This window comes from Pseudomonas peradeniyensis (assembly GCF_014268935.2).
In the GTDB taxonomy this organism is placed as follows: domain Bacteria; phylum Pseudomonadota; class Gammaproteobacteria; order Pseudomonadales; family Pseudomonadaceae; genus Aquipseudomonas; species Aquipseudomonas peradeniyensis.
Genome location: NZ_JABWRJ020000002.1, coordinates 55,047 through 169,381 on the forward strand (window position 1 = coordinate 55,047; position 114,335 = coordinate 169,381).

The window sequence follows — 114,335 nt, forward strand, 5'->3', positions numbered from 1 at the left end:
GGGGTGATAAGTGAATAGAGCATATACTCTAATTGGTACGATGGTGCACTCTTTTTCACCTGGCCGGCGGTGCACCCGACCTGCGGGAAGCCGTAAGATGGCCCGATCAATCAAGCTGGAGACTGGAGCTGAGCATGGCCCCGCGCATGAAGACCCGAGAGCGCATCGTGCAGAGCAGCCTGGAGCTGTTCAACCAGCAGGGCGAGCGTTGCGTCAGCACCAACCACATAGCCGCGCACATGGAGATCTCGCCCGGCAACCTGTACTACCACTTCCCCAACAAGCAGGCGATCATCGCCGTGCTGTTCAACCAGTACGAAGAGCTGGTCGACAGCTTCCTGCGTCCGCCCCAGGGCCGCATCGCCACCGTCGAGGACAAGCGCTTCTACCTCAAGGCGCTGCTGGCGGCGATGTGGAACTACCGTTTCCTGCACCGCGACCTGGAGCACCTGCTCGACAGCGACCCGGAGCTGGCCGCCCGTTACCGACGCTTCTCGCGGCGCTGCCTGCTGCAGGGGCAGGCGATCTACCGGGGCTTCGTCGAGGCCGGCATCCTGAGCATGGACGGCCCGCAGATCGAGTCGCTGACCATCAACGCGTGGATCGTGCTGACCTCCTGGGTGCGTTTTCTCAGCACCACCCGCGAGCATTGCGCGCACCTGGGTGAAGAAGCGTTCATGCGCGGCGTCTATCAGGTGGTGGTGCTGGAACTGGGGTATGTCACCCCAGGCTCGCGTGCCGCGGTGCAGGCGTTGTGCGATGAGTTTCACGTTCCGTTCAACCAGGCCCTGGAGCAGTGATCCGGGGTCTTCGAGCCATTCATCAGGAGATTGTCATGCCCCTTGCGCAACTGATCACCCCGCAACAGCTGGCCGAACGCCTGGACGCGCCCGGCCTGGTGATCCTCGACTGCCGCTTTGCCCTGGAGGACGTCGACTACGGCCAACGCAGCTATGCCGAGGGGCATATCGCCGGGGCGCATTTCGCCGACCTCGAGCGTGACCTGAGCGGGCCGGTGGTCAAGGGTCGCACGGGGCGTCACCCGCTGCCCGATCCGCAGCGGCTGGTGGAGCGCCTGCGCGAGTGGGGCGTGGACAACGACAGCCAGGTGGTGCTCTACGACGATGGCCCCGGTGCCTTTGCCGCGCGCGCCTGGTGGCTGCTGGCCTGGCTGGGCAAGCGCGAGGCGGTGTTCATCCTCGACGGAGGCCTCAAGGCCTGGCACGCCGCTCATCTGCCCTTGAGCCTGGACTCGCCCGTGCGTCGCGAGGGGACGTTCAGCGGCGAGCCGGACATGAAGCTGCTGATCGACGCCACGCACCTGGGCAAGCGCCTGGACGATCCGGCGCTGACCCTGATCGATGCCCGCGGGTTGCCGCGTTTTCGTGGCGAGGTGGAGCCGATCGATCCGGTGGCCGGGCACATTCCGGGCGCCCAGTGCGCGGCATTCACCGACAACCTTGGCGCCGACGGGCGTTTCCTGCCGGCCGACACGCTGAAGCAGCGTTTTGCCGAGAAGTTGGCCGGCCGTTCGCCGGAGGACCTGGTGGCCTATTGCGGCTCTGGCGTGACCGCCTGCCACAACCTGTTTGCCCTGGCGCTCGCGGGGTATCCGCTGGGGCGGCTGTATGCCGGATCGTGGAGTGAGTGGATCAACGATCCGCAGCGTGGCGTGGCCACTGGCGAGTAGTTCGTGAGGTGGGAGTGGGCCCGGTGATGCTATCGCGGGGCCCACTCCCACGAAGCCCTCCCTCAACCTTGTTCCTGGATGGGGTCTAGCGTCCGTCCATCAGCCATTGCGGAATACGCCGCTCCAGGTAATACCCCGGATTGCGCAGGCTGCCCTCGACGAAGCCGACATGGCCACCGCGATTGTGCAGTTCGAACTGCGTCAGTGGCGCCAGTTCGTCTGCAGCCGGCAAGCTATGACCGAACACGAACGGATCATCGCTGGCATGGATGATCAGCGTCGGCGTGCGGTTTTTCCCCAGGTAGTAGCGGCTGGACGCCCGGCGGTAGTAGTCATGGGCATCGCTGAAACCATTGAGCGGCGCGGTTACCTTGCCATCGAAGTCCCAGAAGGTGCGCAGGTTGTTCAAAGGCCCCAGGCGTTCGAGGGTCGCCAGCCCCTCATGGTGCCCCTTGTCCTTGAAGTGCCGCTGCTTGTCCTGCACGTACGCCAGCATCGCGCGCATGAAATGCGCCTGGTAGATCTTCGAGAATCCCAGGCCGATGCGGTCGGCGCACTGGTCCAGGCGAAACGGCACCGATACCGCCACCGCTGCCTCCAGCTGGCTGGCCGAGCCGCTTTCCCCCAGGTACTTGAGCAGCACATTGCCGCCCAGCGAATAGCCCACGGCATACAGCGGCGCCAGGGGCCGCTGTGCCCGCAAGTGGAGGATGATCTCGGCCAGGTCTTCGCTGGCCCCGGAATGGTAGCTGCGCGCCAGCAGGTTGGGCTCGCCCGAGCAGCCGCGCCAGTTTACCGCGACGCTGGCCCAGCCACGCCCCTGCAAGGCCAGTTGCAGGCCTTTGACGTAGGGCGAATTGGACGAGCCGGTGAGGCCGTGTAGCACCAGCACCAGCGGCGTGTCGGGCTGGTGTGGCCCGTGCCAGTCGAGGTCGAGGAAGTCGCCGTCGGCCAGCCACAGGCGCTCGCGGTTGCGCGGCAGGTCCGGGAGCTTGCGCCAGAGGGGCCCCCACAGTGTCTGCAGGTGGGGGTTGGACAGGCCGGTGGCCGGGCGGAAGGTGGCGGTGAGGCTGGGCATGCTGGGCGACTCGTGATGTGCCTGCCTAGAGTGCCATGAAACACCGCCGCTGTACCTGCGCTATTGGTCTGGTGACGGCAGGGGCAGCTGTTCGACGATCGGTCCCCGTGTGACGAATACCTGTTGCTGTGTGGCGAGCAGGCTCCTGGCGGTCTGTCGGATGTCTTCAGGCGTCAGATTGGCCAGCGCCGCCAGTAACCTGGGCAGGTAGTCGGCAGGTTGGCCCTGATGGCTGAACTTCGCCAGTGCCTTGGCTAGCTGGGCATTGGCGGCCATGCTGCGCAAGGTGCTTCCTGTCAGCTGGCTCAAGGCCAGATCGAGCTCGACTTGGCTCGGGCCCTCTTCGCTCAGGCTCTGCAGAATCTGCTCTATGCGGCTGCGCGAGGCGTCGAGGTGCTCGGGGGCGATGTCCCAGCTGATCTGCAGCAGGCTGGCGGCGTCGAGCGGGAGCAGGTTGGAATGGATGTCGTAGGTCAGCGCCAGGCGGCCGCGCAGCTCCTGTGTCAGTCGCGACTCGAAACTTGCGCCAAGGATCTGGTCGAGCATCACCAGGGCCGGATAATGCGGGCTCGTGGGAGGCACCTGGCATGCCATCGTCAGCATCGCCACGGTCGTATTGCCTGCCCGCTCGAGAGACCGGGTCGAGGGCTTGCCCAAGGCAGGGGGAGGGGGAGGCGCGGCTGCCCAGCCTTGCGGCAACGCCTGGGTGATCGTGTTGACGAGCGCTTCAGCCTGCTCCAGGGACAGGTCGCCGACGATCCCTATATCCAGATTGCTGGCCGAGTAGGCGCGTCGATGGAAAGCGCGCAGTTGATCAACAGTGAGGTTGGCAAGGCTTTCCAGGGTGCCCGCGGAGGGTGTCGCATACGGGTGGTTGGCGAACAACTGGCTCATGGTGGCGTCAGCGAGCACGTACTGGCTGCTTCGGCCGCGACTGAGCAGGTGGCCGCCAATGCGCGACCGGATCTTCTCCAGGTCAGGCTCTCTGAAGGCAGGGCGCGCCACCATGTCGGCGAGCAGGCCCACGGCACGGTCGCGCAGGCCTGGCACGCTGAGTCCACGCAAGGAGACGAGGGCATGATCCTGGTGGATTTCCCTGTTCATGATCGCGCCAAGTCCCTCCAGCTGATCCACGAACTGCGCGGCGTCGAATGATTCGGTTCCCTGATCGAGGCAATAAAGCGCGAGTGCCGCGATGCCGGGTAGCTCGCTGTCCTGGGCGCTGCCTGCGCGAAAACGCAGGACCAGATCGAATACCGGTCGCTTATGGTCCGTGACTAAGCGTACTCGTGCCCCCTCAGAGGTTTGCCAGCGGTGTACCTGCTGCTCAATCGACGCGTGGTGCCCGAGGTCGATGGTCTGGGCCGATGTCCGCTCGGCAGGAGAGGTATTCTCTGATCGAGTGAAGGTATTCATGCGCCGGCTCCTTGCAACAGGTAGGTAGCGGTCGAGCGTTCGCGTTGCAGATATTGGGAGGCAATCTGTCGCACCATGGAACTGGTGAGGCTGCGCAGCAGCTCCGGCTCTCGGTCCAATAGGCTTGGATCAAGGCCAATGGCTGCGGCCTGGCCGATCTGTTCTGCCTGCCACGCGTTGCTGTCGCGGGTATACAGCTGTCTTGCGAGCAGCCGTAGTTTCGCGTGCTCCAGTACTTCGTCCGGCAGGGGCGTGCGGCGCAGATCCTCGATGATTTCCCGGATGGCCTGTGCTGCTTCTTGCGGCGTGGCGTTGCCGGTTGTGGCGGACAGGGTCAGCAACGTATCGCCATGGCACAGGTGTTGGTAGTCGATGACAAGGCCCCTCAGCAACTGCCTGTCGCGTACCAGATTGCCGTAGAGCCTGGAACTGAAGCCTTTGCCGAGCACCTCGCAGAGCAGGCGCAGGGCGCAACTCACCTGGGGTGATTGAGCCGTAGCCTGGCTCGGCACGTTGAACGAGAGGTGCAGGCCACCTCGAAGGTCAGGTCTGACCAGTGTCTGGCTACGCTCCCGCCATTCAACGGGTTGCCGCAGGGGCTGCGGTGCGGGGAGTGCAGAACGTGGTATCCCGGCAAAGCAGGCCTTCACCTGCTGGCGCAGGCTTTGCAGATCGACCGCCCCTACCACCACCAACGTGGCGTTGTTAGGCACGTACCAGGTCCGGTACCAGGTGTGTACCGAGGCCCACTGCATTTCATTGAGGTCGACAGGGTGGCCGAATGTCGGCTCGGCGTAGGGGCTGCCCTCGTGGGCAAGCCGATGGTGCTGGTCGAGGCTCTGCAGGTACCACGAGTTGTCGAGCTTGAGCCTGCGTTCATCCTCGATTGCCTTGATCTCACGCTCGAACGCGTCACGGCCGAGCGTCGCATGGGCCATTGCGTCGGCCATCATCTCCAGCGCAATAGGCAGCCGGGTGGCTGGCAGCACGATATCGAATGCAGTGGCGTCGTTGCGCGTCGTGGCATTGGCCTTGCCCCCCAGGCGTGCAACTGCCCGTGAGTACTGACCGGGTGCCAGCTTGCGGCTGCCGCTGAACATCAGATGTTCCAGCAGGTGCGATAGATTGCTGTGGCCTGGCGGCTCGTGGCGGGTGCCGACGTGATACCACAGCTGTGCCGCGACCAGCGGCATGCCGTGGTCCTCACGCAGGTAGACCGACAGGCCGTTTTCCAGGGTGAAGTGCTGCAAGGCGGGTGGGCTGGCCGCGGCGATCGACGCCAGGCCGGCGGCGATCATACCGCTTTCTGAATCGAGCGAAGGGGGTGAGGCTGACATTGCGCAAGGCTCCTGGTCGATGGACAACAGGAGCAGTTTCGGCAATCGGGCAAGTCCGCCGGCGCTACATAGTTAGGCCGGCGGACAGTCAGGTCAGCCTCGTTGCCACAATGCGTAGTGCACCTGGCCGGTCTTCTTCTCGCGGTGCAGGCGCCAGTTGCCCGGCATCGGCAGCGAGGAGGGCACGGCTTCGCTTTCGGTGTAGATCCACGCCTGCTCGCGCAGCCACTGGCCCTGCTCCAGCAGGTTGCAGGTGTTTGCCAGCAGGTCCTGGTGGAACGGCGGGTCGAGGAACACCACGTCGAACTGCTGTTTGGCCGGGCCTTGCAGGTAGCGCAGAGCGTCGGTCTGCAGGATCTGCCCACGCGGGCAGCGCAGCAGCTCGAGGTTGTTCTTGAGATTGGCGATGGCCGCCGGGTTGCTGTCCAGTGCAACCGCGTTCTCGGCGCCGCGGGACAAGGCCTCCAGCACCAGCGCGCCGCTGCCGGTGAAGGCATCGAGCACCAGTGCGCCTTCGATGTGCGGCGCCAGCCAGTTGAACAGGGTCTCGCGCACACGGTCAGGCGTCGGCCGCAGGCCTTCGCCTTCCGGCACGGCCAGGCGGCGGCTGCGCCACTCGCCGGCGATGATGCGCAGTTGGCCGGGGCCCTTGCTGGCGCCCGGTGCCGGGCGTGCTGGGGTATTGGGTCTTGCCATTAGTGCTCCGGTACGCCGAGCGGCTGCTCGGCGGGTTTGTCAGTGGGGGCCGGCAGGGGCTGCTGGGCCACCTTAGGGCCGACGGTGACGATCACCAGCTTGTCCGCCGCCAGATGCTTGTTCATGGCGGCCTTGACCTGCTCGACGGTCAGCGCCTGGGACTGCTGCATGAAGTCTTCCAGCCAGCTCAGTGGCAGGTTGTAGAAGCCGATCGCGCCCAGCTGGCCGACGATGCTGGCATTGCTGGCGTTGGACAGCGGGAAGCTGCCGGCCAGTTCGCGCTTGGCATCGTCCAGCTCCTGCTGGGTCGGGCCGCTCTTGAGGTAGTCGGCAAGGATATCCCGGACCAGCTTGAGCGTGCCCTCGCTGAGTTCGGCGCGGGTCTGCAGGTTGATCATGAACGGGCCGCGTACCTGCATCGGGCTGAACACCGAGTACACGCCGTAGGTCAGGCCGCGTTTTTCGCGCACTTCGCTCATAAGGCGGGTACCGAAGGCGCCGCCACCGAGGATCTGGTTGCCCAGCGACAGGGCCGGCCAGTCCGGATCGTTACGGTCGATGCCCAGCTCGGCCAGCATCAGGTGGGTCTGCTTGGACGGGAAGTCGATATGGGTCGCGCCCGTCTTGGGTTCGACCGGTTGCTCGGGCTTGGCCAGGGCCGGGCCCTTGGGCAGGCCGGCGGAGACCTGGGCGGCAATGGCTTCGGCTTCGCTGCGGCTGAGGTCGCCGACCAGGGCGATCACCGCGTTGCCGGCCGAGTAGGCCTTGGCGTGGAAGCCGCGCAGCTGTTCCAGGGTAATGCCCGGGATGGTTTCGGCGTTGCCGTCGCTGGGGCTGGCGTAAGGGTGTTTGCCGTAGAGGTTGGCGAACAGGGTCTTGCCGGCGATCTTGCCCGGGTTCTGCTTCTCGTACTCGAAACCGGCCAGCAGCTGGTTCTTGATGCGCTTGAGGGCATCCTCGGGGAAGGTCGGCTGGCCCACCACCTCGGTGAACAGCTTCAGCGCCGGTTCGCGCTTGTCGCTGGCGCTGAGGCTACGCAGCGACGCCACGGCCATGTCTCGGTACGAACCGTTGCCGAAGTCGGCGCCCAGGCCTTCGAAGCCCTCGGCGATGGCGGTGACGTCCTTGCCGGCCACGCCCTCGTTGAGCATGGCGTTGGTCAGGGTGGCCAGGCCCGGGGTGCCGCCGTCCTGGCTGCTGCCGGCGGCGAAGGTCACGCGCAGGTCGAACATCGGCAGCTCGCGGGCCTCGACGAACAGCACGCGGGCGCCTTCGGCGGTGGACCAGTGCTGGATGTTCAGCTGGCGCCGGCTGGGGGCCTTGCCGTCCAGTTCGGCCAGCGATTGCAGGGTGTTGGCCGGGCGAGCCGCGGTGTCTGCCTTGCCTTGGCTGTCGGACTGGGCCGGGCGCGCCAGCAGCGCGGCGACGGCCACCACCAGCACGATGATCGCCAGGCCGAACAGGGTGTAGCGCGGTGCGCTGCGATCACTCATGGGCGGACTCCTCGGGCAGTACATGGGCAACGCTCAGGCGTTCGCGGGTGAAATAGGTGCGGGCGGCGGCCTGGATGTCCTCCGGGGTCACGCGCTTGAGGTCGTCGAGCTCGCTGTCGATCAGCTTCCAGGACAGGCCGACGGTTTCCAGCTGGCCGATGGTGGTGGCCTGGCTGCTGATGGAATCACGGTCGTAGACCAGGCCGGCAATCACCTGGGCGCGCACGCGTTCGAGTTCCTCGGCGGTCGGCGGCGTGGTCTTGAGCTCGTCGAGCAGCTGCCAGATGCCTTTCTCCACTTCGGCCAGGGTCTTGTGCTTCTGCACGTTGGGCGTGGCCGAGATCATGAACAGGCTGTCGCCGCGGGTGAAGGCGTTGTAGCTGGACGAGGCGCCGGCCACCAGTTCCTGGCCGCGCTCCAGGCGCGCTGGCATGCGGGCGCTGTAGCCGCCGTCGAGCAGGGCCGAGATCAGGCGCAGGGCGTTGACGCCGCGCGGGTCCTTGGCCGTGGCCAGGGCCGGTACGTTGAAGCCGTAGACCAGGCTTGGCAGTTGCGTGCGCAGGTGCAGGGTGAGCTGGCGCAGGCCTGGCTCGGCCAGTTCCAGCGGCAGCTTGCTCGGCGGCACGGCGCGCTTGGGGATGGGGCCGAAGTACTTTTGCGCGAGGGCCTTCACCTCATCGGGCTTGACGTCGCCGACCACCACCAGGGTGGCGTTGTTCGGCGCGTACCAGGATTCGTACCAGTGGCGCAGTTCCTCGACCTTCATGCGTTCGAGGTCGGCCATCCAGCCGATGGTCGGGGTGTGATAGCCGCTGGCCGGGTAGGCCATGGCGCGGAAAAGCTCGAAGGCCTTGGCGTTGGGCTGGTCGTCGGTGCGCAGGCGGCGCTCTTCCTTGATCACCTCGATTTCGCGGCTGAACTCGTCGGCCGGCAGGCGCAGGCTGGCCAGGCGGTCGGCTTCCAGCTCGAAGGCCACCGGCAGGCGGTCACGGGCCAGCACTTGGTAATAGGCGGTGTAGTCGTCGCTGGTGAAGGCGTTCTCCTCGGCGCCGAGATCGCGCAGGATGCGCGAGGCCTCGCCGGGGCCGAGCTTGGCGCTGCCCTTGAACATCATGTGTTCCAGGGCATGGGACAGACCGGTCTGGCCCGGCGTCTCGTAACTGGAGCCGACCTTGTACCAGATCTGCGAAACCACCACCGGCGCACGGTGGTCCTCGCGCACGACCACCTTCAGGCCGTTGTCGAGGATGAATTCGTGGGTGGGTTGCACATCGGCGGCGAAGGCCGCCAGCGGCAGGCACAGCGTGCCAAGCAACAGGCCAGCGGCGCGGCGGGCTAGAGCATTCATACGGTGTTCAACCTGTTCGGCGGCCCGCTTGGGTTTAGCGTCGGCGGGCCAGGAGGTGCTAGGATACTGATCCGGTTGCCTGGCGACCATGCCTGTCGCCGTTCTGGCCCGCAGGCCCTTACGACAAAACGTTGCGCATGAACCCGCTGGCTTCACAGTAGTCTGTTCTGCGTGAGTTAAGAATTCCCGATGCGCCACTGCTGGCGCATCGCTACCCTGAGATAGCCGTCTTCCATGTTTGGTTCCAACGACGACAAAAAAGCGCCGGCCGCGGCTGGTGAGAAGAAAGGCCTGTTCAGCTGGTTCCGCAAGAAGCCGGAGCAACCTGTCGCCGAACAGCCGCAAGCCCCCCAACCGCCCGTTGAGGCGCCGGTGGTGCAGCAGCCTCCCGCCGAGCAGCCTGCTCCGCTGGCCGAGGCACCCCAGCCTGCGCCGGTGAGCGTGCCAGCCGAGCCTGAACCGGTTGCTCCACAGGTGGTGCAACCCATCCAGCCTGTGCCGGTGGAAGTCCCGGTCGAGCCTGCCCTGGTGGTCGAGGCTGAGCCTGTTGTTCAGGTACAAGTGCCGCAGGCACCTGTGGCAGAGGGCTTGCCCGCGAATGCGGCGGACCTGCCGACGGCCGTGGTTGAGCCAGCGCCACCTGCACCCGTGAGCAACCTGGTGCTGCCGGTCGCGGAAGAGCCGGTTGCATTGGTGCCAGACCTCGAACCCAAGGCGCCGCCGGTCATCCCCGAGCGCCCGGCCCCTGAGGTGGTGGTGCCCGAGCCCGCCCCGGTAGTGGTTGCCCCTGCGGTCGAGCCTGAACCAGAAGTGCCTGTCGCACCGGCTGCCGTCGAACCTGCGCCAGTCGCCGCCGAGCCTGCCAAACAGGGCTTCTTCGCCCGCCTCAAGCAGGGCCTGTCGAAGACCAGCGCCAGCATCGGCGAGGGCATGGCCAGCCTGTTCCTGGGCAAGAAGGTCATCGATGACGACCTGCTCGACGAGATCGAGACCCGCCTGCTGACCGCCGACGTCGGTGTCGAGGCCACCTCGACCATCGTCCAGAACCTGACACAGAAGGTCGCCCGCAAGCAGCTTGCCGACGCCGACGCCCTGTACAAGTCGCTGCAGGACGAACTGGCCGCCTTGCTGCGCCCGGTCGAGCAGCCGCTGAAGATCGAGGCGCAGAGCAAACCCTACGTGATCCTGGTAGTCGGCGTGAACGGCGCTGGCAAGACCACCACCATCGGCAAGCTGGCCAAGAAGCTGCAGCTCGAAGGCAAGAAGGTCATGCTCGCCGCCGGCGACACCTTCCGCGCCGCGGCGGTGGAGCAGTTGCAGGTCTGGGGTGAGCGCAACCAGATCCCGGTCATCGCCCAACACACCGGCGCCGACTCGGCCTCGGTGATCTTCGACGCCGTGCAGGCCGCCAAGGCCCGTGGCGTCGATGTGCTGATCGCCGACACCGCCGGTCGCCTGCACACCAAGGACAACCTGATGGAAGAGCTGAAGAAGGTCCGTCGGGTGATCGGCAAGCTCGACGCCGAGGCGCCCCACGAGGTGCTGCTGGTGCTCGACGCCGGAACCGGGCAGAACGCCATCAGCCAGGCCAAGTACTTCAACCAGAGCGTCGAACTGACCGGCCTGGCCCTGACCAAGCTGGACGGCACCGCCAAGGGCGGTGTCATCTTCGCCCTGGCCAAGCAGTTCAACATCCCGATCCGCTTCATTGGTGTGGGCGAGGGTATCGACGACCTGCGCACCTTCGAGGCCGAACCCTTCGTCAAGGCGCTGTTCGCCGAGCGGGAACCTTCATGATCCGATTCGAACAGGTAGCCAAGCGCTATCCCAACGGCCACGTCGGCCTGCACGAACTGAGCTTCCGGGCGCGTCGTGGCGAGTTCCTGTTCGTCACCGGCCACTCCGGCGCCGGCAAGAGCACCCTGCTGCGCCTGTTGCTGGCCATGGAGCGTCCGACCAGCGGCAAGCTGCTGCTGGCCGGGCAGGACCTGGGCCAGATCAGCAACGCGCAGATCCCGTTCCTGCGCCGGCAGATCGGCGTGGTGTTCCAGAACCACCAATTGCTGTTCGATCGCACGGTGTTCAACAACATCGCCCTGCCGCTGCAGATCCTCGGGCTGTCCAAGGCCGAGATCGCCAAGCGCGTGGATTCGGCACTGGAGCGCGTGTCGCTGAGCGACAAGGGCGAGCTGTTCCCGGCCGACCTGTCCACCGGCCAGCAGCAGCGCGTGGGCATTGCCCGCGCCATCGTCCACCAGCCGGCCCTGCTGCTGGCGGACGAACCCACCGGTAACCTCGACCCGCGCCTGGCCGCCGAGATCATGGGCGTGTTCGAGGACATCAACCGCCTGGGTACCACGGTATTGATCGCCAGTCACGACCTGGCGCTGATCGCGCGCATGCGCCACCGCATGCTGACGCTGCAACGCGGCCGCTTGATCGGCGATGGGGAGGCCGGGCAATGAGCACCACACGTACACCAAAGGTTTCCGAGCGCGTGGCGCCGAAAGCCGCCGATCCGCAACCGACGAAGAAAAAGCGTGGCGATCACGACGACGATGGCCCGGACTTCAGCACCCTGCTGCACGCCTGGCTGGAAAGCCACCGCGCCAGCCTGGCCGACAGCCTGCGCCGCCTGGCCAAGCAGCCGATCGGCAGTTTCTTCACCTGCCTGGTGATGGCCGTGGCGCTGAGCATGCCCATGGGCCTCTCGCTGCTGCTGAAGAACGTCGAGAAACTCGGCGGTTCGTGGCAGCGCGCGGCGCAGATCTCGCTGTACCTCAAGCTCGATGCCAGCAGCCGCGACGGCGAGGCCTTGCGTGACGAGATCAAGGGTATGCCGGGCGTTGCCGAGGCCCAGTACGTCAGCCGCGAGCAGGCACTGGAAGAGTTCCAGCAGCAGTCGGGACTTGGCGAGGCGTTGCGCGAGTTGCCGGACAATCCACTGCCTGGCGTGGTGGTGGTGACCCCGACCGAGGTCGATAAACCCGCCCTGGAGGCCTTGCGCCAGCGCCTGTCCGAGCTCCCTCGCGTGGAAGCGGCGCAGCTGGACCTGGTGTGGGTCGAGCGCCTGGCGGCGATCCTCAAGCTGGGTGACCGGTTCGTCTTCGGCCTGGCGGTGATGCTGATTTCCGCTCTGCTGTTAGTAATCGGTAACACAATTCGTCTACATATCGAAAACCGCCGGGTCGAGATCGAAGTGATCAAGCTCGTCGGCGGCACCGACAGCTACGTGCGCCGGCCTTTCCTGTACATGGGCGCGCTGTACGGCCTGGGTGCGGGCGTGCTGGCCTGGGGTATCCTGGCGTTCGGCCTGAACTGGCTGAACGACGCGGTGGTCGGGCTGTCCGGCCTGTATGGCAGTGATTTTGCCCTAGGTGGCGTGCCGGCCTCGGATGGCCTTTCACTCTTGATCGGGGCGGTGCTGTTAGGGTATATCGGTGCATGGATCGCCGTCGCTCGTCACTTGAACGAGCTGGCACCGCGATAAATGTTTCATGGCCAGTATTGACAAATTTTTCATCCTGGAACTTGTACAACGGTTCCTTGTCTATGCTGGCAGTGCCCACAAGGCACGAGTCTGTAAGCCGGAGGTACTTGAATGACCACATCGTTGCAACCTGCCTATGCCCTGGTTCCCGGTGCAAACCTGGAAGCCTACGTGCACACGGTCAACAGCATCCCCTTGCTGTCGCCGGAGCAGGAGCGTGATCTGGGCGAGCGTCTCTACTATGAGCAGGATCTCGAGGCCGCTCGTCAAATGGTGATGGCCCACCTGCGTTTCGTCGTACACATCGCCCGTAGCTACGCCGGCTACGGGTTGGCCCAGGCCGACCTGATCCAGGAAGGCAACGTCGGCCTGATGAAGGCGGTAAAGCGTTTCAACCCGGAAATGGGCGTGCGTCTGGTGTCCTTCGCGGTGCACTGGATCAAGGCCGAGATCCACGAGTTCATCCTGCGCAACTGGCGCATCGTCAAGGTGGCCACCACCAAGGCCCAGCGCAAGCTGTTCTTCAACCTGCGCAGCCAGAAGAAGCGCCTGGCCTGGTTGAACAACGACGAAGTGCATCGCGTGGCCGAAAGCCTCGGCGTCGAGCCCCGTGAAGTGCGCGAGATGGAAAGCCGTCTGAGCGGCCAGGACATGGCCTTCGACCCGGCGGCCGAAGCCGACGACGACAGCGCCTTCCAGTCGCCCGCGCATTACCTGGAAGACCACCGCTACGATCCGGCCGTGCAGTTGGAGGACGCTGATTGGAGCGACAACTCCACCAGCAACCTGCATGAAGCGCTGCAAGGCCTGGACGATCGCAGTCGCGATATCCTCTATCAGCGCTGGTTGGCCGAGGAAAAGGCCACGCTGCATGAGCTGGCGGAGAAATACAGCGTTTCGGCCGAGCGTATTCGCCAGCTGGAGAAGAACGCGATGAACAAGGTCAAGGCATTGATCACGATCTGATCGGCGCCTGGCTGGAGTGAAAAAGCCGCTGTTCTCGCAAGAGACAGCGGCTTTTTCGTGTGCTGTGGGGCGTGGGAGCAGGTTCGTCTCAAAGCCTGCGCGAAGTATCCAGCTGCATCAGGTAGCTCGGCCCACCCAGCTGGCTCATCTGCCGGCGAATCCAGCCCGCCCGGCTCGCCACATAGGCGCTTGGCCGGCTGGCATTCCACTTGATCGGGCTCGGCAGCACCGCCGCGAGCTGTGCGGCCTGTTGTCGCGTCAGGCGGCTGGCGTCCACGCCGAAGTGGTAGCGTGCCGCGGCCTGGGCACCGAAGACGCCCTTGCCCCATTCGGCGCTGTTCAGGTAGACCTCGAGAATCCGCTCCTTGGACCAGAACAGCTCGATCAGCGCGGTGAACCAGGCCTCCAGCCCCTTGCGCAGCCAACTGCGCCCTGACCACAGGAACAGGTTCTTGGCCACCTGCTGGGTCAGGGTGCTGGCGCCACGCACCTTGCCGCCACGCTCGTTGTAGGCCAGCGCCGCCTGGATCGCCGGGATGTCGAAGCCCCAGTGGCTGGCGAACTTCTGGTCCTCGCCGGCGATGACCGCGACCTTGAGCTCATCGGAGATGTCCTCCCATGGCGTCCAGTCGCGTTGCAGGTCGATGGGTTCGCCGCTGAACCACGACTCCACCTTGCGCTCGACCATCAGCGCGGTGCCGGGCGGTGGAACCCAGCGCAGCACCAGGACCACGGCGGCGCTGCCGGCGGCGAACCACAGCAGGGCGCGGGAAAGACGGCGCAGGAGAGATGACAGCATGGTGATGGCTTGGCCGGACCGTTGGAACGGGCCATTATACAGACCCCTCCCGAGGAGTCGTCCCATGCTTCGCAGCTTCCTGATGCTCGCCGCGTTCTTCGGCTTTACCGGCGTCGCCCTCGGCGCCTTCGCCGCCCATGGCCTGAAGAGCCGTCTCAGCGCCGACTACCTGGCGATCTTCCATACCGGCGTGACCTACCAGCTGGTGCACGCCCTGGCGATCCTCGCGGTGGCGGTGCTTTCGGCGCATCTGCCGGGGCGCCTGGTCGGCTGGGCCGGCGGTCTGTTCGCCGTGGGTATCGTGCTGTTCTCCGGTAGCCTCTACGTACTGACCCTGAGCGGCCTGGGCAAGCTCGGCATGATCACTCCGCTGGGTGGCCTGTGCTTCCTCGCTGGCTGGCTGTGCCTGGGCCTGGCCGCCTGGCGCCTGGGCTGACCGAACGGTCCACAATCGCGACTAATGGCGCGCATCGCCCTTGGGTTGCGGGGTGGATCGGGGCTAGAATGCGGGCCCCAAAGAACAATGGTGGCCGTGCGCATGCGCATTCAATTGAACGGTGAACCTTACGAACTGCCCGAGGGCGAGAGCGTCGCGGCGCTGCTGGGCCGGCTGGAGCTGGCCGGTCGCCGGGTGGCGGTGGAACTGAACCTGGACATCGTGCCGCGCAGCCAGCACGAGAGCACGCGATTGAGCGAAGGCGACCAGGTCGAAGTGGTTCATGCCATTGGCGGTGGTTGAGCGCGTCCCGCCGATTCATCCAAAGCCCCGTAACCTTTCCTGAGGAACATCGATGAGCAACGTTCGCAGCGACAAGCCTTTCGTCCTGGCCGGGCGCACTTTCCAGTCGCGCCTGCTGGTCGGCACCGGCAAGTACCGTGACATGGAAGAAACCCGCCTGGCCACCGAGGCCTCGGGTGCCGAGATCGTCACCGTGGCCGTGCGTCGCACCAACCTTGGTCAGAACGCGGGTGAGCCGAACCTGCTCGATGTGCTGTCGCCCGACAAGTACACCATCCTGCCGAACACTGCGGGCTGCTTCGATGCGGTCGAAGCGGTGCGTACCTGCCGCCTGGCCCGTGAGCTGCTCGACGGCCACAAGTCCCACGAGGAGCGGACGCTGGTGAAGCTGGAAGTGCTGGCCGACCAGAAGACCCTGTTCCCCAATGTGATCGAAACTCTCAAGGCCGCCGAAGTGCTGGTCAAGGACGGCTTCGATGTGATGGTCTACACCAGCGATGACCCGATCATCGCCCGCCAGCTGGCCGAAGCCGGCTGCATCGCCGTCATGCCGCTGGCCGGCCTGATCGGCACCGGCCTGGGTATCTGCAACCCCTACAACCTGCAGATCATCCTCGAGGAATCCAAGGTGCCGGTGCTGGTCGATGCCGGCGTGGGGACCGCCTCCGACGCCACCATCGCCATGGAGATGGGCTGCGAGGCGGTGCTGATGAACTCGGCCATCGCCCACGCCCAGCAGCCGGTGCTGATGGCCGAGGCCATGAAGCACGCCATCCTTGCCGGCCGCATGGCGTATCTCGCCGGGCGCATGCCGAAGAAACTCTATGCCAGCGCGTCCTCGCCGCTGGAAGGTCTGATCAAGTAAGAGCCCCAGATGACTGAATCGCAAGAAACGCCGATCACCGAAGACGGTGAAGCCCGCCCGCACCGCCGCATCAAGAGTTTCGTGATGCGTGCCGGGCGCATGACCGAAGGCCAGCAACGCGGCCTGGAGCAGGGCGGCCCGCTGTTCATCCTGCCGCTCACCGATAGCCCGGTGGACTACGACCAGGTGTTCGGCCGTTCGGCGCCGCGCACCCTGGAGATCGGCTTCGGCATGGGCCATTCGCTGCTGGAAATGGCCGCCGCCTCGCCCGAGCTGGACTTCATCGGTGTCGAAGTGCACCGTCCGGGTGTCGGCGCGTTGCTAAATGGCGTGCTGACCCAGGGCCTGAAGAACCTGCGGGTGTACGACTGTGATGCCATCGAAGTCCTCAACCGCTGCGTGGCCGACAACAGCCTCGATCGCCTGATGCTGTTCTTCCCGGACCCTTGGCACAAGGCGCGTCACCACAAGCGCCGGATCGTTCAGCTGGAGTTCGCCGAGCTGGTACGCCGCAAGCTCAAGCCCGGTGGCGTATTCCACATGGCGACCGACTGGGAGCCCTATGCCGAGTACATGCTGGAAGTGATGAGCGCAGCGCCCGGCTATCGCAACCAGGCGGCTGATGGCGCCTACGTGCCACGCCCGGAAGAACGGCCGATCACCAAGTTCGAGCGTCGCGGTGAGCGGCTTGGGCATGGGGTATGGGACTTGAAGTTCGAGAAGGTGAGCTGAGCCGGGTTCATTCGAAGCAGCCCTTCAAACCTGCGAAATTGCAGATACAAAAAAACCGCCTTGAGAAGGGCGGTTTTTTTATGTGGGCCTCGGGTTACGAAGCCTAGCCCACGAACATCACTGGAGACAGTCACAACTGGATCTTAGGATGGCCTCGAATACAGGTCAACCAAGGAAATATCCGGCATTACGTGTGACAGGGCAGGTAACAGCTCTGTTAGGGAGGTTCACGTAAGATCGGTTTGCTCGCATGTGATTTCATCCGGTGACGGGCCTGGAAACCAAACGCTTTCTCGGCCCCTTCGACGTGACCTACGACTCGCGCCGGTGATACTTATCGAAGGGCCACCCACCTGGCCACTTCACTGGAGACAGTCACATGCTCTCCGAAGGCGTCGAAGTGCCGGTTAGACGCTGGAAGATTGGCCCAGCCAACACGGAGGCCAAGGCATATGAAGCGTTTGCTGAATACGCTGAGCCGCGTCTGGAAGCTGATCCGGATCCTGATTGTTGTCAGGTCCGTCAGGGATTTCCTGCGCGATCACTTTGATGATCCCCGCTAAGGGCTAGTCGGGTGAGAAGCCGTCCTGGCTTGCCAGGGCGGCCTTTAGCAAGTGCTCGGCCCCGCCGATCAGCCGCCCCGTGCACCTTGGAATACATCGGCAGGGCGTCAGCCGGGTCTGCCTGCAGCCATAAAAAAACCGCCTGGCGAAGGGCGGTTTTTTTATGCGGGCTTTGGGTTACGAGCCCTAGGCCTGCCTACTTCAGTATCACTGGAGAGACTTCACAAGCGCGATACTAGGGCTGCCTCGATACTACGTCAATGGTGGAAATATCCAGCATTAACTGTGAACGTGCCAGTAACAACATTGAGTTTTCTACTGGCGTAAAGTGGCGCCGCTCTCATGTGGATTAATCCAGTGATGGGCCAGGAAACGAACTCATTCTCGGCCCCTTCGACGCGGCCCACGAACCGCGCCGGTAGTTTCTCGAAGGGCCACCCACCTGGCCACTTCACTGGAGAGACTTCACATGATCTCCGAAGGCGTCGAAGTGCCGGTCAGACGCTGGAAGATTGGCCCAGCCAACACGGAGGCCAAGGCATATGAAGCGTTTGCTGAATACGCTGAGCCGTGTCTGGAAGCTGGTTCGGATCCTGATCGTTTTCAGGACCGCCAGGGACTTCCTGCGCGATCACTTTGACGATGCCCGCTAAGGGTTAGTCGGGTGAGAAGCCGTCCTGGCCCGCCAGGGCGGCTTTTAGCAAGCGCTCAGCCCCGCCGATCAGCTACGACCCCAATCAATACCAGCACCACCAGTAGCACCGGTGCCAGCGCATAGTTGTTGAACTGCCCCAGCCCCTTCACGATCCACGGCGTCGCATAGATCAGCGCGGCGCCGCTGCCGATCATCACCAGCAGCGCCATGAACGGCACCCGCAGGGCGCCGGCCAGGCCACCCAGGCGGCCTTCCACCCAGCCCTTGATATCGGTGCCGAACAGCACCAGCAGGCAGCCTACCAGGGCCAGCGAGATTTCCGACAGGTTGCTGCGGCTCCAGCGGGAAACGGTCGAGAGCAGGTCAAGTACCAGGTCCATGGGTCATCCTTAATTCAAGAAGTACTGCAGCAGGTCGTTGAGGAACAGCTGGCCGCGCGGTGTGGCTGCCAGCCGATCCGGTTCGACCTGCAAAAGGCCTTTTTGTTCGGCTTCACGGCGGGCTTCGGCCAGTTGTGCCAGAGGCAGACCGGTGCGCAGGCTGAACAGTTCGGCTTCCACCCCGTCGGTGAGACGCAGGGCGTTCATCAGGAACTCGAAGGGTAGCTCATCGGCCGGCAGCAGCTTCTCGCCCGCCTTGAACGGCTTGGCCGGGTTCAGGTAGTCCTTGGGCAGGCGGGTCTTCCAGGTGCGCAGGATGCGTCCGTCGGGGAACGACAGCTTGCCATGGGCACCGGCACCGATGCCGATGAAGTCGCCGAAGCGCCAGTAGTTCAGGTTGTGCCGCGCGGCACGGTTGGTCTGGGCGTAGGCCGAGACTTCGTACTGGCGGTAACCGTGGTCGGCCATCAGCGCCTGGCCGGCTTCCTGGATATCCCAGAGGATGTCGTCCTCGGGCAGCTCGGGCGGCTGGTTCCAGAACACCGTGTTCGGCTCTACCGTCAGCTGGTACCAGGACAGGTGCGTCGGCGCCAGTTCAATGGCCTGGCGCAGGTCGCCCAGGGCGTCGTCGAGCGACTGGTCCGGCAAGCCGTGCATCAGGTCCATGTTGAAGTTGTCGAAGCCTGCCGCACGGGCCATGTCGGCGGCACGCACCGCTTCGGCACCATTGTGGATGCGCCCGAGCTTCTCGAGCTTGGCGGGCTGGAAACTCTGCACGCCGATGGACAGGCGGTTGATGCCGGTCTGCCGGTAGGCCTTGAACTTCTCCTGCTCGAAGGTGCCCGGGTTGGCCTCGAGGGTGATCTCGATGTCCGGGGCGAACGGGATGCGTTGCTCGACTCCGCGCAGCAGACGACCCAGCGCATCAGCGCTGAACAGGCTGGGGGTGCCGCCGCCGAAGAAGATCGTGCTGATGGAGCGGCCTTGGACGGCAGGCAGTTCCTGGTCGAGGTCGGCCAGCAGGGCGTCGATGTATTCGGCTTCCGGCAGCGCCGGGCCGGCCTGGTGCGAGTTGAAGTCGCAGTACGGGCACTTGCGCACGCACCAGGGAATATGGATGTACAGCGACAGCGGCGGGAGTTCGGGAAGGATCAGGCCCGCCGGTTGCACGAACAGCTTTTCGGTCATGCCAGGCCCAGACGTTGACGCAGCAGGGCCATGGCGCGGGCGCGGTGGCTGAGCTGGTTCTTGTCGACCGGGGCGAGGTCGGCGCTGGAGCAGTTGCGCTCCGGGACCCAGAATAGCGGGTCGTAGCCGAAGCCGTGCTCACCGCTGGCCTCGAACAGGATGCTGCCGTGCCACAGGCCTTCGCAGAGGATCGGCAGCGGGTCGTCGGCATGCCGCACCAGGGCCAGGACGCAGACGAACTGCGCGCCGCGCTGCTCTTCAGGCACGTCCTTGAGCGCTTCGAGCAGCTTGGCGTTGTTCGCCGCGTCACCCTTGCCGTCGGCGTAGCGCGCCGAGTAGATGCCTGGCGCGCCGCCGAGGAAGTCCACCGCCAGGCCCGAGTCGTCGGCCAGGGCCGGCAGGCCGGAGATGCGTGCGGCGTTGCGCGCCTTGAGGATGGCGTTCTCGACGAACGACAGGCCGGTCTCTTCCGGCTCCACCTGGCTGAATTCGCCGATCGAACGCAGGTGCACGGACTCGCCGAGCATGGCCTGCAGTTCCTTGAGCTTGCCGGCGTTGTGGCTGGCCAATACGAGTTGCGTAAGATTCATCATTCGCCTGGGAACACTTCCTGGTTGAAGCTGAGTTTATGGCTGACGCCACCGGTTTCGACGTTGATGTCGAAGGTGACGGTCTCGGCCTGGTCGATCTTGAACTGGGCGATGTAGTAGACCGCGCCCTGGTCGGTGATCTGCTTGAACGACAGCGGGTTGCTGCGCCCGGTCAGGTCCTTCACCGTGCCGCTGACCACCGCTGTCGAAGGCTTCTCGGCCTTGAGCACGGCGATGTTGAGCACGCCCTGGTTCTTGCTGCGGGTCAGGCCCGTGGCGGCGGCGATGTCCGGTTGCAGCATGCTCGAGGTGAAGGCGCTGTAGTGGACCGTCACGTCGCCGAACACCTCCTTGCGCTCCGGCTTGGCGGCATCGGCAGCCAGTACCGGCAAGGCCAGGCACAGGCTGATCAGAAACAGTGCTAGTCGACGCATGATCCCATTCCTCCGTTCGCGAGGGTCAGACCGCGAGCTGATGCTCCTGCAGGCCCGGGCTGCTGACCCGATAGATACCGATCTCACCTAGAAGATTAGGCCATAGCCGCCCGCCCAACCCGTTACGGTGCAGACGGTCGACGGCCAGGCGGTCGAGGACCTTGGCGTGGCGCTCATGGCACAGGTTCTCGAAGTCCTCGAAGGTGCAGAAGTGGATGTTCGGCGTGTTGTACCAGGTATACGGCATGAAGTCCGAAACCGGCATGCGACCCTTGGTCGCCAGGTACCAGCGGCAGCGCCAGTGGCCGAAGTTGGGGAAGGTGATGATGCACTGGCGGCCCACCCGCAACATCTCGTCGAGGATCCGGTCGGGATATTCCACGGCCTGCAGGGCCTGGGTCATGACCACCACGTCGAAACTGTTGCTGGCGAAGTTGCCCAGGCCCTTGTCCAGGTCCTGCTCGATGACGTTGACGCCCTTGGCCACGCAGGCGGCGATGTTGTCGGCATCGATCTCCAGGCCATAGCCGGTGACATTCTTGCGCTCGCGCAAGGAGGCCAGCAGTTCGCCGTTGCCGCAGCCCAGGTCGAGGACCCGGCTGCCGGCGGGGATCCAGTCTTGGATGATTTCCAGGTCGGCTCTCATGCGGTCCTCAGAGGGCGATGCGGTTCATGTAGTTCGCGAAACCCTGCATGTAGCGGGGCGTCGGGATGAGGAAGGCGTCGTGGCCATAGGGCGAGTCGATGTCCAGGTAGCAGACGTTCTTGCGCGCGGCCATCAGGGCGTCGACGATCTCCCGCGAGCGGGCCGGCGAGAAGCGCCAGTCGGTGGTGAACGACATGATGCAATAGTCCGCCGTGACATCGGCCAGGGTCGCCGCCAGGTCGCCGCCATGGGCCGCGGCCGGGTCGAAGTAGTCCAGCGCCTTGGTCATCAGCAGGTAGGTGTTGGCATCGAAGCGGCCGGAGAATTCCTCGCCCTGGTAGCGCAGGTAGCTCTCGACCTGGAACTCGACGCTGTGGAAGTCGTAGTTGAGCTTGTCGCTCTTGAGCTCACGGCCGAATTTCTCGCCCATCGAGTCGTCGGACAGGTAGGTGATGTGGCCGACCATGCGCGCCAGCATCAGGCCACGCTTGGGAATTACGCCCTGGTCCTGGAACGAGCCGCCGTGGAACTCGGGGTCGGTGAGGATGGCTTGGCGCGCCACTTCGTTGAAGGCGATGTTCTGCGCCGACAGCTTGGGTGCCGAGGCGATGTCCACGCAGTGGCGCACGCGGTCCGGGTAGGTGATGGTCCACTGCAGCGCCTGCATGCCGCCGAGGCTGCCGCCGACGATGGCGGCCCAGGTCTGTACACCTAAGCGGTCGGCCAGGCGCGCCTGGCTGTGCACCCAGTCCTCCACGGTCAGCACCGGGAAGTCGGCGCCATAGGGCTTGCCGGTGGCCGGGTTGAGGCTGCTGGGGCCGGTGCTGCCGTTGCAGCCGCCGAGGTTGTTCAGGCTGACCACGAAGAAGCGGTTGGTGTCGATCGGCTTGCCGGGGCCGATGCAGCTGTCCCACCAGCCCGGCTTGCGGTCGGTGGCGGCATGGTAGCCGGCGGCATGGTGATGGCCGGACAACGCATGGCAGATCAGCACGGCATTGCTGGCGCTGCCGTTGAGGGTGCCATAGGTTTCGTAGATGAGCTCGTACGAGGCCAGGGAGCGGCCACAAGCCAGGGCCAGCGGTTCATCGAACCGGGCAATCTGCGGTGTTACCAGACCGACGGAATCTTCGGGAAGGACAGTGGACATCGACCCTGCTCACGCTTGACGGAGGCGTAAGTCTAAAGAGCGCTACCCGCAGCGGCAAGCAAAGGCTTGCCGCTGGATGCAGTGCGGGTCAGATCATCCGCCACAGCTCTTGCGGCATGCCGGCGTAAGCCGCCAGCTGGGGCATCAGGAACGACTGGATCACCTGGATGGCGATGAAGGCGAAGATCGGCGAAATGTCCATGCCGCCGAGGTTCGGCACCAGGCGGCGGAACGGCGCCAGCACCGGCTCGCTGATCTGGTAGGCCAGCTCGGCGGCCGGGTTGTGGCTGTTCGGCGCGACCCACGAGACGATGACCATGACGATCATCGCCACCCAGAAGATCTTCAGGAACAGCGAGGTGATGCCCAGGATCGACCACATCAGCAGGTGCAGGATGTCACCGAAGGTGCCGTAGGTGACCATCAGCACGAAGGCCATCAGCAGCGCCTGGATCAGGATCGACAGCAGCAGCGAGGAGGTATCCAGGCCGGCGATGCTGGGGACCACCCGGCGCAGCGGCTTGAGCAGCGGCTGGGTGGCGCGCACGGCGAACTGGCTCAGCGGGTTGTAGAAGTCGGCCTTGACCAGTTGCAGCACGAAGCGCAGCAGGACGATCACCAGGTACAGGCTGACCAGGGTTTGCACCACGAAGATCGCGGCGCCGGACAATGCATTCATCAATGGCTCCTTATTTGCCCAGTTGTTCGGCCAGTTCGGCGGAACGCTTCGCCGCGGCCTGAAGTGCCTGCTCGACGATCGCCTCGAAACCGCTGGCCTGGAACGACTTGATCGCCGCTTCCGTGGTGCCGGCCGGTGAGGTCACGCGGCGGCGCAGCTCGGCGGCGTCGACATCGCTGGCAACCGCCATGCGGGCGGCGCCCAGGGCGGTCTGCAAGGTGAGTTGCGAGGCGGTTTCACGCGGCAGGCCGAGTTTCTCGCCGGCGGCGGTCATGGCCTCGATCAGCAGGAAGACATAGGCCGGGCCGCTGCCGGAGACGGCGGTGACGGCATCCAGCTGTTGTTCTTTGTCCAGCCACAAGGCGGTGCCGACGGCCGACAGCAGTTGTTCGGCCTGCTGGCGCTGCTCGGCGGACACTTCCCCGGTGGCGTACAGGCCGCTGACGCCCTGGCGCAGCAGCGCCGGGGTGTTGGGCATGCAGCGCACCACGGGGATCGCGCCCAGCCAGGCCTGCAGGCTGGCGCAGGTGATGCCGGCTGCGATGGAAACCACCAGCTGGCCGGGCTTGAGGTTCGGTTTCAGCGTTTCGCAGACCGCCTTCATGACCTGCGGTTTGACCGCCAGCACGATCACGTCCACGCCCTCGATGGCCTGGGCGTTGTTTTCGAAGGTTTCGATGCCGTGCTCGGCCTGGATCCGCGCGCGGGTCTCGGCACCCGGGTCGCTGGCGCGGATCTGCGCGGCGTCCAGGCCCTGGGCACGCAGGCCGCCGATCAGGCTGGCGGCCATGTTGCCGGCGCCGATAAAGGCAATACGAGTCTTGCTCATGTCAGGTCCTTGAAGGAAAGAGTGAGTTAAGCATGGATTCAGGGCTGTCCGTAGTCGCGGGCGCCGAACAGGGCGGTGCCGATGCGGACCCAGGTCGCACCTTGGACGATGGCGGCCTCCAGGTCGTGGCTCATGCCCATCGACAGGGTGTCCAGCCCGAAGTCCAGCTGCGCCTGGAGCTGGCGCAGGATGGCAAAGGCGGCCTCCTGCTCGGCGCGGTCTTCGGTCGGCTCCGGTATCGCCATCAGGCCGCGCAGGCGCAGACCGGGCAGGGCGTTCACCGCCTGGGCCAGGGCCGGCAGCTCGGCGGGCGCGCAGCCGGACTTGCTGTCCTCGCCGCTGACGTTCACCTGCAGGCAGATGTTCAGCGGCGCCAGGCCGGCAGGGCGCTGCTCGGAGAGGCGTTGGGCGATCTTCAGGCGGTCCACGGAATGTACCCAGTCGAAATGCTCGGCGATGGCCTTGGTCTTGTTCGACTGGATGGGGCCGATGAAGTGCCAGATCAAGGGCAGGTCGGAAAGTGCCTGTTGTTTTGTCAGGGCTTCCTGAAGGTAGTTCTCGCCCACATCGCGCAGCCCGGCGGCGTAGGCCTCGCGAATCGCGCTGGCGGGCTTGGTCTTGCTCACTGCCAGCAGATGGATGCTGGCCGGGTCGCGTCCGGCGGCCCTGGCCGCGCTGTCGATGCGGGTGGCAATGGCGCCAATGTTGTCTGCTAGGGTGGACATGGTTCGTCGCCGAAGGCTTTGGGGTCTGCGGCATTCTACCTGCTTGATCGCCGTTGGGGAGTCTCATGGATGTGACCGACCTGTTGGGCCGGGCCCTGGCTGCCGGTGCCAGCGACCTGCACCTGGCCGCGGGCGAGCGACCGTTGCTGCGAGTGGATGGGGTGTTGCAGCGCCTGGACCTCCCGGTGCTGACGGCAGGAGCGCTGGAAAACGGGATGGCTGCCCTGCTCGATGATGAGCAGCGGCGACAGTGGGCTGCCGGCGATGAGCTGGACCTGGCGGTGGGCCTGGATGGGCTGGGGCGCTTTCGGCTGAACCTGTTCCGCCAGCGCAATGGCCCGAGCGCCAGCGTGCGTTTGATCCCTGCAAGCGTGCCCTGTCTGGAGGCGCTTGAACTGACGGAAGTGTTTCAAATCATCTCCCGGTATCGGGATGGTCTGGTCCTGGTGGGTGGGGCCACCGGCAGCGGCAAGTCGAGTACCTTGGCGGCACTGGTCGATGGGCTCAACCGCGAATACGCATTGCATATCGTCACGCTTGAAGAGCCGATCGAGTTCATCCATGCCAACCAGCGCAGCCTTGTCAGCCAGCGTGAGGTCGGCCTGCATAGCCGTGACTTTGCCCAGGCTTTGCGCAGCGCCCTGCGTCAGGACCCGGATGTGATCATGATCGGCGAGCTGCGCGACCTGCACAGCATTCGCCTGGCGTTGCGCGCCGCGGAGACCGGGCATCTGGTGCTGGCCACGGTGCATACGCGGTCGGCGGTGAGCAGCATCGACCGACTGGTGGAGGTGTTCGCGGCGGAGGAAAAACCGCTGGTGCGCAGCATGCTGGCCGACTCCCTGCGGTTGGTGGTTGCGCAGTTGCTGGTTCGGCGGTCAGGCGGCGGGCGTGTCGCGGCGCGGGAGGTGCTGGTTGCGACGCCTGCGGTGCGCAACCTGATACGCGAGGGGCGCCTGGCGCAGATTCATTCGCTGATGCAGGCCGGTGCGGCGGTGGGGATGTGCACGATGGAGGGGGCGCTGCGGGCGCTGCAGGCGCGGGGGATAATCGATACGTCTTTAAACTGATCGCGGGGCAGGCCCGCTCCCACGCCAGCCTTGCCTGGTCCGAGGGAGCAGTGGTGCGCCGATGCGATTTGTCCCGTGATCGGGGTTTCAGCGTTTGGCCAGGCTCAGCGCCTGTTGCTGCTTGGGCAGCACGCGCTTGGCCACCACGTAGTGCTTCTGCCAGTAAGGTTTCTCCAGGCTGTCGATGCTCACCCGCTTGCCGGTGCGCGGCGCGTGGATGAAGCGGTCGTTGCCCAGGTAGATGGCGACGTGATTGACCCGACGGCTCTTGATGTTGAAGAAGATCAGGTCGCCTGGCTTGAGGTCGCCCTTGGCCACCTTGACGCCCTGGCCCTGGGCCATGGCATTGGAGGTGCGCGGCAGGTCGACATCCGCCACGTCGTTGAACGCATACTTGACCAGGCCGCTGCAGTCGAAGCCCTTCTTCGGGCTGCTGCCGCCCCAGCGATAGGGCGTGCCGAGCACGTTCACCGCACGACTGAGCACTTCGCTGCTCTGCTTTGGCGACATCGCCACCGCCTGCATGCCCACGGCGTGCTGCTTGGCGGCGTTGGCCGGGCGGGCGCGCAGGCTGGCCGTATTGCGGTACTGGATCGGGGCGCGTTTCACCGTGGTATCGGCGTTGGTCGTGTAACCGGTGAATCCGCTTGGAAGTCGTTGCTCACGGTTGGTGGCGTGGGCGGCCAGGGGCAATAAAAGGCAGAGGGTCAGCCATGTCTTGAAGAAAGGTGGCATAGATGAAGCTCTTTATAAGTGTTGGCGCGCAACTTTATAACAGCTTTTTGATCAAATTCTGATCCGTTGGTCGCTCAGCCACGTACCATATGTCGGGTCAAAACGAAAAAGTCACATTTTTCGTTAGAAAATTTTCGGCTATCCCACGAGGGCTTCGAATGAATGGTTATCAACAGGGTGCCCCTTCGCACGACACCCACAGCAAGGTCCTCGGCTATCTGCTGTGGATCTTCGGTTTCACCGGCTCGCACCGTTTCTACTACGGCAAGCCGATCACCGGGACAATCTGGTTCTTCACCCTCGGGCTGCTGGGCATCGGCTGGCTGATCGACCTGTTCCTGATCCCGTCGATGGACCGCGAGGCGGACATGCGCTTCGAATCGGGCGGGGTGGATTACAACCTGGCGTGGATCCTGCTGACCTTCCTGGGCATCTTCGGTGTGCACCGGCTGTACCAGGGCAAGTGGATCAGTGCGTTGATCTACCTGTTCACCGGCGGTCTGTTCCTGCTGGGCGTGCTGTATGACTTCTGGACGCTCAACAGCCAGATCTCCCAGGTCAACGCCGAGCGTCGCCGGGTATGAAAAAAGGCCTTGTCGCTGAGTGCGGCAAGGCCTTTTTCGTTACTGGCGCCGCTGTTGCAGCAGCAGGTTGCTGAAGCCTGCCCCGGCCAGTTGCTTCTGCGCCACGGTCAGCTGTTCACGGTTGCTGAACGGGCCGACCATCACGCGGTACCAGGTCTCTTCCTTGACCGTGCCCGACTCCACCCTGACCGCCTGGCCGAGCAGGATGATCTGCGCGCGGACCTTGTCGGCGTCCGCCTGCTTGCGGAACGAACCGGCCTGCAGGAAGAACTGGGTGGTAGCCGCCGGCTTGATCACCGGTGGCGCTGGTGGCGGCGTCTGCCCCAGCAGCGCGGCCTGGGCGCGGGCGGTGTCGATCTTCGCCGCTTCTGCCGGGGTGACCGGTGTGCTCGGCACGGGCGGCTGCGCCGGTACCGGCGGGGTCTTCTCCGGCACGGCCTCGGGCGGCACGATCACTTCCGACTCCGGCAGCAGGGTGTAGAAGTCGTACTTCGGCTTCACCGGCTGCTGTGGTGTCGGCGTGGTGGTCTTGCTGGCCTCGGCAACTGGCTTCTGTTGCTCGGGCTTGGCGCGCTTGATGTCGTCGCCGCCCGGCTCGAGCTTCATCAGGAAGACGATGAAGGCGCCGACCGTCAGGCCGACCGCCAGCCACACCCAGCCCGGGATCGGCTGCTTGCTGGCAGGCGGCTGGGAGCGGCTGGCGCCGCGCTTGGGTGCGGGTTTCTTCTTTGCAGCCAACTTACATGCGCTCCAGGGTTTCCAGGCCGAGCAGTTCCAGGCCCTGCTTGAGGGTGCGGCCGGTCAGGGCAGCCAGGCGCAGGCGGCTCTGCTGCTGTTCGGCGGTTTCGGCGGAAAGGATCGGGCAATTCTCGTAGAAGCTGGAGAACAGGCCGGCGAGGTCGTACAGGTAGCTGCACAGCACGTGCGGCGTGCCTTTTTCGGCGACGTTGTTGAGGATCTCGCCGAACTGCGCCAGGCGCGCGGCCAGGTCCTGCTCGTGCGCTGCCTGCAGGACGATGCTGCCGTTGACTTCGTCGAAGCCCTTGCCAAGCTTGCGGAACACGCCGGCCACGCGGGTGTAGGCGTACAGCAGGTACGGCGCGGTGTTGCCTTCGAAGTTGAGCATCAGTTCGAAGTTGAAGCTGTAGTCGCTGGTGCGGTGCTTGGACAGGTCGGCGTACTTGACCGCGCCGATGCCGACCACCTCGCCGATGTGGCGCAGTTCGTCCTCGGCCAGCGACGGGTTCTTCTCCTTGACCAGCGCGTAGGCGCGGTCCTTGGCCTCGGTGAGCAGGTCGATCAGCTTGACGGTGCCGCCGTCACGGGTCTTGAACGGGCGGCCATCGGCGCCGTTCATGGTGCCGAAGCCCATGTGCTCCATCTTCATCGGGTGGCCGACGAAACCGGCGCGGCGGGCCACTTCGAACACCTGGTTGAAGTGCAGGGCCTGGCGCTGGTCGACGAAGTACAGGGCGCGGTCGGCCTGCAGCGTGTTGCTGCGGTAGCGCACGGCGGCCAGGTCGGTGGTGGCGTACAGGTAGCCGCCGTCGGCCTTCTGCACGATCACCGGCAGCGGATCGCCCTCGGCGTTCTTGAACTCTTCGAGGAACACGCACTGGGCGCCCTGGTCCTCGACCAGCAGGCCCTTGGTCTTGAGGTCGGCGACCACGTTGGCCAGGTCGGCGTTGTAGGCGCTCTCGCCCATCACGTCGGCCATGGTCAGCTTGACGTTGAGCAGCTCGTAGGTCTTCTGGCAGTGCGACAGCGAGATGTCCTTGAAGCGCGTCCACAGGGCCATGCACTCAGGGTCGCCGGCCTGCAGCTTGACCACCAGGCCGCGGGCGCGGGTGGCGAAGTCCTCGGACTCGTCGAAACGCTTCTTGGCGGCGCGGTAGAAGTTCTCCAGGTCCGACAGCTCGTCGCTGGTGATCGGGTTTTCTTCCAGGTAGGCCAGCAGCATGCCGAACTGGGTGCCCCAGTCGCCCACGTGGTTCTGGCGGATGACGTCATCGCCGAGGAATTCCAGCACGCGCGCGACGCTGTCGCCGATGATGGTCGAGCGCAGGTGGCCGACGTGCATCTCCTTGGCCAGGTTCGGCGCCGACATGTCGATCACCACCTTCTCGGCCGGGCCGGCCTTGCGCACGCCCAGGTGCTCATCGGCCAGGGCGGCGTCGAGGCGGTTGGCCAGGGCGTCGGTGTTCTGGAAGAAGTTCAGGAAGCCGGGGCCGGCGATCTCGACCTTGGTGATGTCGGGGCTGGCCGGCAGGCTGGCGATGAGTTTTTCGGCCAGGTCGCGGGGTTTCATGCCGGCCGGCTTGGCCAGCATCATGGCGATGTTGCTGGCGAAGTCGCCGTGGGTCTTGTCCCGGGCGTTTTCCACCTGGATCGCCGGCGTCAGCCCTTCAGGCAGCACACCGTCGGCGACGAGTTGGGTGAGGGCTTGCTGGATCAGCTGGCGAATGGTGTCTTTCATGGAATTCTCTTTTCGACCGCAAGCGCGGTGGAGCGCTTCGATGCGCAGGTGGAAAAACTGGGCATTATCCGTTGCCGGGGGCGGGTTGCCAACCTTTTGGCCGGTATCGCTGGTCAGGCGTGGGAGCGGGCTTGCCCCGCGATGGTCTCAATCGCGGGGCAAGCCCGCTCCCACGGACCGTTCAATCTCTCAGTACAGGTCCACCGGATCAACATCCAGCGACCAGCGCACCTGCCGCCCCGATGGCATCTGCTCCAACACTAGCAACCAGGCACTGATCAGTCGATGCAGCTGAGCCCGGGCATTGGCCTGGAGCAATAGTTGCGCGCGGAAGCGGCCCGCCCGTCGTTCCATGGGCGCCGGGACCGGCCCCAGCAGCTCGATGCCGTGCAGGCCCTGTTCGATCATGATCCGCTCGGCGGCGGCGCAGGCTTCGTCGAGGAAGCTCTCGGCCTGGCCCGGCTTGTGCGCATCCGCGCGCAGCAGGGCCAGGTGGGCGAACGGCGGCAGGCCGGCGGCGCGACGTTCGCTCAGGGCCTGCTCGGCGAAGGCGAAGTAGCCCTGTTCGGTCAGTTGCACCAGCAGCGGATGGTCGGCCAGGTGGGTCTGCACGATGACCTTGCCCGGTTCCTCGGCGCGTCCGGCGCGACCGGCAACCTGGACGATCAGCTGGGCCATGCGCTCGCTGGCGCGAAAGTCGCCGGAGAACAGTCCGCCGTCGGCATCGAGAATCGCCACCAGGGTGACGCGGGGGAAGTGGTGCCCCTTGGCCAGCATCTGGGTGCCGACCAGGATGCTCGGCTGACCGCGCTGGATGGTGGCGAACAGGTTGTGCATGGCGTCCTTGCGCGAGGTGCTGTCGCGGTCCACGCGCAGGATCGGGTAGTCGGGGAACAGCACTTTGAGCCGCTCTTCGGCACGCTCGGTGCCGGCCCCCACCGGGCGCAGGTCGACGTGGGCGCACTGCGGGCACTGCAACGGCAGGCGCTCGTCGTAGCCGCAATGGTGGCAGCGCAGCACGGCGGAACGCTGGTGCACGGTCATGCGCGCATCGCAGCGCGGGCACTCGGAGAGCCAGCCGCAGTCGTGGCACAGCAGCGTCGGGGCGAAACCGCGGCGGTTGAGGAACACCAGCACCTGCTGGCCGGCCTCCAGGGTCTGGCGGATGGCCTGTTGCAGCGGGCCGCTGATGCCGCTGTCCAGCGGCAGGCTGCGCACATCCAGGCGCAGGAAGCGTGGTGCCTTGGCGCCACCGGCGCGCTGGTTCATGCGCAGCAGGCCGTAGCGGCCGCTATGGGCGTTGTGCAGGCTTTCCAGCGACGGCGTGGCCGAGCCCAGCAGGATCGGGATGTTCTCCTGGTGGGCGCGGACCACGGCCAGGTCGCGGGCGTGGTAGCGCAGGCCTTCCTGCTGTTTATAGGAGCCGTCGTGCTCTTCGTCGATGATGATCAGGCCCGGGTTCTTCATTGGCGTGAACAGCGCCGAGCGGGTGCCGATGATGATGTCGGCGTCGCCATCGCGGGCCGCCAGCCAGGCGTCCAGGCGTTCGCGGTCGCCCACCGCCGAGTGCAGCAGGGCGATGCGGGCATTGAAGCGTTGCTCGAAGCGTTGCAGGGTCTGCGGGCCGAGGTTGATCTCGGGGATCAGGATCAGCGCCTGCTTGCCGGCTTCGAGGGTCTCGCGGATCAGCTGCAGGTACACCTCGGTCTTGCCGCTGCCGGTGACCCCGGCCAGCAGGTAGGCGTGGAAGGCGCCGAAGCCCGCGCGCACCGCTTCGAACGCCGCGCGCTGCTCCTCGTTGAGCGGCAGCTCCGGCTGGGCCAGCCAGTGTTCGTGACGTGCGGTGGGCAGGTGACGGCGGACCTCGACGTTCACCAGCTCCTTGGCCAGCAGCAGGTCGAGGCTGTCCTTGTTCAGGCCGAGCTTGCTCAACAGGCTGTGGGCCACGCCGTGGGGGTGCTGCGACAGGGTCTTGAGGGCATCGCGCTGGCGCGGGGCACGGGCGATGCGCGGGTCCTCCAGGCGTGCCCCGGGGACGACGTGCCAGAAGCGCTCCTGACGCACCTCGGCCGGCTCGCCCTGGCGCAGCAGGGTCGGCAGGGCCCAGCTCAAGGTGTCGCCCAGGCTGTGCTGATAGTACTGCGCCGTCCACAGGCACAGCTTGAACAAAGCGGGCGGCACGGGCGAAACCGGGTCGAGCAAGGCGCTGGCCGGCTTGAGCTTGTCGGCGGGGACTTCGCTGTGCGTGGCGACCTCCACCAGCACGCCGATCATCTCGCGGCGACCGAACGGCACACGGACACGCATGCCGGGTGTCAGTGCCTGGCGCGCCATGCTCGCGGGCGCCCGGTAGTCGAACAGGCGACGCAGGGGCGAGGGCAGGGCAAGGCGCAGGATGACGTCGGACACGCGGAAGGTCTCTGGAGGGCGTTTCACAAATCAGGCGAGCCTAGCAGACGACGGTCGGTGCAAGCGACAACTTGCGCTGCCGCCGCGCTCTGGTATTATTCGCCGCCTAATTACGTGCGGTATTCAACAATAGGTGTTGGGTGGCGGCACGCAGCTCGAGGAAGTGACCATGAAAGCAGATATTCATCCGAACTACGAAGTAGTTGCAGTCACCTGCAGCTGCGGCAACAAGTTTGAAACCCGTTCGACCCTGGGCAGCGTCCTGGCGATCGACGTTTGCAACCTGTGCCACCCGTTCTACACCGGTAAGCAGAAAGTCCTGGACACCGGTGGTCGCGTACAGAAGTTCGCCGATCGCTTCGGTATGTTCGGTACCAAGAAGTAATCATGCGCATGGCGAATCTCTCGAGGTTCGCGTTGCTGCAAAAGAAGGCGCCCCTCGTGGGCGCCTTTTTTGTGGGCGCGATCTGGCATCTTCCGGCCCTGGCCTTCTGTCCGTTGCCCGAGCAGCCGCAGCAGGTGACGGTGCGCCAGGTGGTCGACGGCGACACCTTGCGCCTGGGTGATGGCCGCAACGTGCGGCTGATCGGCATCAATGCGCCCGAGATCGGCCGCAAGGGTCGCACCAGCGAGCCCTACGCCGAGGCTGCGAAACGGCGCCTGCAGGCGCTGGTCGAGGCCAGCGATGGTCGCGTCGGCCTGGTCCCGGGCGTGGAGCCCAAGGACAAGTACGGTCGTACCCTGGCGCACATCTATGGTCGTACTGGCGACAATCTCGAAGCACAACTGCTCAGTGAAGGCCTCGGCTACCGGGTCGCCATTGCCCCCAACGTGGCCTTGTCGGGCTGCCAGCAACAGGCCGAACAGCAGGCGCGCAACACCGGAGCCGGGTTGTGGCGCCAGTCGCCGGTGGTGCCCGCAGGGGAGGTCAGACAGTCCGGTTTTGCCGTGATCGGCGGCCAGATCAAGGGGATCGAGCGCAACCGTGGCGGTATCTGGCTGGAGCTCGACGATGCCGTGGTGCTGCAGGTCCCCGCTCGTCTGCAGCAGCGCTTCCCCGCCAGCTTCTTCGCTAACCTCAAGGGACGCCAGGTCGAGGCGCGTGGCTGGGTGCTGGATCGATCCCGCAAGGGAGGGCTCAAGCCCGGGCAGCGACGCTGGCTGTTGCCATTGACCGATCCGAGCATGCTGGCGGTTGTCCCGGGGTAAATAGTTGTAGACATTTTGCTATTGGATTGTACACACTGGCTTCCGTAAGCCCCGTGGGTTATAGCGTAAAGTCGTAGGCCAAAGGCCTTGACACATAGTGACCGGGCAGTCTTGTCGCCCCCCGGCTCTTTGCGTATCCTCGGCGGTCCGTCAGAACAGTAAACAGCGGAATGCCCATCATGTCAGACCTGAAAACCGCCGCTCTCGAATACCACGCCCAGCCCCGTCCGGGGAAGCTGAGCGTCGAGCTCTCCAAGCCCACCGCCACCGCCCGTGACCTCGCCCTGGCCTACAGCCCAGGCGTCGCCGAGCCCGTGCGCGAGATCGGCCGTGATCCGGAGCTGGCCTACAAGTACACCGGCAAGGGCAACCTGGTTGCGGTGATCTCCGATGGCACCGCCATCCTCGGTCTGGGCGACCTCGGCCCGCTGGCTTCCAAGCCGGTGATGGAAGGCAAGGGTGTTCTGTTCAAGCGTTTCGCCGGTATCGACGTGTTCGATATCGAAGTCGAGTCGGAGAGCCCGCAGGCCTTCATCGACACCGTTCGCCGCATCTCCATCACCTTCGGCGGCATCAACCTGGAAGACATCAAGGCACCTGAGTGCTTCGAGATCGAGCGCACCCTGATCGAGCAGTGCGACATTCCCGTCTTCCACGATGACCAGCACGGTACCGCTATCGTTACCGCCGCCGGCATGATCAACGCCCTGGAAATCGCCGGCAAGAAGCTCGAGGAGGCGAAGATCGTCTGCCTGGGCGCCGGTGCCGCCGCCATCTCCTGCATGAAGCTGCTGGTGAGCATGGGCGCCAAGGTCGAGAACATCTTCATGATCGACCGCAGCGGCGTGATCCACGCCGGCCGTGACGACCTGAACCAGTACAAGGCCCAATTCGCCCACGCTACTGACAAGCGCACCCTGGCTGACGCCCTGAACGGCGCCGATGTGTTCGTCGGCCTGTCCGGTCCGAACCTGCTGAGCGCCGAAGGCCTGAAGTCGATGGCCGCCAACCCGATCGTGTTCGCCTGCTCGAACCCGGATCCGGAAATCGCCCCGGAGCTGGCTCACGCCACCCGCAGCGACGTGATCATGGCCACCGGTCGTTCCGACTACCCGAACCAGGTCAACAACGTACTGGGCTTCCCGTTCATCTTCCGCGGTGCCCTGGACGTTCGCGCCAAGCGCATCAACGAAGAGATGAAGATCGCCGCCGCCATCGCCCTGAAGGACCTGGCCAAGCAGCCGGTGCCGAAGGAAGTCTGCGACGCCTATGGCGTGCAGGCCCTGGAATTCGGCCGCGAGTACATCATTCCGAAGCCGCTGGATGCCCGTCTGATCACCGTGGTTTCCGATGCCGTGGCCAAGGCCGCCATCGAATCCGGCGTGGCCACCCTGCCGTATCCGAAGCACTACCCGCTGAAAAGCGTGGATGACGTGTTCAACGGCTGATCCGGTCGTAGCGTCATGAAAAAGCCCCGGCTCGTGAGAGTCGGGGCTTTTTGTTTGCCGAGAGAGTGCCAGCGGCTGTGAGATCGAGCGCTGCGCGGGCGGCGCTCGATTTACGCGCCCACGCAAAACCTTAACCAGGCACTCTGCTTCAGAACAGGTCCATCGGCGCTGCTTCATCTGCTGGCAGAGGGCTGCCAGGTGCGGCGCCATTGCCCAGTTCGTCCACCGAAGGCGGCGAGTCCTCGGCCTTGAACAGCTCGAAGTAGGCATTCGGCGTGCTCGGCGTGGCGGCGCGGCCGCTGACCGGGTCGACGCGCAGGCTGAGAATGCCTTCAGGTTCGGCCGGCGCGTGCTCAGGCTTGTCCTTCAGCGCCGCACCCATGAAGCTCATCCAGATCGGCAGCGCCACGGTGCCGCCGTACTCGCGTCGGCCCAGGGTTTCCGGCTGGTCGAAGCCGACCCAGACGGTGGTGACGTAGTCGGCGTTGTAGCCGGAGAACCAGGCGTCCTTGGACTCGTTGGTGGTACCGGTCTTGCCCGCCAGGTCCGCGCGGCCGAGGGCCAGGGCGCGGCGGCCGGTGCCGCGCTTGATCACATCCTGCAGCATGCTGGTGAGAATGTACGAGGTGCGGCCGTCGATGATCTGCTCGGCCACGGCGGGTACCTGCGGTGCCGGGGCGACCTGGCCGAGGGCCGACGGTGCTTCGCCCGGCATCGGCGCGACGCTGATCGCCTGCTCGGGGGCTGCGAGGCCGGCCTGGTCCTGGCTGCCCTGGGGCACCCGTGCCGGGTTGGCGGTGAACAGGGTTTCGCCGTTGCGGCTTTCGACGCGCTCGATCAGGTAGGGGCTGATCTTGTAGCCGCCGTTGGCGAAGGTGCTCCAGCCGGTGGCGATCTCCATCGGTGTCAGGGTCGCGGTGCCCAGTGCCAGCGACAGGTTGCGCGGCAGGTCCTGCTTGTTGAAGCCGAACTTGGCGATGTAGTCGATGGTGCGGTCCACGCCCATGGCCTGCAGCAGGCGGATCGAAACCAGGTTACGCGACTTGTACAGCGCCTCGCGCATGCGGATCGGGCCGAGGAAGGTGTTGGTGTCGTTCTTCGGGCGCCAGACCTTGTCCAGGTACTCGTCGACGAACACGATCGGCGCGTCGTTGACCAGGCTGGCGGCGGTGTAGCCGTTGTCCAGCGCGGCGCTGTAGACGAAGGGCTTGAAGCTCGAACCCGGCTGGCGCTTGGCCTGCATGGCGCGGTTGTAGTTGCTCTGCTCGAAGGAGAAGCCGCCGACCAGGGCGCGGATGGCGCCGTTGTAAGGGTCGAGGGTGACCAGGGCGCTCTGGGCGCCGGGCACCTGGCTGAACTTGAGCTTGCCGTCCTCCAGGCGCTGCAGGCGCACCAGGTCGCCGACCTGGGCTACATCGGCCGGCGATTGCGGCGAACGCCCCTGCGAATTGCTGCTGAGGTACGGGCGCGCCCACTTCATGGTGTCCCAGGCCACATTCTCTTCCAGGCCGCCACGGGTCATCACCTTGAGGCCGGTCTTCTCGACCTGGGTGACGATGGCCGGCTCCAGGCCACCGAGGGTGCGTTGCTTGCCCAGTTCCTGCAGCCAGGCCGCACGGGTCTTGCCCGGGAAGCGTGCCTCGGGGCCGCGGTAGCCGTGGCGCTCGTCGTACTCGCTGAGGCCGTTGAGCACCGCGCTGTTGGCCATCTGCTGCATGTCGCTCGGTACCGTGGTGGTGACGCGGAAGCCTTCGGTGTAGGCGTCGCTGCCGTAACGGCCGACCATCTCGGCGCGGGCCATCTCGGCGACGTAGGGGGCGTTCACTTCCGGGGTCGGCACGTGGTAGCTGGCGTTCAGCGGTTCGGCCAGGGCCGCCTGGTAGCTGGCTTCGTCGATCTTGCCGAGCTTGTACATGCGCCCGAGGATCCAGTCGCGGCGCTCCTTGGCGCGTACCGGGTTGGCCAGCGGGTTGAAGCGCGATGGTGCCTTGGGCAGGCCGGCGATCATCGCCATCTGCGCCAGGCTCACGTCGCGGATCGACTTGCCGTAGTACACCTGCGCCGCGGCATCGATGCCATAGGCGCGGTTGCCCAGGTAGATCTTGTTGACGTAGAGCTCGAGGATCTCGTCCTTGGTCAGCTCGCGCTCGATCTGCAGGGCCAGCAGGATCTCGTTGGTCTTGCGCGAGAAGCTGCGCTCGCTGGTGAGGAAGAAGTTCTTCGCCACCTGCATGGTGATGGTGCTGCCGCCGGTCTGGATGTGCCCGGACTTGAGCAGCTGCGATGCCGCGCGCATCAGGCTGCTCGGATCGACCCCGTAATGGTTGAGGAAATTGTCGTCTTCGGCGGACAGAAGCGCCTGGATGAACTGTGGGGGAATTTCCTGGAACTTGATCGGCGAGCGCCGCATTTCGCCGAACTCGGCAATCAGCTTGCCGTCGCTGCTGTACACCCTCAGGGGGATTTGCAACTGGACGCTTCTGAGCGAGTCGACCGAGGGCAGGCTGGGGCTAAGATACAGAAACGCACCGCTCACACCGAGCACGAGCGCGCAGATGACGGCGACGAGAGACCACCAGAAGAACTTCAGCAGACGTATCAAGGCTTTTGGGTGTCCAGGTTGAGGAGTGGATTGCGCGCGGGGCCGGCGGACAGAAAAACGCTGGCCATTATAAGCATTTTTCGTCCCACCGGGTGACCGCCCGGGGCGCGGGACGACCGCTCGCGCCGCAACGGCGCGGGCTGCCGATGACCAGGAAGGAACAGCCATGCTTGGACGCTTTGGTAGGGACGCCGGTTCACTGCTGGGGGTGGAAATTGCCTCCGATTCCATACGAATGCTGCATCTGCACCGTCAGCGCGTCGGTTGGCGTGTACAGGGGTGGGCGCAGGAACGCTTCGAGCCTGCGCTGCCTGACAGTGCCGCATCCGACGAGGCAGAGGGGTTGGTGCTGGGATTGCGGCGGGCCCATGTTCAATGTCGGACGAGGCAGTTTCGGGTCGCCCTGGCATTGCCCGCCTCTCAGGTCATCTGCAAGGTTTGCCGGTTACCTGTTGGGCTGGCCGACCTTGATGTCGAGGCCGCCGTGCTGGCACAGGCCGAGCAACTTTTCCCCTTCCCGCTGGAGGATCTGGCCCTGGACTTCTGGGTGCAGGGTGCATGCGCCAACGATCCCGGACAGTTCGAGGTACTGGTGGTGGCCTGTCGGCAAAGCCAGCTCGATCCGCTGGAGCGGGTGTTCACCAGGGCCGGATTGCAGCTTGAGGCCGTCGAAGTGGACAGCTTCGCGCTACGGAGAGCGCTGCTGCCTGAGGTGCCGGCTCGTGGAGCGGTACTGCTGCAGTTGGAGCCGGGCGAAGTGGTCATGCACCGCTGGCACGGCAGCCCCGCGCCGCAACGACAGCGGCTTGCCCTGGGTTCGCCAGCGCAATGGGATGAGGCTGTCGATGATCTCTGGCGGTTGGGTAAGCAGGCACGCGTAGAAGAAGTTGTCCTGTTCGGCTGCGCTGCTGATGCAGAGCGGGCGGCGTATTTGCGAGAGCGATTGGGCGTGAAATGCCAGGTGGGTTGCCCGCGCCCTCTGGCCGGCCTCCCGGGGAGGGATGGCCCGCGCGCAGCTTCGATGGTGCTGGCCTGCGGGCTGGCAATGGGAGGTCGGGCATGATGGCGAGACTGAACCTGATGCCTTGGCGCGAGCAATGCAGGGCCAGGGCTGTACGGCGGTTCCAGGCTTTGCTGATCGTCACCCTGGCGGTGGCCCTGTGCGGGGTCACATGGCTCGATCAGATGGCGCGCTCGCGTCTGGCCAGGCAAGCACTGATCGTTGCTTCGCATCAGGCGGAGCTCGAGCGGCTCGATACCACATTGAGGCAGGTCGATCAGCTGCGCGGCAGGCGGGAGGCGCTGCAGGCCGAGCATGCCGCAGTGTCCGCTCTGGGGGCCGGGCGGTCGCAGATGCCTGGCCTGTTCCTCGCCCTTGAACAGGCCCTGCCAGAAGGGGCTCGCTTGACGGAGGTGGATGTCGAGGCAGGGCGTTTGCGCCTGGGCGGTCTGGCAGCCTCTGCGTCGGTGGTCGCCCGGTTCATGCGCGATCTGGAACAAGTGGGCATGGTGCGGGACCTCGAACTCGTTCACCTCAGGCGCCATCTCCAGGGGGACGAGTTCCTGCTGGCGGCGCGATTGCTGGCGGGTGAGTCGTGAACCGCCTGTGGCCCCTTGACTGGCAGGCGCTAGCTGGCCGGTCGGGAGTGCTGAGGGCCATGGTGTGCCTGTTGCTCGCGCTCATGGTGGCTGGCGTGGGCTACCTGGTTCGTCTGCGTGATCCGGTTCTGGGGCATGTCGAGTCTGTCCGACTGCAGCTCCAGCTACAGGGCGAACAGGAAGAGCGCAGGGCGCGCCTCGTCGAACTGGGTGTCGAGCAGCAGGCGCTCGAGCATGCACGGGCGCTTTTGCAGGCGGCACGATGGCGGCTGGCTGCGGGAGAGGGCATGAGCGAGCTGCTCGACCAGCTGGCGTTATCGGGGCATGAGCATGGCCTGGTATTCAAGCGAGTCGAAGTGCAGGAGGCGCAGCAGGCTTCAGTGTATCGAGTGCAACCGCTGGAAATCGCGGTGTCTGGACAGTATCCGGCGCTGCGCCTGTGGCTGGAGCAATGGCTGCAGCAATTGCGTCTGTTGAGCGTGGAACGGCTCAGGTTGGCCCTGAAGGATGAGGGTGTCGGGCGAGTTGATGCTCTGTTACGACTGCATGCCTACCACCCTGGGGAAGAGCTGCCGGTTCCGGCGTCATTGGCGGATGAGCGGGCCCAGGCAGGCTTGTCGAGGACGGTATTCGATCCGTTCCGGGCCTGGTCGCTTCCGCAAGAGGGCAGTGGGCCGGCGCATGTTCCTTTGGCACGGCTGGAGATGGTCGGCAGCCTCTCCCGGGCAGGGCGGCGACAGGCATTGCTGCGCTCCGCAGGTCGCCTGTATCGGATCGCGGCAGGCGAGCGGCTGGGGCTCGAAGGGGGTGTCGTGGTGGCCATCGATGTCGATCGGGTGGAGGTCCACGAGCGGATCTACATCGATGGTCGCTGGCAGGCGCGACCCAGGTATCTGGTTCTAGGAACGCGTGAGCAAGGAGAGGTCAGGGATGAGACCGAGGCGATGGTGGAGCGGCGCGCTATTGATGCTGGGGCTGCCGATGGCGCAGGCCGAGACGTTTCAGGGTGAGCCGATGTCGCTCAACTTCCAGGACGTCGAATTGCGTTCGGTGCTTCAGGTCATGGCCGACCACGCGGGCATCAACCTGGTGGCGGGCGACTCGGTGCAGGGGCGGATAACCCTGCGTCTGGAGGATGTGCCCTGGGATCAGGCGCTTGACCTGGTGCTGCGCAGCAAGGGGCTGGGCAGGCGCCAGGAGGGGAATGTGCTGTTGGTCGCTCCCGTGGCCGAGCTCGCCGGGCAAACCCAGGACATGCGTCAGGAGGTATTGCTAGAGCCACTGCAGCGTGAATTGATCCCTGTCTTCCATGCCAAGGCCGGCGAGCTGGCGGAGCTGCTGCTGTCGAGCCTGGCCGATGACGGTGCCCTGGCTGGGCGTGGCAGCCTCAGTGTGGACGCCCGCACCAATACCCTGGTAGCCACTCAGCCTGCCGCCCGGCTCGCCGAACTGCGCAGCCTGGTCACGCAACTGGATGTGCCGGTGCGCCAGGTCATGATCGAGGCCCGGATCGTCGAGGCCAATGTCGATTATGAAAAGGCCCTGGGCGTGCGCTGGGGTGGCCCTCTGTATGGCACGGATCGCCAGTTGGGCAGCGACCTGTTCGTCGATCTCGGCGTCGAACGCGCCGCTGCCGGGCTCGGGGTGGGGCTGCTGCGCAGCGATATCCTGCTCGACCTGGAGCTCAGCGCCATGGAAAAAAGCGGCAATGGCGAGATCATCTCCCAGCCAAAGGTGGTCACGGCCGACAAGGAAACCGCGCGCATACTCAAGGGCACCGAAGTGCCCTACCAGGAAACCACCCGCAGCGGCGCCACGTCGGTCTCTTTCCGCGAGGCGTCCCTGTCGCTGGAGGTGACCCCGCAGATCACGCCGGACGGCAAGGTGATCATGGCGGTGCGGGTGACCAAGGATGAGCCGGACTTCATCAATGCCCTCAACGATGTGCCGCCGATCCGCAAGAACGAGGTCAACGCCAAGGTGCGGGTGACCGATGGGCAGACCATTGTGATTGGTGGCGTGTACTCGACGTCGCAGAACAAAGTGGTCGACAAGGTGCCATTTTTTGGCGATCTGCCGTATGTTGGGCGGCTGTTTCGACGCGATGCATTACAAGAGAAAAAATCCGAGCTGCTGGTCTTCCTGACTCCGCGTATCATGAGTGACCAGGCGATTGCTGTGAGTCGTTGATTCTGTGCGAAATTTGATACTTGTGGGGCCCATGGGCGCTGGTAAAAGCACCATCGGGCGCCTGTTGGCCAAAGAGCTGCGCCTGCTGTTCAAGGATTCCGACAAGGAAATCGAACTGCGAACCGGCGCCAACATCCCGTGGATCTTCGACAAGGAAGGCGAACCGGGCTTCCGTGACCGCGAGCAGGCGATGATCGCCGAGCTCAGCGCGCTCGATGGCGTGGTCCTGGCCACCGGTGGCGGCGCGGTGATGCGCGATGCCAACCGTGCGGCGCTGCGTGCCGGCGGACGGGTGGTCTACCTGCACGCCTCGGTGGAGCAGCAGGTGGGGCGCACTTCCCGTGACCGCAACCGGCCGCTGTTGCGCACCGCCAACCCGGAAGCCACGTTGCGCGCCCTGCTGGAAACGCGCGACCCGCTCTATCGCGAAATCGCCGACCTGGTGGTGGAAACCGACGAACGGCCACCACGCATGGTGGTGCTCGACATTCTCGAGCGCCTGCAGAAGTTGCCGCCCCGCTGAGCGGGGTCTATCCTCGGCGACCAACGCCGAGACGGGGCTGAACGTCACCGCGCGGGGCCGCACCGCCGCCGCGTCCAAGCATATTGTGGGGATACATGCAGACACTAAAGGTCGACCTGGGCGAACGTAGCTACCCGATCTACATTGGCGAAGGCCTGCTGGACCAGCCCGAGCTGCTGGCGCCGCACATTGCCGGGCGGCAGGTCGCCATTGTCTCCAACGAGACCGTCGCGCCCCTGTACCTCGAACGCCTGAGCAAGACCCTGGGCGCCTACTCGGTGCTGCCCGTGGTGTTGCCCGACGGCGAGGCCCACAAGAACTGGGAAACCCTGCAACTGATCTTCGACGCCCTGCTCACCGCCCGCCATGACCGTCGCACCACCGTGGTCGCCCTGGGGGGCGGAGTGATCGGCGACATGGCCGGCTTTGCCGCGGCCTGCTACCAGCGCGGCGTCGACTTCATCCAGGTACCGACCACGCTGCTGTCCCAGGTGGACTCGTCGGTGGGCGGCAAGACCGGCATCAACCACCCGCTGGGCAAGAACATGGTCGGTGCCTTCTATCAGCCCAACGCGGTGCTGATCGACACCACCAGCCTGAAGACCCTGCCCGGACGCGAGCTGTCCGCGGGCCTGGCCGAAGTCATCAAGTACGGCCTGATCTGCGACAAGCCGTTCCTCGCCTGGCTCGAAGACAATATGCAGGCGTTGCGCGCCCTGGACTCCGCCGCCCTGACCGAGGCCATCCGCCGCTCCTGCGCGGCCAAGGCCGCCGTGGTCGGCGCCGATGAGCGCGAGTCGGGCGTGCGTGCCACGCTCAACCTTGGCCATACCTTCGGCCATGCCATCGAAACACACATGGGCTATGGCGTCTGGCTGCACGGCGAAGCCGTGGCGGCTGGCACGGTCATGGCCCTGGAAATGTCCATGCGCCTGGGCTGGATCGACCAGCCGGCGCGTGATCGCGGAATTCGCCTGCTGCAGGACGCAGGATTGCCGGTGGTGCCACCACAGGAAATGACCCCGGCGCATTTCATGGAGCACATGGCGGTCGACAAGAAAGTGCTCGACGGGCGCCTGCGCCTGGTGCTGCTGCGCCAGCTGGGCGAGGCCGTCGTCACCGACGACTATTCGACAGAGATTCTACAGGCCACCCTGGCGGCGGATTACCGCGCGATCGTGGCCCAGCTTTGAGGTTGTGACAACGCAATGACCAGTCTGCATGCCGATGAGGCGTTCCTCGACCATTACCAGTTGAGCCACGATCCGTTCGCACCGCGAGTGCCCGGCTTCAAGTTCTTCCCCGCCCAGCGCAAACCCGTGCTCGGCCAGCTGCACCACCTGGCGCGCTACAGCCAGCTGATGCTGGTGGTCAGCGGCCCGGTGGGCAGCGGCAAGACCCTGCTGCGCCAGGCTCTGGTGGCCAGCACCAACAAGCAGTCGGTGCAGAGCGTGGTGGTGTCCGCGCGTGGCGCCAGTGATGCGGCCAGCGTGCTGGGCCAGGTGGCGCAGTCGCTGAACGTGGCGCAGCCGGAGGTGCAGGCGATCCTGTCGCAGGTGGTGCAGCTGGCGCTGACCGGACAGGAAGTCTATCTGCTGGTGGACGATGCGGAACAACTCGACGAGTCGGCACTCCAAGCGTTGCTGGAGTTGGCGGCAGGTGTGGCCGAAGGGCGCCCGCATGTGTTCCTGTTCGGCGAACCTTCGCTGATTGCCGGGCTGGAAGAACTCAATACCGATGGCGAGCGCTTCCATGTCATCGAGTTGGCCCCGTACAGCGAGGAAGAGACCCGCGAGTACCTGGAGCAGCGCCTGGAAGGCGCAGGCCGGGGCATCGAGGTGTTCAGCGCCGAGCAGATCGTCGACATCCACGAAAACTCCGACGGTTGGCCTGGGAACATCAACCAGGTCGCCCGCGATACCTTGATCGAAGCCATGATCGCCAGCCGTACCACGGTCAAGCGACCATCCATGGGGTTCAAAATGCCTAAGAAACACGTGCTCGCGTTGTCCGCTGTGGTCGTGGTCGCCGTTGGTGCGGCGGTCCTGATGCCCAAGAAGGGCGACAAGGCTCCGACCGAAGCACCGGCCGCCCAGGCGCAACTGCCACTGGGCCAGGGCGGCGCGCCCGCCATCGAGTTCTCCGGCTCCTCGCAGCCGATGCCGCTGCCGCTGGTCGGCCAGTCGCAGCCGGTGATGCGCGAGCCGCTGGCCCAGGCTGCCGGCATGGGCGAGGGCGAAGAGGGTGGGCCTGCGGGTGATACCGCCCTGCAACCTGCCGCGCCATCGGCCGCCGTGCCGCCGACCGTGACCACCATCGCGCCGCCGCAAGGTGCCACCGCCAGCCCGGCACCGGCCCCTGCCCAGCCGGTGACCACCGCTCCGGTACAGCCGGTTGCGCCTGCGCCGAGGCCTGTCGCAACCCAGCCGGCAAAACCGGTTGCACCTGCCAAGCCGGCCCCGGCCCCGACCCAGGTCGCCAGCGCCAAGCCCGCCAGCAAGCCTGCCGAGAAACCAACCGCGGGTGGTGCCGGCAACAGTAGCTGGTATGCCGGCCAGAAACCGGGCAATTACGTGGTGCAGATCTTCGGCACCAGTTCCGAGGCGTCGGCCCAGTCCTTCGTCAAGGCACAGGGTGGCGACTATCGCTACTTCAAGAAAAACCTGCAGGGCAAGCCGCTGTTTGTCGTCACCTACGGCAACTTCGCCAGCCGCGACGCCGCTGCTGCGGCAATCAAGAACTTGCCAGCCAAGGTCCAGGCTGGTAAACCTTGGCCACGTACCGTCGGCAGCGTCCAACAAGAGCTGGCCACGGCCCGCTGATACCTTCCGGGCGGCACCACCCCGCCGCCCAGTTGCTGAGCGACTTCTAGCTTTCGATCAGCCTGCTGCGCCCGAGCGCGGCAGGCTTTTCTGTCCCAGACTGCCGGCCACAAGCCCTGTGTTGCAGTCATGGCTGAAACGCTTCAGACTCTAGCCAAGCCGCTATCACGGCGCATGGCGTAAAAACATTCAAAATTGCGACATAAATTTTCAATGGTGAGACATGAAAATTTGTGGGCGTCGCTGTCGCTGTGCAACAATGGTTTTCCATGACCACCGCAAAAAAGCTGGCGTTTGATCGGCGTGGATGGTAAGTGGTTGTTAAAAAAGAGATTTGCCTCCGGTTGAGAGGTGAACCTGGTGAGAAAGTGTCTATGAAAACAGGTCTGTACCATCCCGAAGAATTCAAGGACAACTGTGGTTTCGGCCTGATCGCCCATATGACGGGGCAGCCGAGTCACCACCTTCTGCAAACCGCCATGCAGGCGCTGACCTGCATGACCCACCGCGGCGGCATCAACGCCGACGGCAAGACCGGCGACGGTTGCGGTCTGCTCATGCAGAAGCCCGATCAATTCCTGCGTGCCGTGGCCCAGGAGCACTTCGCCGTCGAGCTGCCCAGGCAGTACGCCGTCGGCATGGTGTTCTTCAACCAGGACCCGGTCAAAGCCCAGGCTGCCCGCGCCAACATGGACCGCGAGATCGTCAACGCCGGCCTCAAGCTGGTCGGCTGGCGCAAGGTGCCGATCGACACCAGCGTCCTCGGCCGCCTGGCCCTGGAGCGCCTGCCGCAGATCGAGCAGGTGTTCATCGGCGGCGAAGGCCTGAGCGACCAGGAATTCGCCATCAAGCTGTTCAGTGCCCGTCGCCGCTCGTCCGTGGCCAACGCCCACGACACCGACCACTACATCTGCAGCTTCTCGCACAAGACCATCATCTACAAAGGCCTGATGATGCCGCGCGATCTTGCGGCGTTCTATCCGGACCTGGGCGACGAGCGCCTGCAGACCGCGATCTGCGTGTTCCACCAGCGCTTCTCCACCAACACCCTGCCGAAGTGGCCGCTGGCCCAGCCCTTCCGCTTCCTCGCCCACAACGGCGAGATCAACACCATCACCGGCAACCGCAACTGGGCCATGGCCCGGCGCACCAAGTTCGCCAACGACCTGATCCCCGACCTCGAAGAGCTCGGCCCGCTGGTCAACCGTGTCGGTTCCGACTCTTCGAGCATGGACAACATGCTCGAGCTGATGGTCACCGGCGGCATCGACCTGTTCCGGGGCGTGCGCATGCTGGTGCCGCCAGCCTGGCAGAACGTCGAGACCATGGACGCCGACCTGCGCGCCTTCTACGAATACAACTCCATGCACATGGAGCCGTGGGACGGCCCGGCCGGCATCGTCATGACCGAAGGCCGCCACGCGGTGTGCCTGCTCGACCGCAACGGCCTGCGCCCGGCGCGCTGGGTGACCACCACCAACGGCTACATCACCATCGCCTCGGAAATCGGCGTATGGGGCTACCTGCCGGAGGAAGTCCTGGCCAAGGGCCGTGTCGGCCCGGGCCAGATCCTCGCCGTGGACACCGAGACCGGGCAGATCCTCGACACCGACGCCATCGATAACCGCCTGAAGTCGCGCCACCCGTACAAGCGCTGGCTGCGCCAGCACGCCACGCGCATCCAGGCGACGCTGAGCGACGACCAGGGCGTGGCCAGCTACGACGCCGACCAGCTCAAGCAATACATGAAGATGTTCCAGGTCACCTTCGAGGAGCGTGACCAGGTGCTGCGCCCGCTGGGCGAGCAGGGTCAGGAAGCGGTCGGCTCGATGGGTGACGACACGCCGATGGCCGTGCTGTCGCAGCGCGTGCGCTCGCCGTACGATTTCTTCCGCCAGCAGTTCGCCCAGGTGACCAACCCGCCGATCGACCCGCTGCGCGAGGCGATCGTCATGTCCCTGGAGATCTGCCTGGGCGCCGAGCGCAACATCTTCCAGGAGTCCCCCGAGCACGCCTCGCGGGTGATCCTCAGTTCGCCGGTCATCTCGCCCGCCAAGTGGCGTTCGCTGATGAACCTGGAGCGCGAAGGCTTCGACCGCCAGCTGATCGACCTCAACTATGAAGAGAGCGTCGGCCTGGAAGCGGCCATCCGCAACATCGCCGACCAGGCCGAGGAGGCCGTGCGCGGCGGCAAGACCCAGCTGGTGCTGAGCGACCGCTACATCGCCCCGGGCAAGCTGCCGGTGCACGCCTCGCTGGCCGTCGGCGCGGTGCACCATCGCCTGACCGAACAGGGCCTGCGCTGCGACAGCAACATCCTGGTCGAGACCGCCACCGCCCGTGACCCGCACCACTTCGCCGTGCTGCTGGGCTTCGGCGCCTCGGCCGTCTACCCGTACCTGGCCTACGAAGTGCTGGCCGACCTGATCCGCACTGGCGAAGTGCTGGGCGACCTGGACGAAGTCTTCAAGTACTACCGCAAGGGCATCTCCAAGGGCTTGCTGAAGATCCTGTCGAAGATGGGCATCTCCACCATCGCCTCGTACCGTGGCGCCCAGCTGTTCGAAGCCGTGGGCCTGGCCGAGGAAGTGGTCGGCCTGAGCTTCAAGGGCGTGTCGAGCCGCATCAAGGGGGCGCGTTTCGTCGACCTTGAAGGCGACCAGAAACTGCTGGCCGCCGAGGCCTGGAGCGCGCGCAAGCCGATCCAGCAGGGTGGTCTGCTCAAGTTCGTCCACGGCGGCGAATACCACGCCTACAACCCGGACGTGGTCAACACCCTGCAGGCCGCCGTGCAGCAGGGCGACTACGCCAAGTTCAAGGAATACACCACGCTGGTCGACCAGCGTCCGGTGTCGATGATCCGCGACCTGCTCAAGGTCAAGGTCGCCGAGCAGCCGCTGGCGCTGGAGCAGGTCGAGCCGCTGGAGGACATCCTCAAGCGCTTCGACTCTGCCGGCATCTCCCTGGGCGCGCTGTCGCCGGAGGCCCACGAGGCCCTGGCCGAGGCCATGAACCGCCTGGGCGCGCGCTCCAACTCCGGCGAGGGCGGTGAAGACCCGGCCCGCTACGGCACCATCAAGAGCTCGAAGATCAAGCAGGTGGCCACCGGCCGCTTCGGCGTGACCCCTGAGTACCTGGTCAATGCCGAGGTGCTGCAGATCAAGGTGGCCCAGGGCGCCAAGCCCGGCGAGGGCGGCCAGCTGCCGGGCGGCAAGGTCAACGGCCTGATCGCGCGGCTGCGCTACGCGGTGCCGGGCGTGACCCTGATCTCGCCGCCGCCGCACCATGACATCTACTCGATCGAAGACCTGGCCCAGCTGATCTACGACCTCAAGCAGGTCAATCCGCAGGCCCTGGTGTCGGTCAAGCTGGTGGCAGAAGCCGGCGTCGGCACCATCGCCGCCGGCGTGGCCAAGGCCTACGCCGACCTGATCACCATCTCCGGCTACGACGGTGGCACCGGTGCTTCGCCGCTGACCTCGATCAAGTATGCCGGCGCACCGTGGGAGCTGGGCCTGGCCGAAACCCACCAGACCCTGCGCGGCAACGATCTGCGCGGCAAGGTACGGGTGCAGACCGACGGCGGCCTGAAAACCGGCCTGGACGTGATCAAGGCCGCCATCCTCGGCGCCGAGAGCTTCGGCTTCGGCACCGCGCCGATGATCGCCCTGGGCTGCAAGTACCTGCGCATCTGTCACCTGAACAACTGCGCCACCGGCGTGGCCACCCAGAACGACAAGCTGCGCAAGGACCACTACATCGGCACCGTCGACATGGTGATCAACTTCTTCACCTTCGTCGCTGAAGAAACCCGTGAGTGGCTGGCCAAGCTGGGCGTGCGCAGCCTGGGCGAGCTGATCGGCCGCACCGACCTGCTCGACGTGCTGCCGGGCGACACCGAGCGCCAGCATCACCTCGACCTGTCGCCGCTGCTGGGTAGCTCGCACATCCCGGCCGACAAGCCGCAGTTCTGCGAAGTGGACAGGAACCCGCCGTTCGACAAGGGCGAGCTGGCCGAGAAGATGGTCGCCATGGCCCTGCCGGCGATCCGCGACCAGGCCGGTGGCGAGTTCAGCCTCGACATCTGCAACTGCGACCGCTCCATCGGTGCGCGCATCTCCGGCGAAATCGCCAGGCTGCACGGCAACCAGGGCATGGCCGCGGCGCCGATCACCTTCCGCTTCAAGGGCACCGCTGGCCAGAGCTTCGGCGTTTGGAACGCCGGTGGCCTGAACCTGCACCTGGAAGGCGACGCCAACGACTACGTCGGCAAAGGCATGACCGGTGGCAAGCTGACCATCGTGCCGCCAGCCGGCAGCCCGTTCGAAACCCAGCACAGCGCCATCGTCGGCAACACCTGCCTGTACGGTGCCACCGGCGGCAAGCTGTTCGCCGCCGGCACCGCGGGCGAGCGCTTCGCTGTGCGTAACTCCGGCGCCCACGCTGTGGTCGAGGGCACCGGCGATCACTGCTGTGAATACATGACCGGCGGCTTTGTCTGCGTCCTGGGCAAGACCGGTTACAACTTCGGTTCTGGCATGACGGGCGGCTTCGCCTACGTGCTCGACATGGACAATAGCTTTGTCGACAAGCTCAACCACGAGCTGGTGGAAATCCAGCGCATCAGTGGTGAGGCGATGGAGGCTTACCGCAGCCATCTGGCGCGGGTCCTGGGCGAGTACGTGGAAGAAACCGGCAGCGAGTGGGGGCGTGAGCTCTCCGAGAACCTGGACGACTACGTGCGGCGCTTCTGGCTGGTCAAGCCGAAGGCGGCCAACCTCAAGCAACTGCTGTCCAGCACCCGTGCCAACCCGCAGTAAGAACAGCTGCAAGTGACGGCCCCGTGCGCGGGGCCCGTCCTGCTCAAGTGATTGTCTTGCAGCTTGCGGCTTATGGCCGGCAACTGCGGTAAAGAGGTTTTGAAAAATGGCTGAACGTCTGAGCAACGACTTCCAGTTCATCGAAGTGGGCCGCAAGGACCCGAAGAAAAAACTGCTGCGCCAGCGCAAGAAGGAGTTCGTCGAGATCTACGAACCCTTCAAGCCGCAGCAGTCCGTGGAGCAGGCGCACCGCTGCCTGGGCTGCGGCAACCCGTATTGCGAATGGAAGTGCCCGGTGCACAACTTCATCCCCAACTGGTTGAAGCTGGTCTCCGAAGGCAACATCCTGGCCGCGGCTGAACTGTCGCACCAGACCAACACCCTGCCGGAAGTGTGCGGCCGTGTGTGCCCGCAGGACCGTCTGTGCGAAGGAGCCTGCACCCTGAACGACGGCTTCGGCGCGGTGACCATCGGCTCGGTGGAGAAGTACATCACCGACACCGCCTTCGCCATGGGCTGGCGCCCGGACATGTCCAAGGTCAAGCCCACTGGCAAGCGCGTTGCCATCATCGGTGCCGGCCCTGCTGGCCTGGGCTGCGCCGACGTGCTGGTGCGCGCGGGCGTGACCCCGGTGGTGTTCGACAAGAACCCCGAGATCGGCGGCCTGCTGACCTTCGGCATCCCCGAGTTCAAGCTGGAAAAGACCGTGTTGAGCAATCGCCGCGAAGTCTTCACCGGCATGGGCATCGAGTTCCGCCTGAACACCGAGGTGGGCAAGGACATCAGCATGGAGCAGCTGCTCGCCGAGTACGACGCGGTGTTCATGGGCATGGGTACCTATACCTACATGAAGGGCGGCTTCCCGGGCGAGGACCTGCCGGGCGTGCATGACGCGCTGGACTTCCTGATCGCCAACGTCAACCGCAACCTCGGTTTCGAGAAGTCGCCGGAAGACTTCGTCGACATGCAGGGCAAGAAGGTCGTGGTCCTGGGCGGTGGCGACACCGCGATGGACTGCAACCGCACCTCGATCCGTCAGGGTGCCAAGGCCGTGACCTGCGCCTATCGCCGTGACGAAGCCAACATGCCGGGTTCGCGCAAAGAGGTGAAGAACGCCAAGGAAGAGGGCGTGAAGTTCCTCTACAACCGCCAGCCCATCGCCATCGTCGGCGAGGACAAGGTCGAAGGCGTGAAGGTGGTCGAGACCCGCCTCGGCGAGCCGGATGCCCGTGGCCGCCGCAGCCCCGAGCCGATCCCGGGCTCCGAGGAGATCCTGCCGGCCGATGCCGTGGTGATCGCCTTCGGCTTCCGCCCGAGCCCGGCGCCGTGGTTCGAGCAGCATGGCATCCAGCTGGACAGCCAGGGCCGCGTGGTGGCGCCGGAGAAGGGCAAGTTCAAGCACCAGACCAGCAATCCGAAAGTGTTTGCCGGTGGCGACATGGTGCGGGGGTCGGACTTGGTGGTGACGGCGATCTTCGAAGGCCGTACCGCTGCCGAAGGCATCCTGGATTATCTCGAAGTCTGATCCGGTCTATTCGCGGGGCAAGCCCGCTCCCACGCTATACATGTTTTAGCGTGGGAGCGGGCTTGCCCAGCGATGCTTTTTGTATACAAAAACGCTTGATCCAAGGCACCCAATAGACAAAACGCATGGCCATGGCCGTGCCTTTTGCGCCCGCGTCTGAGAAAATGCCCGCACTTTTTTTCCGGATGCCGACATGACTGCCCTGAAGAACGATCGTTTCCTGCGTGCACTGCTCAAGCAACCCGTAGACGTCACCCCGGTATGGATGATGCGCCAGGCCGGCCGCTACCTGCCGGAGTACCGCGCCAGCCGCGCCAAGGCCGGTGACTTCATGAGCCTGTGCATGAACCCGCAGTTCGCCTGCGAGGTCACCCTGCAGCCGCTGGACCGCTATCCGCTGGACGCGGCGATCCTCTTCTCGGACATCCTCACGATCCCCGACGCCATGGGCCAGGGCCTGTACTTCGAGACCGGCGAAGGCCCGCGTTTCAAGAAGGTCATCAGCACCCTGGCGGACATCGAGGCGCTGCCGATTCCCGACCCGCAGAAGGACCTGGGCTACGTCATGGACGCGGTCAGCACCATCCGCCGCGAGCTCAACGGCCGCGTGCCGCTGATCGGCTTCTCCGGCAGTCCATGGACCTTGGCCACCTACATGGTCGAAGGCGGCTCGTCGAAGGACTTCCGCAAGACCAAGGCCATGGCCTACGACAACCCCGAGGCCCTGCACCTGCTGTTGGACAAGCTGGCGCAGTCGGTCACCAGCTACCTCAATGGCCAGATCCTGGCCGGCGCCCAGGCCGTGCAGATCTTCGACACCTGGGGCGGCAACCTGTCGGCGGCGGCCTACCAGGAGTTCTCCCTGGCCTACATGCGCAAGATCGTCAGCGGCCTGATCCGCGAGCATGAAGGGCGCAAGATACCGGTGATCCTGTTCACCAAGAACGGCGGCCTGTGGCTGGAAAGCATCGCCGAGGCCGGTGCCGATGCCCTGGGCCTGGACTGGACCTGCGAAATCGGCGACGCCCGCCGCCGCGTCGGCGACAAGGTGGCGCTGCAGGGCAACATGGACCCGACCGTGCTGTACGCCAAGCCCGAGGCGATCCGCAAGGAAGTTGCGCGGATCCTCGCCAGCTATGGCAAGGGCAGCGGCCATGTGTTCAACCTGGGCCATGGCATCACCCCCGAGGTTGATCCGGAGCACGCCGGCGTGTTCATCAACGCCGTGCATGAGCTGTCGGCGCAGTACCACCAGTAATCGGTGTGCAACGCGAGAAGCCCGGCCAAGTGCCGGGCTTTTTGTTGTATTAAGTTTCAATTCAGCGATCGTCGGTAATCTGGGACCATCAAAACGCAAACAGGACCCGATCACCATGAAAGCCCGTTACCTGCCCCTGATCCTCGCCCCGCTGTTCAGCACCGCCGCCCTGGCCGCCGGCTACACCGGCCCTGGCGCCCAGGCCGTGACCACGGTCGCCGCCGCCAACGATGCCGCCGACGACACCCCGGTGGTGTTGCAGGGCTACGTGACCAAGAAGATCAACAACGACGACAAGTACGAGTTCAAGGACAACACCGGCACCATCACCGTCGAGATCGACGACGAAGACCTGCCGCCGACGCCGTTCAACGACAAGACCAAGGTCAAGCTGACCGGCGAGGTGGAGAAGCACCTGATGAGCCGTGAGGTGGATGTGGATATCGTCGAGATCGTCAACTGATCGGAGATTTTGGGGCTGCTGCGCAGCCCTTTCGCGACACAAGGCCGCTCCCACAGGGAAATGCATTCCCATGTGGGAGCGGCCGTGTGTCGCGAAAGGGCCGCAAAGCGGCCCCAGCGATCAGGAAGTTTTCGGAGCTAACTTGCTCAAGTGCAGCGCCACCAGCAACGCCACCACCAGCAGGCTGCCGATGAACAGCCCGATGCCGTTCCACCCCGCCATGTGCCAGAACACCCCGCCCGCCGTCCCCGCCACGCTCGACCCCGCGTAGTAACAGAACAGGTACAACGACGAAGCCTGCCCCTTGGCCTTGAGCGCCCGGCGGCCGATCCAGCTGCTGGCCACCGAGTGCGCGCCGAAGAAGCCGAAGGTGAACACCAGCATGCCGACGATGATCATCGCCAGCGGGTTGGCCAGGGTCATCAGCAGTCCTCCGGCCATCACCACGATGCTGGCCCAGAACACCTTGCGCCGGCCCAGCTTGTCGGCCAGGGCGCCGACCTGCGCCGAACTGTAGATCCCCGAGAGGTACACCACCGACAGCAACCCGACCAGCGCCTGGTTCATGTGATAGGGCCCGGCCAGCAGGCGGTAGCCGATGTAGTTGAACAGGGTGACGAAGGCGCCCATCAGCAGGAAGGCCTCGAGGAACAGCCAGGGCAGCCCGGCATCCCTGAAGTGCGTGACGAAGCCGTCGAGCAGGCTGCGCGGATTCAGCGTCTGGGACCGGAAGTTGCGCGAGTCGGGCAGCACCTTCCAGAACACCAGGGCCGCAGCCAGGGCCAGGCCGCCAATGGCGAGCATCGCCGTGTGCCAGCTGACGAAGTCGATCAGCACGCCGGTAATCAGGCGCCCGCTCATGCCGCCGATGGCGTTGCCGCCAATGTACAGGCCCATGGCCAGGCCAATGTGCTGCGGGTGGATCTCTTCGCTCAGGTAGGTCATCGCCACCGCCGCCAGGCCGCTCAACGACAGGCCCACCAGGGCGCGCGTCGCCAGCACCAGCTCCCAGCTCGGCATCACCGCGCTGGCCAGGGTCGACAGGGCGGCGCAGAGCAGGGCGAAGACCATCACCGGCTTGCGCCCGATACGGTCGGAGATCGGCCCGGTGACCAGCAGCCCGAACGCCAGCATGGCGGTGGACACCGACAGCACCAGACTGCTCTGCGCGGCGTTGATGGAAAACTCCTGGGACAGCAGCGGCATCATCGGCTGCACGCAGTACAGCAGGGCGAAGGTGGCGAAGCCACCACTGAACAGGGCCAGCACGGTCTTCATGAAGGCGGGGGAGCCTTTCTCGATCCAGATATCGTTGACGACAGGCTCGGGTTCGGTAGATAGGGGGACTACGGCGGATCTCACGGAGGGTACCTCGGGCGCTGGGGCCGGTGCTGCGATGGAAAAAGCATATAGCTGGCTAATGATTAGATCCAATATATTGTTCGACCTGTTTAAGACGTTTTACGACCTGTTTGGAGTCGATCATGGAGCTGCGTCACCTGCGCTATTTCATTGCCGTGGCCGAGGAGCTGCATTTTGGTCGTGCCGCCCAGCAGCTGGGTATCTCCCAGCCCCCGTTGAGCCAGCAGATCCAAGCCCTGGAGCAGGAGCTGGGGGCGCGCCTGTTCGAGCGCACCAACCGCCGGGTCGAGTTGAGCGAGGCCGGGCGCCTGTTCCTCGAGGAAGCGCGCCAGGTGCTGGCCCAGGTGGAGAAAGCCGCCGACGTGGCGCGGCGGGCGCAGTTGGGGGAGCTGGGCGAGATGAAGATTGGCTTCACCTCCTCGGCGCCTTTCACCTCGCGCATCCCCCAGGCCATCCATGCCTTTCGCCAACGCTTTCCTTCGGTGCATCTGCACCTCAAGGAAATGAGCAGCCGCGAGGTGGTAGACGGGGTGTTCGATGAGTCCATCGAGGTCGGCCTGATGCGTCCGCTGCCGGTGCCGGACGGGCTGGTGGTCAGCGAGCTGTTCCGCGAGCCGCTGGTGGCTGTGCTCAACGCCTCGCACCCGCTGGCAATGGGCAGTGAACAGGGTTTGCACATGTCGGCGTTGGCGCAGGAGCCGTTCGTGTTCTTCCCACGCAGTTATGGCAGCGGCCTGCATGCGCAACTGATGAGCCTGGCGGGTAAGGCCGGCTTCAGCCCGCACTTCGCCCAGGAAGCGGGCGAGGCGATGACCATCATCGGTCTGGTGTCGGCGGGGCTGGGGGTGTCGGTGCTGCCGGCATCGTTCCAGCGTATGCGGATTGACGGCGTGGTCTACCGCACCCTGCTGGACGAAGGCGCCGATACCGCCGTATGGCTGGTGCAGCGGGCCGGCGCGAGCTCGGCGATGGCCAGGGCCTTCGCCGAGCTGCTGGGCGGGGTCAGTCCACCTGGGCCAGGTCGCCGCGCAGGGCCACCGAAGTGACGAGCAGGCCGGCACGGCACTGGAACTTCTCGGTGTCCTTGTACAGGTTGCGCTGGTCGACGCTGGCGATATTCACCACGGCGTTGGCGTTGGCCTTGCGCGCGGCGTTCTGCAAGGTCGCCAGGGCCGATTGCAGGGCCCAATAGCAGGCATCTTCATCGGCCTTGTTGCTGCCATTGGTCTTGCGGCTGCTGCTCACCGGGTTGAGGGTGCGGGTCGAGGCGGGCAGGCTTTCGCCGGCCAGGTAGAACTTCACGCTGCCATCGAGCAAACCGGCCTGGGTGGCGCGCTTGACCCCTTCACGGAAGCTCAGGTAGGTCGGTGCGTCCACGCCCTGGTTGACGAAGCCCTGTGCATTCAGGTGCTCGATATGCGGGTCGAAGGACAGCTCCTTGAGAATGTTGTCGCGCAGGCGGTTGACCCAGCGGTTGTAGTTGCCGTGAATCTTGCCGTCGTCGTAGTCCAGGCCCCAGCTGCTGCGGTAGATCACCTGGAATTCGGTGGGGCTGTAGGGGATGTCGACCTCGGCGTGGTGACGGCCGCGCACGGTGATCTCTGCCTTGACCATGCCGGGGCGCACCGACTGGATGATCCACTGGCGGTCATTGAGGGCGGTGACGATGGCGCGTTTCATCTGGTCGTCGCTGAAGCCGAGGTTGCTGGAAAACGCTTCCTTGGCGTTGTACACGGGTTTGCTGGTGCAGCCGGTGACCAGCAGGGCCAATGCCAGTACGGCAAACAGGCGGTGGATCCGAGTCATTCCTTTCACTCCAAAGGGTCAGCGCCAGCGACGGAAGATCAACGACGTGTTGACCCCGCCGAAGGCGAAGTTGTTGTTCATCACATGCTCATTGTTCATCGCGCGGAACTCGCCGCGCAGGTAGTCCAGTTCGCCGCAGCGCGGGTCGACGTGGTCGAGGTTGAGGGTGGGCACATAGCGGTCGCTGTTCATCATCTCGATGCTGAACCACGACTCCAGCGCGCCGCAGGCGCCCAGGGTGTGGCCGAGGAAGCTCTTCTGCGAACTGATCGGCATGCGTGGGCCGAACAGGCTGCTGGTGGCCTGGGTCTCGGCGATGTCACCCTGCTCGGTGGCGGTACCGTGGCCGTTGACGTAGCCGATCGCCTCGGGGGCAAGGCCTGCGTCCTCCAGCGCCAGTTCCATGGCCCGGCGCATGGTGGCCTGCTCCGGACGGGTGGTGTGCTGGCCATCGGCGTTGCTGCCGAAGCCGACGATCTCGGCGTGGATCCGTGCGCCACGGGCCAGGGCGTGTTCCAGCTCCTCGAGCACCAGCATGCCGCCGCCTTCGCCGATCACCAGGCCATCGCGGTCGATGTCGTAGGGGCGCGGGCTCAGTTGCGGGGTGTCGTTCTTCAGGCTGGTGGCGTAGAGCGCGTCGAACACCATGGCCTCGGTGGGGCACAGTTCTTCGGCGCCGCCGGCGAGCATCATCGGCAGGCGCCCGTACTTGATCGCCTCGTAGGCGTAGCCGATGCCCTGGCTGCCGCTGGTGCAGGCGCTGGAGGTGGGAATCAGGCGCCCGGTGAGGCCGAAGAAGATGCTGATGTTGGCCGCCGTGGTGTGGGGCATCATGCGCACGTAGGAGTTGGCATTGAGGCCGTCTGCCACCGAGTTGAGCAGCATGTTGCCAAAGGCCTTGATCTCGTCGGTGCTGCCGGTGGACGAGCCGCAGGCCACGCCCATGCGCCCGTCGCGGATGCTCGCATCGTCCAGCAGGCCGGCGTCGGCCAGGGCGCGTTCGGCGGCGGCGACCGCCAGGCGCGACACCCGGCCCATGCTGCGCAACTGCTTGCGGGTCCAGTGACCGGGCACCTTGAAGTCATCGATGGGACCAGCCAGGCGGGTGTTGAGCTCTTCAAAGCGGTCCCACTCGTCCATGCGCCGGATGCCGCTGCGTTGCTCGGCGAAATGCCCGGCGATGCTCGCCCAGTCGTTGCCCAGGGCGGTGATGCCGGCCATGCCGGTGACGACGACGCGGCGCATCAGCACAGCCCTCCGTTGACCGCCAGCACCTGGCGGGTGATGTAGGCCGCCTCGGGCGACATCAGGAAATTCACCGCGCCGGCCACTTCCTCCGGCGTGCCCATGCGCCCGGCGGGGATCATCTTCAGCAGCTCGTCCACCGGCACGTGTTCGTCGAGCATGGCGGTGTCGATCAGCCCGGGGGCCACGCAGTTGACCGTGATCCGGCGCTTGCCCAGCTCGATCGCCAGGGCCTTGGCGGCACCGATCAGACCGGCCTTGGAGGCGCTGTAGTTGACCTGGCCACGGTTGCCGATCAGGCCGGACACCGAGGTGACACAGACGATGCGGCCCGGTGCGCGGCGGCGGATCATCGGCATCGTCAGTGGGTGCAGGACATTGTAGAAACCGTCCAGGTTGGTGCGCATGACCTGGTCCCAATCGTCCTCGGTCAGGGCCGGGAAGGCGCCGTCGCGGGTCAGGCCGGCGTTGCATACCACACCGTAGTAGGCACCGTGGGTCTCCACGTCGGCTTCCAGGATGGCCTTGCAGGCTTCGCGGTCGGCGACATCGAACTGCAGCACCCGCGCCTGCTGGCCCAGGGCCTGGACCTCGGCGGCGACGGTGTCGGCCTCGGCGCGGCCGCTGCGGCAGTGCAGGACCAGGTCGAAGCCGGCGCGCGCCAGGCGCAGGGCGATGGCCCGGCCGATGCCACGGCTGGAGCCGGTGACCAGGATGGTGTCAGTCATGGGGTGACTCCTCAGGGCCCGCCTCGGCCAGGTAGCTGGCCACTTGCGGCGGGCGGTAGACATTCAGGCGGGCGCTGGCATGGATGCCGGGGCCACGCAGGTGACATTCGAACACGCCCATGCCGTTGTCGTCTTCCAGCGAGCGCAGCGCGTGGATATGCAACTCGGCGCCGGCCGGGAACTGCTCGACATCGCATTCGAACTTGCGGGTGCCAAGCAGGAAGCCCAGCTCCACGGGCTGGCCGAGGCGGCGCGCGCGGCAGCCGGCGTAGGCGGCCACGCTCTGGGCCATCAGCTCCAGGCCCAGCCATGCCGGCAGGCTGCCGTCGGCGCGGTTGAACAGGCCGCCGGGGCGCACGGTGGTACGGGTGTGGATCTGCTCCTCGTCGCAGCTGTCGACCTGATCGATCAGGATCATGTCGCCGGCGTGGGGCAGCAGTTCGGCCAATGGCCAGGCAATCATGGGGTGTCTCCGAGAATCAGGCTCACGTTGTTGCCGCCGAAGGCGAACGAATTGCTCATCAGTCGGCGCGGGCGGCCCTGGGGCAACTGCTGGCCGGCGTCTGCCAGGGCCAGCTCCGCCAGTTGCGGGTCGCGCTGGCCGTCCCAGACATGGGGTGGCAGCCGCCCGTGCGGGTTGTGTTCGCTCAGGGCCAGCCAGCAGAAGGCCGCCTCCAGCGCCCCGGCCGCGCCCAGGGTGTGGCCGGTCATCGGCTTGCTGGATGAGCACGGTGTGCTGGCGCCGAACAGGGCATGCACGGCCAGGCTTTCCATGGCGTCGTTGTGCTGGGTGGCGGTGCCGTGCAGGTTCAGGTAGTCGATCTGCGCCGCGGCCAGGCCGGCATTGTCCAGGGCCTTGGCCATGGCTTGCAAGGCACCGTTGCCGGTGGGGTCGGGTGCCGAGATGTGATGGGCGTCGGAACTGGCGCCGGCGCCAAGCAGGGTGATGGCAGGCCCCTGTGCCGGGCGAGTTCGGCTCATGACGAAAAGCGCGGCGCCTTCGCCGATGTTGATGCCGTTGCGGTTTACCGAGAACGGGTTGCAGCGTTGTTCGCTGACCGCGTCCAGGGCGCTGAAACCGTTGAGGGTCAGCCTGCACAGGCTGTCGACGCCCCCGCACAGCACGGCGTCGCACAGGCCCAGGTCGAGCAGGCGGCGTGCGCTCAGCAGCGCCCGGCCGCTGGAGGTGCAGGCGGTGGAGATCACGTAGGCCGGGCCGCTCAGTTGCAGCCAGTCGGCCAGGAATTCGGCGGGCGCGCTCAGTGCCTGCTGGTCGTAGCGGTAGCTGTCGGGCAGCACGCCTTCGTGCAGGTAGTGGGCGATGTCGGCGCTGGCCTCGGCAATCCCCGAGGTGCTGGTGCCCAGCACCACGCCCACCCGTTGCGGACCGAAATCGGCAATTGCCTGGCGGATCGCCGGTTCGATCTGCAAGGCCGCGCAGTAGAGCAGCTGGTTGTTGCGGCTGTGCTGTTCAGGCAGCGGCACGGCGGGCAGTTCGCCATTGACCGCGCCCACCACAGGACGTCGGTCCGGCACCCAGCCCTCCTGGGGCAGCATGCCGGAACAGTCACCGGCGAACAGGCGAGCGGCCACCTCGGCCTGGCCGCGGCCAAGGGCGCAGACCAGGCCCAGGGCGTTGAGATAGGCGGTCATGGTGTGTTCTCGCTGGGCAATGGGCTGACTTCATAACGCAGGCCCTGGCCCAGGTTCAAGGTGAAATGCTCGCTGGCCCGATAGTTGACCTGCCAGCGGTCGCCCAGCCAGCGTTGCTGGTCCTGTTGGCGGGCCTGTGGATAAAGACGCTGCAGTTGCTCGGACGGCGTCAGGGCGAACAGCACGGCGGCGAACAGTTCGCGTGCCGCCGGGTTGGGCGGCAGTAGGCCGTCGGCCTGCCATTGCCTGCCATCGAGCAACTGGCGGGCCTGGGGGATGCCCAGCAGGTCGAGCAGCGACCAGCGCAGACGATGACCTTCGTTCTGGATCACCAGCAGCCAGTCCTGGCGTTGGCCGTCCTGCTCGCGTTGCACGTGCAACTGGCGCGGCAGTGTCAGCGTGGGTAGCGCCTCGGGCAGGGGCGGGCGCGCGGCGCAGGCGCCGAGCAACAGGCACAGGCACAGCGCCAGCAGGTGTTTCATGGTTGCTCCAGGGGCTTGCGCGCCACCACGTTGACCAGGGTTTCCTCGCGCTGGCCAACCGGTGGCGGCTTGCGCAGTCCCAGGCGTTCGAGCAGGCCGAAGTCCTTCGAGCGGCTCCACCACAGATAAGGGTAGGACACGTTGCGCGCGGCGAACTCGAAGCCCTGGTCACGCAGCATCTGCAGGTAGCCTTCGGCGCTCTTCTGCACGTGCATGGGGTGGCGGAACAGCCAGCGGATCACCCAGGTGTCGATGTAGGCCTCGGTGGACTCGGCGAACAGCAGGTAGCCACCGGGTTTGAGCACTCGATGGAACTCGGCCAGGGCTTTCTCCTGCTCCACCAGATGGTGGAAGGTCTGGTGGCAGAACAGGATGTCGACGCTGGCGTCGGGGAACTGCAGCGCCGCGCAATCGCTGCCGCGCAGCTCCACCTCGACACCCAGCCGCTGCGCCTCGGCGGCGCTCAGCGCCAGGCTGTGCGGGTCGGCGTCGGTGCCCAGCAGGCGCGACGGGGCGAACACCTGCAGCAGGTGCTTGAACGACTTGCCCTGGCCGCAGCCGGCATCGAGCAGCACCGGCGCCTGGGGTGGCTCGCCGTCGAACAGCCGGCGCAGGTCATTGATGGCCACGCGCAGCACATGGTGCTGCCAGGTGTGGCTGCGCAGGAACCAGAAGCCGATGCGGGTCTCTTCGACGTAGGTGTCGCTCAGGTAAGGTTGCTGGCTCATGCCGGCGTCCTCGCGCACAGCTCGGCCAGGGTGCGCAGGCGGCGCTTGGGTTCCGCGACGAACGGATTGCGCAGGTCCCAGGCATAGCCGGCGAGGATCGAGCTGATCATGGCGCGGATCTCCGGCGAGCTGCCGGGGTGGTAGATCACGTCCTGGAAGCTGCCGTCGTACCAGCCTTCGACATAGGCGCGGAAGGTGTCGACGCCGCGTTTGAGCGGCGTGGCGAACTCGGCCTGCCAGTCCACCGCCTCGCCCTCCAGCTGACGGTGCAGCAGGTTGGCGGCCATGCTCGCCGAGCGCATGGCAATGGTCACCCCCGAGGAAAATACCGGGTCGAGGAATTCGGCGGCGTTGCCCAGCAGGGCGAAACCCGGGCCGTGCAGGGTGCTGACGTTGGCCGAGTAGCCACCGATGGTGCGGGCCGGGGTATCCCAAACGGCATTGGCCAGCACCTTGGACAGGCTCGGGGTCTGCGCCACGAAGTACTTGAGGCAGGCGTCCAGGTCGGCCGGCGCCTCGGCGAAGCGCTCGGCGGCGGCGACTACGCCCAGGGAGGTGCGACCGTTGCTGAACGGGATGGTCCAGAACCAGATGTCACGGTGCTCGGGGTGGGTGGTGATGAGGATCTTGTCGCGGTCGAAATCGGGGTGGTCGATGCGGTCTTCGATATGGGTGAACACCGCCTGGCGCACCGGGAAGTTCGACGGCGCTTCCAGCTCCAGCAGGCGTGGCAGCACGCGGCCGTAGCCGCTGGCGTCGAGCACGAAGGCGCTTTCCACTTCGTATTCGTCACCCTCGGGGCGACGGACCCGCACGCGCGGGCAGTCACCGCCCATGTCGACGCTGACGATCTCGTGCTCGTAGCGGATCTCCACGCCCTGGCCCTGGGCCTGATCGGCAAGCAACTGGTCGAACTGCGCACGTTGCACCTGGAAGGTGCTCGGCTTGCCCTGGGAGAAGGTCAGGCCGAAGTCGAACGCACTGTATTCCTCGCCCCAGGCGAAGGCGGCGCCATTCTTGTGCTGGAAGCCCGCGGCCTCGACGGCTTCGAGCATCCCGGCTTCTTCGACGAAGTCCAGGCAGTGGGACAGCAGGCTCTCGCCGATGGAGAAACGCGGGAAGCGCTGGCGCTCGATTACCAGTACATCGTGGCCCTTGCGCTTGAGCAGGGCGGCGGCGATGGCGCCGGAAGGCCCTGCGCCGATCACCAGCACCTGGCGTTGTTGCAGTTCACAGTTCGGCATGAGGCCTCCTTGGCGTCGGGACAGTATTCAGGGGAATCCGGTGCAGGCCGGCCAACGCCGGCATCAGGGTGGCAACCAGGCTCATCAGCATCAGGGCGAAGTACAGCGCCGGGCCGATCAGTCCCTGTTGCAGCAGCAGGTTGAGAAAGACGATTTCGCTCAGGCCACGAATGTTCAGCAGCAGGCTCTCGCGCCACTTGCTCGCGCCAGCGAACGACGGCGTGGCCCAGCACAGCCCCAGCCAGTTGCCCAGCAGCTTGCTGGCGATCGGCAGGACCAGCAGTGCGGCCAGTTGCAGCGCATCGAAGCCTTGCAGGGCATGGTGCACGTCGATCTGCACCACGCCGTAGGTGAGGATCAGCGGCACCGCCACGCCCTGTTGCAGTCGGCGGCTCCAGGCCTCGGACAACGGCATCCGCACCGGGACCTTGAGCCAGGCCAGGCAAGCCAGGTAGCCGATGCCAAAGACCAGGGCATTGAGCCGGTAGTGCTCGGCAACGAACAGCAGCACCAGGAACAGCGCACCATATACCCTGGGGGCCCGCAGGCCGGCGAAGTGCAGCGGCAGCGGCAGGGCCGCCGCCAGCAGTGGCCAGGCCAGGCTGCCCGGTTGCAGGCTGCCCTGGCCGAGGCCCAGCAGCAGCCAGCAGGCCAGGTCGATGAGGATCGCCGCCTGCAGCAGGCGGCGGCTGGCCTCGGGTGGATAGTTGATGGCGCGCAGGTACAGGTACAGCACCGGGATCGCGGTGATGGCGAACACCAGACCCAGGGCCAGCGCGGTAAGGCCGCCCTGGTCCAGCAGCCACAGCGCGCAGGCCAGGCCGCAGGTAAAGGGCACCAGGAAGCTGGGCACGGCGAGCTTCAAAGCCTCGCGGTCCACGCGCAGCTCGGCGACGTCAGCGAGGATGTGCCCCAGCAGCAAAGCGAAGCTGCAGCCATAGAGGGTCTTCAACCAGCTCGGCGCGACCAGCGCGGCGCCGTCGAGCTGCCAGTGCGGCTCGACCCACAGCAGCATCAGCAGTGGCAGTGCCAGGGTCGCCAGCAGCAGCTGGCTGACGATCGGGATCAGCCCCACGCGCTTGCCCAGCGCGCAGGCCAGGGCGAACAGCAGCAGGGCCATGGCCCAGAACAACAACACGCTCATGATCAGCTGTGCGCTCCTTCGCGCGACGCGGCCCAGGGGGCCAGGATGAAGCTCATTGCCAGGCCCAGGCTTACTGCCAGGCCGAAATTGCTCACCGCCGGGGTGCTCGACAGCGCCAGCAGGCCGAACGACAGCCAGGTGGTCAGCGCTGCCAGCAGGGTGCCCAGCAGGCTCACCGCCTCACCGCCGACGCGCTCGTGCATGAGGATCGCGTAGTCGACGCCGATGGCGGTCACCAGCAGCAGGCCGAACAGGCTGAACAGCGTCAGCGGCTGCCCGAGCCAGCCCAGCAGGGCCAAGCTGCACAGCGCGGCGAGCAGCGGCAGGGCGACGATGCGTAAGGCACCGCGCAGGCCGAACGGCAGCACCAGCAGTACCAGGATCAACACGCACGACAGCAGCTTGAGCTCGGCGGCGCTGACCTGGGTGGCGGCGAACAGTTGGTTCAGCTCACCCAGCCGGTCCACCAGTTGCACGCCAGGCAGACCCTCGGACTGCAGGCGCAGCAAGGCGGTATCGTTCAGCCCCTGGAGGCTGACGATGGCGGCCACGCCCTGATCCACCTGGCCCAGCCACAAGGGGCGCCAGGCTTCGCCCAGGGGGCCGGCGAGGACTTCGTCGATGGACTGGATCGGCAGCTGGTGCAATTGCTTGAGTTCGGCCAGCAGCGCGGTTTGCGGAACGCCCTGGGCCAGCAGCGCTTGCCAGTGTCCGGGCAGGCGATCCAGCGCCTGCAGCGTGCGCGTCTGCTCGACGGGGCTGGCGACCAGCCGATCGAGGGACATGTAGCCTTTGAGCTTGCCCAGGTCGACCAGCTCGTCGAGTTTTTCCGACAGCGCCGCCAGGCGTTCCAGCAGTTGCTGTGGATCGGCGCCGCGCACCAGGTAGAACTGGCTGGTGGGTTGGTAGCCGGTAATGCGCGCCACTGCCTGGGCTTCTTCCAGCAGGTGCGGCGGGCTGCCGACCCACTGGCGCACGTCGTTGTGGCTGTCCAGGCGCCACAGTCCGGCGGCGCAGAACAGCACCAGCAGGGCCAGCAGCACGGCGCTGGGGACACGGCGCAGCAGGCCGACGCGCAGTTCGGTCAGCCATTGCGCGACCCGCAGTGGCCATTGCGCCGGGCGCAACTCGACATTGCCGAGCAACGCCGGCAGCAAGCACACGGCGCTGAGGTAGGCACCGACCAGGCCGGCGGCCGAGAACGCGGCGATCTGGGTCAGCGCGGGGAACGGCGTGAAGGCCAGGGCCAGGTAGCCAATGCAACTGGTCGCCAGGCTCAGGCTCAGCCCTGGCAGGGTCAGGCGCACGGCCGGCCAGCTGCGCCAGGGTTGCAGGCTCCAGCTTTTGGACAGGTAGTGCAACGGGTAGTCCACGGCCACGCCAATCAGGCTGGAGCCGAGTACCAAGGTCATCACGTGCATCTGCCCGAACAACGCCACGCACACCACCGAGCCGAACAGCATGCCCACCAGCACCGGCACGAAGGCCAGCAGCACGCGCCAGCGGCGGAAGGCCAGCAGCAACAGCAGCAGGATGCCCGCGGTGGCGCCGCCGCCGACCCAGGTGATCTCGCGGCTGGCCTGTTGCTGGCCGGCCGCGGCATGCAGCAGGCCGCTGGCCGCCAGCAGTCGGGCACCTTGCTGGCCGGCGTCGTCGCGGGCGCGGGCCAGGAGGTCGGCCACCTGCAAGGGCAGGTGCATGTCGAAGGCGTTGCCCAGGGTGCGGGCGCGCAGCAGTACCCACTGCTGGCCGTCGGCTTCGGCCACCAGGGCGCCGCTGGCGGTGTCCAGCTGCACGTTGACCGGCTTGGGCTGGCTCTGCTGGATGCGACCGGTCAGGCCAAGCCAGTCATCCTGGCTTGCCACCAGGCTGAAGCCGGCGAAGGGGTCGAACAGGCTTTGCAGGCGTTGCTCGACAAAGGCGTCGGGCTGCTCGGCCAGCAGTTGCCGGTCGTGGGTCGAGAGCATGGCCACGCGGCCCTGCAGCAACTGGCTGCGTAGCGCCTGCAGGTCGGTCTGCAGGCTCCATTGCACCTTCTCGAACAGGCCGCTGGCCTGCCATCGCCCGGCCAGGCGTTGGGCCAGGGCGACGGCCTGCTCGCGTTGGGAATGGCCGACCAGCACCAGCAGCTCGCGGTTGAGCGGCTCCTGCATGCGCTGCTCGGCCTGCTTGACCAGCGGGTCCTGGGTGGCGCCGGGCACCAGGGTCATCAGGTCGGCCGACAGCGGCGCGCCGCGATGCCATTGCCAGCCGGCCACGGCAAGCATGATCAGCAGCAGGCCCGCGAACAGGCGCGGCAGCAGGCGTTCAGTCGGCAAAATCGCTGCGCTCCGCGTCGCTGAGGGCGCTGGCGCCACGGCTTTCGGGCATGCGCAGCACGGTGCTGTCGCCCTGGGTTTCGCTCAGCTCGATGCGCTCGACGTAGCGCCCGCCGGTGATGTCGATGCGGGTGAAGACTTGCTTGAGCAGCAGCGAACGTGGGGTCAGGCGCAATTGCCAGTGCGCGGCGTCGCCTGAAAGCGCCAGTTCGAAATCGCGTTGCAGGCCGCTGCTGTCGCCTTGCAGCACGGCGAAGAACAGGCGGTTTTGCTCGGCGCCGGCACTGCGCGCGGGCAGGGCTTGCCAGCCGCTCGGGTCGCGGCGGGCGATGCCCTGGGCGTCGATGCGGTAGTCCTGGCGCAACGGGGACTGCAGCAGCCAGAGCAGGCCGTGGTCGCGGGCCAGGACAAAGCGGCCCTTGCTGGTCAGCGGTTGGGGCAGGGCGCGCAGGTGTTTTTCCTGGATGAACGGGCCGCTGACCACGGCGGGTTCGCTGAGCTGCTTTTGCAGGTCGTCGAGGGTGAAGGCCAGGGTCAGGGGGCTGATAAGCAGCAGAACGATAGTTATCAGGACCCTGTGGGAGCGTGCGGCGCTCATGGCAGCACCTTGGCGACGGCATCGAGCATCGCCTGGGGCGAGGCCAGCTGCATTTCGCCGCTTTCGATGTGCACGGCCACCTGCACGGTGCTGGCGCGGGTCATGCGCTCGCCGCTGGCGGCGTCACTGATCAGGTAGTGGATCTTCAGGCGGTTTTCCCATTCCACCAGGCTGGCGCGCACTGTCAGGCGCTGGCCGAAGGTGGCGCCGCGGATGTAGCGCAGCTGCAGATCGATCACAGGCCACGCATAGCCGCTGGCCTGCATCCGTAGATAGTCGTGCTCCAGGCGGTCGAGCAGCGCGCAGCGGGCGACTTCCAGGTACTTCACATAGTGGCCGTGCCAGACGATGTGCATGCTGTCGACGTCGAAGAATGGCACGACGATCTCGCTGTCGACGTGGAACACCCCGGGATTACGCATGCAGCCTCCAGTGGCGCTGGCCGATACGGGCCAGGCACAGGCGCAGGTCTTGCTCCAGGGCGCGGTCCTCGATGACTGGGGCGAAGTCCTCCAGCAAGGCCGCGTGCATCTGCGCCAGGGCCGGTGGCAGGGCGTGCGCGTCGGCCAGGCGCTGACGCAGCCAGACCCCCTGGTTGGCGGCCAGCAGGGTGGCGGCGGCAACCTGTTCGGTCAGCTCCAGCACGCGCAGGGCGTCGCGGGCGGCGATGGTGCCCATGCTCACCTTGTCCTGGTTATGGCATTCGGTGGAGCGGGAGAACACGCTGGCGGGCATGGTCTGCTTGAGCGCCTCGGCGGTCCAGGCGCTGGCGCCGATCTGCACGGCCTTGAAACCGTGGTTGAGCATGGCGCGCTCGGCGGGGGCGCCCGAGAGGTTGCTCGGCAGGCCGTGGTTGTAGCGCACATCCACCAGCAGGGCGAGCTGGCGGTCGAGCAGGTCGGCGACGTTGGCCACCAGGTTCTTCAGGCTGTCCATGGCGAAGGCGATGTGCCCGCCATAGAAATGCCCGCCGTGCAGCACGCGCTCGGCATCACCGTCGATGATCGGGTTGTCGTTGGCGCTGTTGAGCTCGGTTTCGATGAACCCGCGCAGCCAGCCCAGGCTGTCGGCCAGCACACCCAGCACATGAGGCGCGCAGCGCAGCGAGTAGCGGTCCTGCAGGCGATGCAGCGGCGGCAGCGGGGCTTCGATGGCCAGGTCCTGGCGCAGCCAGGCGGCGACCTGGGTCTGCCCCGGGTGTGGCTTGGCGGCGAACAGGCGCTCGTCGAAGTGCTCGGGGTTGCCCTGCAGGGCGACGACATTGAGCGCGGTGATGCGCGTGGCCAGCTTGAGCAGGTAGTCGGCGCGGGCGAAGGCCAGGCAGGCCAGGCCGGTCATTACCGCCGTACCGTTCATCAGCGCCAGCGCTTCCTTGGGGCGCAGCACCAAGGGCTGCCAGCCGAGTTCGCGGTGCACGTCGGCGCTGCTGCGGCGCTCGCCCTGGTACATGACTTCGCGCTCGCCCGACAGGGCCGCGGCTACGTAGGAAAGCGGTGTCAGATCGCCGCTGGCGCCAACCGAGCCTTCCTCCGGGATCAGCGGCAGGATGTCGTGCTCGATGAACGCCTGCAGGCGTTCCAGCAGCTCCAGGCGCACGCCGGACACGCCATGGCTCAGCGAGCGCAGGCGCGCCGCCAGCACGGCGCGGGTCGCCGGCGCGTCGAGCAGCCGGCCCAGGCCGCAGCCGTGGAAGGTGTAGAGGTGGCGGGGCAGGGCCTCGACGTGCTCCAGCGGCACGGCCACCACGCAGGAGTCGCCGTAGCCGGTGGTCACGCCGTAGATCACCCCTTCCTTGTCCAGCAAGGTGTCGAGGAAGCGCGCGCCACGGGCAATGCGCTCGCGGTAGGCGGCGTCAGCCTGCAGGCGCGACGGCGCGCGGCGCTCGGACAGGGCCAGGACGTCTTCGATCGCCAGCGGCGCTTCGCCGAAGGTTACAGGCTCATGCGGATGCATCGTCATCGGTCTTCCAGAAGGGGTAGAAATTGAACCATTGCAGCGGTGCCTGGGCGCAGTAGTGGCCCAGACGTTCGGCGTAGCGGGCGGTCCATTCGGCGATCACCGCGTCGCGTTGGCCACGACGCCACTGCAGGCGCTCGACGAAGGGCTCGAGGGTGACCTGGTAGCGGCCCTGAAGCTTGAGGCAGAACAGCAGGTTGAGCGGGCAGCCGAGCAGCCCGGCCAGCAGCCACGGCCCCTGGGGGAACGCTGCCGGGTGGCCGAGGAAGTCCACCTCCACGGTACGACCGCCATGCAGCGGCACGCGGTCGCCGGCAATCGCCAGCCACTCGCCACGCTCCAGGCGCTCCGACAGTTGCAGCATCACTGCCGGGTCCAGCTCGCTGACCTGGATCAGCCGCAGGTGGCTGGCGCCGGCTTCGCCCAGCAGGCGGTTGAAGTGTTCGGCATGGCGGGTATGCACCAGCACGTTCATGGTCACTTTTTCGCCGATCTCGGCCAGGGCCCGGCACACTTCCAGGTTGCCCAGGTGCGCGCCCACCAGCATTTGCCCGCGTTCGCCGCGCAACTGCTGGCGCAGGTTGGCCGGGTCGACGATGTCGATCTGCGAAAGCGACAGCCGACCGTTCCATACGTCGAGCTTGTCCAGCAGGGCTTCGGCAAATGACATGAACTGGCGGAACACCCGCCACTGGCCGGGCGCCTGGACCTGGCCGGCGCTCCAGCGGTGCAGGCGCTGCTGGTACTGCCAGGCGCTGCGCCGGGCGCGGCCGCCGAAGACGAAGAAATAGGCGACGATCACATGGATCAGCGGGCTGAGCACGCGCCGCCCGAGCAGGCGGGTCAGGGTGGCAGTGAGCTTCATCAGCCAGAAGCTGCCGCGTTCCTGGTGCTCGGCCCAGTGTTGCGGACGCTCGCTCATGCGTGCCACCTGCGCCAGAGGATCAGCGGGGCGCGCACGAGCATGCCGAAGAACAGCTTGGCGTGCATCTTCGAGATCAGTGCGTTGTCGTGGAACAGGCGGAAGTGCGACAGGCCGTCCTGGGGATAATGGACCTTGGTTGGCAACCAGCGCATCGGCTGGTTGCGCCACGCCAGGCGCACCAGGATCTCCGGGTCGAAATCCATGCGCCGACCAAGGCTGACGCTGTCGATCAGCGCCAGGGTCGCGGTCAGCGGGTAGACGCGAAAACCGCACATCGAATCGGGGATGCGCAGCGACAGGCTGTTGATCCACACCCACACGTGGGTCAGGTAGCGGGCATACAGGCGGCCCTTGGGCACGCTGGCATCGTACTGTGGATAACCGCACACCAGCGCCTGTGGATAAGCCTGCGACTGGGTCAGGAAGAGGCTGACATCGGCCAGGTCGTGCTGGCCATCGGCGTCCACTTGCAGGGCGTGGCTGAAGCCCAGTCGCGCAGCTTCGCGCAGGCCGGCCATCACCGCGCCGCCCTTGCCCTGGTTGACTGCCAGGGTGACCAGGTGAACGTCGTCGCGCTCGGCCAGCTGGCCCAGTACCCGGGCGCAGGCCGCGTGGCTCGCGTCGTCGACCAGGACGCAAGGCAGGCCGGCGCGCAGCAGGTCGTCGACCACCTTGGGCAGCGCCTGCTCGTGGTTGTACACCGGGATTACCGCGCAGGGCTTATGCACAGGCTGCCTCCAGCACGATGCGGCCGCTGGAGCAGGGTTGCCCGGCGCAGGTGTAGGCGAAGTAGAGCTTGCCGCGTGTGGCGTCGAAGCGCAGGGTCAGCAGCAGTTCGTCGCCCGGGCGCACCAGTTGCTGGAACTTGAGGACTTCCATGCCGGCGAAGCGCTGGGCCAGTTGCAGGCGCGAGGCAGCCAGGGCGATTGCCCAATCGATCTGGACCACACCCGGGAGCACGGGCGTTTGCGGGAAGTGCCCGGGGAAACAGGCGAGGTCCGGGGGGATGGCCAGGCGCAGATGCAGTTCTTCGCCTTGCTGCGTCTGCTCCAGCACCTCTGGTGCCATGCTGCGCGGGGCCAGCAGCAGGGCCTGCAGCTCGGCCTGGGGCAGCTTGCCCTGGGAGTTGAGCGGCAACTGGCGGGCCAGGCGCCAGCGCCGTGGCAGGGCCAGCGCCTCGCAATGGCCGGCCAGGTGCTGGCGCAGGCCGTCGATCACGGCGCGGCGGCCTTGGTTGCGCAGGGCGTGCAGCCCGGCCGGGGTCAGGGCCACCAGGGCGCCGAGGTAGGCGCGGCCTTCCTCGATCACCCCCAGGCGTGCTTCGGCGACCCAGGCATGGGCGCACAGGGCCTGTTCGAGCATGGGCAGCGAGATGCGTTTTTCTTCGAGCTTGACGATGCGGTCCAGCCGACCGAGCAGGCGGAAGCGCCCGTCGTCGCTGAACTCGGCGGCGTCGGCGCTCTGTTCGACATGACCGGCGGGGAGGTAGGGCGAGGCGATGCGCAGGGCGCCCTGGTCATCCTGGCTCAACTGCACGTCGGCAAAGGGTTGCCACAGCGGCTCGCCCTGGCGCCAGGCGATACCGCCGGTCTCGGAGCTGCCGAGGATCTCGGTGGGCCATTGTCCCAGGCGCTGTTGCAGGCTTTCGGCGGCGACCGACGGCAGTTCGCCGCCGGAGGAGAACACCCTGCGCACCGGGCCCAGGGCCGGCCAGTCGAGGTTGTCGCCCATGCGCTTGAGCAGTGCCGGGCTGGCCACCCAGGCGAACGCCGGGTGCTCGCGGCTGGCGCGTTGCAGGTCTTCGGGAAATGGCAGTTGGCGGCGCTCGAAACCGCGCCCGGCGCACAGTGGCCAGAGCACGCGGAACAGCAGGCCATAGATGTGCTGGGTGGCGACACTGCCGATGATCCAGGCCGTGCCAAGGTCCTTGCCCCAGAGCTGCTCCAGGGCATTGACCTCGTTGGCCACCTGGCGCAGCTGCTTGTCGATGCGCTTGGGCTCACCGCTGGAGCCGGAGGTGCACAGGCTGATGCGGCAGGTGTCGAGGTCGAGGTCGGTGGGGGCGAGGGCCTCACCCAGCAGGTCGTCGAGCTGTTCGTCGGTGGTTAGCCACAGGTCGACCTGGGCCTGCCAGCGCTCACGGGTGGCGGGCTGCAGGTCGGCGGGCAGCAGCACTTCGGCATCAGCGCGCCAGGCGCCGAGCAGGGCGATGGCCAGCGACGCGGCGTCTTCCAGGTGCACGGCCAGGCGGCGGATCCCGCGCTCACGCAGGCCGCCGGCCAGGCGCAGGGCTTGCAGGCTGAGCTGGGCGTGGTCCAGGGATGGTGCGTGGGTCACCTGGCGCGGTGCGTCCAGCGGGCGCAGCAGGTGTTCGAGGTTGATCCAGTTCATGAGCGTCCTCGCACACGTTGTCTTATCAGCCATTCGACGGCGAACAGCAGGCCCATCGCGGCATAGGCGATCAGGCCGTTGTACAGGGTCCACCAGGCCAGCGGCGCCCACAGGGTCAGGCTCGCGGCGACCAGGCCATTGACCAGGAAGAACAGGCACCACACCTGCGTCACCCGCCGCGTGTAGCGCACCGCATGGGGCGGCAGGTCGGGGTCGCGCAGGCGCGCCAGGCGTTCGGCCACCGGCATGCCGCGTAGCAGGCTGGCGCCGAACAGGGCCAGCATGAAGGCGCTGATCAGCACCGGGTACCAGCGCAGCAGATGCGGACTGTCGGACAGACCCAGCAGGGCGCAGAACGCCAGCGCCGCCAGCGCCATCCACAGGCTGCCTGGGCGGCGCGGCGTGCTCAGGGCACGGGCCAGCCACAGGCCGCCGAGCAGCAGGCCGAATTGCCAGGGGGCGAAATGGGCCATGCCGAAGTGCACCGCAAAGGGGTACAGCAGCCCGGCCAGCAGCAAGCCGAGGCCGATCAGGCGTTTCATGCCGCCGGGTTGACCAGGCGGTGCACCGCCTCGACCACGTCACCGACGGTGCGTACCGACTTGAAGTCGTCGGCGGCGATCTTCTTGCCGGTCTGGCGCTTGATGTGGTCGATCAGGTCGACGGCATCGATGCTGTCGATTTCCAGGTCCTGGTACAGGTTGGCGTCCAGGGTCACGCGCTCGGATTCCAGTTCGAACAGCTCGACCAGGGCGTCGCGCAGGATGTTGAAGATGTCTTCACGGGTTTGCATGGTGCGGTCTCAGGCTGCCTGACGAGCGGTGACGAACGCCGCGAGGGTGGCGACGTTGCTGAAATGGTTGCGGGTGTCCTTGGCATCGGCGTCGATCTTGATGCCATAGCGCTTCTGGATCGCCAGGCCGAGCTCGAGGGCGTCCACCGAGTCCAGGCCCAGGCCTTCGCCGAACAGGGTCTGCTGGTCGTCGATGTCCTGCACGCTGATGTCTTCCAGGCCCAGGGCGTCGATGATCAGTTGCTTGAGGTCACGGTTCAGGTCTTGCTGTGGATCGCTCATCGGCGGCGAGCTCCTTTGTATAGTGCTGGTGCAGGAAATCGTTGAGTCGGCGCGACGCGATCGGCGCCGGGCCCATGGCGGCGAAGGCCTGGGGGTCGATGTCGGCGCCGACGCTGAAGCAGAAATGCACGCGGCGCCAGGGAATGCGGTACCAGGGCTCGTTCTTGGTCAGGGTGGTGGGGCTGACCCGGATGGTCACGGGCGTGATGATCTTCGCACCCCTGAGGGCGATGGCCGCGGCGCCGCGATGAAAGGCGGGGACATGGCCGGGCGCGGTGCGCGTGCCTTCGGGGAAGATGATCAGCGGCTGGCCTTGCTGCAAGGCGGCGACGGCGCTGTCGAGCATGTCCATGCTGCCGTCGTTGCCGATGTACTGGGCCTCGCTCACCGGGCCGCGGGTGAACGGGTTGGCGAACAGGCTGTACTTGACCACGCAGTTGGCCTGGCGCACCAGGCCGATGAGGAACACCACGTCGATCAAAGAAGGATGGTTGGCGATGATCATCTGCCCGGGTCGGCCCAGGCGCTCGGCGCCCTTGATCTCGTAGGTGAGCACACCGGCCACCTGCATGAAGCGGATGAAGCGCCAGAACAGCCAGCCGATGGTGCGCCGGGCGCGCTGGCGGTGGCGCGCGGCGTCACCCGGCAGGCAGGCGAGCAGGGGGAACACCAGCAGGCGCAGGCACAGGCCACCCAGGCCGAACAGGCCAAAGCTCAGGGCGGTTGCCAGCAGGCGCCATAGGTAGGCGTCCCGGGGGCGCTCTATGGCTGTCGTTGCCAGTTCCATGTGCGGCGGTTCCAGGTATGGGAAAGGGATCGGGCACCACCCAGCGTGGCTTGCAGCCAGCTCAAGGCGTGGGGCAGCGCGGGGCGGGGAGCATCGGGTGATGAGGGGTGGCCTAGTGCCAGCTGCCATTGTCGCCCAGGCGTGAGGCGCAATGCCAGCGCGTAGCCAAACGGCACATCGTCGATCCAGGGTCCGTAGACCGACGGCGGTTGTTCCTCGGCGATGATCAGCAGCACCGCCGGCGCCCCTTCGCGCAGCAAGGCCGCGGCTTCCAGCAGGCCTTGCTCGAAACCGTCGCCGGCCGCGGCCAGGGCGGTCATCTCGCACGTCTCGCCGCGCAGGATCGACCACAGGCCGATCACGGCATTGTGCACCGAGAGACTGAACTGGGTGGGTGACAGCGGCTGCTGTGCGGCCAGGTCGCTGAGGATCGAGAAGGTGCGCGGCGTTTCGCCGTGGCGCGAGACGAACACCAGTGGCATCGGTTCGCAACCCTCGGCCAGTGGCCAGCCCACGGCAAACGCCATGCGTGCGAGCGGGCTCAGGCGGCGGCGTTGCATGGCGGGCAGGAACGAGACGTCCGGTACCTGCTCCGCGGCGCATGGGTGCAGGTCATGGTCGGCCCAGGACTGCCAGTCGTCGGGCGTCTGCAGGCCGGGCGCCCAGGCGCGCCATTGGCTGATATCAAAGGTGATCACGGTGCTTGTTACTTCCCGCCCTGTGGGACTTCCTTGCCTTGGGGATGACTCGGAACACAGACCTTGCAGGGTGGCGCTTTGCCGAGTGGCGCGCATTATCCCGGTGACGGAGGTGTGTAGCAATTAGTCGTTACATTCCTGTCAGTCAGACATTGCATTTACGTAGAAGTATCGAATCGGATCTGCTGCGTAAGTGTTTTCCGACGGCTGGTCAGTGACAGGTTGTCGGTCGCTGGCCACCCAACTTGAGCGAAGTGCTGGCCATTAGCGGTGTGGCGCCACATACTCGGGCATTCGTTGATACACGGAGGTCTGTCATGCGGCGCGTGGTGTTCAATCAGAAGGGTGGCGTGGGCAAGTCGAGCATTGCCTGCAATCTTGCGGCGGTCAGTGCCAGTGAAGGCTATCGGACCCTGCTGATCGACCTGGATGCCCAGGCCAACTCGACCCAGTACCTCACCGGCCTGACCGGCGACGACATTCCCATGGGCATCGCCGACTTCTTCAAGCAGTCGCTGTCCAGTGGGCCGTTCGCCAAGAAGAACAAGGTCGATATCTACGAAACCCCCTTCGACAACCTCCACGTGGTGACCGCCACCCCGGAGCTGGCCGACCTGCAGCCCAAGCTCGAGGCCAAGCACAAGATCAACAAGCTGCGCAAACTGCTCGACGAGCTGGACGAAGACTACGAGCGGATCTACATCGACACGCCGCCAGCGTTGAATTTCTACGCAGTTTCCGCACTGATCGCTGCCGATCGCGTGCTGATTCCCTTCGATTGCGACAGCTTCTCGCGCCAGGCGCTGTACGGCCTGCTGGCCGAGATCGACGAACTCAAGGAAGACCACAACGACGAGCTGGTGGTCGAGGGCATCGTGGTCAACCAGTTCCAGTCACGGGCCAGCCTGCCCCAGCAGATGCTCGATGAGCTGTTGGCCGAGGGGCTGCCGGTGCTGCCGGTGTACCTGGGCAGTTCGGTGAAGATGCGCGAATCCCACCATGCCAGCCTGCCGCTGATCCACCTGGAGCCACGGCACAAGCTGACCCAGCAGTTCGTCGAGTTGCATGATCTGCTGGAGCGCAGCGCCTAGACGATACTTACGAACTTCGTTATGACGAGGCTAACTGGAAACGATCAGTGAAAATTCAGCCTATTTTTAATGATGATGATCTGCAGGCCGCCTTTAAGCGGTTGGAGGCCATTTTTCAGGCTGAGCCTGGGGCTGCGGAGGCGGATGAGATGGAAGTGCTTGTGAGATTCATCGAAACCTATGAGAGCAAGCACTACCCGATTCTTTCACCCGCAAGCGTGGCTTGAGCCCGTCGATGATCAAGCGCTTGCATGATGGCCTGAGGATTCCCTATGAGTCCCTTCTGGCCAGTGTGTGAGTGTATCTAGACTCCTTGGCTGCGCAGCCACTCCAGCAGCGACTGCAGTGGAAACGCGCCGGCTTGGCGAGCCACTTCGCGGCCGTTCCTGAACAGGATCAGGCTGGGGATCGAGCGGATGCCGAGCTGGCCGGCGAGATTGCGGTTGGCCTCGCTGTCTAGCTTGGCCAGACGGCAGCGACCAGCGAGCTGGCGCGCGGCCTGTTCGAACACCGGGGCGAAGCTCTTGCAGGGGCCGCACCAATCGGCCCAGACATCCAGCAGCAACGGCAGGTCGCCCTTGATCTGGGCGGCGTAGGTGCTCTCATTCAGCTCGAAGGGTTGAGCGAGCAACATGTCCTGCTTGCAGCGGCCGCATTTGGGGCTGTCACCCAGGCGCTCGGCGGGTAGGCGGTTGAGGCCGTTGCAGTGGGGGCAGGGGATTACCAGGGGTTCGGACATTTCATCTCCTTGATATTGTTGGGGCTGCTGTGCAGCCCTTTCGCGACACAAGGCCGCTCCTACAGGAAAACGCATGCCCCTGTAGGAGTACCGGGGTTCATGACGAACAGCTGATCTCCAGGTGCTTGCCCCACTCCGGCGGTCGCTCGGCATAGGCCTGCATTCCGGGCTGTTCCTCGAACGGCTTGCCCAGCACCTGGTGCAGCCGCCGCACTTCACTGTAGTCGCCGGCCTCGGCTGCTTCGATGGCCTTCTGCGCCAGGTAGTTGCGCAGCACATACAGCGGGTTGACCGCATGCATGCGCTCGCGGCGCCCTTCTGCATTGCCCGCTTCGCGCGCGCAGCGCGCCTGGTACTCGGCGCCCCAGGCGTCGAAACCGGCCAGGTCGATGAAGTCTTCCCGCACCACCTGCAGGGCCTCGGCCACGGGCTGCTCGCCCAGGTGGCGGAAGAACAGGGTGTAGTCCACGCCGCCCCGCTGCATGCACTGCAGCAGGCGCTCGACCAGCGCCATGTCGTCGTCCTCGGCAGTGGTCAGGCCCAGGCGGCGGCGCATCAGGTCCAGGTAGTGCGCCTGGTACAGCGGCAGGAACAGCCCCAGTGCCTCCTTCAGCGGCTCGACCTCGATCACCGTGGTCAGGGCCTGGGCCAGCGCGCTGAGGTTCCAGTGGGCGATCGGCACCTGGTTGGCGTAGCTGTAGCGGCCCCGGTCATCGGAATGGTTGCAGATGAAGTTGGCGTCGAAGTCGTCGAGGAAGGCGTAGGGGCCGAAGTCGAAGGTGATGCCGAGGATCGACATGTTGTCGGTGTTCATCACCCCGTGGCAGAAACCATAGGCCTGCCAGCGGGCGATCAGTTCGGCGTTGCGCTCGACGATGGTACGGAACATGGCCAGGTAGGGCTGCTCGGCGTCGCGGCACTCGGGGTAGTGCTGCTCCAGCACATGGTCGATCAGCACCCGCTGCTGTTCCGGTTGCTTGGTGTAGTAAAAGTATTCGAAGTGGCCGAAGCGCACATGGCTCTGGGCCAGGCGCAGGAGCATGGCGGCGCTCTCGCGGGCCTCGCGCCATACCGGGGTGCTCGAGCCGATCACGCACAATGCGCGGCTGCTGGGAATGCCCAGGGCGTGCAGGGCCTCGGAGGCGAGGAATTCGCGGATCGACGAGCGCAGCACGGCGCGGCCGTCGCCCATGCGCGAATAGGGTGTCTGGCCGGCGCCCTTGAGGTGCAGGTCCCAGTGCTCGCCGGCCTCGTTGAGGACTTCGCCCAGCAGCAGGCCGCGACCATCACCCAGGCGCGGGTTGTAGGAGCCGAACTGGTGACCGGAATACACCATCGCCCGTGGGTCGGCCTCTTCCCAGAGCTTGTGGCCGCTGAACAGCTCGGCGAACACCGGCAGTTCGGCCTGGGCCGGGTCGAGGTCGAGCAGGGCCATGGCCGACTCGCTGGCGACGACCAGGCGTGGATCAGCGATCGGGTCGGGCAGGACCTGGGTGGAGAAGGCGTCGCCGAGCTGAGCGAAGCGGTTGTCGAAGGTGAGTTGGTCGAGGGACTTCACGGGGCCTGCTCCTGGAATCGGTGCCATTGGGGCCGCTGTGCGGCCCTTTCGCTGGCAAGCCAGCTCCCACAGGGCATGTCATCAGCTTGTGGGAGCCGGCTTGCCGGCGATCGAGGGCAAAGCCCTCGCCTGCATTCTGGAGGGCATGCCTGTCGCAGTCCACTCAACTCGGCGGCGCGCTGTCCGGTTTGCTGTCCATCGGGATCAACTGCTGCTTGCCGCCCTTGGTATCCATGAGGAACACCTCCATCTGGCGCACCGAGATCTTGATGTTGTGCGCCTTGAACTCGCGGTTGATGTAGCGGTTCAGTTCGTCCAGGGTCGGGTTGCGGTCGCCCAGGTCGCGCACATGCATGCGCAGCTCGTGGTCCAGCGAGCTTTCGCCGAAGTTGAGGAAGTACACCAGCGGCTCCGGGTCCTTGAGCACCCGCGGGTTTTCGTGGGCGCCCTTGAGCAGCAGGTCGCGGACCAGGTCCAGGTCCGAGCCGTAGTCGATGCCCAGCTTCAGCGTCACCCGGGTGACCGTGTCGGTCAGCGACCAGTTGATCAGCTGGCCGGTGATGAAGGTCTTGTTGGGGACGATGATGTCCTTGCGGTCGAAGTCGGTGATGGTGGTGGCGCGGATGCGGATCTTGCTCACCGTGCCGGACAGGTTGCCGATGGTGATGGTGTCGCCGATGCGCACCGGGCGCTCGAACAGGATCATGATGCCGGAGATGAAGTTGGCGAAGATCTCCTGCATGCCGAAGCCAAGGCCCAGCGACAGTGCAGCCACCAGCCATTGCAGCTTGTCCCAGCTGACCCCGAGGGTGGCCAGGGTACTGACGATGCCGACGCCGGCGATCACGTAGGACAGCAACGTGGTGATGGCGTAGGCGCTGCCCTGGGCAAGGTTCAGGCGCGACAACACCAGCACTTCGAGCAGCCCCGGCAGGTTGCTGGCCAGGGCCACGGCGATACCGGCGATGACCATGGCGCCGAGCAGGTCGCCGAGGCTGATCGGCACCATGCTGGCCGCCGCGCCGGTGCCGCTGCTGTACTCGTAGAGGGTGATGTTGTTGAGGTAGGCGAATACCGTGATCAGGTCCGCCCATACCCAGTACAGCCCGCCGATGAAGCCGCCGAGCAGGGCCAGGCGGATCAGGCGCAGGGACTGCTGGTTGACCTGCTCAATGTCCAGGGTCGGTTCCTCGACCACCACTTCGCCGTCTAGCCCTTCCTTGGCCGCCTGGCGCTTGCTCAGGGCGCGCTGGTAGGCCAGGCGCCGCGCCGCCACCGACAGGCCGCGCACGAACGCGGCCTCGATCACCAGCCAGAACAGCAGCAGGTAGAGGGTGTAGATCAGCCGGTCGGTGAGCTTGAGGGCGGTGTAGTAGTAGCCGAAGCACACCGCCACGAACAGCGCGATGGGCAGGGCGGTGAAAGCCACCCCGACGGCCTTGCGGAACAGCGAGGTGTTCTGGTGCGCCGGGCTGCTCAGCAGCAGGCGGCTGAGCAGCCAGGCCATCAGCGCATAGCAGGTCAGTACCACGCCGATGCCCAGCACGTCGTCGGCCAGGGCCGACGGCTGGTGCTCGGCCACCGCCACCACGCCAACCAGGGCCAGTACCACGGTGCCGAGCCGGCGTACCCAGCCGCGCAGGAACTCGACCTGCGGCTTGTGCCAGCGGAAGTGGATCTCGGCCACGCCGCCCGGGGCGAGGATGCGGTAGGCGGTGTAGAACACCAGCCAGGCCTGGGCGATCTGCCACAGGGCGGCGCCGAGGTTGGCGTTCTGCCCGCGGGCGTCGAGCTGCAGGGCGTAGCTGCCCAGGGTCAGGGCCAGGGCCACCGGCAGGGCCAGGAGGATGTTGATCAGGATCGCCTGGGGCGTGTGCCATTGGCTGTCGCGCTTGAAGTGGCCAATGTCCTGGTGGACCTTGCCCAGCCGTCGGTACAGCGCCTTGCGCCGCCACAGCAGGGCGCCGATCACCAGGATCAGCGGCAGGAACAGCAGCGGCTGCTGCACCAGACCGTCGCCCAGCTCCTTGATGCCGGCGCCCCACGGCAGGCTGGCCACCTGGTAGGTCAGGCGCTCGGGCACTTCGCGCAGCCACTGCCAGTCCAGCGGCTTGTTGCTGGGGATCCAGAACATCTGCTCTTCCAGCGTGGTGCGCAGGTTCTGGGCGGTGCTCAGCAGTTGTTTTTGGTTCAACTGCAGGGTGATGCACTCGTTGAGCAGCGCCGACAGTTCGCGGTTCAGCCGTTCGAGCAGGTCGCCGCGGGTGATCGCCACTTCCAGCAGGGCCTTGCGCAGTTGCGGGGTGACGTCTTCCTCGGGCTGGCTGGCCAGCAGCTTGTCCACGTAGTTGGACGGGCTGCTCATCTGTTCGCGCTGCTGGTTGACCTCGAACTGGTAGAGGCGGATATCGGCGATCTGGTCGGCCAGGTCGCGGTCGACCTTCAGGTGCGGCAGGGCCTGCTTCTGCTTGTAGAGGATCTTCGACAGCAGCAGGCTGCCCTTGAGCACGTTGATCTGCTCGTCCAGGGCCTGGTCGGCCTGGGTAAGGCTGTCGAGCTGCTGCTTGGTGCGCAGGTTCTGCTGGGTCACCTCGTTGAGGCGGTCGGTGCTGCGCAGCAGGTAATCGGACAGTTGCAGGTTGGCGGTGCTCTCGGTGGCCAGCAGGTTGCTGCCGCCGGCCTTTTGCGCCTCGATTGACTGGCGGGTGACGGCCTGTTGCGACTGGGCCAGGCGCTTTTCGTTGATCAGCGTCTGCAGGTCCTGTATTTCCTGTTCCTGGCGGGTGGCGCGCTCGATCAGCAGGTCGTGGCGGGCGTTGCCCAGGTCCTGCAGCACGCTGTTGCCGGCCAGTTCCTGGCGGCGCAGCAGGGTCAGGGCGTTGAGCGAGGCCAGTTCGGCGTTGAGCTGGTTGCGCTGGTCGGCGTTGATCGACTTGCCGTTGTCCTTGCCGCTCTTGAGGCTGTTGTTGATCTGCTGGACGCGCACCTGGTTGCTGCTGATCTCGGCCTGGGCGCGTTCAGGGCGGGTCTGAGAATTGATGATCAGGCTGTTGGCCTCGGACAGCGCCTTCTGCAGGTCGCCCTGCTGGGTGCTGCGCTCGCTGAGCATCTGCTCGAGCTGCGGCACTGTCAGGCTGGCATAGCGCTGCGCCACCGGCAGGGTGGGGCTGGCCTTGAGCTTGATCAGCTCGCGCTGGCTGTCGCGGATTTCCTGGGGCGCGCTGGCCAGCTGCTGCTTGAGGGCTTCGAGCTTCTTTTCGCTCTCGTCGCGGGCGTTGAGCAGCGCCAGGGTCTGCTCCAGCACCTGCTGCACGGCTTTCTGCTCGGTTTCCGGCAGCTTGCGCTCGGCGATCTTGCTCAGGCTGCTCTGGATGCCCGGGGTGGTCGGGATTTCCACCGCGCCGGCGGCGAACGAGAGGGTCAGGCACAGCCCCAGCAGGGCTGCACGGCAATGGTCACGCAGGGACATAGGCAGAGTTCTTGTGTTACGCGGCAAATCGGAGTTTAGAGGAACAGCCCGGGTCCGGGGCGGGTACCTTCGGGGAATCTGACGCCCACTTTCTGGATCTTGTTCCCGTCCATGACCGCGACGGTCCAGATCGTGCCGTGCCATTCGATCTGGTCGCCTACTACTGGCGCGCCTCCGACCTTCTGTCGGATGAACTGCGCCAGCGGCATTTTCGCGTCCAGGCCATCGAGTTTCAGGCCATACAGCGCGGCCACCGCGCCCAGCTCGGCATCGCCTTCGAGGACGAAATCGCCGAAGAAACGCAGGTCCAGGCCACGTTGCGGCGCCTGGCTGAACAGCTTGCCCAGCGCCGGCAGGTTATGTTCGTGGCCGATCACGCAGAGCATGTCGCCGACCTCCAGCACGGTGCTGCCCGACGGGTGCAGCAGTTGCTCGCCGCGAAACAGCGCGGCGATGCGCGTGCCCTCGGGCATCTTCAGCTCGCGCAGGGCGGCGCCGATGCACCATTTCTCGGCGCCCAGGCGATAGACGAACAGCTCCCACTCGCTGGTGACGTGCACTTCGAGCGCGGAGCGGGAAATCGGCGCCGGGTCCGGCGGTACCGTGACCTTCAGCAGCTTGGCCATCCACGGCAGGCTGGTGCCCTGCACCAGCAGCGACACCAGCACGATGAAGAAGGCCAGGTTGAAGAACAGCTGGGCCTGGGGCAGCCCCGCCATCAGCGGGAACACCGCCAGGATGATCGGCACCGCGCCACGCAGGCCGACCCAGCTGATGAAGCCCTTCTCGCGGCCATGGAAGGCCTTGAACGGCAGCAGCGCGGCCACCACCGACAGCGGGCGCGCGACCAGGATCATCCACAGCGCCAGGCCCAGGGCGGGCAGGGCGATGGGCAGCAGGTCGTGGGGCGTGACCAGCAGGCCGAGCACCAGGAACATGCCGATCTGCGCCAGCCAGGCCATGCCGTCGAGCATGTGCAGGATGCCGTGGCGGCTGCGGATCGGCCGGTTGCCCAGCACCAGGCCGCACAGGTACACGGCGAGGAAGCCGCTGCCGTGCAGGGCGTTGGTCAGGGAGAACACCGCCAGGCCGCCGGCCACCACCAGGATCGGGTACAGGCCGCTGGCCAGGTTGATACGGTTGACCAGTTGCAGCATCAGCCAGCCGCCGCCCAGGCCCATCAGCCCGCCGATGCCGAACTCGCGCAGCAGGTGGGTGAGCAGGCTCCAGTGCAGGCCGGTCTGGCCGCTGGCGATCATGTCGATCAGGGTGACGGTGAGGAACACCGCCATCGGATCGTTGCTGCCCGACTCGATCTCCAGGGTGGCGGTGACCCGCTCGTTCAGGCCCTTGCCGCCGAGCAGCGAGAACACCGCCGCGGCATCGGTGGAGCCGACGATGGCGCCGATCAGCAGGCCCTGGATCAGGCTCAGGTCGAACAGCCAGGCGGCGACCATGCCGGTCAGGCCGGTGGTGATCAGCACGCCGACCGTGGCCAGCGACAGGGCCGGCCACAGCGCCACGCGGAAGCTCGCCACCCGGGTGCGCAGGCCACCGTCGAGCAGGATCACGGCGAGTGCCAGGTTGCCGACCAGGTAGGCGGTCGGGTAGTTGTTGAAGATGATGCCGCCACCATCGACCCCGGCGAGCATGCCGACCGCGAGGATGATGACCAGAATGGGGATGCCCAGGCGTGACGACAGCGAGCTGACCAGGATACTGGCCCCGACCAGCAGCGCGCCGATCAGGAACAGACTGTTTATGGTGCTCGCATCCAAAGGCAGGTACTCCGGGACAGCGGGAAATAAGACTTGCAGCATGAACTAGCAGGTCACGTGCCAATCGATTCTAACCTGATGAATTGGCAGGCTGTAAAGCGTTTCTGCATATGAAAAAAGGCACCTCGAGAGGTGCCTTTTCAGGTGTTGCGTGAAGCTGTGGGTGGGCTTGCCCCGCGATGGCGCCCGTCAGGACAGTGGCGTCGCCAGATCCTACGCCATCGCGGAGCAAGGCCCGCTCCCACAGGTGCCGGTCAGGCCTGCTTCACTTCACGCATCGGCTTGCCCTTCACTGGTGCATCGCCCGCCACGTAGTACTTGGCGGTGCTGCGCGGCAGCGGCTTGCGGCCACGGATCTTGTCCGAGATCTTCTCGGCGATCATGATCGTGGTGGCGTTCAGGTTGCCGGTGATGATCAGCGGCATGATCGAGGCGTCGACCACACGCAGGCCTTGCATGCCGTGCACGCGACCTTCGCCGTCGACCACTGCCATGTCGTCGGTGCCCATCTTGCACGAGCAGGACGGGTGGAAGGCGGTTTCGGCGTGCTCGCGGATGAACTTGTCCAGCTCTTCATCGGTCTGCACGTGGGCGCCCGGGCTGATCTCGCGACCACGGAACGCGTCCAGCGCCGGCTGGGCCATGATTTCACGGGTCAGGCGGATGCCGTCGCGGAACTCCTGCCAGTCCTGCTCGGTGGACATGTAGTTGAACAGGATGCTCGGGTGCTGGCGCGGGTTCTTCGACTTGGCCTGGATGCGACCACGGGCCGGCGAGCGCATGGAGCCCATGTGCGCCTGGAAGCCGTGCTCTTTCACGCCGTTGGAGCCGTTGTAGTTGATCGCGACCGGCAGGAAGTGGTACTGGATGTTCGGCCACTTGAACTCAGGACGGGTGCGGATGAAACCGCCGGCCTCGAACTGGTTGCTGGCGCCGATGCCAGTGCCGTTGAACAGCCACTCGGCGCCGATTTTCGGCTGGTTCCACCACAGCAGCGACGGGTACAGCGACACCGGCTGGGTGCAGGCGTACTGCAGGTACAGTTCCAGGTGGTCCTGCAGGTTCTCGCCGACGCCCGGCAGGTCGTGGACCACCGGGATGTCGAGGCTTTCCAGCAGGGCGCGCGGGCCGACGCCGGAACGCTGCAGCAGCTGCGGCGAGGCGATGGCACCGGAGGAAACGATGACTTCCTTGCGGGCACGGGCTTCGACGCGCTCTTCGCTGTCACCCACCAGGTAGGTCACGCCGATGGCACGCTTGTTGTCGAACAGCACGCGGTCGCTCAGGGCGTGGGTGACGATGGTCAGGTTCGGGCGCTTCTTGGCCTGGTCCAGGTAGCCGCGGGCGGTGCTGGAGCGACGGCCGTTCTTGGTCACCGAACGGTCCATCGGGCCGAAGCCTTCCTGCTGGTAGCCGTTGAGGTCTTCGGTGCGCGGGTAACCGGCCTGCACGCCGGCCTCGACCATGGCGTGGAACAGCGGGTTGTTGCCGGCTTTCGGCGTGGCCACGCTGACCGGGCCTTCGCCGCCGTGGTAGTCGTTCGGGCCGATGTCGCGGGTTTCGGCTTTACGGAAGTACGGCAGGCAGTCCAGGTAGGTCCAGTCCTCGAGGCCCGGCAGTTCAGCCCAGCCGTCGAAGTCCATGGCGTTGCCACGGATGTAGCACATGCCGTTGATCAGCGACGAGCCACCCAGGCCCTTGCCGCGGCCACATTCCATGCGGCGACCGTCCATGTGCGGCTCCGGATCGGTCTCGTAGGCCCAGTTGTAGCGGCGACCCTGCAGCGGGAAGGCCAGGGCGGCCGGCATCTGGGTGCGGAAGTCGAAGCGGTAGTCGGGGCCACCGGCTTCCAGCAGCAGCACGGTGACGCTGGCGTCTTCGGTCAGGCGGGTGGCCAGGGTGTTACCGGCCGAGCCGGCACCGACGATGATGTAATCGAATTCTTGGGACATGAAAAGTACCCTCGTTGGCGGTGGTCAGGGAGCGCAAATGCCCGTGCGCGAAGGCACGGGCGTGGCTAAACGGGGTTTAGAAAACCGAGTTGTAGCCGCCCAGCTCGACCTGGACCGACTTGATGCGAGTGTATTGAGCCAGCGAGCTGACACCGTTCTCACGGCCGACGCCCGACTGCTTGTAACCGCCAACCGGCATTTCGGCCGGCGACTCACCCCAGGCGTTGATCCAGCAGATGCCCGCTTCGAGCTTGTGGATGATGCGGTGGGCGCGGCTGATGTCGTTGGTGCAGACGCCGGCGGCCAGGCCGTATTCGGTGTCGTTGGCGCGACGGATGACTTCTTCCTCGGTCTCGTAGCTGAGGATGCTCATCACCGGGCCGAAGATCTCTTCCTTGACGATGGTCATGTCGTCGGTGCAGTCGGTGAACACGGTCGGGGCCACGAACGCGCCCTTGGCGAAGTCACCGTCCAGCAGACGCTCACCGCCGCACAGTACGCGGGCACCTTCTTCTTTACCCTTGGCGATGTACGACAGCACGCTTTCCATGTGCTGGAAGCTGACCAGCGGGCCGAAGTTGGTGTTCTCGTCTTCCGGGTTGCCGGCACGGATGCGGGCGACGCGCTCGGCGATCTTGGCTTCGAAGGCGGCTTTCATCGCAGCTGGGATGAACACGCGGGTGCCGTTGGTGCAGACCTGGCCGGAGCTGTAGAAGTTGGCCATCATGGCGATGTCGGCGGCCTTGTCCAGGTCGGCGTCGTCGCAGATGATCAGCGGCGACTTGCCACCCAGTTCCATGGTCACTTCCTTCAGCGAGGAGCTGGAGGCGCTGGCCATGACTTTCTTGCCGGTGGTGGTGCCGCCGGTGAAGGAGACTTTCTCGATGCGCGGGTGCTCGGTCAGCCAGGTGCCGACTTCGCGGCCGCTGCCGGTCAGGACGTTGAACACGCCATTCGGCAGGCCGGCTTCGGTGAAGATCTCGGCCAGTTTCAGGGTGGTCAGCGAGGTGACTTCCGACGGCTTGAAGATCATCGCGTTGCCGGCGGCCAGGGCCGGGGCGGATTTCCACAGGGCGATCTGGATCGGATAGTTCCAGGCGCCGATACCGACGGTCACGCCCAGCGGCTCGCGACGAGTGTAGACGAAGGACGATTCGCGCAGCGGGATCTGCTCGCCTTCGATGGCCGGTACCAGGCCTGCGTAGTATTCCAGCACGTCGGCGCCGGTGACGATGTCGACGTAGCGGGTCTCGGAGTACGACTTGCCGGTGTCCAGGGTTTCCAGCATGGCCAGCTCGTCGTTGCGCTCGCGCAGGATATCGACGGCGCGGCGCAGGATGCGCGAACGCTGCATGGCGGTCATCGCCGCCCAGACTTTCTGACCGCGCTCGGCGCTTTCGACGGCTTTTTCGACGTCGGCTTGGGTCGCGCGCTGCACATGGGCGAGGACTTCGCCGGTGGCCGGGTTGATGGCTTCGAAGGTGGCGTCGCTGCCAGCGTCGACGTAAGCGCCATCAATGTAGAGTTTTTGCGTTCCGAAACGGGCCATAGTGTCCTCGCAAGTGCAGTGTGTGGTTGGCTGCCGCGTCACGCTCCTGCCGGTTGGCTGGTCGCTGCGCGCGGCTGTTCAGAGGCCTGGTCGGTTGTGCCCAGGGACTGCTGTTTCGCCAGTTGTAGATCCATGTATTCGTAAGCGATGCGTATCGCCTGGTCGGTGTCGAATGAATCCCCCGACAGGGCGCCACGCAACCACAGGCCGTCGATCAGGGCTGCCAGCCCGCGGGCAGCCTTGCGCGCATGGTAGAGCGGCAGGACGCGGCGGAACTGACAGCACAGGTTGGAATACAGGCGGTGATCGTTGATCCGCTGCAACCTGTGCAAAGACGGCTGGTGCATGCTGGAGGCCCAGAAGGCCAACCAGGTTTTCATTGCCGGGCCATTCACCTGGCTCGCATCGAAGTTGCCTTCGATGATCACCTTCAGGTGGGCACGCGGGCTGTCGTCCGTGAGTGCCTGACGACGCGCGATCACACCCTCGTTGAGCATGTTCATGATGTGGCGCATCGTCGCTGCGATCAGGCCGTTCTTGTCCTGAAAGTAGTGACTGATGATGCCGTTCGACACGCCGGCCAAACGGGCAATCAGCGCAATGCTGGCATCGCCCAGTCCGACCTGATCGACCGCCTGCAATGTGGCTTCGATCAACTGCTGGCGGCGGATGGGTTGCATACCGACCTTGGGCATCTTGCTATCTCCTCAGGCCTGCGGGCAGACGACGAGCGGCTGCCTCGGCGAGGCCAGTCTATTTTGTTTTGATTGAACGTTCAATCAATAAAGAATAAGCTCTGCGACAATTTGTGCCATTGACAGTTTTTCAGGCCGTCAAAGGGACACGAATCGACACCCCAGGAAATCGTGTAACCCCCGGAATACAAGGCGTTGACGGGCATGAGCGATGCAAAGGACAGATTCTGCCGAGCGGTCACGGACTGCGCGGTCGGCCCTTGGAGCGGGCCAGGTGGTCTGTGGCGAATGCGCGCACCTTCTGCTGAGTGCGTGGCAAGGCGACAGGCGGCCGGTCTGTTTTTTTTGCAGCGTTTCGATTCGGGATCACGGTTTCCAGGTGCCTTTTATAACACCTTGCGCAGTAGGGCTATTGCACCAATTGCGCGGGACATAACTGTTTAGCCTCCACTGCCGCACTGCCCGGAGCATTCGTGCAATGAGTTCTGCCTCCCTGACAACCCCCCCCGCCGAGCGGGTACGGGTCAACCGCGTGGTGTTCTACACCTCGGCGCTGATGATCCTCGTTCTGACTGCCCTGCTGATCGCTGTCCCCGAAGCCGCCGGCCAGGCACTGGGCGTCGCCCAGAAATGGCTGACCCGTACCTTCGGCTGGTACTACATGCTGGTGATCTGCGGTTACCTGCTGTTCGTCGTCTACCTGGCCTTCTCCGACTACGGCAAGCTCAAGCTTGGCGGCAAGGACGACACCCCCGACTTCAGCTACGGCGCCTGGGCCGGCATGCTGTTCTCCTCGGGCATCGGTATCTCGCTGCTGTACTTCGGTGCCTCCGAGCCGCTGGACCACTACTTCAACCCACCAGAAGGCACCCCTGCCAGCCTCGAGGCCGCGCGCCAGGGCTTGCAGCTGACCTTCCTGCACTGGGGCCTGCATGGCTGGGCGATCTACGCCTTGGTCGGCTTGGCCGTGGGTTACTTCGCCTACCGTCACAACCAGCCGCTGGCACTGCGTTCGGCGCTGTACCCGCTGGTCGGTGAGCGTTGGGTCAAGGGTGGCGCGGGTCATGCCGTGGACATCTTCGGCATGTTCGTGACCCTGCTGGGCCTGGTGACCAACCTCGGCATCGGTTCGATGCAGGTGGCCTCGGGCCTGGAATACCTGTTCGGCATGGACCACAGCAAGACCAACCTGCTGGTGGTGATCCTGGTCATGGCGGGCGTTGCCACCGTGGCCGCGGTGTCGGGCGTGGAGAACGGCATCCGTCGCCTGTCCAACCTGAACATCCTGCTGTTCAGCGGCCTGCTGATCTTCGTGCTGCTGGCCGGCAACACCCTGCACCTGCTCAACGGCTTCGTGCAGAACATCGGCGACTACCTCAACGGTGTCGTGCTCAAGACCTTCGACCTCTACGTCTATGAAGGCGACAACGACAAGTCCGAGCGCTGGCTGGGCCTGTGGACCGTGTTCTACTGGGCCTGGTGGATCTCCTGGGGCCCGTTCGTCGGCATGTTCATCGCCCGTATCTCCAAGGGCCGTACCGTGCGCCAACTGGTCAGCGGCGTGCTGCTGATCCCGCTGGGCTTCACCCTGGCCTGGCTGTCGATCTTCGGCAACACCGCGCTGGACCTGGTGATCAACCAGGGCGCCGTGGAGCTGGGCAAGACAGCGCTCGAACAGCCGTCGATGTCGATCTACCAGTTGCTGGAGTTCTTCCCGGCGGCCAAGATCGTCATCGGTGTGGCGGTGTTCGTCGGCTTCGTGCTGTTCCTGACCCCGGCCGACTCCGGCGCGGTGATGATGGCCAACCTGTCGTGCAAAGGCGGCAAGGTTGACGAAGACGCCCCGCACTGGATGGTGGTGTTCTGGTCGGTGGTCATCACCCTGGTCACCATCGGCCTGCTGTTCGCCGGTAACTTCGAAGCCATGCAGACCATGGTGGTACTGGCCGGCCTGCCGTTCTCGGTGGTCCTGGTGCTGTTCATGTTCGGCCTGATGAAGGCCATGAAGCAGGACGTCGCGGTCGAGAGCGAGCGCGCCGAACTGGCCGCCCGTGGTCGTCGCGGTTTCAGCGAGCGCCTGAGCCAGCTGGACCTGCAACCGACCCAGGCTGTGGTGCAACGCTTCATGGACAAGCAGGTCAGCCCGGCGCTGAAGGAAGCCGCCGAGCAGCTGCGCACGCTGGGCTTCGAGGTCGAGACCCGTGTTGGCCAGTCGCGCAACATGATGGGCCTGCGGGTGATGATGGAAGAGGGCAACCCGTTCGTCTACGAAGCCAGCCTGGACGGCTACATGGCCGCACCTAGCGAGGCGCCGGTCGAGGGCGAGCCGGAAGTGCGCCAGCGCTTCTACCGTGCCGAGGTGTATCTGCACGACGGCAGCCAGGAGTACGACCTGATGGGCTTCACCCGCGAGCAGATCGTGCGTGACGTGCTCGATCAGTTCGAAAGCCACCGCCAGTTGCTGGGGCGTGTGTACAGCTGATCACGGCTGAAGTGAGCGAGGGGCCCGGCGCGCAAGCGTCGGGCCCCTTGTCGTTTCGGGTGGGCAATATGTAGTGCCTGCTCCGTGCGGGGGCGGGGGCATGGTGGCGGCTCATCCATGAGCGGAGCCCTTGCATGAGCAATACCTCGACCCAGATCTTCGACTTCAAGAGCGCCGTTGCCAGGCAGTTCGCAGACCGCCCGACCCTGCGTCAGGTTGTGAGTCGGCAACTGCTGCAAGTACTGCTGACGGAGCTGCCCTGGCTGGCCTTCGTCGAGCCAGCGTTGGAATCAGCCGATCCGCTGATCCTGGACAGCCCCGATCCCGAGACCGAGTACTGGACCACCGCCCCGCTGGTGGATGTCGTGTTGCAGGCGATGCTCGACGGCACACCGTTGGACCTGGAGGCTCTCGACGGGCGCCATCACAACCTCGGCCTGGCGGGGCTGCACCGTTTCCCCGGCTCGCACAATGCACTGGACACGCGTCGCCTCACGGGTATTTCTCCGGCGCTCAACGCATTGCCGGCAGCAGTGATCGAGCACTTCTGCCAGGCTCAGGTCGACTACTGGCGCGAGCCGGGCAGCTCAGGCAAAAGTCGCGACAGCTGGTTTCAGCTGGTGTTGAAAATGGCGCTGTTGCGCAATCTGCCGCTGCATGGGCTGGACGACCAGCAGCAAGCCTGTGTCCGAGGCTTGATCCGCGGCGGCGATGACCAACCTTCGGTGTTCGTCGTGGAGGCGAAGTTGACCGCGGACGGACAGCAGTACCCGCTGATGCAGCCTGGCTTGCTGTTGGCGGGAGAGTGGGATGAGCGTGAGGTCGTGCTGTGGTGCGCGCCGTCGAGCCAGGTCAGGGCCTTCGCGTCGCTGGACGATTTCGCCCTGGCGCTACGGGATGAGCTTGCATCGCATTACCGGTTCACCGCCATGACCTGGGATCGTCACGAGCTCGAAGGCAATGTGTTCGCCCAGCTGGGCGCATTGTTGCTCGGGCATATGCTCGAGCGTATCGGGCAGCTGCGCCTGCACGGATTGACTCTGGCCCGGCTGGAAGACCTGTTCGCGGATCTGAGCGACCCTGCGCAGTGGTTCGTGGGCGGCTACTTCGTCGAAGAGGACAGTTCGCCTGCGGTGCCGCCAGGCATAGGCCTTGCGTCGGCGAGCGACAGCTTTGCCTGTCAGTCGGGGTTGTTGGACCTGGCCCTGGACCAGGCTGACGCAGAAGGTGTGGCGGCCCTGGACGGCGTGCTAGAGCTGCGGGCCTATGCCCGTCAGCAACTGCGCAAGCAGATGCTCGAGGACTATCCATTGGAGGCCAACTATTTCCCCGATGAGCTGGTCCTGGAACTTCAGGTCGGCAAAGGCATGCCGGGTGGTGCAGGCATTGGCAGCGGTGGTGGAGAACCTCTGGTGTCGATGGGCGAGATGACCCTGACCGAGTTCGCCGTCGCCAACCTCGGCGCCCTGGGCGATGCCACCATCAAGCGCATCAGGCACGCCAACGATCAATTGATCGCGTCCTGGATGAACGCCGCGTATCTGAAGAGGCTCGTGCAGGCTGTCGACATCGGTGGCCGCTATCCTGCTTACGTGGCCAATGCACTGGACGATCCGGCGACCCGCTCCGAGCGTACCCGGCGTTTCGCCCGGGAATGGCGCCAGTCCTTGCGGTTCACCGCCCTGCAGGCAAAACTCGATCGCAAGATTACCGAAGCAGGCCTGCAGCGCGTCCTCGACCTGTGCAAAGGCAGCTTCGACGCGGCGCCGCAATCCGGCGGGTTGATACCGCTCGCCTTCAAGCGGCAGCAGTCATCGGCTCGCTACGATCTGGTGCAGGGGATGTACGTGCTGTTTTCAACGGCGCCTCCGCTGGTGCTGCTCTACCGCCCGCTCTATCAGGCCGATCCGCTGCGCCAGTATGCCGATATCGACACGATGATGGCGGCGATTCGCACATCGGATACGTTGCAGCAGAGCATCCTGACCTGGATGGACCCGGATGTTCGCCCGGTCTATGACAACGGTGGATTTGCCGAGCCACACATCACTCATGTCGGTATCGACCCCTATCAGTTGCCCGAGCGGCCAGGTCCGGCCCTATTCGACGCGCGCCTTTGGTTGAGTGATGTGGACGAGAAACTCTATGCCGCGAACCGGGCGTTGCTGGTGACCCTTGCCGAACGCCAGAGCACATCCAATACCGAGCAGCGTTGGGCGACCCTCGGAAAAGGCGCCTGGCTGCTGTTTGACGTGGCCACCTTGCTGGTCAGGGGGCCAGTGGCCACTGTGGCCTGGCTGGTACAGACCCTCGCCAGCCTGCAGGGTGACGGCCAGGCCCTGGAGGGGGGCAGTGAATTCGAACGGGAGGCGGCCACCGTCGATCTGCTTGTCAACCTGGGCATGACGTTGCTGCATGCTCGGCTGCCACGCGTAGAAGTGGCTGGGACGGTTTCGACGCTCGATGCCAATGTGTTCGATGGGCGACCGGCGCAGGAGGGTGGCCATGCGGCAGCCAGGGTCAAGCCGACGCGAGGCAAGGTGGGTATGCCGGGACCGCTCGCCATGCAGGAAGGGCTGGCTATCGACTTTTCCTGGCGGGGCAACCAGGGGTTCAACTGGCTGGCTCCAGAGCAGCGCAAGACGTTGATGGCGATGCGCTCGAGCGTCGTGGTGGAGGGGTTGTCACCTTCGTCGTCAGGCTTGTATGAGATTGGCGGTCAACAGTATGTCGCCATGCTCGGCGAGGTGTTCTCCGTGCAAGTGGCAGATGGAGAAGTCAGGGTCATCGATGCGGCCCGGAAGATGGGGCCGTGGCTGGTGTTCGAGCAAGGCGCCTGGCGAATCGATTCCCGCTTGCGCCTCAGTGGTGGCATGCCGAGGGAGCGCCTGGCGCAACAGTTTGCCAAGCTGCAGTCGACCACCGACAGTCTGAACGACAAGGCCAATGTTGAAATGAAGGAATTCCATCGGCTCACGGGCGAGGTCATCAAGGCCGAGGAGCGGATCAGGCACCTGGGGAGGTTGAAGGCGGAGGAAGCGCGTCGGCGGCTGGTGGCCGAGCAGAACAAGGACGACACATTCGACATGGCCAGATCCGACAGGATCATGGCTTCCTACGAGCAGCGATATGCCGTGCACGACATCGAGCAGGACCACCTGCGTCTGCAGGCAGTCGTCCAGGCTGAGCTGGTGGTGCGGCTGGATCGTGAGCAGTGCGACATCCTGCAGTCCATGCTCGAACCCAAGTACGGCAGCTACCGAAAAGCGGGGTTCTCCCAGACGCTCCAGTTGCAAAGAGAGACGTTGATCGCCGGGCTGATCCGTAACAGCGATTTCATTCTCAGTGAGTTGCAGCACCTGGCGAATTTTCCGCGGATGAATGAATTGGCCGCGCAGTTCGACGCGGGTGTGGGAGCGCAGGTACGTCAGCAGTACCGGCAATTTCGTGCAGAGCTTGCAAAGGTCATAGAGATTCAGGAGCGCATGCTGGTCGCCCAGGGCGCTCTGGACGAGTTGCTTGCCGGCGTGCCGGACGAACTGAATCTTGGCCTGGGTGGCATGCAGTGGACGGTTGGACAAGTGGTCGCCAAGCGCAGCTTTACCACCATCGACCTGCGCTTTCACCACGCCCTGAATCTGGCCGACCTCGCGCTGCACCTGGATGGCGGTCAGCGCCAGTTGTTCAGGTACCGGGAAGACCTCGCAGCCGACACGCTTCGAGGGGCGGCCACCGCTCACGGTGAGTCACTGATGTCGAGCCTGGGCGTAGCCGACAGGATCAGCATTCTCCAGCAAGCCTGGGACGCCTATGCAGCGGCGATCATCAACGCCCTGCACCTGGAACGCACGGGCGGTGCCCTGGTCGAGGTTGACATGCTCCAGCGTTACCGGACCCACATGCAGTTGCTCAAGGATGATGCCGGACGCCGTCTGGTGGATGCGCTCGCCGAGCAGGATGGCGTACTGACAGCGCCCAGGAGAGTGCCTTATCCGAGGACGGCGGCGCCCCAGCGCGCGTTACGCAACAACGACGGTCTGTTGGTCATTGCCACGCAAGTGGAGGGAAAGACGGCGTGGGAGGTTCAGGATCCGCTCGGCAAGAAAGCCCTGCAGGTGTTTGACCTGAAGGATGGAGAGTGGCTCCAGCGTAAGGAGACAGTCGAGGAGCCGCCAGTCGAGGGCGAGGCTGAGGATGTCGAAGGGCTCTTGTCATCATTGCTTCAGGATAACGAGGATGTGCTCGCGATCGCCGAGGCCTATGTGAAGGATGACGTCAGCGGTCAGGCCCTGGAGCGCTTGTTGAAGCGCCAGATCGACAAATTGCAGGGCACGGCTGCCGTGTTGGCCGGGCAGGGCGTGAGTGAGGTGCGCAGCGCACGTCTGAGCGCCGCTGTGACGGATCTCGAGGTGCAGCGGACCCGCCTGCTGACGGAGCTGTACGGCAAGACCCGCTACCCGACCGCGCAGGGCTTGCGCTTCCTCCATGATCAGGGGCTGCTCAAGGTGGATTACGTGAGGCGGGACACGTCAGTCACGACCAGTCCCTTCGACGAGTTCAGGATCACTCTCCTGAACGCGCCAGGAGCAACGAAGGGCCGAAGCCTCTGGGCGGCGCATTTCCATCTGGCATCACAGTCCGCACCGTTGGAGGCGTTCACCCATGGGCATCTGAAGGTCTGGAGCCAGCGCTTCATGGGTCGGCAGTACGAAGCGGTCAGTGGTGAGCGGGTGCACAGGGGGCGGCTGACCTCGGCCGATGTGGTGGGAATCATTCCCCTGAGCTGACGGAGCGGCCCTGTCTGCGAACAGGCAGGGCCCTGGTTCATTGCTCCTGCGCGGGCAACAACTCGCGGTGAGTCGACGCCACCTGCCTGTCGAGGTCGATGGCGCGGCTACAGAGTATTGCCGGCAGCCGCGATGCCTGAATCACCTGGGTGGGTGTCAGGGCGCGGCGGTAACCGAAGTCGCTGTTGCAGTCCATCCGATCCGCGGCGCCGTACTTCACCAGATAGTGGCTCAGGTAGGGTTGCTCGGTTTGCCATTCGACCATGACATGGCCCTGCTCGTGACGATCAAGGCTGTAGCGGACTTGCGGGTGCCCCGCCGGAATCACTTCGACGGGCAGGCTCAGGGCGTTGGCCAGCAGCGCCGGGAAGGGGCGCTGCTCAGGCGATTGCACGCCGACCAGGCACAGGTAGTAGCGGCCAGGCTCGCTGCCGATCGGGTCGTCGATGCGCCGTTCGCTGGCGGAGATTGTGCCGCTGTAGCCAACCGCGTCCTCGCACTCGAGCGCGTCGCGTACCTGCTTGTAGCGGTAGCGCGGTGTATCGATGTTGAGGGTCAGGTCCCAGGTGGCGGCCGATAAGTCGTTGCCAAGTCGCCTGAGCAGGCGGGCCGGTCCTTGCTGGGTGATCTGGAAGCCGGGCAGCAGGGCGCATTGTTCGAGGCTCAGGTCGGCGTGGCCCTGGTGAAAGCAGCCGAGCACACGTTGGACCGGGATGGCGTAGTTGTTCTGCGTTGCACCGAAGGGCACGCTGTTGACGACGCTGACCAGGTGTCCGCTCGCCAGGTCTATCACCGCGCTGCCCGAGGTACCTTTGCCGCTGCTTGGGCAGTCGTTCACCTTGAGCTTGCGCCAGACCCAGGGAAACTCGGTCACGCTGGTCTGGTTCCGCTCGCGGCATTGGGCCGCGCGCAGTCCTGAGTCTGGCCTGCCGGCCTCACCTACCATCACTACCGCGCTGCCTGGTGCTGGGCTGGGGCCCAGTGACAGTGGCTGGATGCCTGTGGCCATCACCTGGGCGAGGCTGGCGTCCAGTTCCAGCAGCGCCAGGTCGCTGCCCTGCATGCTGCTCCAGAGCGTGCGCTTGAGTGCGAAGCTTGGGCGCGAGTTCGGGGTGTCGGCGAAGAAGTTGAAGGTGATCGTGCCCTGGGCCGGCTGATGCTGGATGATCCGGCCGTTGCGGGTGTCCAGGCAGTGGCCGCTGGTCAGCAGGTAGGCGGGACCTGTCGTGGTTGACTCAGGGCTGCGGCTGTCGACCAGAGTGGCGATGCACTGGTCGCCGCTCGCCAGATTCAGGCGGCCGATACCGCTCAAGTGGGCGTGCTCGCCGTGGGCATTGTCCAGCAGTGTCGGCGTATCGGTGGTGTCTGCGAGTGTTGTGGTTGCGGCCCAGGGCATGGCCAGGGCAAGGAGAGCGGTGGTTAACGTCGGCATCGGTTGAGTTCCTGTGTGGATGACCGATTCGAGCGTGCCTGCGGGGACGGGGCGTCAGGTGGTGCTTATGGATATGCGCGGAACGGTGGCTGTGGCGGCATAGGTATCACCAGCGTGGGAGCGGGCTAGCCCGCTCCCACGCTGGTCTGGATCGGGCGACGCCTCAGCGATTGCTGTAGCGGCCCTGGTGTCCATGGGCGGGCATGGCCTGGTTGCCGCGTTCGGCGATCATCTGGTGCAGGCTGATCAGTTCGATGCCCTGTGCTTGGAGCCGGGGAATTTCGCGGCTCAACACGTCCAGCGTCTGCGGGTAGGGATGGCCGATCAGTACCGCCGACCCCTGCTTGCGGGCCTGGGCAATGCCTAGCTGCAGCTGTCCGCTGATCGCCTCCGTGGTGCGCACGTCATCGAGGAACACGTCCCGTGAGACATGGGCCAGGCCAACCGCCTGGGCCTCGGCCGCCGCCACGGTGGCGGCGCTGGTGCGGCTGTCGACGAAGAACAGGTGGCGGCGTTGCAGTTCTTCCATCAGCCAGCGCATTGGTTCGCGCTGGGCGGTCATGCGGCTGCCCATGTGGTTGTTGATGCCGGCGGCGTAGGGCACCTTGGCCAAGGCGGCGTCCAGGCGCCGGGCCAGTTCCTCGATCGCTGTGCCGGGGTGCCAGGCATAGGGGCCGGTGGCCGGATCCATGGGCATGTGCAGGATCACCGTGCGTCCGGCCTTGTGGGCCTGGCGGGCGAAGTCGGTGGCGTGCGGGGTGTCGGGCATGATCGCCAGGGTGACCGGCCCAGGCAGGGCGAGGGTGCGGCTGTCACGCTCGCTGCTCTGCCCCAGGTCGTCGATGATGATGCTCATGTAGGCCTTGCCCGGCGCCGCCTGGGCGGTACCGAGCATGAGGCAGAACAGCGCGAACAGCAGGTAACGCATGGGAAGCGGTCAGTCGCCCTTGGTGATGTTCAGGCCCTTGAGCAGGCTTAGCGCCTGGCTGAGCTGGAAGTCGTTGTCCTGCGGGCGATCCTTGCGCTTGCTGCTGCCGCTCGGTCGGTCGGCGCCGCCGTTGCCGTTGCCCAGGTGACCCTGCAGGTCGGCTTCCTTGAAGTTGTCGTTGTCGGCCTCGGCGGTGAGCTTGGCCGGACGCACCTCGATGTCCGGGACGATGCCCTGGGCCTGGATCGAGCGGCCGTTGGGGGTGAAGTACAGCGCGGTGGTGAGCTTCAGCGCACGGTCGTTGGCCAGTGGCAGCACGGTCTGCACCGAGCCCTTGCCGAAGCTGTCGGTGCCCATCAGCACGGCGCGTTTCTGGTCCTGCAGGGCGCCGGCGACGATTTCCGAGGCCGAGGCGCTGCCGCCGTTGATCAGCACTACCAGCGGCACGCCTTCGCTGGCATCTGCCGGGTCGGCGGAGTAGCGCAGCTCGGAGTTGGCGATGCGGCCCTTGGTGTAGACGATCAGGCCCTTGGTCAAGAAGTGGTCGGCCACTTCCACCGCCGACTGCAGCACGCCGCCGGGGTTGTTGCGCAGGTCGAGGACCACGCCGCGCAGCTTCTTGCCGTTGTCCTTACGCAGCTTGGCCAGGGCCTTGCCCACCTCGTCGCCGGTCTTGACCTGGAACTGGGTGATGCGGATGTAGCCGTAGTCGTTCTCCAGCAGCTGGCTCTTGACGCTCTTGACCTGGATCACCGCGCGGGCCAGCGTCACGTCGAACGGCGTGCCGCCGTCGCGCACCAGGGTCAGGGTGATCTTCTCGCCGATCTTGCCGCGCATCTTGTCCACGGCCTCGGTCATGGTCTGGCCACGGGTCGGCGCGCCGTTGATCTTGACGATCAGGTCACCGGCCTCGATGCCGGCGCGGGAAGCCGGGGTGTCGTCGATGGGCGAGACCACCTTGACGAAGCCGTCTTCCATGCCCACTTCGATGCCCAGGCCGCCGAACTCGCCGCTGGTGCTTTCCTGCAGCTCCTGGAAGTCCTCGGGGCCAAGGTAGGCCGAGTGCGGGTCGAGGTTGCTGAGCATGCCCTTGATGGCGTTCTCCAGCAGGGTCTTGTCGTCGACAGGCTCCACATAGGCGGCCTTGATGCGGTCCATGACCTCGGCGAAGGTGCGCAGTTCTTCCAGCGGCAGGGGCGCCTTGGCGGTCACCTCGGTGGCCGGCACCGCAGCCGGCTTGGCCGCTGGCTTGGCCGGCTCGGCAGCAACGGCCAGGGGCGCGCCGATGACCAGGGCAATGGTCAGGGCCAGCTGGGTGAGGCGAGGCGAGTGCAGCATGTCGAACGAACTCCTGATCCTGTTGGTGCTCCCGTCGGGAGCATCGGTGCCGCCGTTTCGTGGGCAGCGCCGTAAAAGTAGCATTATCTAGCCTCGGCACCATTGCGCGGGGTCGGTGGGCCGGCCCTGCTGGCGAATCGCGAAGTACAGGCCGGCGTTGTCCTGACCACCGCTGTCGCCGACGGTGGAGATGGCATCGCCGGCCTTGACGATGTCGCCGGCGCTCTTGAGCAGGCTCTGGTTGTGGCCGTACAGGCTCAGGTAGCCATTGCCATGGTCGAGAATGACCAGAAGTCCAGCGCCGCGCAACCAGTCGGCGAACACCACGCGCCCGCCGTGCACGGCGCGCACCTGGGTGCCGGCGCTGGCGCCGATCATCACCCCGTCCCACTTGGCCCGGGCATCGCCACCGCGGGTATCGCCGAAACGTGCCAGCAATCGACCATTGACCGGCCATGGAAGTTTGCCCCGGGCCGCAGAAAAAGCGCCGCCGTAGCTGGCGCCATCGCTGGAAACCACCGGGCCAAGGGTGGTGCGGGCCTTTTTCGGCGCCTCCTCAGGCTCCTGGGCACGGGCCGCCGCGGCCAGGGCCTGTTCCTTGCGGCGTTTCTCTTCTTCCTGCCTGGCCAGCAGGGCGCGCTGGCGCGCTTCCTCGGCCTCGCGGGCCTGGCGGGCCAGGGTTTCCTCGATGGTCTTGAGCACCTTGCCCAGGTCGGCCTGGTCCTGCTCGCGGCTCTGCAGCTTCTGGTCGCGCTCTTTCATGTCGCTGTTGAGCTTGGCCAGCACCTGCTGGCGCTTGTCGCGCTCGGCCACCAGCGCTTGGCGACGGCCGTCGAGGTCGGCGCGTTGGGTCAGCAGCTGTTCCTGCTGGCGGGCGATGTCCTGCTCGACGTTGGCCAACTGGCGCAGGGTCTCGTTGAAGGCGCGCAACTGATCCATGCGTGCCTTGCTGAGGTAGTCGTAATAGGTGAGGGTGCGAGCGAACTTCTCGGGGTTCTGCTGGTTCAGCAGCAGCTTGAGGTATTCCTCGCGGCCATTGTTCTGGTAGGCCGAACGGGCCTGGATGGCAATCAGGCGTTGCTGTTCAACGCGGGCGCTCTGGAGTTTTTTTTTCTCGTGATCAAGGCGCTCCAGCTCGCCCTCGGTCTTTTTTAGTTCTTGCTGCAGTGCCTCCACCTGTTTCTCGAGGGTGCCGATGTCGGTCTCGGTGGACTTGAGGTCTTTCTGCACGCCGGCTTTCTCCTCCTGGAGCTTGCCCAGCATCTTCTTCAGCTCGGCGATGTCCTGGCGGGTGGCGTCCAGCTGCTGCTGGGTCTGCGCGCGCTCGTCGGCGAAGGCCGGGGTGAGCAGGCATGACAGGGCTAGTAAGAAGAGGGCGCGGAGCATGGGGTTTGGCGTACCGGGGATGGAGACTGGCCTAGTATGCCCTTGCGGGCCTGCAAAAAAAACGCCCCGCGGCATGTGCAGCGGGGCGTTGGTCTGGAAATCATGCGTAAATGTCGTCGCAACACGCGTGGGAGCGGGCTTGCCCCGCGATTGCATTCGCGGGGCAAGCCCGCTCCCACGCAGTGATTACAGGTCGACCAGGATCGAAGTACCGGTCATCTCGACTGGTTTTTCCAGCCCCAGCAGCTTGAGCATGGTCGGCGCTACATCGGCCAGCACGCCGCCTTCGCGGACCTTGACCTGGCGCTTGCCGACATAGATGAATGGCACCGGTTCGCTGGTATGGGCGGTGTGCGCCTGGCCGGTGCACTCGTCTTCCATCTGCTCGACGTTGCCGTGGTCGGCGGTGATCAGCGCTTCGCCGCCGACCTTGTCCAGGGCCTCGACGATACGGCCGACGCAGACGTCCAGGGCCTCGACGGCCTTGACCGCCGCTTCGAACACGCCGGTGTGGCCGACCATGTCGCCGTTGGCATAGTTGACCACGATCACGTCATAACGCTGCTGCTCGATGGCCTCGACGATGCGGTCGGTGACCTCGGGAGCGTTCATTTCCGGCTGCAGGTCGTAGGTGGCGACTTTCGGCGACGGGATCAGGATGCGCTCTTCGCCTTCGAACGGCTCTTCACGACCACCGGAGAAGAAGAAGGTGACATGCGCGTACTTCTCGGTTTCGGCGATACGCAGCTGGGTCTTGCCGTTTTTCGCCAGGTATTCGCCCAGGACATTGTCCAGACTGGACGGGGCAAACGCGGCTGGCGCCGGAATTTTCGCCGAATACTGGGTCAGGCCGATGTACGCCGCCAGCTTGGGCAGGCGTGCCCGTGGGAATTCGTTGAAGTCCGGCTCGACGAGTGCCCGGGACAGCTCACGGGCACGGTCGGCGCGGAAGTTCATGAAGATGACCGCGTCGCCATCCTCGACCTTGACGGCTTCACCAATGCGCGTGGCCTTGACGAACTCGTCGTTCTCTTCGCGGGCGTAGGCGGCTTGCAGGCCTGCAAGGGCGCTGTCGGCGGTGTATTCGGCGGCGCTGTCGACGATCAGGTTGTAGGCGGCGCTGACGCGGTCCCAGCGGTTGTCGCGGTCCATGGCATAGTAGCGGCCGATCAGGCTGGCGATGCGGCCCTTGCCCAGGCGGGCGAAGGTGGCGTCGAGCAGTTCGATCGATGACTGGGCGCTGCGCGGCGGGGTGTCGCGGCCGTCGAGGAAGGCGTGCAGGTAGATCTTCTCGGCGCCACGCTGCGCGGCCAGCTCGGCCATGGCGATCAGGTGGTCCTGGTGGCTGTGCACGCCGCCGTCGGAGAGCAGGCCGAGGATGTGCACGGCCTTGCCGGCGCCGACGGCCTTGTCCACCGCGCCGCCGAGCACGGGGTTCTCGAAGAACTCGCCGTCACGGATGGCCTTGGTCACCCGGGTGAAGTCCTGGTACACCACGCGGCCGGCGCCGAGGTTCATGTGACCGACTTCGGAGTTGCCCATCTGCCCGTCGGGCAGCCCCACGTCCATGCCGGAGCCGGAGATCAGGCCATGCGGCTGGGTGGCGCGCAGGCGGTCGTAGACCGGCGTGTTGGCCGCGAAGATGGCGTTGTATTCGGGGCTTTCGCTGTGACCGAAGCCATCCAGGATGATCAGGACCAGGGGTTTAGGCGTACTCGTCATCAATCAAACTCACGGTTGTTCAAAGATGATAAAGACACGCATTTTAGGGCAAATCCGCCAGCGACGGCGAATATTCCTCCCCTTGCCCGACAGGCGCGGTCAGGCATGCAACATGAAGACGCGTTTGCCGCCAGCCCAGTGGGCTTTGGCGGTCATGGGGCGCTGTGTATACTGGCCGCCATTTTCAATCGCCTGGAACACCCCTGATGGTTGCTCACCTGATTCAATTCGCGACAGATCACTACATCCTGGTGGCCATTTTCGTCGTCCTGCTGGTCCTGCTGCTGATCAACGAAGTCCGCCGTGGCGGCCAGAGCCTGAGCAACGGCCAGCTGACCGCCCTGGTCAACGCCGACAAGGCCGTGGTGATCGATATCCGTACCGCCAAGGAATACTCGGCCGGGCATATCGTCGGTGCGCTGAACATTCCGCAGGACAAAGTCGCCGGCCGCATGAGCGAGCTGGAAAAACACAAAGAGAAGACCCTGATCGTCGTCGACGCGATGGGCCAGCAGTCCGGCACCCTGTGCCGCGAGCTGCTCAAGGCTGGTTACACTGCCGCCAAGCTCAGCGGTGGCGTTTCCAGCTGGAAAGCCGATAACCTGCCCCTGGTGAAGTGATATGAAGCCCGTCATCGTCTATTCCAGCGACTACTGCCCCTACTGCATGCGCGCCAAATACCTGCTCGAGAGCAAGGGCGTGGCGTTCGAGGAGATCAAGGTCGACGGCAAGCCCCAGGTTCGCGCCGAAATGAGCCAGAAGGCCGGCCGTACCTCGGTGCCGCAGATCTGGATCGGCAGCACGCACGTCGGTGGATGCGATGACCTCTATGCCCTGGAGCGCGCGGGCAAGCTCGACGCGCTGCTGGCGGCCTGATTCGCACTGCATTCAAGAACATTAGGAAAAGGATCTGCCATGACCGAGCAACAGACCAACGGCGCCACTGACGCCACCGCCCCACAATTCTCCCTGCAGCGCATCTACGTGCGCGATCTGTCGTTCGAGGCCCCGAAAAGCCCGCAGATCTTCCGCCAGCAGTGGGAGCCGAGCGTCTCGCTGGACCTGAACACCCGCCAGAAAGCCCTGGAAGGCGACTTCCACGAAGTCGTGCTGACCCTGTCGGTGACCGTCAAGAACGGCGACGAAGTGGCCTTCATCGCCGAAGTGCAGCAGGCCGGCATCTTCCTGATCGCCAACCTGGACGCGGCCTCGATGAGCCACACCCTCGGCGCGTTCTGCCCGAACATCCTGTTCCCGTACGCCCGCGAGACCCTGGACAGCCTGGTGACCCGCGGCTCGTTCCCGGCGCTGATGCTGTCGCCGGTCAACTTCGACGCCCTGTACGCGCAAGAAATGCAGCGCATGCAGGAAGCCGGTGAAGTGCCGACCGTGCAGTAATCGCTGTAACAAGAAAGGGCGACTTCGGTCGCCCTTTTTTGTTCGTCTTTTAGCAAGGCTTAGCTTCGTGGGAGCGGCGGTGCGCCGATGCGACTTGCCCCGCGATAGGCCCTTTCAGGCAAACCCCTGCTGCCGCCACGCCTCGTACACCGTCACCGCCACGGTATTGGACAGGTTCAGGCTCCGGCACCCCGGCCGCATCGGCAGGCGCAGGCGCTGCTCGGGTGGCAGGCTGTCCAGCACCTCGGCCGGCAGGCCACGGCTTTCAGGCCCGAACAGGAAAGCATCGCCAGGTAGGTACTCGACCTCATGGAACGGGTGCGAGCCCTTGGTGGTGAAGGCGAACAGCCTTGGCTGATTCAGGCTTTCCAGGCATTCGGCCAGGCTCTGGTGACGCTTGAGCGTGGCATACTCGTGGTAGTCCAGCCCTGCCCGGCGCAGGCGCTTGTCGTCCAGTTCGAAGCCGATCGGCTCGATCAGGTGCAGGTCGCAGCCGCTGTTGGCGCACAGGCGGATGATGTTGCCGGTATTCGGCGGAATTTCTGGTTGAAAAAGGATGACGTGAAACATGCACGGCTCCAAGCATGAAGATGACGGGCATTCTACCCCCGAACCCGACCCGCGTTCGAAGGCCTTCCCGCGGGTGATCCTGTCGCTGGCGATTGTCGGGCTGATGGTCGGCATGATGATCGGGCGTTTGACCACCCCGGAAGAACGGGTGCTCGAGCAGGTGCAGGTGGTGCAGGATGGCCTGGACCTGTGGTTCAACGAAGAGCCCAAGCTGCATGGCGAGAACGTCCAGGGCACCGTGGCCATCGTGTTCGAGGCCCAGGGCAAGACCCAGCGGGGTCAGCTGACGCTGCAGGACAAACCGGTGGGCTGGCGCCTGCAGAAGAGCGAGGAGGGGCTGGTGCTGACCGTGGTGGCCGCCCGCCCCCTGCGCGGCGAGTGGAACGCGACGGAGGACGCGGGGCGCTGGCGGGTGCAGGTGAGGCTGCACGAATAAAAGAGGGGATTTCCCGGCCTGCCTGTACCAGGGTCCCCGAAACTGCGCGATTGCAAAGTAAAGAGGGGGTATCCCGGCCTGCCTGTACCGAGGCCCCCGAAACTGGAGATACGGTGGATTAAGCAGAGAGTGTGCCAGCTTCATATTCCCCCATGAGTATTGAGGTCGGGGCAATTTCCTTTGCAGGTTTTTAACGGTGTAGCGCCCTGCGGCGGTGCACGCGGCACAGGATCGGTGCGCACTTACCTGTTCTCGGCCTGGTAAAAATGTCAGTTTCTGTTCTGTCGCTGTGCTGTTAGCGTGATGGCAAGGACTACGGAGGAGTCAAGGCGGTGGCATACTTGGCGCTGTGTGACAGGCAACGCTCGTCACTGGGAATGGCTGCCGTTTCCCGAGCGTACTCACCTTATGGGCTGACGGCAGGCGCGTCGGATTCTCTGCTTGGTTATTGCGGTCAGCCCATGGATCCCATGATGGCCACTTATTTTCTGGGAAATGGTCATCGTCTCTATAGCCCTAGGCTGATGCGCCTGTACTCGCCGGATCGCCTGAGTCCATTTGCTGCAGGAGGCATCAACGGATACGCCTATTGCAGTGGAGACCCGATCAACCGTCATGATCCCTCTGGGCAGGACTGGAGCCTGATTAAGGATCTTGCCATCGGGATTTTTTCGTTCTGGAAATCGGCTGAGACCAATTACAAGCGGTTCGAAAAAGGTGCCAAGCTGGCAGAGAAGAAAAGATTGAACCCTCATGATATGAAAATTCAACAGGAGCCTGGTCCCAGTGTGCTTGTCACGACACTGAATTGGACGGCTCAAGTGGGTGGGGGTTACACCATTGGATTGGTGGTGCTCAAAATGCTTGGAATAACGATCACTCCCGAGGTCATGAACATAATGTCCTCTGCCACAGGTCTGCAGGCGGTACTCGCTTACGTCGCGGCACGACGGGAAAATCGCATGAGAAAAGACAAGACCTCTGACAATATCGCACGGCAAATTGGCTCGCTAGAGCATGACGCAGCCGTTATCGCGATATTCCTTCATACCCGAGCTGCTATCAATGCGGGCGGTGCCGAGCCTGCATGGCAAAACGGTCCAGGGGTTTTCCACGCTTCCTCCATTGATGAGACTGATTATCGAACTTGGAGCCACTCCCAGGCCCAAAGCTAGAATGGGCAACCGAAGTAGCTACGTGGTGGAGAACGTTGGGTTCGATACGCACCAATCCCGATAGAGCCAGGTTACTACAGCGCCTCGTAGCTGTTACCGCGGCACGCGGCTACGAGGCGCTGTTTGTCTTGCTGTGATCAGTGCTCCTCGCCGTCTTCTTCGTCCCCGCCATCGATTTTCATCCCCAGCTCCTTGATCTTGCGCGTCAGGGTATTGCGCCCCCAGCCCAGCAGCAGGGCCGCGTCACGGCGACGCCCGGCGGTATGCTTGAGCGCGGTCTCGATCATGATCCGCTCGAAACTGGGCACGGCGCTGTCGAGCAGGCTCGACTGGCCACGGGCCAGGGCCTGGTCGGCCCATTGGCGCAAGGCCTGTTCCCAGTTGGTCACGGGCGCGGCGTCCTGGGGCAGGTTGAGCAGTTCCGGCGGCAGGTCGCCGACCAGCACCTCGCGGCTGGAGGCCATCACCGTGATCCAGCGGCAAGTGTTCTCCAGCTGGCGCACGTTACCCGGCCAGGGCAGGTTGCGGATGAACTCCTCGGTCTCAGGCTTGAGCAGCTTGGGTTCCACCGCCAGCTCCTGGGCGGCGCGGCCGAGGAAGTGACGGGCCAGGGCCGGGATGTCCTCGCGCCGGTCCGCCAGGCGCGGGATATGGATGCGAATCACGTTGAGGCGGTGGAACAGGTCTTCGCGGAACTTGCCGGCCTGCACCAGCGACTCGAGGTTCTGGTGGGTGGCGGCGATGATGCGCACGTCCACCTTCACCGGCACATGGCCGCCGACCCGGTAGAACTCGCCATCGGCCAGCACCCGCAGCAGGCGGGTCTGGGTGTCGGCGGGCATGTCGCCGATCTCGTCGAGGAACAGCGTGCCGCCGTCGGCCTGCTCGAAACGGCCGCGACGCAGGTTGGCGGCGCCGGTGAAGGCGCCTTTCTCATGGCCGAACAGCTCGGATTCCATCAGGTCCTTGGGGATCGCCGCCATGTTCAGGGCGATGAACGGCGACGCCGCTCGCGGGCTGTGGCGGTGCAGGGCGTGGGCCACCAGCTCTTTGCCCGTGCCGGACTCACCATTGATCAGCACGGTGATGTTGGAGTGGCTGAGGCGACCGATGGCGCGGAACACCTCCTGCATCGCCGGCGCCTCGCCGATGATCTCGGGCGTACGGGCCAGCGCCTGGGGCACTTCCAGGGCTTGCTGCTCCTGGGCATGCTGGTTGGCGCGCTTGACCAGCGACACCGCCTCGTCGACATCGAACGGCTTGGGCAGGTACTCGAAGGCGCCGCCCTGGTACGAGGCCACGGCGCTGTCCAGGTCGGAGTGGGCGGTCATGATGATCACCGGCAACCCCGGGTGCTGTTCGCGGATCTGGGCGAGCAGGTCGAGGCCGCTGGCGCCGGGCATGCGTATGTCGGAAATGATCACGTCCGGCTGCTGGCGGGCCAGGCGGCCCATGACGCCGTCGGCGCTGTCGAAGCTCTGGGTGGTCATGCCTTCCTGCTGCAGGGCCTTTTCCAGGACCCAGCGGATGGAACGATCATCATCGACGATCCAGACGGTTTCACTTCGGCTCATGGGGCGGTGGCTCCTTGTTCCAGGGGCAGGTAGATCGAGAAGGTGGTGTGGCCGGGGTGGCTCTCGCACTCGATCAGGCCCTGGTGCTGGCTGATGATGTTCTGGGTGATGGCCAGGCCCAGCCCGGTACCGTCCGGACGGCCACTGACCATGGGGTAGAAGAGGGTGTCCTGCAGTTCCGCTGGGATGCCGGGGCCGTTGTCGACGATCTCGATCCTGGCGACCAGGCGGTGACGGACATGGCCGATGGTGAACTGGCGCACGGCGCGGCTGCGCAGGGTGATGCGGCCCAGGCGCAGCTCGTTCTGCCCGCCGATGGCCTGCATGGCGTTGCGCACGATGTTGAGCACGGCCTGGATCATCTGCTCACGGTCGATCAGCACGTCCGGCAGGCTCGGGTCGTAGTCGCGCACCAAGGTGATGCAACCCTGGCTCTCGGCGTCGACCAGGCTGCACACGCGCTCGAGCACTTCGTGGATGTTGGTCATGGCCAGCGACGGCAGCTTGTTCGAGCCGAGCATGCGGTCGACCAGGTTACGCAGGCGGTCGGCTTCCTCGATGATCACGTTGGTGTAGTCGCGCAGGCTCTCTTCCGGCAGTTCGCGGGCCAGCAGCTGGGCCGCGCCGCGGATGCCGCCGAGGGGGTTCTTGATCTCGTGGGCCAGGCCGCGCACCAGCATCTTGGTGGTCTCCTGCTTGCTCAGCTGGGCCTCTTCCTTGGTGATGCGCAGCAGGCGGTCGCGCGGGTGCACCTCCAGCAACAGCAGGGTCTGGCCCAGGTGCAGGATGGGGGTGACGGCATAGTCGACGGTGATGGTCTGGCCGGTCAGCGAGGTCAGCTGCGCTTCACGCTTGGTGAACGGGTGCGCCTGCTCCACCGCCTGGCGCAACGAATTGAGCGCCTCGGTCGATTCGGTGAACAGCTCGCTGATGAACTGCCCGTGGCTGCGCTGGCCGCTGACGGCCAGCAGCATCTCCGCCGCCGGGTTCATGTACTCCAGGCGCAGTTCAGAATTGAGCAACAGCGTGGCCGTGGTCAGGTTGTCCAGGAGCAGACGGTGCTGTGCATCGCTGATGGTCATAAGGCGTCGTTGACCTCTTTTGGCACAGTGGCGCCCAAGAGCTCGGGCCTGGGGCGCGCACGGAAGAGTGCTGGATGCAGTGAAAATGCAAGAACCAAACCAAGGCTCCGAAAAGAAGCGGAAAATCCGGATAAAGACCGGGAATTGCGCGAATTCGAGCCATAAAGCCCTGGTTTATCGATTCTTGTGACCCAAATTGGGATGCATGATGGGGCGTGTCGCTCAGTCATGCACCAATATGGAGCATAGGGCGGTCAGCGCAATTTGCACAGCTGGGCGCTGGCGCGAACCAGGGCGAGGTGGCGGGTGGTGTCCTGGGTGCGTTGTTGCAGGGCGTCGGCCAAGTGGTTGGCGCAGTTGTCCGGCGGGGTCTGGTCAAAGCGGGCGAGGGCGCTCAGCAGCTGTTCCTGCAGCAGGTCCAGTTCAGGGCGCACTTCGCTGGCCAGGTCGCGGCGTGGAAGGGCTGGCGCTTGTCGGGCGCGATGCCAGGTGTCGAGCAGGTGGTACTGCAGGAGCTTGTTGGCTTCGATCTGGTCGGCAAAGAAGGCCTCGACGCGTGTCGCATCCAGGTGGTGGGCGACGGCGGCCTGGCGTGCGCCGAGCAATACCTGCTGCTCGCGGGCGCTGGCCTGCACGGGTTGCTGGTGATCCCACTTGTGCAGGGCGACCGCTTCGGCCAGGTCCAGGCGCCGGTCAATGGTGGCAAGCAACTGATCCAGGGTTGGCGTGACGCTCGGTGGGGTGGCACAGCCGGATAGGGCGAAGCAGCAGGTCAGGGCGAGGGTGGTGGCACGCATGGCGATCTCCTTGGGAATGAAGCCTCGAGTGTCGCCTTTGGCGTTGCGGCGGCTAATAGGTGTTGTCCGATGATGAGGGTATGAAAAAGAAACGGCCTCCCGAGGGAGGCCGTCCTGATGTCATCGACGCGGGGCGCCGATCATATCAGCAGCTGTAGTACAGCTCGTATTCCAGCGGGTGCACGAAGGTGCGGACCTTGATTTCTTCTTCGCTCTTCAGCTCGATGAAGGCATCGATGAAGTCGTCGGAGAACACGCCGCCCTTGGTCAGGAACGCACGGCCCTTGTCCAGCTCTTCCAGGGCTTCCTTCAGGCTGCCGCACACCTGCGGGATGTCCTTGGCCTCTTCTGGCGGCAGGTCGTACAGGTTCTTGTCGGCGGCATCGCCTGGGTGGATCTTGTTCTGGATGCCGTCCAGGCCGGCCATCAGCAGGGCGGCGAAGGCCAGGTACGGGTTGGCCGATGGGTCCGGGAAGCGTGCTTCGATACGGCGGGCTTTCGGGCTGCCGACGTATGGAATACGGATCGAGGCGGAACGGTTGCGCGCCGAGTAGGCCAGCATCACCGGGGCTTCGAAACCTGGGACCAGACGCTTGTAGGAGTTGGTCGAAGGGTTGGTGAAGCCGTTCAGGGCCTTGCCGTGCTTGATGATGCCGCCGATGAAGTACAGGGCGGTATCGGACAGGCCGGCATAGCCTTCGCCGGAGAAGGTGTTCTTGCCGTCTTTCCAGATCGACATGTGCACGTGCATGCCCGAGCCGTTGTCGCCGTACAGAGGCTTGGGCATGAAGGTGGCGGTACGGCCGTAGGCGTCGGCAACGTTGTGCACGACGTACTTCAGGGCCTGTACTTCGTCAGCTTTCTTGACCAGGGTGTTGAACTTGACGCCGATTTCGTTCTGGCCGGCGGTCGCCACTTCGTGGTGGTGAACTTCGACGGTCTGGCCCATTTCTTCCAGGGCGTTGCACATGGCGGTGCGGATTTCGTGGTCGTGGTCGAACGGCGGAACCGGGAAGTAGCCGCCTTTCACGCCCGGACGGTGGCCTTTGTTGCCGCCTTCGACGTCAGCGCCGGTCATCCACGAGCCTTGCTCGGAGAAGATCTTGAACATCGAGCCGGAGATGTCCGACTGGAACTTCACTTCGTCGAAGATGAAGAACTCAGGCTCCGGGCCGGCGAACACGGTGTCACCGATGCCGGTGCTCTTCAGGTACTCTTCGGCGCGCTTGGCGATGCCGCGCGGGTCGCGATCGTAGCCCTGCATGCTCGACGGATCGACGATATCGCAGGTGATGATCAGGGTCGGCTCTTCGGTGAACGGGTCCAGCACGGCGGTGTCGTCGACCGGCATCAGGATCATGTCGGAGGCTTCGATGCCTTTCCAGCCAGCGATGGAGGAACCGTCGAACATCTTGCCGACTTCGAAGAAGTCTTCGTCCAGGCCATCGCGCGCCGGCATGGTCACGTGATGCTGAATGCCCTTGGTGTCCGTGAAACGCAGATCAATCCACTTGACGTCATGATCTTTGATGAGTTGAACCGACTTCGACATGTTGTCCTCCGGATGGTCTAGGGCGCAGTTGGCCGCTGCCCTGGAAAAAGGGTGTCGCTGGGCGCGGATAGTCGGCCAAGCGTACCTGCCTCACAAGGGAGCAAATTGCATGCCAGTGCCCAAAAATGGCGAACGTGGGATGGAAGGGGGCGTTGGCGGGCATTTCATGAAGATATGGAGTGTAGCCTTGCACTCATAAGATGCGTTTTTTGGTGTTGATGCACCATTATGGTGCTCTCGTGCCGGCGCGGGCCTTATCGCGGGGCAAGCCCGCTCCCACGCAGCAGGCCGACGAGGGGTGGTGCGGCCAACATAAATCGCACCTTCTGTACAAAAGTTGCTCAAACCTTGAGCGATTTCCGCTATAATTCGCGCCCCCTATTTTCGGCAGGCCCTGCGCGCGCTGTTAAACCAATGAAACTTATCGTCAAAGTCTTCCCAGAGATCACCATCAAGAGCCGGCCGGTGCGCAAGCGCTTCATCCGCCAGCTCGCCAAGAACATCCGCAACGTGCTCAAGGACCTGGATCCCGAGCTCGCGGTTGACGGTGTCTGGGACAATCTCGAGGTGGTTACCCGCGTCGAGGACGAGAAGATTCAGCGCGAGATGATCGAGCGCCTGTCCTGCACCCCGGGTATCACCCACTTCCTGCAGGTCGAGGAATACCCGCTGGGCGACTTCGACGACATTGTCGCCAAGTGCAAGCACCACTTCGGCCACCTGCTGGCCGGCAAGTACTTCGCCGTGCGCTGCAAGCGCGGCGGCCACCACGACTTCACCTCGATGGACGTCGACCGCTACGTCGGCAGCCAGTTGCGCCAGCAGTGCGGCGCCGCCGGCATCGAGCTGAAGAAGCCAGAGGTGCTGGTGCGCATCGAGATCCGCGACCAGCGCTTGTACGTGATCCACAATCAGCACAACGGCATCGGCGGTTATCCGCTGGGCGCCCTGGAGCAGACCCTGGTGCTGATGTCCGGTGGCTTCGACTCCACCGTGGCGGCCTACCAGATGATGCGCCGCGGCCTGATGACCCACTTCTGCTTCTTCAACCTCGGTGGCCGCGCCCACGAACTGGGTGTGATGGAAGTGGCGCACTTCCTGTGGAAGAAGTACGGCAGCAGCCAGCGCGTGCTGTTCATCAGCGTGCCGTTCGAGGAAGTGGTCGGCGAAATCCTCAACAAGGTCGACAACAGCTATATGGGCGTTACGCTCAAGCGCATGATGCTGCGCGCGGCTGCGCGCATGGCCGACCGCCTGCAGATTGACGCCCTGGTCACCGGCGAGGCGATTTCCCAGGTCTCCAGCCAGACGTTGCCGAACCTGTCGATCATCGATTCGGCCACCGACAAGCTGGTGCTGCGTCCGCTGCTGGCCAGCCACAAGCAGGACATCATCGACCAGGCCACCGAGATCGGCACCGCCGATTTCGCCAAGCACATGCCCGAGTACTGCGGCGTGATCTCGGTGAACCCGACCACCCATGCCAAGCGTCACCGCATGGAGCACGAAGAGAAGCAGTTCGAAATGGAAGTGCTGGAGCGTGCCCTGGAGCGCGCCAAGTTCATTTCCATCGACCACGTGATCGATGAGCTGGGCAAGGACATCGAAGTCGAGGAAGTGGCCGAGGCGCTGCCCGGTCAGATCGTCATCGACATTCGTCACCCTGATGCCCAGGAAGACGAACCCCTGGCGCTGGAAGGTATCGAAGTCCAGGCCATGCCGTTCTACGCGATCAACAGCAAGTTCAAGCACCTGGACCCCACGCGCCAGTACCTGCTGTATTGCGACAAGGGTGTGATGAGCCGTCTGCACGCACACCACCTGCTCAGTGAGGGACATGCCAATGTGCGTGTTTATCGTCCGACATAAGACGCCAGGGCTGTATGGCGGCAGCATCCGCCATCGCCCTCCCGACCGCCGGGCCCGCTGAGCCTTAAACAGTACATATTGGCCGCCTACACTGGCGGCAACCGAATCCTCTGATCGAGATACAGTTGTGATCGAAAATCTGCGTAACATCGCCATCATCGCCCACGTTGACCATGGTAAAACCACCCTGGTCGACAAACTCCTGCGCCAGTCCGGCACCCTGGAGCGTAACGAGCTCAACGACGAGCGCGTCATGGACTCCAACGACCAGGAAAAAGAGCGCGGCATTACCATTCTGGCGAAGAACACCGCCATCAACTGGAACGGCTACCACATCAACATCGTCGACACCCCCGGCCACGCCGACTTCGGTGGCGAGGTCGAGCGTGTAATGTCGATGGTCGACTCCGTGCTGCTGCTGGTCGACGCGCAAGACGGCCCGATGCCGCAAACCCGCTTCGTGACCAAGAAGGCCTTCGAAGCCGGCCTGAAGCCGATCGTCGTGATCAACAAGGTCGACCGTCCGGGCGCGCGTCCTGACTGGGTTCTGGACCAGATCTTCGACCTGTTCGACAACCTCGGCGCCACCGACGAACAGCTGGACTTCAAAGTCGTCTACGCCTCGGCCCTGAACGGCATCGCCGGCCTGGACCACACCGCCATGGGCGAAGACATGACCGCGCTGTACCAGTCGATCGTCGACAACGTACCAGCACCGTCTGTTGATCGTGACGGCCCGTTCCAGATGCAGATCTCCGCTCTGGACTACAACAGCTTCCTCGGTGTTATCGGCGTTGGCCGTATCGCCCGTGGTCGCGTCAAGCCGAACACCCCGGTTGTTGCCATCGATGTTGACGGCAAGAAGCGCAACGGTCGTATCCTCAAGCTGATGGGCCACCACGGCCTGCACCGCGTCGACGTCGAAGAAGCCCAGGCTGGCGACATCGTCTGCATCAGCGGTTTCGACGAGCTGTTCATCTCCGACACCCTGTGCGCCCCGGATACCGTCGAGGCGATGAAGCCGCTGACCGTTGACGAGCCAACCGTTTCGATGACCTTCCAGGTCAACGACTCGCCGTTCTGCGGCAAGGAAGGCAAGTTCGTCACCAGCCGTAACATCAAGGACCGTCTGGACAAAGAGCTGCTGTACAACGTTGCCCTGCGCGTTCAGGAAACCGATTCCCCTGACAAGTTCAAGGTATCGGGCCGTGGCGAGCTGCACCTGTCGGTACTGATCGAAACCATGCGCCGTGAAGGCTTCGAGATGGCCGTGGGCCGTCCTGAAGTGATCATCCGCGAAGTCGACGGCGTCAAGCAGGAGCCGTTCGAGAACGTCACCATCGACATCCCTGAAGAATCCCAGGGCAAGGTCATGGAAGAGATGGGCCTGCGTAAAGGCGACCTGACCAACATGGTTCCGGATGGCAAGGGCCGTGTTCGCCTGGAATACAACATTCCAGCCCGTGGTCTGATCGGTTTCCGCAACCAGTTCCTGACCCTGACCAACGGTGCAGGCATCCTGACCTCGATCTTCGATCGCTACGACACCATGAAGTCGGGCCAGATGTCCGGCCGTCTGAACGGTGTCCTGGTTTCGGTCGAGACCGGCAAGGCCCTGACCTACTCGCTGGAAACCCTGCAGGCTCGCGGCAAGCTGTTCGTTGAACACGGCCAGGAGATCTACAACGGTCAGATCATCGGCCTGAACAGCCGTGACAACGACCTGGGCGTGAACCCGACCAAAGGCAAGAAGCTCGACAACATGCGTGCTTCGGGCAAGGACGAAGTCATCGCCCTGGTTCCGCCGGTTCGTCACACTCTGGAACAGGCCCTGGAATTCATCCAGGACGACGAGCTGTGCGAAGTCACGCCGAAGTCGATCCGTCTGCGCAAGAAGATCCTCGACGAAGGCGAGCGTACCCGCGCTGCCAAGAAAGCCAAGAACTGAGTCATTAGTTCAGGCTGAATGAAAACGCCCCCGGTCGAAAGGCCGGGGGCGTTTTTGTTTGTGTGTTGTTTGCCGCATGTTGCGCTTGAAGCACTTGCTCACGAACCAGGTTTGGCAGGGCTTTGCCCTAGTGTCCTGTCTCGGAAATAAGCTGTTCACTTTTGGCGGCGTCTTGGGCGCCCGGCCGGCGTTGCCACTCCTCGCCATAGCCCTGCTATGACTCGTCGCGGCGCCTTGGCCGAACACCCAAGCCACTCGCCAAAAGAGAACGTATTTCCGAGACAGGACACTAGCATTAGCCTGACGCTTCGGTGCATGGCTGAGGTGTGCATGAAAGGCAAGGGGTGGCGGGAGCATCTGTCGGCGGGAACAATCGAAGTAGCGGGCGAACCATGGTGCTTGCAGCACCTGCGTGCGCATTCTCATGAAGTGCAACTGCCGGGTTCGGGCGTGCAACCCTCCATTACGGTGATGCTGCGCCTTGAGTATTCAAGCCATTGCGTGAGCCGCGGTGCCCGACAAGGGCTCGCGCTGGATTTCGACAGCATCGGTCTGGACAGCTTGGTAATAGATCATCGAGGGATCTACCGAGCGTTCTGCCCGACGCGGCATGGGCTGTCGTTGCAGCTGCCCGCCATCATGTGCGGCCTGGCCGACCGCCAGTGTCTGTTTACCGGGCACAGTAACTGGCTGACGTTGGAGGGCAATCAGTTCGGCTTCCCGGAAGGCAGCCATTATGAGGTGTATTTCAGTATGCGTCGTGAGGCCGCCAGAAGCCTCAGGATTTATGTCGAGAGTGCCTATGTGCGGGATGTTGGCCATGCAGCGCGCAGTCAAAGCCGCTTCAAGCGACATGAAAAGATCAAAGGCTGGTTGCTGATGCTCAAAAAGTTGAGGAACGAGCCCGTACGCAGGCCCATACGCCACTGAGCAGCCCCCAGAAATACGAAACCCCCAATGAAGGGGGTCGTATCGCGGATGCCCTTAGGGATTTCTCCCATCAACCGGCACGGCCGGAACCAAGTGGCGGCGTCTAGACACTTCCTGAAGGAAGCTCCGTGTACATCAAGACAATTAAAAGTCTATTGAGTCTTGGAAGGGCCGTCAACGACCAACCGCCTTGGGCTTGTACGCACAATACCCCGGCCGCGGCCCGACCTTGGGATGATTGCGGCAGGTATCCGGACGCTTGTCATAAATGGTGCACAGCCGGCTCTTGCGGTCCAGATAGAGGCAGTCGTCGTTGCTCATCCGGGTCAGGGTGAAGATCCCCGACTTCTGGTTGAAGCGTTCGATGATGCCGTCCTTCTGCAGGCGTTTGGCGATGTTCTTCGGTGGCTCGTCCTTCTCGAACTCGTCCACCACGCCGATGCGGATCAGATCCTTGATCTTCACCTCCACCGGCAGGGTGCAGCAGGTCGAGTGGCAGCCACCGCACATGTGGCTGGCATAGCGCTGCCAGGTCTCCAGGCGGTCGACTTCGGCGGCGGCGATCAGGGTCGGTTTCATGGTTGCGGTTTTATTCTTGCAAGGGAAATCACGGTTTTGGGGCGCGCGATGATACCGGAGTTGTTCAATTTGTGAACAACCTTTTGCCGGTTTCGCCAGCGGTGGATGAAAACCGCGAACCGTCGCTGTCGCTCCGTGTCAGAGCGTCTAGGCTGAACAAT

General features: G+C 65.1%; 99 protein-coding genes and 1 pseudogene. 39 read left to right on the forward strand and 61 right to left on the reverse strand.

Annotation, left to right across the window (positions count from 1 at the left end):
- Positions 1–134 precede the first annotated feature (134 nt).
- Both HU751_RS09755 and HU751_RS09760 read left to right on the forward strand, forming a co-directional pair.
- Positions 135–800, forward strand: coding sequence for a TetR/AcrR family transcriptional regulator (locus HU751_RS09755; RefSeq protein ID WP_050707373.1), 666 nt, complete (start codon positions 135–137; stop codon positions 798–800).
- A gap of 35 nt (positions 801–835) precedes the next feature.
- Positions 836–1,690, forward strand: coding sequence for a sulfurtransferase (locus tag HU751_RS09760; protein ID WP_186732438.1), 855 nt, complete (start codon positions 836–838; stop codon positions 1,688–1,690).
- Between the two features lie 85 nt (positions 1,691–1,775).
- Here the strand turns inward: HU751_RS09760 and HU751_RS09765 are convergent, their stop codons facing one another.
- The 6 genes from HU751_RS09765 to HU751_RS09790 all read right to left on the reverse strand — a co-directional run bounded on the left by HU751_RS09765 (position 1,776) and on the right by HU751_RS09790 (position 9,058).
- The gene (locus HU751_RS09765; protein WP_186732439.1) at positions 1,776–2,768 is read right to left on the reverse strand and encodes a hydrolase; all 993 of its coding nucleotides are present in this window, start codon (positions 2,766–2,768) and stop codon (positions 1,776–1,778) included.
- A 60-nt stretch (positions 2,769–2,828) separates the two neighbouring features.
- Positions 2,829–4,184 (reverse strand): M16 family metallopeptidase, encoded by a 1,356-nt coding sequence (locus HU751_RS09770; protein WP_186732440.1) that lies wholly within the window; start codon positions 4,182–4,184, stop codon positions 2,829–2,831.
- The gene (locus tag HU751_RS09775) at positions 4,181–5,521 is read right to left on the reverse strand and encodes a M16 family metallopeptidase (RefSeq protein WP_186732441.1); all 1,341 of its coding nucleotides are present in this window, start codon (positions 5,519–5,521) and stop codon (positions 4,181–4,183) included. The genes HU751_RS09770 and HU751_RS09775 overlap by 4 nt, the downstream gene beginning before the upstream one ends.
- Before the next feature lie 93 nt (positions 5,522–5,614).
- Positions 5,615–6,217, reverse strand: a complete 603-nt coding sequence (gene rsmD / locus HU751_RS09780; protein WP_186732442.1) for a 16S rRNA (guanine(966)-N(2))-methyltransferase RsmD — start codon at positions 6,215–6,217, stop codon at positions 5,615–5,617.
- The gene (locus tag HU751_RS09785) at positions 6,217–7,710 is read right to left on the reverse strand and encodes a M16 family metallopeptidase (protein WP_186732443.1); all 1,494 of its coding nucleotides are present in this window, start codon (positions 7,708–7,710) and stop codon (positions 6,217–6,219) included. Before HU751_RS09785 ends, rsmD begins: the two co-directional genes overlap by 1 nt.
- Complete coding sequence (locus tag HU751_RS09790; RefSeq protein WP_186732444.1) at positions 7,703–9,058, reverse strand: M16 family metallopeptidase; 1,356 nt, start codon at positions 9,056–9,058, stop codon at positions 7,703–7,705. The genes HU751_RS09785 and HU751_RS09790 overlap by 8 nt, the downstream gene beginning before the upstream one ends.
- Before the next feature lie 234 nt (positions 9,059–9,292).
- Between HU751_RS09790 and ftsY the strand changes: the two genes are divergently transcribed.
- The 4 genes from ftsY to rpoH all read left to right on the forward strand — a co-directional run bounded on the left by ftsY (position 9,293) and on the right by rpoH (position 13,514).
- Positions 9,293–10,855 carry a signal recognition particle-docking protein FtsY gene (gene ftsY, locus HU751_RS09795; RefSeq protein WP_186732445.1) on the forward strand — a complete coding sequence of 521 codons (1,563 nt, stop codon included), beginning with the start codon at positions 9,293–9,295 and terminating at the stop codon, positions 10,853–10,855.
- The gene (ftsE, locus tag HU751_RS09800) at positions 10,852–11,523 is read left to right on the forward strand and encodes a cell division ATP-binding protein FtsE (RefSeq protein WP_011531723.1); all 672 of its coding nucleotides are present in this window, start codon (positions 10,852–10,854) and stop codon (positions 11,521–11,523) included. Before ftsY ends, ftsE begins: the two co-directional genes overlap by 4 nt.
- Positions 11,520–12,548, forward strand: coding sequence for a permease-like cell division protein FtsX (gene ftsX, locus HU751_RS09805; RefSeq protein ID WP_186712024.1), 1,029 nt, complete (start codon positions 11,520–11,522; stop codon positions 12,546–12,548). The genes ftsE and ftsX overlap by 4 nt, the downstream gene beginning before the upstream one ends.
- A gap of 111 nt (positions 12,549–12,659) precedes the next feature.
- Entirely contained in the window at positions 12,660–13,514 is an 855-nt protein-coding gene (gene rpoH / locus HU751_RS09810; protein ID WP_186732446.1) for an RNA polymerase sigma factor RpoH, read from the forward strand.
- A gap of 88 nt (positions 13,515–13,602) precedes the next feature.
- Here rpoH and mtgA read toward each other — a convergent pair whose 3' ends face one another.
- The gene (gene mtgA / locus HU751_RS09815; RefSeq protein ID WP_186732447.1) at positions 13,603–14,313 is read right to left on the reverse strand and encodes a monofunctional biosynthetic peptidoglycan transglycosylase; all 711 of its coding nucleotides are present in this window, start codon (positions 14,311–14,313) and stop codon (positions 13,603–13,605) included.
- 64 nt (positions 14,314–14,377) lie between these two features.
- Here mtgA and HU751_RS09820 point away from each other — a divergent pair, with 64 nt between their 5' ends.
- From HU751_RS09820 to trmB, 4 genes are all read left to right on the forward strand, one after another.
- On the forward strand, positions 14,378–14,749 hold the full coding sequence (locus tag HU751_RS09820) for a DUF423 domain-containing protein (protein WP_186712022.1): 372 nt from the start codon (positions 14,378–14,380) through the stop codon (positions 14,747–14,749).
- Positions 14,750–14,851: 102 nt separating this feature from the next.
- Complete coding sequence (gene thiS / locus HU751_RS09825; protein WP_050707401.1) at positions 14,852–15,052, forward strand: sulfur carrier protein ThiS; 201 nt, start codon at positions 14,852–14,854, stop codon at positions 15,050–15,052.
- Between the two features lie 52 nt (positions 15,053–15,104).
- Entirely contained in the window at positions 15,105–15,917 is an 813-nt protein-coding gene (locus HU751_RS09830; RefSeq protein ID WP_028689130.1) for a thiazole synthase, read from the forward strand.
- A gap of 9 nt (positions 15,918–15,926) precedes the next feature.
- On the forward strand, positions 15,927–16,649 hold the full coding sequence (trmB, locus tag HU751_RS09835; RefSeq protein WP_028689129.1) for a tRNA (guanosine(46)-N7)-methyltransferase TrmB: 723 nt from the start codon (positions 15,927–15,929) through the stop codon (positions 16,647–16,649).
- A 1,271-nt stretch (positions 16,650–17,920) separates the two neighbouring features.
- Here the strand turns inward: trmB and HU751_RS09840 are convergent.
- The 9 genes from HU751_RS09840 to HU751_RS09880 all read right to left on the reverse strand — a co-directional run bounded on the left by HU751_RS09840 (position 17,921) and on the right by HU751_RS09880 (position 24,485).
- Positions 17,921–18,247: a DUF3392 family protein gene (locus HU751_RS09840; protein ID WP_011531731.1), complete on the reverse strand. Its 327-nt coding sequence runs from the start codon at positions 18,245–18,247 to the stop codon at positions 17,921–17,923.
- Positions 18,248–18,256: 9 nt separating this feature from the next.
- On the reverse strand, positions 18,257–19,435 hold the full coding sequence (gene hemW, locus HU751_RS09845) for a radical SAM family heme chaperone HemW (protein WP_186732448.1): 1,179 nt from the start codon (positions 19,433–19,435) through the stop codon (positions 18,257–18,259).
- Positions 19,432–20,028, reverse strand: coding sequence for an RdgB/HAM1 family non-canonical purine NTP pyrophosphatase (gene rdgB / locus HU751_RS09850; RefSeq protein ID WP_028689127.1), 597 nt, complete (start codon positions 20,026–20,028; stop codon positions 19,432–19,434). Before rdgB ends, hemW begins: the two co-directional genes overlap by 4 nt.
- On the reverse strand, positions 20,025–20,459 hold the full coding sequence (locus HU751_RS09855) for a DUF4426 domain-containing protein (protein ID WP_028689126.1): 435 nt from the start codon (positions 20,457–20,459) through the stop codon (positions 20,025–20,027). The genes rdgB and HU751_RS09855 overlap by 4 nt, the downstream gene beginning before the upstream one ends.
- 25 nt (positions 20,460–20,484) lie before the next feature.
- A complete protein-coding gene (metW, locus tag HU751_RS09860; protein WP_011531735.1) occupies positions 20,485–21,105 on the reverse strand; it encodes a methionine biosynthesis protein MetW in 621 nt (206 codons plus the stop codon).
- A gap of 7 nt (positions 21,106–21,112) precedes the next feature.
- Complete coding sequence (gene metX, locus HU751_RS09865) at positions 21,113–22,252, reverse strand: homoserine O-succinyltransferase MetX (protein WP_186732449.1); 1,140 nt, start codon at positions 22,250–22,252, stop codon at positions 21,113–21,115.
- Positions 22,253–22,340: 88 nt separating this feature from the next.
- Positions 22,341–22,931, reverse strand: a complete 591-nt coding sequence (locus tag HU751_RS09870) for a YggT family protein (protein WP_050707358.1) — start codon at positions 22,929–22,931, stop codon at positions 22,341–22,343.
- 10 nt (positions 22,932–22,941) lie between these two features.
- Positions 22,942–23,760: a pyrroline-5-carboxylate reductase gene (gene proC / locus HU751_RS09875; RefSeq protein WP_186732450.1), complete on the reverse strand. Its 819-nt coding sequence runs from the start codon at positions 23,758–23,760 to the stop codon at positions 22,942–22,944.
- Between the two features lie 38 nt (positions 23,761–23,798).
- Complete coding sequence (locus HU751_RS09880; protein WP_186732451.1) at positions 23,799–24,485, reverse strand: YggS family pyridoxal phosphate-dependent enzyme; 687 nt, start codon at positions 24,483–24,485, stop codon at positions 23,799–23,801.
- 65 nt (positions 24,486–24,550) lie between these two features.
- Between HU751_RS09880 and HU751_RS09885 the strand changes: the two genes are divergently transcribed.
- On the forward strand, positions 24,551–25,555 hold the full coding sequence (locus HU751_RS09885; protein WP_186732452.1) for a type IV pilus twitching motility protein PilT: 1,005 nt from the start codon (positions 24,551–24,553) through the stop codon (positions 25,553–25,555).
- 87 nt (positions 25,556–25,642) lie between these two features.
- Here HU751_RS09885 and HU751_RS09890 read toward each other — a convergent pair whose 3' ends face one another.
- Positions 25,643–26,290, reverse strand: coding sequence for a C40 family peptidase (locus HU751_RS09890; RefSeq protein WP_050707354.1), 648 nt, complete (start codon positions 26,288–26,290; stop codon positions 25,643–25,645).
- A 158-nt stretch (positions 26,291–26,448) separates the two neighbouring features.
- Here HU751_RS09890 and HU751_RS09895 point away from each other — a divergent pair, with 158 nt between their 5' ends.
- Positions 26,449–26,874, forward strand: coding sequence for an NINE protein (locus HU751_RS09895; protein ID WP_023630210.1), 426 nt, complete (start codon positions 26,449–26,451; stop codon positions 26,872–26,874).
- 39 nt (positions 26,875–26,913) lie between these two features.
- Here HU751_RS09895 and HU751_RS09900 read toward each other — a convergent pair whose 3' ends face one another.
- From HU751_RS09900 to HU751_RS09910, 3 genes are all read right to left on the reverse strand, one after another.
- Positions 26,914–27,612, reverse strand: a complete 699-nt coding sequence (locus HU751_RS09900; protein ID WP_186712014.1) for an SPOR domain-containing protein — start codon at positions 27,610–27,612, stop codon at positions 26,914–26,916.
- A gap of 1 nt (position 27,613) precedes the next feature.
- Positions 27,614–29,350: an arginine--tRNA ligase gene (gene argS / locus HU751_RS09905; protein WP_186732453.1), complete on the reverse strand. Its 1,737-nt coding sequence runs from the start codon at positions 29,348–29,350 to the stop codon at positions 27,614–27,616.
- 189 nt (positions 29,351–29,539) lie between these two features.
- Positions 29,540–31,759, reverse strand: a complete 2,220-nt coding sequence (locus HU751_RS09910; RefSeq protein WP_186732454.1) for a primosomal protein N' — start codon at positions 31,757–31,759, stop codon at positions 29,540–29,542.
- 169 nt (positions 31,760–31,928) lie between these two features.
- Between HU751_RS09910 and rpmE the strand changes: the two genes are divergently transcribed.
- The 3 genes from rpmE to HU751_RS09925 all read left to right on the forward strand — a co-directional run bounded on the left by rpmE (position 31,929) and on the right by HU751_RS09925 (position 34,416).
- Positions 31,929–32,144, forward strand: coding sequence for a 50S ribosomal protein L31 (rpmE, locus tag HU751_RS09915; RefSeq protein WP_011531746.1), 216 nt, complete (start codon positions 31,929–31,931; stop codon positions 32,142–32,144).
- Positions 32,145–32,146: 2 nt separating this feature from the next.
- Positions 32,147–32,968 carry a thermonuclease family protein gene (locus tag HU751_RS09920; RefSeq protein ID WP_186732455.1) on the forward strand — a complete coding sequence of 274 codons (822 nt, stop codon included), beginning with the start codon at positions 32,147–32,149 and terminating at the stop codon, positions 32,966–32,968.
- A 179-nt stretch (positions 32,969–33,147) separates the two neighbouring features.
- The gene (locus tag HU751_RS09925; RefSeq protein ID WP_186712010.1) at positions 33,148–34,416 is read left to right on the forward strand and encodes a malic enzyme-like NAD(P)-binding protein; all 1,269 of its coding nucleotides are present in this window, start codon (positions 33,148–33,150) and stop codon (positions 34,414–34,416) included.
- A 148-nt stretch (positions 34,417–34,564) separates the two neighbouring features.
- Here HU751_RS09925 and HU751_RS09930 read toward each other — a convergent pair whose 3' ends face one another.
- The gene (locus HU751_RS09930; RefSeq protein WP_437181047.1) at positions 34,565–37,015 is read right to left on the reverse strand and encodes a penicillin-binding protein 1A; all 2,451 of its coding nucleotides are present in this window, start codon (positions 37,013–37,015) and stop codon (positions 34,565–34,567) included.
- 169 nt (positions 37,016–37,184) lie between these two features.
- On the opposite strand from HU751_RS09930, the gene pilM reads away from it, so the two are divergent.
- The 11 genes from pilM (at position 37,185) to HU751_RS09985 (ending at position 52,218) form a co-directional block, all read left to right on the forward strand.
- The gene (gene pilM, locus HU751_RS09935) at positions 37,185–38,081 is read left to right on the forward strand and encodes a type IV pilus biogenesis protein PilM (RefSeq protein ID WP_186732457.1); all 897 of its coding nucleotides are present in this window, start codon (positions 37,185–37,187) and stop codon (positions 38,079–38,081) included.
- Complete coding sequence (locus tag HU751_RS09940) at positions 38,078–38,617, forward strand: PilN domain-containing protein (protein ID WP_186732458.1); 540 nt, start codon at positions 38,078–38,080, stop codon at positions 38,615–38,617. Before pilM ends, HU751_RS09940 begins: the two co-directional genes overlap by 4 nt.
- A gap of 59 nt (positions 38,618–38,676) precedes the next feature.
- Complete coding sequence (locus tag HU751_RS09945; protein WP_186732459.1) at positions 38,677–39,627, forward strand: pilus assembly protein PilP; 951 nt, start codon at positions 38,677–38,679, stop codon at positions 39,625–39,627.
- On the forward strand, positions 39,548–40,807 hold the full coding sequence (locus HU751_RS09950) for a type IV pilus secretin PilQ (RefSeq protein ID WP_186732460.1): 1,260 nt from the start codon (positions 39,548–39,550) through the stop codon (positions 40,805–40,807). Before HU751_RS09945 ends, HU751_RS09950 begins: the two co-directional genes overlap by 80 nt.
- A 4-nt stretch (positions 40,808–40,811) precedes the next feature.
- Positions 40,812–41,330 carry a shikimate kinase AroK gene (gene aroK, locus HU751_RS09955; RefSeq protein ID WP_186712005.1) on the forward strand — a complete coding sequence of 173 codons (519 nt, stop codon included), beginning with the start codon at positions 40,812–40,814 and terminating at the stop codon, positions 41,328–41,330.
- Between the two features lie 95 nt (positions 41,331–41,425).
- Entirely contained in the window at positions 41,426–42,523 is a 1,098-nt protein-coding gene (gene aroB, locus HU751_RS09960) for a 3-dehydroquinate synthase (RefSeq protein ID WP_186732461.1), read from the forward strand.
- 15 nt (positions 42,524–42,538) lie between these two features.
- Positions 42,539–44,152: an AAA family ATPase gene (locus tag HU751_RS09965; protein ID WP_186732462.1), complete on the forward strand. Its 1,614-nt coding sequence runs from the start codon at positions 42,539–42,541 to the stop codon at positions 44,150–44,152.
- A 374-nt stretch (positions 44,153–44,526) separates the two neighbouring features.
- Complete coding sequence (gene gltB, locus HU751_RS09970; protein ID WP_186732463.1) at positions 44,527–48,972, forward strand: glutamate synthase large subunit; 4,446 nt, start codon at positions 44,527–44,529, stop codon at positions 48,970–48,972.
- 106 nt (positions 48,973–49,078) lie between these two features.
- A complete protein-coding gene (locus HU751_RS09975) occupies positions 49,079–50,497 on the forward strand; it encodes an FAD-dependent oxidoreductase (protein ID WP_050707339.1) in 1,419 nt (472 codons plus the stop codon).
- A 193-nt stretch (positions 50,498–50,690) separates the two neighbouring features.
- On the forward strand, positions 50,691–51,755 hold the full coding sequence (gene hemE / locus HU751_RS09980; RefSeq protein WP_050707338.1) for a uroporphyrinogen decarboxylase: 1,065 nt from the start codon (positions 50,691–50,693) through the stop codon (positions 51,753–51,755).
- Positions 51,756–51,870: 115 nt separating this feature from the next.
- Entirely contained in the window at positions 51,871–52,218 is a 348-nt protein-coding gene (locus HU751_RS09985) for a YgiW/YdeI family stress tolerance OB fold protein (RefSeq protein ID WP_186732464.1), read from the forward strand.
- 120 nt (positions 52,219–52,338) lie between these two features.
- Here HU751_RS09985 and HU751_RS09990 read toward each other — a convergent pair whose 3' ends face one another.
- On the reverse strand, positions 52,339–53,580 hold the full coding sequence (locus HU751_RS09990; RefSeq protein ID WP_186732465.1) for an MFS transporter: 1,242 nt from the start codon (positions 53,578–53,580) through the stop codon (positions 52,339–52,341).
- Positions 53,581–53,702: 122 nt separating this feature from the next.
- On the opposite strand from HU751_RS09990, the gene HU751_RS09995 reads away from it, so the two are divergent.
- Entirely contained in the window at positions 53,703–54,626 is a 924-nt protein-coding gene (locus HU751_RS09995) for a LysR family transcriptional regulator (RefSeq protein WP_186732466.1), read from the forward strand.
- On the opposite strand, the gene HU751_RS10000 is transcribed toward HU751_RS09995, so the two are convergent.
- Genes HU751_RS10000 through HU751_RS10100 form a run of 21 tightly spaced genes read right to left on the reverse strand, consistent with a single transcriptional unit; the run spans position 54,583 to position 73,358 of the window.
- A complete protein-coding gene (locus HU751_RS10000; RefSeq protein WP_186732467.1) occupies positions 54,583–55,386 on the reverse strand; it encodes a hypothetical protein in 804 nt (267 codons plus the stop codon). The genes HU751_RS09995 and HU751_RS10000 overlap by 44 nt on opposite strands.
- Before the next feature lie 18 nt (positions 55,387–55,404).
- Positions 55,405–56,631 (reverse strand): beta-ketoacyl-ACP synthase, encoded by a 1,227-nt coding sequence (locus HU751_RS10005; RefSeq protein WP_186732468.1) that lies wholly within the window; start codon positions 56,629–56,631, stop codon positions 55,405–55,407.
- Positions 56,631–57,359, reverse strand: coding sequence for a 3-oxoacyl-ACP reductase FabG (gene fabG, locus HU751_RS10010; RefSeq protein ID WP_186732469.1), 729 nt, complete (start codon positions 57,357–57,359; stop codon positions 56,631–56,633). The genes HU751_RS10005 and fabG overlap by 1 nt, the downstream gene beginning before the upstream one ends.
- The gene (locus HU751_RS10015) at positions 57,352–57,822 is read right to left on the reverse strand and encodes a hotdog family protein (RefSeq protein WP_011531767.1); all 471 of its coding nucleotides are present in this window, start codon (positions 57,820–57,822) and stop codon (positions 57,352–57,354) included. Before HU751_RS10015 ends, fabG begins: the two co-directional genes overlap by 8 nt.
- Positions 57,819–59,012 (reverse strand): beta-ketoacyl-[acyl-carrier-protein] synthase family protein, encoded by a 1,194-nt coding sequence (locus tag HU751_RS10020; protein ID WP_186732470.1) that lies wholly within the window; start codon positions 59,010–59,012, stop codon positions 57,819–57,821. Before HU751_RS10020 ends, HU751_RS10015 begins: the two co-directional genes overlap by 4 nt.
- Positions 59,009–59,494, reverse strand: a complete 486-nt coding sequence (locus tag HU751_RS10025) for a hypothetical protein (RefSeq protein WP_186732471.1) — start codon at positions 59,492–59,494, stop codon at positions 59,009–59,011. The genes HU751_RS10020 and HU751_RS10025 overlap by 4 nt, the downstream gene beginning before the upstream one ends.
- Entirely contained in the window at positions 59,491–60,222 is a 732-nt protein-coding gene (locus tag HU751_RS10030) for a class I SAM-dependent methyltransferase (RefSeq protein ID WP_050707329.1), read from the reverse strand. The genes HU751_RS10025 and HU751_RS10030 overlap by 4 nt, the downstream gene beginning before the upstream one ends.
- Positions 60,219–61,466, reverse strand: a complete 1,248-nt coding sequence (locus HU751_RS10035) for an NAD(P)/FAD-dependent oxidoreductase (RefSeq protein ID WP_186732472.1) — start codon at positions 61,464–61,466, stop codon at positions 60,219–60,221. The genes HU751_RS10030 and HU751_RS10035 overlap by 4 nt, the downstream gene beginning before the upstream one ends.
- Complete coding sequence (locus HU751_RS10040; RefSeq protein WP_186732473.1) at positions 61,453–62,610, reverse strand: cation:proton antiporter; 1,158 nt, start codon at positions 62,608–62,610, stop codon at positions 61,453–61,455. The genes HU751_RS10035 and HU751_RS10040 overlap by 14 nt, the downstream gene beginning before the upstream one ends.
- Positions 62,611–62,612: 2 nt before the next feature.
- Positions 62,613–64,928 carry an MMPL family transporter gene (locus tag HU751_RS10045; protein WP_186732474.1) on the reverse strand — a complete coding sequence of 772 codons (2,316 nt, stop codon included), beginning with the start codon at positions 64,926–64,928 and terminating at the stop codon, positions 62,613–62,615.
- Entirely contained in the window at positions 64,918–65,526 is a 609-nt protein-coding gene (locus HU751_RS10050) for an outer membrane lipoprotein carrier protein LolA (RefSeq protein WP_186732475.1), read from the reverse strand. The genes HU751_RS10045 and HU751_RS10050 overlap by 11 nt, the downstream gene beginning before the upstream one ends.
- Positions 65,523–65,948: an acyl-CoA thioesterase gene (locus HU751_RS10055; RefSeq protein WP_186711988.1), complete on the reverse strand. Its 426-nt coding sequence runs from the start codon at positions 65,946–65,948 to the stop codon at positions 65,523–65,525. Before HU751_RS10055 ends, HU751_RS10050 begins: the two co-directional genes overlap by 4 nt.
- On the reverse strand, positions 65,941–67,485 hold the full coding sequence (locus tag HU751_RS10060) for an HAL/PAL/TAL family ammonia-lyase (protein WP_186732476.1): 1,545 nt from the start codon (positions 67,483–67,485) through the stop codon (positions 65,941–65,943). The genes HU751_RS10055 and HU751_RS10060 overlap by 8 nt, the downstream gene beginning before the upstream one ends.
- The gene (locus tag HU751_RS10065) at positions 67,466–68,404 is read right to left on the reverse strand and encodes a lysophospholipid acyltransferase family protein (RefSeq protein ID WP_186732477.1); all 939 of its coding nucleotides are present in this window, start codon (positions 68,402–68,404) and stop codon (positions 67,466–67,468) included. Before HU751_RS10065 ends, HU751_RS10060 begins: the two co-directional genes overlap by 20 nt.
- Entirely contained in the window at positions 68,401–69,135 is a 735-nt protein-coding gene (locus tag HU751_RS10070) for a glycosyltransferase family 2 protein (RefSeq protein ID WP_186732478.1), read from the reverse strand. The genes HU751_RS10065 and HU751_RS10070 overlap by 4 nt, the downstream gene beginning before the upstream one ends.
- Complete coding sequence (locus tag HU751_RS10075; RefSeq protein ID WP_186732479.1) at positions 69,128–70,798, reverse strand: ApeI family dehydratase; 1,671 nt, start codon at positions 70,796–70,798, stop codon at positions 69,128–69,130. The genes HU751_RS10070 and HU751_RS10075 overlap by 8 nt, the downstream gene beginning before the upstream one ends.
- Positions 70,795–71,340: a COG4648 family protein gene (locus HU751_RS10080; RefSeq protein ID WP_186732480.1), complete on the reverse strand. Its 546-nt coding sequence runs from the start codon at positions 71,338–71,340 to the stop codon at positions 70,795–70,797. The genes HU751_RS10075 and HU751_RS10080 overlap by 4 nt, the downstream gene beginning before the upstream one ends.
- On the reverse strand, positions 71,337–71,591 hold the full coding sequence (locus tag HU751_RS10085) for an acyl carrier protein (protein ID WP_050707319.1): 255 nt from the start codon (positions 71,589–71,591) through the stop codon (positions 71,337–71,339). Before HU751_RS10085 ends, HU751_RS10080 begins: the two co-directional genes overlap by 4 nt.
- A 9-nt stretch (positions 71,592–71,600) precedes the next feature.
- Positions 71,601–71,873, reverse strand: a complete 273-nt coding sequence (locus HU751_RS10090; protein WP_186711983.1) for a phosphopantetheine-binding protein — start codon at positions 71,871–71,873, stop codon at positions 71,601–71,603.
- Positions 71,842–72,660, reverse strand: coding sequence for a lysophospholipid acyltransferase family protein (locus HU751_RS10095; RefSeq protein ID WP_186732481.1), 819 nt, complete (start codon positions 72,658–72,660; stop codon positions 71,842–71,844). The genes HU751_RS10090 and HU751_RS10095 overlap by 32 nt, the downstream gene beginning before the upstream one ends.
- Positions 72,636–73,358: a beta-ketoacyl synthase chain length factor gene (locus HU751_RS10100; RefSeq protein ID WP_367616954.1), complete on the reverse strand. Its 723-nt coding sequence runs from the start codon at positions 73,356–73,358 to the stop codon at positions 72,636–72,638. Before HU751_RS10100 ends, HU751_RS10095 begins: the two co-directional genes overlap by 25 nt.
- 317 nt (positions 73,359–73,675) lie before the next feature.
- Here HU751_RS10100 and HU751_RS10105 point away from each other — a divergent pair, with 317 nt between their 5' ends.
- Together HU751_RS10105 and HU751_RS10110 are read left to right on the forward strand one after the other, a co-directional pair.
- Positions 73,676–74,449, forward strand: coding sequence for a ParA family protein (locus HU751_RS10105; protein ID WP_028688427.1), 774 nt, complete (start codon positions 73,676–73,678; stop codon positions 74,447–74,449).
- A 47-nt stretch (positions 74,450–74,496) separates the two neighbouring features.
- Positions 74,497–74,747: pseudogene (locus HU751_RS10110) on the forward strand (helix-turn-helix domain-containing protein).
- A 6-nt stretch (positions 74,748–74,753) separates the two neighbouring features.
- Here HU751_RS10110 and trxC read toward each other — a convergent pair.
- The 7 genes from trxC to betI form a co-directional block, all read right to left on the reverse strand.
- Positions 74,754–75,188 (reverse strand): thioredoxin TrxC, encoded by a 435-nt coding sequence (trxC, locus tag HU751_RS10115; protein WP_110735274.1) that lies wholly within the window; start codon positions 75,186–75,188, stop codon positions 74,754–74,756.
- Between the two features lie 97 nt (positions 75,189–75,285).
- Positions 75,286–76,746, reverse strand: coding sequence for a protein adenylyltransferase SelO (gene selO, locus HU751_RS10120; RefSeq protein WP_186732483.1), 1,461 nt, complete (start codon positions 76,744–76,746; stop codon positions 75,286–75,288).
- Between the two features lie 163 nt (positions 76,747–76,909).
- Positions 76,910–80,215, reverse strand: coding sequence for a mechanosensitive channel MscK (mscK, locus tag HU751_RS10125; protein ID WP_186732484.1), 3,306 nt, complete (start codon positions 80,213–80,215; stop codon positions 76,910–76,912).
- Positions 80,216–80,250: 35 nt separating this feature from the next.
- Complete coding sequence (locus tag HU751_RS10130; RefSeq protein ID WP_186711977.1) at positions 80,251–81,993, reverse strand: potassium/proton antiporter; 1,743 nt, start codon at positions 81,991–81,993, stop codon at positions 80,251–80,253.
- Positions 81,994–82,247: 254 nt separating this feature from the next.
- Positions 82,248–83,945, reverse strand: coding sequence for a choline dehydrogenase (betA, locus tag HU751_RS10135; protein ID WP_186732485.1), 1,698 nt, complete (start codon positions 83,943–83,945; stop codon positions 82,248–82,250).
- 76 nt (positions 83,946–84,021) lie between these two features.
- Positions 84,022–85,494 carry a betaine-aldehyde dehydrogenase gene (gene betB / locus HU751_RS10140; RefSeq protein ID WP_046853877.1) on the reverse strand — a complete coding sequence of 491 codons (1,473 nt, stop codon included), beginning with the start codon at positions 85,492–85,494 and terminating at the stop codon, positions 84,022–84,024.
- A gap of 38 nt (positions 85,495–85,532) precedes the next feature.
- Positions 85,533–86,189 carry a transcriptional regulator BetI gene (gene betI, locus HU751_RS10145; RefSeq protein WP_186732486.1) on the reverse strand — a complete coding sequence of 219 codons (657 nt, stop codon included), beginning with the start codon at positions 86,187–86,189 and terminating at the stop codon, positions 85,533–85,535.
- 478 nt (positions 86,190–86,667) lie between these two features.
- Between betI and HU751_RS10150 the strand changes: the two genes are divergently transcribed.
- Together HU751_RS10150 and HU751_RS10155 are read left to right on the forward strand one after the other, a co-directional pair.
- Complete coding sequence (locus HU751_RS10150) at positions 86,668–88,671, forward strand: BCCT family transporter (RefSeq protein WP_050707305.1); 2,004 nt, start codon at positions 86,668–86,670, stop codon at positions 88,669–88,671.
- Positions 88,672–88,805: 134 nt separating this feature from the next.
- Positions 88,806–93,458 carry a dermonecrotic toxin domain-containing protein gene (locus HU751_RS10155; protein WP_186732487.1) on the forward strand — a complete coding sequence of 1,551 codons (4,653 nt, stop codon included), beginning with the start codon at positions 88,806–88,808 and terminating at the stop codon, positions 93,456–93,458.
- A gap of 37 nt (positions 93,459–93,495) precedes the next feature.
- Here HU751_RS10155 and HU751_RS10160 read toward each other — a convergent pair whose 3' ends face one another.
- The 5 genes from HU751_RS10160 to gpmI all read right to left on the reverse strand — a co-directional run bounded on the left by HU751_RS10160 (position 93,496) and on the right by gpmI (position 100,264).
- Positions 93,496–94,890: a trypsin-like serine peptidase gene (locus HU751_RS10160; protein ID WP_186732488.1), complete on the reverse strand. Its 1,395-nt coding sequence runs from the start codon at positions 94,888–94,890 to the stop codon at positions 93,496–93,498.
- A 163-nt stretch (positions 94,891–95,053) separates the two neighbouring features.
- Positions 95,054–95,818 carry a divergent polysaccharide deacetylase family protein gene (locus HU751_RS10165; protein WP_186732489.1) on the reverse strand — a complete coding sequence of 255 codons (765 nt, stop codon included), beginning with the start codon at positions 95,816–95,818 and terminating at the stop codon, positions 95,054–95,056.
- 9 nt (positions 95,819–95,827) lie between these two features.
- Complete coding sequence (locus tag HU751_RS10170) at positions 95,828–97,156, reverse strand: S41 family peptidase (RefSeq protein WP_062572581.1); 1,329 nt, start codon at positions 97,154–97,156, stop codon at positions 95,828–95,830.
- An 87-nt stretch (positions 97,157–97,243) separates the two neighbouring features.
- Positions 97,244–98,542: a murein hydrolase activator EnvC family protein gene (locus HU751_RS10175; protein ID WP_186711971.1), complete on the reverse strand. Its 1,299-nt coding sequence runs from the start codon at positions 98,540–98,542 to the stop codon at positions 97,244–97,246.
- A gap of 186 nt (positions 98,543–98,728) precedes the next feature.
- Positions 98,729–100,264: a 2,3-bisphosphoglycerate-independent phosphoglycerate mutase gene (gene gpmI, locus HU751_RS10180; protein WP_186732490.1), complete on the reverse strand. Its 1,536-nt coding sequence runs from the start codon at positions 100,262–100,264 to the stop codon at positions 98,729–98,731.
- A gap of 206 nt (positions 100,265–100,470) precedes the next feature.
- Between gpmI and HU751_RS10185 the strand changes: the two genes are divergently transcribed.
- The 3 genes from HU751_RS10185 to secB are packed head-to-tail and all read left to right on the forward strand — an operon-like array spanning position 100,471 to position 101,662.
- The gene (locus HU751_RS10185; RefSeq protein WP_028688411.1) at positions 100,471–100,884 is read left to right on the forward strand and encodes a rhodanese-like domain-containing protein; all 414 of its coding nucleotides are present in this window, start codon (positions 100,471–100,473) and stop codon (positions 100,882–100,884) included.
- A 1-nt stretch (position 100,885) separates the two neighbouring features.
- Complete coding sequence (gene grxC / locus HU751_RS10190) at positions 100,886–101,140, forward strand: glutaredoxin 3 (protein ID WP_003249204.1); 255 nt, start codon at positions 100,886–100,888, stop codon at positions 101,138–101,140.
- Positions 101,141–101,179: 39 nt separating this feature from the next.
- Positions 101,180–101,662 carry a protein-export chaperone SecB gene (gene secB, locus HU751_RS10195; RefSeq protein WP_186732491.1) on the forward strand — a complete coding sequence of 161 codons (483 nt, stop codon included), beginning with the start codon at positions 101,180–101,182 and terminating at the stop codon, positions 101,660–101,662.
- Positions 101,663–101,776: 114 nt separating this feature from the next.
- On the opposite strand, the gene trmL is transcribed toward secB, so the two are convergent.
- Positions 101,777–102,232, reverse strand: coding sequence for a tRNA (uridine(34)/cytosine(34)/5-carboxymethylaminomethyluridine(34)-2'-O)-methyltransferase TrmL (gene trmL, locus HU751_RS10200; RefSeq protein WP_186732492.1), 456 nt, complete (start codon positions 102,230–102,232; stop codon positions 101,777–101,779).
- Between trmL and HU751_RS10205 the strand changes: the two genes are divergently transcribed.
- Both HU751_RS10205 and HU751_RS10210 read left to right on the forward strand, forming a co-directional pair.
- Entirely contained in the window at positions 102,231–102,668 is a 438-nt protein-coding gene (locus HU751_RS10205; RefSeq protein ID WP_186732493.1) for a hypothetical protein, read from the forward strand. The two genes, trmL and HU751_RS10205, sit on opposite strands and share 2 nt — an antisense overlap.
- A gap of 377 nt (positions 102,669–103,045) precedes the next feature.
- The gene (locus HU751_RS10210; RefSeq protein ID WP_186732507.1) at positions 103,046–103,843 is read left to right on the forward strand and encodes an RHS repeat-associated core domain-containing protein; all 798 of its coding nucleotides are present in this window, start codon (positions 103,046–103,048) and stop codon (positions 103,841–103,843) included.
- Positions 103,844–103,980: 137 nt separating this feature from the next.
- Here HU751_RS10210 and ntrC read toward each other — a convergent pair whose 3' ends face one another.
- The 4 genes from ntrC to glnA form a co-directional block, all read right to left on the reverse strand.
- Positions 103,981–105,417: a nitrogen regulation protein NR(I) gene (gene ntrC / locus HU751_RS10215; RefSeq protein ID WP_186732494.1), complete on the reverse strand. Its 1,437-nt coding sequence runs from the start codon at positions 105,415–105,417 to the stop codon at positions 103,981–103,983.
- Positions 105,414–106,499 (reverse strand): nitrogen regulation protein NR(II), encoded by a 1,086-nt coding sequence (gene glnL, locus HU751_RS10220; protein ID WP_186732495.1) that lies wholly within the window; start codon positions 106,497–106,499, stop codon positions 105,414–105,416. The genes ntrC and glnL overlap by 4 nt, the downstream gene beginning before the upstream one ends.
- Before the next feature lie 254 nt (positions 106,500–106,753).
- Positions 106,754–107,296 (reverse strand): gamma subclass chorismate mutase AroQ, encoded by a 543-nt coding sequence (gene aroQ, locus HU751_RS10225; RefSeq protein ID WP_186732496.1) that lies wholly within the window; start codon positions 107,294–107,296, stop codon positions 106,754–106,756.
- A 145-nt stretch (positions 107,297–107,441) separates the two neighbouring features.
- Positions 107,442–108,848 carry a type I glutamate--ammonia ligase gene (glnA, locus tag HU751_RS10230; RefSeq protein WP_008095432.1) on the reverse strand — a complete coding sequence of 469 codons (1,407 nt, stop codon included), beginning with the start codon at positions 108,846–108,848 and terminating at the stop codon, positions 107,442–107,444.
- 414 nt (positions 108,849–109,262) lie between these two features.
- Between glnA and thiI the strand changes: the two genes are divergently transcribed.
- From thiI to HU751_RS10245, 3 genes are all read left to right on the forward strand, one after another.
- On the forward strand, positions 109,263–110,717 hold the full coding sequence (thiI, locus tag HU751_RS10235; protein ID WP_062572589.1) for a tRNA uracil 4-sulfurtransferase ThiI: 1,455 nt from the start codon (positions 109,263–109,265) through the stop codon (positions 110,715–110,717).
- Between the two features lie 127 nt (positions 110,718–110,844).
- Complete coding sequence (gene typA, locus HU751_RS10240) at positions 110,845–112,665, forward strand: translational GTPase TypA (protein WP_186732497.1); 1,821 nt, start codon at positions 110,845–110,847, stop codon at positions 112,663–112,665.
- A 330-nt stretch (positions 112,666–112,995) separates the two neighbouring features.
- Positions 112,996–113,595, forward strand: a complete 600-nt coding sequence (locus HU751_RS10245; RefSeq protein WP_186732498.1) for a YjaZ family protein — start codon at positions 112,996–112,998, stop codon at positions 113,593–113,595.
- A 174-nt stretch (positions 113,596–113,769) separates the two neighbouring features.
- Here the strand turns inward: HU751_RS10245 and HU751_RS10250 are convergent, their stop codons facing one another.
- Positions 113,770–114,174 (reverse strand): YkgJ family cysteine cluster protein, encoded by a 405-nt coding sequence (locus HU751_RS10250; protein WP_186732499.1) that lies wholly within the window; start codon positions 114,172–114,174, stop codon positions 113,770–113,772.
- Positions 114,175–114,335: the final 161 nt, after the last annotated feature.

Bases quoted from the DNA above. Each gene is read 5' to 3' on its own strand.
- HU751_RS09755 (WP_050707373.1), top strand. From the start codon at position 135: ATGGCCCCGCGCATGAAGACCCGAGAGCGCATCGTGCAGAGCAGCCTG.
- HU751_RS09760 (WP_186732438.1), top strand. From the start codon at position 836: ATGCCCCTTGCGCAACTGATCACCCCGCAACAGCTGGCCGAACGCCTG.
- HU751_RS09765 (WP_186732439.1), bottom strand. From the start codon at position 2,768: ATGCCCAGCCTCACCGCCACCTTCCGCCCGGCCACCGGCCTGTCCAAC.
- HU751_RS09770 (WP_186732440.1), bottom strand. From the start codon at position 4,184: ATGAATACCTTCACTCGATCAGAGAATACCTCTCCTGCCGAGCGGACA.
- HU751_RS09775 (WP_186732441.1), bottom strand. From the start codon at position 5,521: ATGTCAGCCTCACCCCCTTCGCTCGATTCAGAAAGCGGTATGATCGCC.
- rsmD (WP_186732442.1), bottom strand. From the start codon at position 6,217: ATGGCAAGACCCAATACCCCAGCACGCCCGGCACCGGGCGCCAGCAAG.
- HU751_RS09785 (WP_186732443.1), bottom strand. From the start codon at position 7,710: ATGAGTGATCGCAGCGCACCGCGCTACACCCTGTTCGGCCTGGCGATC.
- HU751_RS09790 (WP_186732444.1), bottom strand. From the start codon at position 9,058: ATGAATGCTCTAGCCCGCCGCGCCGCTGGCCTGTTGCTTGGCACGCTG.
- ftsY (WP_186732445.1), top strand. From the start codon at position 9,293: ATGTTTGGTTCCAACGACGACAAAAAAGCGCCGGCCGCGGCTGGTGAG.
- ftsE (WP_011531723.1), top strand. From the start codon at position 10,852: ATGATCCGATTCGAACAGGTAGCCAAGCGCTATCCCAACGGCCACGTC.
- ftsX (WP_186712024.1), top strand. From the start codon at position 11,520: ATGAGCACCACACGTACACCAAAGGTTTCCGAGCGCGTGGCGCCGAAA.
- rpoH (WP_186732446.1), top strand. From the start codon at position 12,660: ATGACCACATCGTTGCAACCTGCCTATGCCCTGGTTCCCGGTGCAAAC.
- mtgA (WP_186732447.1), bottom strand. From the start codon at position 14,313: ATGCTGTCATCTCTCCTGCGCCGTCTTTCCCGCGCCCTGCTGTGGTTC.
- HU751_RS09820 (WP_186712022.1), top strand. From the start codon at position 14,378: ATGCTTCGCAGCTTCCTGATGCTCGCCGCGTTCTTCGGCTTTACCGGC.
- thiS (WP_050707401.1), top strand. From the start codon at position 14,852: ATGCGCATTCAATTGAACGGTGAACCTTACGAACTGCCCGAGGGCGAG.
- HU751_RS09830 (WP_028689130.1), top strand. From the start codon at position 15,105: ATGAGCAACGTTCGCAGCGACAAGCCTTTCGTCCTGGCCGGGCGCACT.
- trmB (WP_028689129.1), top strand. From the start codon at position 15,927: ATGACTGAATCGCAAGAAACGCCGATCACCGAAGACGGTGAAGCCCGC.
- HU751_RS09840 (WP_011531731.1), bottom strand. From the start codon at position 18,247: ATGGACCTGGTACTTGACCTGCTCTCGACCGTTTCCCGCTGGAGCCGC.
- hemW (WP_186732448.1), bottom strand. From the start codon at position 19,435: ATGACCGAAAAGCTGTTCGTGCAACCGGCGGGCCTGATCCTTCCCGAA.
- rdgB (WP_028689127.1), bottom strand. From the start codon at position 20,028: ATGATGAATCTTACGCAACTCGTATTGGCCAGCCACAACGCCGGCAAG.
- HU751_RS09855 (WP_028689126.1), bottom strand. From the start codon at position 20,459: ATGCGTCGACTAGCACTGTTTCTGATCAGCCTGTGCCTGGCCTTGCCG.
- metW (WP_011531735.1), bottom strand. From the start codon at position 21,105: ATGAGAGCCGACCTGGAAATCATCCAAGACTGGATCCCCGCCGGCAGC.
- metX (WP_186732449.1), bottom strand. From the start codon at position 22,252: ATGTCCACTGTCCTTCCCGAAGATTCCGTCGGTCTGGTAACACCGCAG.
- HU751_RS09870 (WP_050707358.1), bottom strand. From the start codon at position 22,931: ATGAATGCATTGTCCGGCGCCGCGATCTTCGTGGTGCAAACCCTGGTC.
- proC (WP_186732450.1), bottom strand. From the start codon at position 23,760: ATGAGCAAGACTCGTATTGCCTTTATCGGCGCCGGCAACATGGCCGCC.
- HU751_RS09880 (WP_186732451.1), bottom strand. From the start codon at position 24,485: ATGTCCACCCTAGCAGACAACATTGGCGCCATTGCCACCCGCATCGAC.
- HU751_RS09885 (WP_186732452.1), top strand. From the start codon at position 24,551: ATGGATGTGACCGACCTGTTGGGCCGGGCCCTGGCTGCCGGTGCCAGC.
- HU751_RS09890 (WP_050707354.1), bottom strand. From the start codon at position 26,290: ATGCCACCTTTCTTCAAGACATGGCTGACCCTCTGCCTTTTATTGCCC.
- HU751_RS09895 (WP_023630210.1), top strand. From the start codon at position 26,449: ATGAATGGTTATCAACAGGGTGCCCCTTCGCACGACACCCACAGCAAG.
- argS (WP_186732453.1), bottom strand. From the start codon at position 29,350: ATGAAAGACACCATTCGCCAGCTGATCCAGCAAGCCCTCACCCAACTC.
- rpmE (WP_011531746.1), top strand. From the start codon at position 31,929: ATGAAAGCAGATATTCATCCGAACTACGAAGTAGTTGCAGTCACCTGC.
- HU751_RS09920 (WP_186732455.1), top strand. From the start codon at position 32,147: ATGCGCATGGCGAATCTCTCGAGGTTCGCGTTGCTGCAAAAGAAGGCG.
- HU751_RS09925 (WP_186712010.1), top strand. From the start codon at position 33,148: ATGTCAGACCTGAAAACCGCCGCTCTCGAATACCACGCCCAGCCCCGT.
- pilM (WP_186732457.1), top strand. From the start codon at position 37,185: ATGCTTGGACGCTTTGGTAGGGACGCCGGTTCACTGCTGGGGGTGGAA.
- HU751_RS09940 (WP_186732458.1), top strand. From the start codon at position 38,078: ATGATGGCGAGACTGAACCTGATGCCTTGGCGCGAGCAATGCAGGGCC.
- HU751_RS09945 (WP_186732459.1), top strand. From the start codon at position 38,677: ATGGTGTGCCTGTTGCTCGCGCTCATGGTGGCTGGCGTGGGCTACCTG.
- HU751_RS09950 (WP_186732460.1), top strand. From the start codon at position 39,548: ATGAGACCGAGGCGATGGTGGAGCGGCGCGCTATTGATGCTGGGGCTG.
- aroB (WP_186732461.1), top strand. From the start codon at position 41,426: ATGCAGACACTAAAGGTCGACCTGGGCGAACGTAGCTACCCGATCTAC.
- HU751_RS09965 (WP_186732462.1), top strand. From the start codon at position 42,539: ATGACCAGTCTGCATGCCGATGAGGCGTTCCTCGACCATTACCAGTTG.
- gltB (WP_186732463.1), top strand. From the start codon at position 44,527: ATGAAAACAGGTCTGTACCATCCCGAAGAATTCAAGGACAACTGTGGT.
- HU751_RS09975 (WP_050707339.1), top strand. From the start codon at position 49,079: ATGGCTGAACGTCTGAGCAACGACTTCCAGTTCATCGAAGTGGGCCGC.
- hemE (WP_050707338.1), top strand. From the start codon at position 50,691: ATGACTGCCCTGAAGAACGATCGTTTCCTGCGTGCACTGCTCAAGCAA.
- HU751_RS09985 (WP_186732464.1), top strand. From the start codon at position 51,871: ATGAAAGCCCGTTACCTGCCCCTGATCCTCGCCCCGCTGTTCAGCACC.
- HU751_RS09995 (WP_186732466.1), top strand. From the start codon at position 53,703: ATGGAGCTGCGTCACCTGCGCTATTTCATTGCCGTGGCCGAGGAGCTG.
- HU751_RS10000 (WP_186732467.1), bottom strand. From the start codon at position 55,386: ATGACTCGGATCCACCGCCTGTTTGCCGTACTGGCATTGGCCCTGCTG.
- HU751_RS10005 (WP_186732468.1), bottom strand. From the start codon at position 56,631: ATGCGCCGCGTCGTCGTCACCGGCATGGCCGGCATCACCGCCCTGGGC.
- fabG (WP_186732469.1), bottom strand. From the start codon at position 57,359: ATGACTGACACCATCCTGGTCACCGGCTCCAGCCGTGGCATCGGCCGG.
- HU751_RS10015 (WP_011531767.1), bottom strand. From the start codon at position 57,822: ATGATTGCCTGGCCATTGGCCGAACTGCTGCCCCACGCCGGCGACATG.
- HU751_RS10020 (WP_186732470.1), bottom strand. From the start codon at position 59,012: ATGACCGCCTATCTCAACGCCCTGGGCCTGGTCTGCGCCCTTGGCCGC.
- HU751_RS10025 (WP_186732471.1), bottom strand. From the start codon at position 59,494: ATGAAACACCTGCTGGCGCTGTGCCTGTGCCTGTTGCTCGGCGCCTGC.
- HU751_RS10030 (WP_050707329.1), bottom strand. From the start codon at position 60,222: ATGAGCCAGCAACCTTACCTGAGCGACACCTACGTCGAAGAGACCCGC.
- HU751_RS10035 (WP_186732472.1), bottom strand. From the start codon at position 61,466: ATGCCGAACTGTGAACTGCAACAACGCCAGGTGCTGGTGATCGGCGCA.
- HU751_RS10040 (WP_186732473.1), bottom strand. From the start codon at position 62,610: ATGAGCGTGTTGTTGTTCTGGGCCATGGCCCTGCTGCTGTTCGCCCTG.
- HU751_RS10050 (WP_186732475.1), bottom strand. From the start codon at position 65,526: ATGAGCGCCGCACGCTCCCACAGGGTCCTGATAACTATCGTTCTGCTG.
- HU751_RS10055 (WP_186711988.1), bottom strand. From the start codon at position 65,948: ATGCGTAATCCCGGGGTGTTCCACGTCGACAGCGAGATCGTCGTGCCA.
- HU751_RS10060 (WP_186732476.1), bottom strand. From the start codon at position 67,485: ATGACGATGCATCCGCATGAGCCTGTAACCTTCGGCGAAGCGCCGCTG.
- HU751_RS10065 (WP_186732477.1), bottom strand. From the start codon at position 68,404: ATGAGCGAGCGTCCGCAACACTGGGCCGAGCACCAGGAACGCGGCAGC.
- HU751_RS10075 (WP_186732479.1), bottom strand. From the start codon at position 70,798: ATGAACTGGATCAACCTCGAACACCTGCTGCGCCCGCTGGACGCACCG.
- HU751_RS10080 (WP_186732480.1), bottom strand. From the start codon at position 71,340: ATGAAACGCCTGATCGGCCTCGGCTTGCTGCTGGCCGGGCTGCTGTAC.
- HU751_RS10085 (WP_050707319.1), bottom strand. From the start codon at position 71,591: ATGCAAACCCGTGAAGACATCTTCAACATCCTGCGCGACGCCCTGGTC.
- HU751_RS10090 (WP_186711983.1), bottom strand. From the start codon at position 71,873: ATGAGCGATCCACAGCAAGACCTGAACCGTGACCTCAAGCAACTGATC.
- HU751_RS10095 (WP_186732481.1), bottom strand. From the start codon at position 72,660: ATGGAACTGGCAACGACAGCCATAGAGCGCCCCCGGGACGCCTACCTA.
- HU751_RS10105 (WP_028688427.1), top strand. From the start codon at position 73,676: ATGCGGCGCGTGGTGTTCAATCAGAAGGGTGGCGTGGGCAAGTCGAGC.
- trxC (WP_110735274.1), bottom strand. From the start codon at position 75,188: ATGTCCGAACCCCTGGTAATCCCCTGCCCCCACTGCAACGGCCTCAAC.
- mscK (WP_186732484.1), bottom strand. From the start codon at position 80,215: ATGTCCCTGCGTGACCATTGCCGTGCAGCCCTGCTGGGGCTGTGCCTG.
- betA (WP_186732485.1), bottom strand. From the start codon at position 83,945: ATGTCCCAAGAATTCGATTACATCATCGTCGGTGCCGGCTCGGCCGGT.
- betB (WP_046853877.1), bottom strand. From the start codon at position 85,494: ATGGCCCGTTTCGGAACGCAAAAACTCTACATTGATGGCGCTTACGTC.
- betI (WP_186732486.1), bottom strand. From the start codon at position 86,189: ATGCCCAAGGTCGGTATGCAACCCATCCGCCGCCAGCAGTTGATCGAA.
- HU751_RS10150 (WP_050707305.1), top strand. From the start codon at position 86,668: ATGAGTTCTGCCTCCCTGACAACCCCCCCCGCCGAGCGGGTACGGGTC.
- HU751_RS10155 (WP_186732487.1), top strand. From the start codon at position 88,806: ATGAGCAATACCTCGACCCAGATCTTCGACTTCAAGAGCGCCGTTGCC.
- HU751_RS10160 (WP_186732488.1), bottom strand. From the start codon at position 94,890: ATGCCGACGTTAACCACCGCTCTCCTTGCCCTGGCCATGCCCTGGGCC.
- HU751_RS10165 (WP_186732489.1), bottom strand. From the start codon at position 95,818: ATGCGTTACCTGCTGTTCGCGCTGTTCTGCCTCATGCTCGGTACCGCC.
- HU751_RS10170 (WP_062572581.1), bottom strand. From the start codon at position 97,156: ATGCTGCACTCGCCTCGCCTCACCCAGCTGGCCCTGACCATTGCCCTG.
- HU751_RS10175 (WP_186711971.1), bottom strand. From the start codon at position 98,542: ATGCTCCGCGCCCTCTTCTTACTAGCCCTGTCATGCCTGCTCACCCCG.
- gpmI (WP_186732490.1), bottom strand. From the start codon at position 100,264: ATGACGAGTACGCCTAAACCCCTGGTCCTGATCATCCTGGATGGCTTC.
- HU751_RS10185 (WP_028688411.1), top strand. From the start codon at position 100,471: ATGGTTGCTCACCTGATTCAATTCGCGACAGATCACTACATCCTGGTG.
- grxC (WP_003249204.1), top strand. From the start codon at position 100,886: ATGAAGCCCGTCATCGTCTATTCCAGCGACTACTGCCCCTACTGCATG.
- secB (WP_186732491.1), top strand. From the start codon at position 101,180: ATGACCGAGCAACAGACCAACGGCGCCACTGACGCCACCGCCCCACAA.
- HU751_RS10205 (WP_186732493.1), top strand. From the start codon at position 102,231: ATGCACGGCTCCAAGCATGAAGATGACGGGCATTCTACCCCCGAACCC.
- trmL (WP_186732492.1), bottom strand. From the start codon at position 102,232: ATGTTTCACGTCATCCTTTTTCAACCAGAAATTCCGCCGAATACCGGC.
- HU751_RS10210 (WP_186732507.1), top strand. From the start codon at position 103,046: ATGGCTGCCGTTTCCCGAGCGTACTCACCTTATGGGCTGACGGCAGGC.
- ntrC (WP_186732494.1), bottom strand. From the start codon at position 105,417: ATGAGCCGAAGTGAAACCGTCTGGATCGTCGATGATGATCGTTCCATC.
- glnL (WP_186732495.1), bottom strand. From the start codon at position 106,499: ATGACCATCAGCGATGCACAGCACCGTCTGCTCCTGGACAACCTGACC.
- aroQ (WP_186732496.1), bottom strand. From the start codon at position 107,296: ATGCGTGCCACCACCCTCGCCCTGACCTGCTGCTTCGCCCTATCCGGC.
- glnA (WP_008095432.1), bottom strand. From the start codon at position 108,848: ATGTCGAAGTCGGTTCAACTCATCAAAGATCATGACGTCAAGTGGATT.
- thiI (WP_062572589.1), top strand. From the start codon at position 109,263: ATGAAACTTATCGTCAAAGTCTTCCCAGAGATCACCATCAAGAGCCGG.
- HU751_RS10245 (WP_186732498.1), top strand. From the start codon at position 112,996: ATGAAAGGCAAGGGGTGGCGGGAGCATCTGTCGGCGGGAACAATCGAA.
- HU751_RS10250 (WP_186732499.1), bottom strand. From the start codon at position 114,174: ATGAAACCGACCCTGATCGCCGCCGCCGAAGTCGACCGCCTGGAGACC.